Source organism: Shewanella sp. ISTPL2, from assembly GCF_013283205.1.
Classification (GTDB): domain Bacteria; phylum Pseudomonadota; class Gammaproteobacteria; order Enterobacterales; family Shewanellaceae; genus Shewanella; species Shewanella oncorhynchi.
The window spans coordinates 4137322-4251998 of record NZ_JAAPAV010000001.1; the positions used below are offsets into that span (position 1 = coordinate 4137322).

109 protein-coding genes, 12 tRNA genes, 1 other RNA gene and 1 riboswitch (2 of these 123 only partly in view) are annotated in these 114677 nt (G+C 46.0%); of the genes, 86 read left to right on the forward strand and 36 right to left on the reverse strand.

The features are described 5' to 3' along the window. A protein-coding gene (gene mutS / locus HUB64_RS18215) for a DNA mismatch repair protein MutS (protein ID WP_173243509.1) crosses the window boundary here: on the reverse strand, positions 1 to 2465 show its 5' portion. The gene continues 106 nt to the left of window position 1, outside the view; the window shows 2465 of its 2571 coding nt (coding positions 1-2465); the start codon lies at positions 2463 to 2465; its stop codon lies off the left edge, out of view. Between the two features lie 402 nt (positions 2466 to 2867). On the opposite strand from mutS, the gene recA reads away from it, so the two are divergent. From recA to HUB64_RS18280, 13 genes are all read left to right on the forward strand, one after another. Next, positions 2868 to 3935, forward strand: coding sequence for a recombinase RecA (recA, locus tag HUB64_RS18220; protein ID WP_105251812.1), 1068 nt, complete (start codon positions 2868 to 2870; stop codon positions 3933 to 3935). A 74-nt stretch (positions 3936 to 4009) separates the two neighbouring features. Further along, positions 4010 to 4423 (forward strand): regulatory protein RecX, encoded by a 414-nt coding sequence (locus tag HUB64_RS18225; protein WP_028761357.1) that lies wholly within the window; start codon positions 4010 to 4012, stop codon positions 4421 to 4423. Positions 4424 to 4742: 319 nt separating this feature from the next. Beyond that, on the forward strand, positions 4743 to 7367 hold the full coding sequence (gene alaS, locus HUB64_RS18230; RefSeq protein ID WP_105251814.1) for an alanine--tRNA ligase: 2625 nt from the start codon (positions 4743 to 4745) through the stop codon (positions 7365 to 7367). Between the two features lie 9 nt (positions 7368 to 7376). Then, positions 7377 to 8633 carry an aspartate kinase gene (locus HUB64_RS18235; protein ID WP_006082603.1) on the forward strand — a complete coding sequence of 419 codons (1257 nt, stop codon included), beginning with the start codon at positions 7377 to 7379 and terminating at the stop codon, positions 8631 to 8633. 118 nt (positions 8634 to 8751) lie between these two features. Next, positions 8752 to 8949: a carbon storage regulator CsrA gene (csrA, locus tag HUB64_RS18240; protein WP_006082602.1), complete on the forward strand. Its 198-nt coding sequence runs from the start codon at positions 8752 to 8754 to the stop codon at positions 8947 to 8949. Positions 8950 to 9154: 205 nt separating this feature from the next. After that, a tRNA-Ser gene (locus HUB64_RS18245) sits at positions 9155 to 9246 on the forward strand. A gap of 22 nt (positions 9247 to 9268) precedes the next feature. Then, positions 9269 to 9345, forward strand: a tRNA-Arg gene (locus tag HUB64_RS18250). A 44-nt stretch (positions 9346 to 9389) separates the two neighbouring features. Continuing rightward, positions 9390 to 9466: transfer RNA gene (locus tag HUB64_RS18255), tRNA-Arg, on the forward strand. Between the two features lie 86 nt (positions 9467 to 9552). Further along, positions 9553 to 9629: transfer RNA gene (locus HUB64_RS18260), tRNA-Arg, on the forward strand. Between the two features lie 49 nt (positions 9630 to 9678). Beyond that, positions 9679 to 9755: transfer RNA gene (locus tag HUB64_RS18265), tRNA-Arg, on the forward strand. A gap of 49 nt (positions 9756 to 9804) precedes the next feature. Then, a tRNA-Arg gene (locus HUB64_RS18270) sits at positions 9805 to 9881 on the forward strand. A 45-nt stretch (positions 9882 to 9926) separates the two neighbouring features. Further along, positions 9927 to 10018, forward strand: a tRNA-Ser gene (locus HUB64_RS18275). 101 nt (positions 10019 to 10119) lie between these two features. After that, positions 10120 to 10196 (forward strand) — tRNA-Arg (locus HUB64_RS18280). Positions 10197 to 10800: 604 nt separating this feature from the next. Here the strand turns inward: HUB64_RS18280 and HUB64_RS18285 are convergent. From HUB64_RS18285 to pepA, 3 genes are all read right to left on the reverse strand, one after another. After that, the gene (locus tag HUB64_RS18285) at positions 10801 to 13677 is read right to left on the reverse strand and encodes a valine--tRNA ligase (RefSeq protein ID WP_173243512.1); all 2877 of its coding nucleotides are present in this window, start codon (positions 13675 to 13677) and stop codon (positions 10801 to 10803) included. A 20-nt stretch (positions 13678 to 13697) separates the two neighbouring features. Continuing rightward, positions 13698 to 14201: a DNA polymerase III subunit chi gene (locus HUB64_RS18290; RefSeq protein WP_131523599.1), complete on the reverse strand. Its 504-nt coding sequence runs from the start codon at positions 14199 to 14201 to the stop codon at positions 13698 to 13700. A gap of 340 nt (positions 14202 to 14541) precedes the next feature. Next, complete coding sequence (pepA, locus tag HUB64_RS18295) at positions 14542 to 16050, reverse strand: leucyl aminopeptidase (protein ID WP_006082597.1); 1509 nt, start codon at positions 16048 to 16050, stop codon at positions 14542 to 14544. Between the two features lie 243 nt (positions 16051 to 16293). Here pepA and lptF point away from each other — a divergent pair, with 243 nt between their 5' ends. Both lptF and lptG read left to right on the forward strand, forming a co-directional pair. Further along, on the forward strand, positions 16294 to 17406 hold the full coding sequence (gene lptF, locus HUB64_RS18300; protein ID WP_173497554.1) for an LPS export ABC transporter permease LptF: 1113 nt from the start codon (positions 16294 to 16296) through the stop codon (positions 17404 to 17406). Next, positions 17403 to 18461 carry an LPS export ABC transporter permease LptG gene (lptG, locus tag HUB64_RS18305; protein WP_105251819.1) on the forward strand — a complete coding sequence of 353 codons (1059 nt, stop codon included), beginning with the start codon at positions 17403 to 17405 and terminating at the stop codon, positions 18459 to 18461. The genes lptF and lptG overlap by 4 nt, the downstream gene beginning before the upstream one ends. Positions 18462 to 18581: 120 nt before the next feature. On the opposite strand, the gene HUB64_RS18310 is transcribed toward lptG, so the two are convergent. The 5 genes from HUB64_RS18310 to HUB64_RS18330 all read right to left on the reverse strand — a co-directional run bounded on the left by HUB64_RS18310 (position 18582) and on the right by HUB64_RS18330 (position 21970). Further along, positions 18582 to 19091 carry an RDD family protein gene (locus tag HUB64_RS18310; RefSeq protein WP_131523600.1) on the reverse strand — a complete coding sequence of 170 codons (510 nt, stop codon included), beginning with the start codon at positions 19089 to 19091 and terminating at the stop codon, positions 18582 to 18584. Positions 19092 to 19150: 59 nt separating this feature from the next. Beyond that, positions 19151 to 19408, reverse strand: coding sequence for a DUF2960 domain-containing protein (locus HUB64_RS18315; RefSeq protein WP_006082593.1), 258 nt, complete (start codon positions 19406 to 19408; stop codon positions 19151 to 19153). 31 nt (positions 19409 to 19439) lie between these two features. Next, entirely contained in the window at positions 19440 to 19790 is a 351-nt protein-coding gene (locus tag HUB64_RS18320; RefSeq protein ID WP_006082592.1) for a DMT family protein, read from the reverse strand. Continuing rightward, the gene (locus HUB64_RS18325) at positions 19787 to 20284 is read right to left on the reverse strand and encodes a GNAT family N-acetyltransferase (protein ID WP_113939489.1); all 498 of its coding nucleotides are present in this window, start codon (positions 20282 to 20284) and stop codon (positions 19787 to 19789) included. The genes HUB64_RS18320 and HUB64_RS18325 overlap by 4 nt, the downstream gene beginning before the upstream one ends. A 180-nt stretch (positions 20285 to 20464) precedes the next feature. Continuing rightward, positions 20465 to 21970, reverse strand: coding sequence for a carboxypeptidase M32 (locus HUB64_RS18330; RefSeq protein ID WP_173243518.1), 1506 nt, complete (start codon positions 21968 to 21970; stop codon positions 20465 to 20467). Between the two features lie 438 nt (positions 21971 to 22408). Between HUB64_RS18330 and HUB64_RS18335 the strand changes: the two genes are divergently transcribed. Further along, entirely contained in the window at positions 22409 to 23044 is a 636-nt protein-coding gene (locus tag HUB64_RS18335) for a YqiJ family protein (RefSeq protein WP_173243521.1), read from the forward strand. Positions 23045 to 23080: 36 nt separating this feature from the next. Then, a complete protein-coding gene (locus HUB64_RS18340; RefSeq protein ID WP_173243524.1) occupies positions 23081 to 24859 on the forward strand; it encodes a flotillin family protein in 1779 nt (592 codons plus the stop codon). A 158-nt stretch (positions 24860 to 25017) separates the two neighbouring features. Here HUB64_RS18340 and HUB64_RS18345 read toward each other — a convergent pair whose 3' ends face one another. Beyond that, positions 25018 to 27387, reverse strand: a complete 2370-nt coding sequence (locus tag HUB64_RS18345) for an OmcA/MtrC family decaheme c-type cytochrome (protein WP_173243528.1) — start codon at positions 27385 to 27387, stop codon at positions 25018 to 25020. A gap of 355 nt (positions 27388 to 27742) precedes the next feature. On the opposite strand from HUB64_RS18345, the gene HUB64_RS18350 reads away from it, so the two are divergent. From HUB64_RS18350 to HUB64_RS18360, 3 genes are read left to right on the forward strand one after another with little or no spacing between them, the layout of a single operon-like run. Beyond that, positions 27743 to 28387 carry a 4Fe-4S dicluster domain-containing protein gene (locus HUB64_RS18350; RefSeq protein WP_105251824.1) on the forward strand — a complete coding sequence of 215 codons (645 nt, stop codon included), beginning with the start codon at positions 27743 to 27745 and terminating at the stop codon, positions 28385 to 28387. Positions 28388 to 28403: 16 nt separating this feature from the next. Then, entirely contained in the window at positions 28404 to 30527 is a 2124-nt protein-coding gene (locus tag HUB64_RS18355) for an aldehyde ferredoxin oxidoreductase (protein ID WP_105251825.1), read from the forward strand. Positions 30528 to 30545: 18 nt separating this feature from the next. Next, positions 30546 to 31067, forward strand: a complete 522-nt coding sequence (locus HUB64_RS18360) for a hypothetical protein (RefSeq protein ID WP_173243531.1) — start codon at positions 30546 to 30548, stop codon at positions 31065 to 31067. 80 nt (positions 31068 to 31147) lie between these two features. Here HUB64_RS18360 and HUB64_RS18365 read toward each other — a convergent pair whose 3' ends face one another. The 3 genes from HUB64_RS18365 to HUB64_RS18375 all read right to left on the reverse strand — a co-directional run bounded on the left by HUB64_RS18365 (position 31148) and on the right by HUB64_RS18375 (position 33434). Then, a complete protein-coding gene (locus HUB64_RS18365; RefSeq protein ID WP_173243534.1) occupies positions 31148 to 31900 on the reverse strand; it encodes an ABC transporter substrate-binding protein in 753 nt (250 codons plus the stop codon). Between the two features lie 145 nt (positions 31901 to 32045). Beyond that, positions 32046 to 32681 carry a DUF2913 family protein gene (locus HUB64_RS18370; protein ID WP_168822978.1) on the reverse strand — a complete coding sequence of 212 codons (636 nt, stop codon included), beginning with the start codon at positions 32679 to 32681 and terminating at the stop codon, positions 32046 to 32048. A gap of 99 nt (positions 32682 to 32780) precedes the next feature. After that, entirely contained in the window at positions 32781 to 33434 is a 654-nt protein-coding gene (locus HUB64_RS18375) for a peroxiredoxin-like family protein (RefSeq protein ID WP_254451436.1), read from the reverse strand. A 307-nt stretch (positions 33435 to 33741) separates the two neighbouring features. On the opposite strand from HUB64_RS18375, the gene HUB64_RS18380 reads away from it, so the two are divergent. Both HUB64_RS18380 and HUB64_RS18385 read left to right on the forward strand, forming a co-directional pair. Further along, positions 33742 to 34080, forward strand: a complete 339-nt coding sequence (locus tag HUB64_RS18380) for an ankyrin repeat domain-containing protein (protein WP_309247074.1) — start codon at positions 33742 to 33744, stop codon at positions 34078 to 34080. A gap of 39 nt (positions 34081 to 34119) precedes the next feature. Continuing rightward, a complete protein-coding gene (locus tag HUB64_RS18385; RefSeq protein ID WP_173497555.1) occupies positions 34120 to 35010 on the forward strand; it encodes a hypothetical protein in 891 nt (296 codons plus the stop codon). A gap of 117 nt (positions 35011 to 35127) precedes the next feature. Here HUB64_RS18385 and HUB64_RS18390 read toward each other — a convergent pair whose 3' ends face one another. After that, positions 35128 to 36429, reverse strand: a complete 1302-nt coding sequence (locus HUB64_RS18390; RefSeq protein WP_173243539.1) for a DEAD/DEAH box helicase — start codon at positions 36427 to 36429, stop codon at positions 35128 to 35130. Positions 36430 to 36790: 361 nt separating this feature from the next. Further along, complete coding sequence (locus HUB64_RS18395) at positions 36791 to 38359, reverse strand: methyl-accepting chemotaxis protein (RefSeq protein WP_173497556.1); 1569 nt, start codon at positions 38357 to 38359, stop codon at positions 36791 to 36793. A 531-nt stretch (positions 38360 to 38890) separates the two neighbouring features. Between HUB64_RS18395 and HUB64_RS18400 the strand changes: the two genes are divergently transcribed. Continuing rightward, positions 38891 to 40156: an HD-GYP domain-containing protein gene (locus HUB64_RS18400; RefSeq protein ID WP_168822982.1), complete on the forward strand. Its 1266-nt coding sequence runs from the start codon at positions 38891 to 38893 to the stop codon at positions 40154 to 40156. Between the two features lie 173 nt (positions 40157 to 40329). Here the strand turns inward: HUB64_RS18400 and HUB64_RS18405 are convergent, their stop codons facing one another. Beyond that, positions 40330 to 42117 (reverse strand): aminopeptidase P family protein, encoded by a 1788-nt coding sequence (locus HUB64_RS18405; protein ID WP_173497557.1) that lies wholly within the window; start codon positions 42115 to 42117, stop codon positions 40330 to 40332. A 653-nt stretch (positions 42118 to 42770) separates the two neighbouring features. On the opposite strand from HUB64_RS18405, the gene HUB64_RS18410 reads away from it, so the two are divergent. After that, positions 42771 to 43556, forward strand: coding sequence for an ROK family protein (locus HUB64_RS18410; RefSeq protein WP_028761333.1), 786 nt, complete (start codon positions 42771 to 42773; stop codon positions 43554 to 43556). A 375-nt stretch (positions 43557 to 43931) separates the two neighbouring features. Then, positions 43932 to 44020, forward strand: a riboswitch (cyclic di-GMP riboswitch). Positions 44021 to 44133: 113 nt separating this feature from the next. Next, on the forward strand, positions 44134 to 46740 hold the full coding sequence (locus HUB64_RS18415) for a glycosyl hydrolase family 18 protein (RefSeq protein WP_173497558.1): 2607 nt from the start codon (positions 44134 to 44136) through the stop codon (positions 46738 to 46740). A gap of 132 nt (positions 46741 to 46872) precedes the next feature. Here the strand turns inward: HUB64_RS18415 and HUB64_RS18420 are convergent, their stop codons facing one another. After that, entirely contained in the window at positions 46873 to 47343 is a 471-nt protein-coding gene (locus HUB64_RS18420) for an FKBP-type peptidyl-prolyl cis-trans isomerase (protein WP_173497559.1), read from the reverse strand. A gap of 250 nt (positions 47344 to 47593) precedes the next feature. Here HUB64_RS18420 and HUB64_RS18425 point away from each other — a divergent pair, with 250 nt between their 5' ends. Further along, positions 47594 to 48949 (forward strand): short-chain fatty acid transporter, encoded by a 1356-nt coding sequence (locus HUB64_RS18425; RefSeq protein WP_173497560.1) that lies wholly within the window; start codon positions 47594 to 47596, stop codon positions 48947 to 48949. A gap of 80 nt (positions 48950 to 49029) precedes the next feature. On the opposite strand, the gene HUB64_RS18430 is transcribed toward HUB64_RS18425, so the two are convergent. Next, a complete protein-coding gene (locus tag HUB64_RS18430) occupies positions 49030 to 49509 on the reverse strand; it encodes an HPP family protein (protein ID WP_131523614.1) in 480 nt (159 codons plus the stop codon). A gap of 276 nt (positions 49510 to 49785) precedes the next feature. Between HUB64_RS18430 and HUB64_RS18435 the strand changes: the two genes are divergently transcribed. Continuing rightward, complete coding sequence (locus HUB64_RS18435; protein ID WP_173497561.1) at positions 49786 to 50400, forward strand: TetR/AcrR family transcriptional regulator; 615 nt, start codon at positions 49786 to 49788, stop codon at positions 50398 to 50400. Between the two features lie 93 nt (positions 50401 to 50493). On the opposite strand, the gene HUB64_RS18440 is transcribed toward HUB64_RS18435, so the two are convergent. The 4 genes from HUB64_RS18440 to HUB64_RS18455 form a co-directional block, all read right to left on the reverse strand. Further along, positions 50494 to 51000 carry a DUF1294 domain-containing protein gene (locus HUB64_RS18440; protein WP_254451437.1) on the reverse strand — a complete coding sequence of 169 codons (507 nt, stop codon included), beginning with the start codon at positions 50998 to 51000 and terminating at the stop codon, positions 50494 to 50496. 29 nt (positions 51001 to 51029) lie between these two features. Next, positions 51030 to 52235: a DUF418 domain-containing protein gene (locus tag HUB64_RS18445; protein WP_173497942.1), complete on the reverse strand. Its 1206-nt coding sequence runs from the start codon at positions 52233 to 52235 to the stop codon at positions 51030 to 51032. A gap of 199 nt (positions 52236 to 52434) precedes the next feature. Continuing rightward, the gene (locus HUB64_RS18450) at positions 52435 to 52872 is read right to left on the reverse strand and encodes a nucleoside deaminase (protein WP_173497562.1); all 438 of its coding nucleotides are present in this window, start codon (positions 52870 to 52872) and stop codon (positions 52435 to 52437) included. 65 nt (positions 52873 to 52937) lie between these two features. Beyond that, positions 52938 to 53855 carry a LysR family transcriptional regulator gene (locus HUB64_RS18455; protein ID WP_173497563.1) on the reverse strand — a complete coding sequence of 306 codons (918 nt, stop codon included), beginning with the start codon at positions 53853 to 53855 and terminating at the stop codon, positions 52938 to 52940. 135 nt (positions 53856 to 53990) lie between these two features. On the opposite strand from HUB64_RS18455, the gene xapA reads away from it, so the two are divergent. Next, positions 53991 to 54818, forward strand: coding sequence for a xanthosine phosphorylase (gene xapA / locus HUB64_RS18460; protein WP_173497564.1), 828 nt, complete (start codon positions 53991 to 53993; stop codon positions 54816 to 54818). A gap of 211 nt (positions 54819 to 55029) precedes the next feature. Here the strand turns inward: xapA and HUB64_RS18465 are convergent, their stop codons facing one another. Further along, positions 55030 to 55530 carry a hotdog fold domain-containing protein gene (locus HUB64_RS18465; protein WP_173497565.1) on the reverse strand — a complete coding sequence of 167 codons (501 nt, stop codon included), beginning with the start codon at positions 55528 to 55530 and terminating at the stop codon, positions 55030 to 55032. Between the two features lie 224 nt (positions 55531 to 55754). On the opposite strand from HUB64_RS18465, the gene HUB64_RS18470 reads away from it, so the two are divergent. Both HUB64_RS18470 and HUB64_RS18475 read left to right on the forward strand, forming a co-directional pair. Further along, entirely contained in the window at positions 55755 to 56669 is a 915-nt protein-coding gene (locus HUB64_RS18470) for a DUF368 domain-containing protein (RefSeq protein ID WP_028761321.1), read from the forward strand. A gap of 226 nt (positions 56670 to 56895) precedes the next feature. After that, complete coding sequence (locus HUB64_RS18475) at positions 56896 to 58470, forward strand: hypothetical protein (protein ID WP_173497566.1); 1575 nt, start codon at positions 56896 to 56898, stop codon at positions 58468 to 58470. 91 nt (positions 58471 to 58561) lie between these two features. Here HUB64_RS18475 and HUB64_RS18480 read toward each other — a convergent pair whose 3' ends face one another. From HUB64_RS18480 to HUB64_RS18490, 3 genes are read right to left on the reverse strand one after another with little or no spacing between them, the layout of a single operon-like run. Next, positions 58562 to 59221 carry a PAS domain-containing protein gene (locus tag HUB64_RS18480; protein ID WP_028761319.1) on the reverse strand — a complete coding sequence of 220 codons (660 nt, stop codon included), beginning with the start codon at positions 59219 to 59221 and terminating at the stop codon, positions 58562 to 58564. Between the two features lie 50 nt (positions 59222 to 59271). Further along, entirely contained in the window at positions 59272 to 60546 is a 1275-nt protein-coding gene (locus tag HUB64_RS18485) for a serine dehydratase subunit alpha family protein (RefSeq protein ID WP_173497567.1), read from the reverse strand. A 24-nt stretch (positions 60547 to 60570) separates the two neighbouring features. Continuing rightward, positions 60571 to 60954 carry a RidA family protein gene (locus tag HUB64_RS18490; protein WP_173243577.1) on the reverse strand — a complete coding sequence of 128 codons (384 nt, stop codon included), beginning with the start codon at positions 60952 to 60954 and terminating at the stop codon, positions 60571 to 60573. A gap of 256 nt (positions 60955 to 61210) precedes the next feature. On the opposite strand from HUB64_RS18490, the gene HUB64_RS18495 reads away from it, so the two are divergent. Beyond that, positions 61211 to 62482 carry an amino acid permease gene (locus HUB64_RS18495; RefSeq protein WP_028761316.1) on the forward strand — a complete coding sequence of 424 codons (1272 nt, stop codon included), beginning with the start codon at positions 61211 to 61213 and terminating at the stop codon, positions 62480 to 62482. Positions 62483 to 62595: 113 nt separating this feature from the next. Here HUB64_RS18495 and HUB64_RS18500 read toward each other — a convergent pair whose 3' ends face one another. From HUB64_RS18500 to HUB64_RS18510, 3 genes are read right to left on the reverse strand one after another with little or no spacing between them, the layout of a single operon-like run. Continuing rightward, the gene (locus HUB64_RS18500) at positions 62596 to 64215 is read right to left on the reverse strand and encodes a methyl-accepting chemotaxis protein (RefSeq protein ID WP_173497568.1); all 1620 of its coding nucleotides are present in this window, start codon (positions 64213 to 64215) and stop codon (positions 62596 to 62598) included. 44 nt (positions 64216 to 64259) lie between these two features. Continuing rightward, a complete protein-coding gene (locus HUB64_RS18505) occupies positions 64260 to 64670 on the reverse strand; it encodes a phosphate ABC transporter substrate-binding protein (protein ID WP_105251847.1) in 411 nt (136 codons plus the stop codon). A 9-nt stretch (positions 64671 to 64679) separates the two neighbouring features. Then, positions 64680 to 65756: a porin gene (locus HUB64_RS18510; protein WP_168823015.1), complete on the reverse strand. Its 1077-nt coding sequence runs from the start codon at positions 65754 to 65756 to the stop codon at positions 64680 to 64682. Between the two features lie 690 nt (positions 65757 to 66446). Between HUB64_RS18510 and HUB64_RS18515 the strand changes: the two genes are divergently transcribed. The 3 genes from HUB64_RS18515 to HUB64_RS18525 are packed head-to-tail and all read left to right on the forward strand — an operon-like array spanning position 66447 to position 68204. Continuing rightward, positions 66447 to 67589 (forward strand): transglutaminase-like domain-containing protein, encoded by a 1143-nt coding sequence (locus tag HUB64_RS18515; RefSeq protein ID WP_173497569.1) that lies wholly within the window; start codon positions 66447 to 66449, stop codon positions 67587 to 67589. Between the two features lie 16 nt (positions 67590 to 67605). Continuing rightward, complete coding sequence (locus tag HUB64_RS18520; RefSeq protein ID WP_309247085.1) at positions 67606 to 67923, forward strand: hypothetical protein; 318 nt, start codon at positions 67606 to 67608, stop codon at positions 67921 to 67923. Further along, positions 67920 to 68204: a heavy-metal-associated domain-containing protein gene (locus HUB64_RS18525; RefSeq protein ID WP_173243585.1), complete on the forward strand. Its 285-nt coding sequence runs from the start codon at positions 67920 to 67922 to the stop codon at positions 68202 to 68204. Before HUB64_RS18520 ends, HUB64_RS18525 begins: the two co-directional genes overlap by 4 nt. A 153-nt stretch (positions 68205 to 68357) precedes the next feature. On the opposite strand, the gene HUB64_RS18530 is transcribed toward HUB64_RS18525, so the two are convergent. Continuing rightward, positions 68358 to 68882: a hypothetical protein gene (locus tag HUB64_RS18530; protein ID WP_173243587.1), complete on the reverse strand. Its 525-nt coding sequence runs from the start codon at positions 68880 to 68882 to the stop codon at positions 68358 to 68360. A 273-nt stretch (positions 68883 to 69155) separates the two neighbouring features. On the opposite strand from HUB64_RS18530, the gene HUB64_RS18535 reads away from it, so the two are divergent. The 12 genes from HUB64_RS18535 (at position 69156) to HUB64_RS18590 (ending at position 79735) form a co-directional block, all read left to right on the forward strand. Further along, entirely contained in the window at positions 69156 to 70109 is a 954-nt protein-coding gene (locus HUB64_RS18535; protein ID WP_173243591.1) for a DUF523 and DUF1722 domain-containing protein, read from the forward strand. A 60-nt stretch (positions 70110 to 70169) separates the two neighbouring features. Then, positions 70170 to 71201: a MerR family transcriptional regulator gene (locus HUB64_RS18540; protein WP_173243593.1), complete on the forward strand. Its 1032-nt coding sequence runs from the start codon at positions 70170 to 70172 to the stop codon at positions 71199 to 71201. After that, positions 71188 to 72690, forward strand: a complete 1503-nt coding sequence (gene phrB, locus HUB64_RS18545; protein ID WP_173497570.1) for a deoxyribodipyrimidine photo-lyase — start codon at positions 71188 to 71190, stop codon at positions 72688 to 72690. Before HUB64_RS18540 ends, phrB begins: the two co-directional genes overlap by 14 nt. A gap of 23 nt (positions 72691 to 72713) precedes the next feature. Beyond that, positions 72714 to 73160 (forward strand): nuclear transport factor 2 family protein, encoded by a 447-nt coding sequence (locus tag HUB64_RS18550; protein WP_173243599.1) that lies wholly within the window; start codon positions 72714 to 72716, stop codon positions 73158 to 73160. Further along, positions 73160 to 73960 (forward strand): SDR family NAD(P)-dependent oxidoreductase, encoded by an 801-nt coding sequence (locus HUB64_RS18555; protein WP_173497571.1) that lies wholly within the window; start codon positions 73160 to 73162, stop codon positions 73958 to 73960. Before HUB64_RS18550 ends, HUB64_RS18555 begins: the two co-directional genes overlap by 1 nt. Next, on the forward strand, positions 73957 to 75207 hold the full coding sequence (locus HUB64_RS18560; protein WP_173497572.1) for an NAD(P)/FAD-dependent oxidoreductase: 1251 nt from the start codon (positions 73957 to 73959) through the stop codon (positions 75205 to 75207). The genes HUB64_RS18555 and HUB64_RS18560 overlap by 4 nt, the downstream gene beginning before the upstream one ends. Then, complete coding sequence (locus tag HUB64_RS18565; protein ID WP_173497573.1) at positions 75204 to 76028, forward strand: DUF1365 domain-containing protein; 825 nt, start codon at positions 75204 to 75206, stop codon at positions 76026 to 76028. The genes HUB64_RS18560 and HUB64_RS18565 overlap by 4 nt, the downstream gene beginning before the upstream one ends. Before the next feature lies 1 nt (position 76029). Then, a complete protein-coding gene (locus HUB64_RS18570) occupies positions 76030 to 77304 on the forward strand; it encodes a cyclopropane-fatty-acyl-phospholipid synthase family protein (protein WP_173497574.1) in 1275 nt (424 codons plus the stop codon). A gap of 91 nt (positions 77305 to 77395) precedes the next feature. Next, a complete protein-coding gene (locus HUB64_RS18575) occupies positions 77396 to 77977 on the forward strand; it encodes a DUF2878 domain-containing protein (protein ID WP_173497575.1) in 582 nt (193 codons plus the stop codon). A gap of 94 nt (positions 77978 to 78071) precedes the next feature. Continuing rightward, on the forward strand, positions 78072 to 78686 hold the full coding sequence (locus HUB64_RS18580; protein WP_173497576.1) for a chalcone isomerase family protein: 615 nt from the start codon (positions 78072 to 78074) through the stop codon (positions 78684 to 78686). Then, positions 78674 to 79219, forward strand: a complete 546-nt coding sequence (locus tag HUB64_RS18585; protein WP_105251860.1) for a DUF3833 domain-containing protein — start codon at positions 78674 to 78676, stop codon at positions 79217 to 79219. The genes HUB64_RS18580 and HUB64_RS18585 overlap by 13 nt, the downstream gene beginning before the upstream one ends. Before the next feature lie 288 nt (positions 79220 to 79507). Further along, a complete protein-coding gene (locus tag HUB64_RS18590; protein ID WP_113939410.1) occupies positions 79508 to 79735 on the forward strand; it encodes a hypothetical protein in 228 nt (75 codons plus the stop codon). Positions 79736 to 79818: 83 nt separating this feature from the next. On the opposite strand, the gene HUB64_RS18595 is transcribed toward HUB64_RS18590, so the two are convergent. Beyond that, on the reverse strand, positions 79819 to 80163 hold the full coding sequence (locus tag HUB64_RS18595) for a DUF3634 family protein (RefSeq protein WP_105251862.1): 345 nt from the start codon (positions 80161 to 80163) through the stop codon (positions 79819 to 79821). Between the two features lie 153 nt (positions 80164 to 80316). Between HUB64_RS18595 and HUB64_RS18600 the strand changes: the two genes are divergently transcribed. Continuing rightward, positions 80317 to 80502, forward strand: a complete 186-nt coding sequence (locus HUB64_RS18600) for a hypothetical protein (protein ID WP_105251863.1) — start codon at positions 80317 to 80319, stop codon at positions 80500 to 80502. Positions 80503 to 80938: 436 nt separating this feature from the next. On the opposite strand, the gene HUB64_RS18605 is transcribed toward HUB64_RS18600, so the two are convergent. From HUB64_RS18605 to HUB64_RS18620, 4 genes are all read right to left on the reverse strand, one after another. Next, positions 80939 to 81014 (reverse strand) — tRNA-Thr (locus HUB64_RS18605). Between the two features lie 44 nt (positions 81015 to 81058). Further along, positions 81059 to 81134, reverse strand: a tRNA-Phe gene (locus HUB64_RS18610). An 847-nt stretch (positions 81135 to 81981) separates the two neighbouring features. Beyond that, a tRNA-Thr gene (locus tag HUB64_RS18615) sits at positions 81982 to 82057 on the reverse strand. 34 nt (positions 82058 to 82091) lie between these two features. After that, positions 82092 to 82167, reverse strand: a tRNA-Phe gene (locus HUB64_RS18620). A 389-nt stretch (positions 82168 to 82556) separates the two neighbouring features. Between HUB64_RS18620 and HUB64_RS18625 the strand changes: the two genes are divergently transcribed. Both HUB64_RS18625 and HUB64_RS18630 read left to right on the forward strand, forming a co-directional pair. Continuing rightward, complete coding sequence (locus HUB64_RS18625; RefSeq protein WP_173243621.1) at positions 82557 to 83108, forward strand: cytochrome b; 552 nt, start codon at positions 82557 to 82559, stop codon at positions 83106 to 83108. A gap of 4 nt (positions 83109 to 83112) precedes the next feature. Next, a complete protein-coding gene (locus tag HUB64_RS18630) occupies positions 83113 to 83688 on the forward strand; it encodes a YceI family protein (protein WP_173243624.1) in 576 nt (191 codons plus the stop codon). 269 nt (positions 83689 to 83957) lie between these two features. Here HUB64_RS18630 and HUB64_RS18635 read toward each other — a convergent pair whose 3' ends face one another. Then, the gene (locus HUB64_RS18635) at positions 83958 to 84680 is read right to left on the reverse strand and encodes an XRE family transcriptional regulator (protein ID WP_173497577.1); all 723 of its coding nucleotides are present in this window, start codon (positions 84678 to 84680) and stop codon (positions 83958 to 83960) included. 186 nt (positions 84681 to 84866) lie between these two features. Here HUB64_RS18635 and HUB64_RS18640 point away from each other — a divergent pair, with 186 nt between their 5' ends. The 37 genes from HUB64_RS18640 to HUB64_RS18820 form a co-directional block, all read left to right on the forward strand. After that, complete coding sequence (locus HUB64_RS18640; RefSeq protein ID WP_173497578.1) at positions 84867 to 85094, forward strand: hypothetical protein; 228 nt, start codon at positions 84867 to 84869, stop codon at positions 85092 to 85094. After that, entirely contained in the window at positions 85087 to 87246 is a 2160-nt protein-coding gene (locus HUB64_RS18645; RefSeq protein ID WP_173497579.1) for a DNA-binding protein, read from the forward strand. The genes HUB64_RS18640 and HUB64_RS18645 overlap by 8 nt, the downstream gene beginning before the upstream one ends. Positions 87247 to 87316: 70 nt before the next feature. Beyond that, complete coding sequence (locus HUB64_RS18650) at positions 87317 to 88036, forward strand: AAA family ATPase (protein ID WP_173497580.1); 720 nt, start codon at positions 87317 to 87319, stop codon at positions 88034 to 88036. 55 nt (positions 88037 to 88091) lie between these two features. Continuing rightward, positions 88092 to 88658, forward strand: coding sequence for a hypothetical protein (locus HUB64_RS18655; protein ID WP_173497581.1), 567 nt, complete (start codon positions 88092 to 88094; stop codon positions 88656 to 88658). Beyond that, positions 88645 to 89139 carry a helix-turn-helix transcriptional regulator gene (locus HUB64_RS18660; protein WP_173497582.1) on the forward strand — a complete coding sequence of 165 codons (495 nt, stop codon included), beginning with the start codon at positions 88645 to 88647 and terminating at the stop codon, positions 89137 to 89139. Before HUB64_RS18655 ends, HUB64_RS18660 begins: the two co-directional genes overlap by 14 nt. Beyond that, positions 89139 to 89357 carry a hypothetical protein gene (locus tag HUB64_RS18665; RefSeq protein ID WP_173497583.1) on the forward strand — a complete coding sequence of 73 codons (219 nt, stop codon included), beginning with the start codon at positions 89139 to 89141 and terminating at the stop codon, positions 89355 to 89357. Before HUB64_RS18660 ends, HUB64_RS18665 begins: the two co-directional genes overlap by 1 nt. A 1-nt stretch (position 89358) precedes the next feature. Further along, positions 89359 to 89994 (forward strand): DUF3164 family protein, encoded by a 636-nt coding sequence (locus HUB64_RS18670; protein ID WP_173497584.1) that lies wholly within the window; start codon positions 89359 to 89361, stop codon positions 89992 to 89994. 19 nt (positions 89995 to 90013) lie between these two features. Further along, the gene (locus HUB64_RS18675) at positions 90014 to 90322 is read left to right on the forward strand and encodes a hypothetical protein (protein WP_173497585.1); all 309 of its coding nucleotides are present in this window, start codon (positions 90014 to 90016) and stop codon (positions 90320 to 90322) included. 2 nt (positions 90323 to 90324) lie between these two features. Next, positions 90325 to 90397, forward strand: an RNA gene (locus tag HUB64_RS18680) — hammerhead ribozyme type II. A 16-nt stretch (positions 90398 to 90413) separates the two neighbouring features. After that, positions 90414 to 90635 carry a hypothetical protein gene (locus tag HUB64_RS18685; protein WP_173497586.1) on the forward strand — a complete coding sequence of 74 codons (222 nt, stop codon included), beginning with the start codon at positions 90414 to 90416 and terminating at the stop codon, positions 90633 to 90635. After that, complete coding sequence (locus HUB64_RS18690) at positions 90629 to 91264, forward strand: gp16 family protein (RefSeq protein ID WP_173497587.1); 636 nt, start codon at positions 90629 to 90631, stop codon at positions 91262 to 91264. The genes HUB64_RS18685 and HUB64_RS18690 overlap by 7 nt, the downstream gene beginning before the upstream one ends. Then, on the forward strand, positions 91257 to 91712 hold the full coding sequence (locus HUB64_RS18695) for a Mor transcription activator family protein (RefSeq protein WP_173497588.1): 456 nt from the start codon (positions 91257 to 91259) through the stop codon (positions 91710 to 91712). Before HUB64_RS18690 ends, HUB64_RS18695 begins: the two co-directional genes overlap by 8 nt. A gap of 112 nt (positions 91713 to 91824) precedes the next feature. Continuing rightward, positions 91825 to 93330, forward strand: a complete 1506-nt coding sequence (locus HUB64_RS18700; protein ID WP_173497589.1) for a hypothetical protein — start codon at positions 91825 to 91827, stop codon at positions 93328 to 93330. A 45-nt stretch (positions 93331 to 93375) separates the two neighbouring features. Then, positions 93376 to 94251: a DNA adenine methylase gene (locus HUB64_RS18705; protein ID WP_173497590.1), complete on the forward strand. Its 876-nt coding sequence runs from the start codon at positions 93376 to 93378 to the stop codon at positions 94249 to 94251. 78 nt (positions 94252 to 94329) lie between these two features. Next, entirely contained in the window at positions 94330 to 94641 is a 312-nt protein-coding gene (locus HUB64_RS18710; RefSeq protein ID WP_173497591.1) for a hypothetical protein, read from the forward strand. Beyond that, positions 94631 to 95215 carry a lysozyme gene (locus HUB64_RS18715; protein ID WP_173497592.1) on the forward strand — a complete coding sequence of 195 codons (585 nt, stop codon included), beginning with the start codon at positions 94631 to 94633 and terminating at the stop codon, positions 95213 to 95215. The genes HUB64_RS18710 and HUB64_RS18715 overlap by 11 nt, the downstream gene beginning before the upstream one ends. Continuing rightward, complete coding sequence (locus tag HUB64_RS18720; protein ID WP_173497593.1) at positions 95193 to 95762, forward strand: hypothetical protein; 570 nt, start codon at positions 95193 to 95195, stop codon at positions 95760 to 95762. The genes HUB64_RS18715 and HUB64_RS18720 overlap by 23 nt, the downstream gene beginning before the upstream one ends. 84 nt (positions 95763 to 95846) lie before the next feature. Beyond that, positions 95847 to 96071, forward strand: a complete 225-nt coding sequence (locus HUB64_RS18725; protein WP_173497594.1) for a hypothetical protein — start codon at positions 95847 to 95849, stop codon at positions 96069 to 96071. Continuing rightward, positions 96068 to 96403 carry a DUF2730 domain-containing protein gene (locus HUB64_RS18730; protein ID WP_173497595.1) on the forward strand — a complete coding sequence of 112 codons (336 nt, stop codon included), beginning with the start codon at positions 96068 to 96070 and terminating at the stop codon, positions 96401 to 96403. Before HUB64_RS18725 ends, HUB64_RS18730 begins: the two co-directional genes overlap by 4 nt. Next, positions 96403 to 96699, forward strand: a complete 297-nt coding sequence (locus tag HUB64_RS18735) for an ArsR family transcriptional regulator (protein WP_173497596.1) — start codon at positions 96403 to 96405, stop codon at positions 96697 to 96699. Before HUB64_RS18730 ends, HUB64_RS18735 begins: the two co-directional genes overlap by 1 nt. 2 nt (positions 96700 to 96701) lie before the next feature. Beyond that, positions 96702 to 96956 carry a hypothetical protein gene (locus HUB64_RS18740; RefSeq protein WP_173497597.1) on the forward strand — a complete coding sequence of 85 codons (255 nt, stop codon included), beginning with the start codon at positions 96702 to 96704 and terminating at the stop codon, positions 96954 to 96956. Next, complete coding sequence (locus HUB64_RS18745; protein ID WP_173497598.1) at positions 96946 to 97515, forward strand: DUF3486 family protein; 570 nt, start codon at positions 96946 to 96948, stop codon at positions 97513 to 97515. The genes HUB64_RS18740 and HUB64_RS18745 overlap by 11 nt, the downstream gene beginning before the upstream one ends. Positions 97516 to 97659: 144 nt before the next feature. Further along, positions 97660 to 99300, forward strand: coding sequence for a hypothetical protein (locus HUB64_RS18750; RefSeq protein WP_173497599.1), 1641 nt, complete (start codon positions 97660 to 97662; stop codon positions 99298 to 99300). After that, on the forward strand, positions 99300 to 100904 hold the full coding sequence (locus tag HUB64_RS18755) for a DUF935 domain-containing protein (protein WP_173497600.1): 1605 nt from the start codon (positions 99300 to 99302) through the stop codon (positions 100902 to 100904). Before HUB64_RS18750 ends, HUB64_RS18755 begins: the two co-directional genes overlap by 1 nt. Next, the gene (locus HUB64_RS18760; RefSeq protein WP_173497601.1) at positions 100897 to 102186 is read left to right on the forward strand and encodes a phage minor head protein; all 1290 of its coding nucleotides are present in this window, start codon (positions 100897 to 100899) and stop codon (positions 102184 to 102186) included. The genes HUB64_RS18755 and HUB64_RS18760 overlap by 8 nt, the downstream gene beginning before the upstream one ends. A 4-nt stretch (positions 102187 to 102190) precedes the next feature. Beyond that, positions 102191 to 102643, forward strand: coding sequence for a phage virion morphogenesis protein (locus tag HUB64_RS18765; RefSeq protein ID WP_173497602.1), 453 nt, complete (start codon positions 102191 to 102193; stop codon positions 102641 to 102643). A gap of 188 nt (positions 102644 to 102831) precedes the next feature. Further along, positions 102832 to 103428, forward strand: a complete 597-nt coding sequence (locus HUB64_RS18770) for a hypothetical protein (protein ID WP_173497603.1) — start codon at positions 102832 to 102834, stop codon at positions 103426 to 103428. Positions 103429 to 103487: 59 nt separating this feature from the next. Beyond that, positions 103488 to 103841 carry a hypothetical protein gene (locus HUB64_RS18775; RefSeq protein WP_173497604.1) on the forward strand — a complete coding sequence of 118 codons (354 nt, stop codon included), beginning with the start codon at positions 103488 to 103490 and terminating at the stop codon, positions 103839 to 103841. Positions 103842 to 103922: 81 nt separating this feature from the next. Then, positions 103923 to 105077, forward strand: coding sequence for a phage protease (locus HUB64_RS18780; protein WP_173497605.1), 1155 nt, complete (start codon positions 103923 to 103925; stop codon positions 105075 to 105077). A gap of 43 nt (positions 105078 to 105120) precedes the next feature. After that, positions 105121 to 106047: a Mu-like prophage major head subunit gpT family protein gene (locus HUB64_RS18785; RefSeq protein ID WP_173497606.1), complete on the forward strand. Its 927-nt coding sequence runs from the start codon at positions 105121 to 105123 to the stop codon at positions 106045 to 106047. A gap of 71 nt (positions 106048 to 106118) precedes the next feature. Further along, positions 106119 to 106628, forward strand: coding sequence for an HI1506-related protein (locus tag HUB64_RS18790; RefSeq protein ID WP_173497607.1), 510 nt, complete (start codon positions 106119 to 106121; stop codon positions 106626 to 106628). Between the two features lie 2 nt (positions 106629 to 106630). Beyond that, complete coding sequence (locus HUB64_RS18795) at positions 106631 to 107071, forward strand: gp436 family protein (RefSeq protein WP_173497608.1); 441 nt, start codon at positions 106631 to 106633, stop codon at positions 107069 to 107071. Next, positions 107071 to 107511, forward strand: a complete 441-nt coding sequence (locus tag HUB64_RS18800) for a hypothetical protein (RefSeq protein WP_173497609.1) — start codon at positions 107071 to 107073, stop codon at positions 107509 to 107511. Before HUB64_RS18795 ends, HUB64_RS18800 begins: the two co-directional genes overlap by 1 nt. Positions 107512 to 107531: 20 nt before the next feature. Beyond that, positions 107532 to 108278, forward strand: coding sequence for a hypothetical protein (locus tag HUB64_RS18805; RefSeq protein ID WP_173497610.1), 747 nt, complete (start codon positions 107532 to 107534; stop codon positions 108276 to 108278). 107 nt (positions 108279 to 108385) lie between these two features. Beyond that, positions 108386 to 112420: a tape measure protein gene (locus HUB64_RS18810; protein WP_173497611.1), complete on the forward strand. Its 4035-nt coding sequence runs from the start codon at positions 108386 to 108388 to the stop codon at positions 112418 to 112420. After that, the gene (locus HUB64_RS18815) at positions 112417 to 112782 is read left to right on the forward strand and encodes a hypothetical protein (RefSeq protein WP_131525971.1); all 366 of its coding nucleotides are present in this window, start codon (positions 112417 to 112419) and stop codon (positions 112780 to 112782) included. The genes HUB64_RS18810 and HUB64_RS18815 overlap by 4 nt, the downstream gene beginning before the upstream one ends. Positions 112783 to 112794: 12 nt before the next feature. Next, positions 112795 to 114677 carry the 5' portion of a hypothetical protein gene (locus tag HUB64_RS18820; RefSeq protein WP_173497612.1) on the forward strand. 613 nt of this gene lie beyond the right edge of the window, so 1883 of the gene's 2496 nt are visible here — the first part of the coding sequence; the start codon lies at positions 112795 to 112797; the stop codon falls past the right edge of the window.

Genomic DNA, 114677 nt, shown 5'->3' on the forward strand with positions numbered 1-114677 from the left:
TCAGGTAAAGCGAGTAAGCTTTGAATGGGCGTCCTCGTTCCTTCTGGTTGATGATCGCGACTCTCCAATTGCTGCAATTTATGTTTCGCTGCTTTAATCACTTTGTTTGGCACGCCAGCAAGCGCCGCAACTTGTAAGCCGTAGCTTTTACTGGCTGCACCTTCCTGTACCGCATGCATAAAGGCGATGGTATCTTCATGCTCAATGGCATCAAGGTGCACATTGTAAACACCTGCCATTAAGTCAGGTAATTGAGTTAGCTCAAAATAATGGGTGGCGAATAGGGTCATAGCCCCGACTTGCTGGGCTAAATACTCTGCTGCCGACCAAGCTAGCGATAAACCATCATAGGTGGATGTTCCACGGCCGATTTCATCCATTAACACTAAACTACTGGCAGTGGCATTGTGCAGGATGTTGGCAGTTTCAGTCATTTCTACCATAAAGGTTGAGCGGCCAGAGGCCAGATCGTCTGATGCGCCAATACGGGTAAAGATGCGATCAATCGGGCCAATCAGGGCGCGATCTGCTGGAACAAAACAACCAATATGGGCCATCAGCGTAATCAAGGCGACTTGACGCATATAGGTCGATTTACCGCCCATGTTGGGTCCGGTGACAATCAACATACGTCTTTGATTGTGCAAGGTCACTGGGTTAGCGATAAACGGCGTTTGGCTAACACGCTCCACCACTGGATGGCGACCTGCGTCTATTTGTACGCCGATATCTTGGCTCAGCTCTGGACAAGTGTAGCCCAAGGTTTCGGCACGCTCGGCAAAGTTACTCAGTACATCAAGCTCAGCCGCCGCTCTAGCAAAGGCTTGTAATTCATGCAACTTTGGCAGAATAAGATCGAACAACTGTTCCCATAACTGCTTTTCGAGTGCCAGCGCTTTACCTTGGCTCGAGAGGACTTTTTCTTCGTATTCCTTAAGTTCAGGCGTGATATAACGCTCCATATTCTTAAGTGTTTGGCGTCGTTGATAATTGAGCGGTACTTGTGAGGATTGCAGGCGGCTTACTTCGATGTAATAGCCGTGTACGCGGTTATAGCCGACTTTAAGTGTATTAATGCCAGTACGTTCTTTTTCTCTGGCTTCAAGTTGTACTAAGTAATCACTCGCTCCTTCGCTCAGACCGCGCCATTCATCTAGTTCGCTGTTGTAGCCTTCACGGATCACCCCGCCATCGCGGATAAGCATAGGTGGATTATCGACTATCGCGCGCTCAAGCAGGGCTTGCTCAGCGGGGAACTCACCTAAGTGTTGACGCAATTGAGTCGTGTGCGGCGCGCTCAGTGTACTTAAACTCAGTTGTAATTCAGGCAATAAGCCCAGTGCTTGACGTAAACGTGCAAAGTCCCTTGGACGGGCAGTACGCAGGGCTAACCTTGCCATGATACGTTCGATATCGCCAAGTGCCTTTAACTGCTCATGCAAACCTTCGTGGGCTGCGGTATCGAGGAGTTCAGTCACCGCCTGTTGGCGCGCCTTGATTTGCTTAGGATCTCGCAGAGGCTGATGGATCCAGCGTTGTAACATACGGCTGCCCATAGGCGTTGCCGTATTATCCAATACTGCCGCTAAGGTATTATCGCGGCCACCGGCAAGGTTTTGAGTGAGTTCTAAATTTCGGCGCGTTGCCGCATCAAGCACTATGCTATCGGTTTGATTGAAGCGGATAATGGCATTGATATGGGGCAGTGCCGTGCGCTGTGTGTCTTTGACATATTGCATCAAGCAACCCGCAGCCTGCAGTGATAAACGTGCATCTGCGATACCAAAACCATGCAAGTCTTTCGTGCCAAACTGGGCCAGTAGTAACTTGATACTCGTATCGTAATCAAATTCCCACTCGGGGCGACGGCGTTTGCCTTTAAAACCGTTAAGTAGTCCAAGTTCACCAAAGTCTTCACTGTAGAGAATTTCAACGGGATTAGTGCGTTGCAATTCCGCTTCTAATGACTCTCGGGTGTCGAGCTCTGCAATCACAAAACGTCCGGATGAAACATCTAATGTGGCATAACCAAAACCGACTTTACCTTGATAAACCGCGGCTAACAGATTGTCTTGGCGTTCCTGCAGCAACGCTTCGTCGGTTAAGGTGCCTGGCGTGACAATTCGCACCACTTTACGTTCTACCGGCCCTTTAGATGTCGCGGGATCGCCAATCTGTTCGCAAATCGCAACTGATTGACCAATTTGAACTAATTTTGCAAGATAGCCTTCCACAGCATGGTAAGGAAGTCCCGCCATCGGAATAGGATCGCCACCACTTTTACCGCGCGCAGTGAGTGAAATGCCTAACAGCTCAGAAGCGCGTTTAGCATCGTCATAAAACAACTCGTAGAAGTCACCCATGCGATAAAACAGCAACATATCGTGATGTTCTGCTTTCATCGTCAAGTATTGACGCATCATAGGAGTATGTTTTTCTAAATCATCGGTATCAATTACATTCATTAAATCGTTATCGTCCGTTGTGACTGCCTAAAGGCGATACAGTTTGTGTGGTTAAGGGTGATTAAGCGCTATGGAAGCGGAAGACTGCTGTACAATTTTCAGCTAAAAAGACCACGCAAAATTTGTTGCGCCAATCTTAGCAATAATTTAGCGAAAATTGAGCCCTTAACGATGGATATTGATCAAAGGGAGCTATTATCTGATTTGATATTCGCTAAAACCTTGGCCATATTAAAAATCCTATCAGCTAAAAATAATTCAGTCACAGGTCTTGATACTGTATGATTGTACAGTATACTAGTCAGCAGAATTAAGACAAAAAGCGCGGCTTTTTGAATTACCCGTTTGTAAATTGAATATCACTTTTGACAGCTTAATGCTTGTCTTGATGAGGGAACAGGAATGAAGGTCGATCCAAATAAAGAGAAAGCACTTGCTGCGGTATTGATCCAAATTGAGAAACAATTTGGTAAAGGCTCCATCATGAAGCTGGGCGAAGATCGCTCTATGGATGTTGAGACCATTTCTACCGGTTCTCTGTCTCTGGACGTTGCTTTAGGTGCTGGCGGTTTGCCAATGGGTCGTATCGTTGAGATCTATGGTCCTGAATCATCAGGTAAAACAACACTGACTTTAGAAGTGATTGCGGCAGCGCAACGTGAAGGCAAAACCTGTGCCTTTATCGATGCAGAGCATGCACTAGACCCTATTTATGCTAAAAAATTGGGCGTAGATATTGATAACCTGCTGTGTTCGCAACCGGATACCGGCGAGCAAGCGCTTGAGATTTGTGATGCTTTAACTCGCTCAGGTGCTGTTGACGTTATCGTAGTCGACTCAGTGGCGGCATTAACGCCTAAAGCTGAAATCGAAGGCGAAATTGGTGATTCTCACATGGGCCTAGCGGCGCGTATGATGAGCCAAGCTATGCGTAAACTTGCGGGTAACTTAAAGCAATCTAACACCTTACTTATCTTCATCAACCAAATTCGGATGAAGATTGGTGTGATGTTCGGTAACCCAGAAACTACAACCGGTGGTAATGCGCTGAAGTTTTATGCTTCTGTTCGCCTAGACATTCGCCGCACTGGTGCCATTAAAGACGGCGATGAAGTGGTCGGTAACGAAACTCGCGTTAAAGTGGTGAAAAACAAGGTTGCAGCGCCGTTTAAGCAAGCTGAGTTCCAAATCCTTTATGGCCAAGGTATTAACCGTACTGGTGAGTTAGTAGACTTAGGCGTAGCCCATAAGTTGATTGAAAAAGCGGGCGCTTGGTACAGCTATAAAGGCGATAAAATCGGCCAAGGTCGTGCTAATGCTGGCAAATATCTGACTGAAAACCCAGCTATTGCTGCTGAAATTGACAAGACGCTACGTGAGTTGCTTTTGAGTAATCCGAGTGCCTTGGCTGCCAAAGCTGATGATAGTACTGAGGACAATATTGATTTAGAGACAGGCGAAGTATTCTGAGTCAGTCAGCCCATCAAATTGCGGTCGCGCTGTTAGCGCGCCGCGATTATTCCCGTTTACAAATCCGCGATAAATTGCTCGAAAAAGGTTTCGAACTTAACGATATCGAACCTGTACTCGATGCTTGCGAATCCTCCGGTTTTATTAATGATGCTCGTTATGCCGAACTGTTGGTGCGAAGCCACATCAGTCGAGGCCACGGTGCAATACGCATCCGCCAAGCAATCGCACAGAAAGGCTTATCTAAAGACTGTATTGAAGCCGCTTTGGTTAATTGTGATTGTGACTGGTTTGAGCTAGCAAAAGATAAAGCCACCAAAAAATACGGCATTCCCCGTGTGACAGAAGTGAAGGGCTCTAAAGCTCGGGATCTCATCGCAAAGGAAAAGGCCAAACGAGTGCGTTTTTTAATGGGTCAAGGCTTTAGCTACGATCAAATCACTTACGCACTAGATTCAGATCCCAATGATCTCGATGAAGATTATTAAATTTGAAGCTAAGACTGTAAAAGCTCATCTAAATATCATCAATGGGTCTTGTCCATTTCGTACTCCACATTAGACTCACTTGCTTAAATATTGTCCGTGCCGCGATAAACTTACGCCGTCTTTATTTGTGCTTTATCCTGTCGTTTTGCTTCTAGTGACTCTGGTGTGGGCGATTCACGCTAAAATATTAAATTCCTGATGTGTATATCACCAATCAAGACTGGTCGTCCTTCCTTAGTCTGCTTATAATGCTGGGCAAATAGAAATACGGCTAGCCTAAGGCGTAGCTGGTAATGCTTACCCAATTCAGGATGATTTCATGTATCAAACTACAGCAGAGCTCAGAAGCGCTTTCCTCGAATTTTTCCGCAGCAATGGTCATCAAGTTGTGGACAGTAGTTCATTAGTGCCAGGCAACGATCCCACACTTTTATTTACCAATGCAGGCATGAACCAGTTCAAGGACGTGTTTCTTGGCATGGACAAACGCAATTATACGCGTGCGACCACTGCTCAACGTTGTGTACGCGCTGGTGGTAAACATAACGATTTGGATAACGTTGGCTACACTGCACGTCATCACACCTTTTTCGAAATGCTAGGTAACTTCAGTTTTGGAGATTATTTCAAAGAAGAAGCGATTCGTTTGGGTTGGACTTTTTTAACTGAAACGTTAAAGCTGCCTAAGGAACGTCTGTGCGTCACTATTTATCAGACAGATGATGAAGCCTTTGAAATCTGGAATAAAAAAATTGGTGTCGCTGCCGAGAACATCATACGTATCGGTGACAATAAAGGTGCTGCCTTTGCGTCAGATAACTTCTGGCAAATGGGTGATACCGGTCCTTGTGGTCCATGTACTGAGATTTTTTATGATCATGGTGATCATATTTGGGGCGGACGTCCTGGCAGTCCTGAAGAAGATGGTGATCGTTTCATCGAAATCTGGAACATCGTTTTCATGCAGTACAACCGTCAAGCATCGGGTGAAATGTTACCTTTGCCTAAGCCCTCGGTTGATACAGGCATGGGGATTGAGCGTATTGCTGCGATTATGCAGGGCGTACATTCTAACTACGAAATCGATATTTTCCGTACTTTGATTGCTAAAGCCGCAGAGGTCATTGGTGTTAGTGACTTATCTGAAAAGTCGCTGCGAGTCATTGCCGATCATATCCGTTCATGTGCATTTTTAATTGCCGATGGCGTTATGCCGTCGAATGAAGGCCGTGGTTATGTGCTGCGCCGTATTATTCGCCGCGCTGTTCGCCATGGTAACAAGTTAGGTGCGACCGAAGCTTTCTTCTACAAGCTGGTTCCGTCTTTGATTGCGGTGATGGGCGATGCAGCAAAAGGGTTAGCTGAGACTCAAGCGATTGTTGAAAAAGCACTGAAAGCGGAAGAAGAGCAATTTGCCCGTACGCTTGAACGTGGTTTAGGTATTTTAGATACGGCCTTAAACGAGTTGAAAGGTGACACCTTAGACGGCGAAACCGTATTTAAGTTGTATGACACCTATGGCTTCCCAATGGATTTGACCGCTGATGTCTGCCGTGAGCGCAACATCATTGTCGATGAAGCCGGTTTCGAAGTCGCCATGGCTGAGCAACGTAGCCGCGCACAAGCTGCCGGTAACTTTGGTGCAGATTATAACGCTGCGCTGAAAATTGATACTGAAACTGCATTCAGTGGTTACACCGAATTAGCGGGTCAAGCTAAGGTCACCGCGATTTATCAAAATGGTGAGTCAGTGACGGCGATCAAAGCGGGTGATGAAGCCGTTGTCGTGCTCGATGTAACACCTTTCTACGCTGAATCTGGCGGTCAAGTAGGCGATAAAGGCCAATTGGTTGCGAATGGTATTGAGTTTACGGTAAACGATACGCAAAAGTATGGTCAAGCAACGGGCCATCAAGGTGTTTTGGCTACAGGTAGCTTGAGCGTTGGCCAAGTTATTGAAGCGAAAGTGGATAAAAAACTGCGTCACCGTACACAGTTAAACCATTCTGTTACGCATTTACTGCATGCCGCACTGCGTCAAGTGCTCGGTACTCATGTCTCGCAAAAAGGGTCTTTGGTTGATCCTGAGCGTTTACGTTTTGACTTCTCCCATTTCGAAGGCGTAAAAGCTGCTGAATTAAAAGAAGTTGAAGAATTAGTTAACACTCAAATTCGTCGTAACCATGAACTTAAAACCGCTGAAATGGGCATAGATGAAGCTAAAGAGAAAGGCGCTATGGCACTTTTTGGTGAGAAATATGATTCACAAGTGCGTGTTGTGACTATGGGCGATTTCTCTATCGAATTGTGTGGCGGTACCCATGTGGGTCGCACTGGCGATATCGGCTTATTTAAAATCACCTCTGAAGCAGGTATTGCTGCGGGTGTACGTCGCATCGAAGCCGTGACTGGCGCTGCTGCTATGGCTTATGTGGCGCAGCAACAAGCTGAACTGGAAGAAGCCGCTGCCTTATTGAAAGGCGATGCCAACTCAGTGGTGGCTAAGTTAAAAGCGCAGCTCGATAAGATGAAGCAACTCGAAAAAGAAATGGCGCAGCTGAAAGATAAGCTAGCGGCCGCAGCGAGTGCAGACTTAGTGGGCGATGCCGTTGTAGTTAATGGCGTTAACGTACTGATCAAAAAATTAGACGGCGTTGAGGCAAGTTCATTACGTGGCTTGCAAGATGAATTAAAACAGAAATTGAAATCGGCCATTATCGTTCTTGGTACCGCGCAGGAAGGGAAAGTTAACCTGATCGCGGGTGTGAGTAACGATCTGATCGGTAAAGTCAAAGCGGGTGAGCTAGTCGCTATGGTCGCTGCACAAGTGGGCGGTAAAGGCGGTGGTCGTCCTGATATGGCTCAAGCGGGCGGTAGCCAGCCAGAAAATCTGGATGCGGCATTGGCTCAAGTATTACCTTGGATTACTGAGCGTCTAGCTTAAGAGGTTGCTGTGCCCCAAAAACGAAAGCTTAGTGGTAGCAAGCTTTTTGTGAAAAAGTTCGGCGGCACTTCGGTGGGTTCTATTGAACGTATCGAAGCGGTCGCTGAGCAGATTACAAAGTCAGCTCACAATGGTGAGCAGCAAGTTTTAGTCTTATCCGCGATGGCGGGTGAGACGAATCGCCTGTTTGCACTTGCAGCACAAATTAATCCGCGCGCCTCGGCGCGCGAGTTAGACATGCTAGTCTCGACGGGTGAGCAAGTGAGTATTGCTTTGATGTCGATGGCGCTACAACGTCGCGGCATAAAAGCGAAATCCCTTACGGGCGATCAAGTGCAAATTCATACAAATAGTCAATTTGGCCGCGCCAGTATCGAGCGCGTCGATACTGAGTATTTGCAATCCCTGTTAGCCGACGGTGTTGTGCCGATCGTTGCAGGGTTTCAGGGCATCGATCCTCAAGGTGAAGTGACCACCTTAGGACGCGGTGGTTCAGATACCACTGCAGTAGCCTTAGCGGCAGCGTTAGAAGCCGATGAATGCCAGATTTTTACCGATGTGGCAGGGGTATTTACCACAGATCCTAATATTGATAGCAGTGCACGTCGCCTCGATGTGATTGGGTTTGATGTGATGCTCGAAATGGCAAAGCTCGGCGCTAAAGTATTGCATCCTGATTCTGTTGAATACGCCGAGCGTTTTCGCGTACCGCTGCGAGTATTGTCGAGCTTTGAAGCTGGGCAGGGGACGTTAATCCAATTTGGCGACGAGTCGGAATTAACGATTGCCTCGTTAGTGCAAGGTATTGCGATTAATAAGGCGCTGGCAACGCTGACGATTGAAGGGCTGTTTACCACCAGTGAACGCTATCAAGCGTTGTTAGGCTGCTTAACTCGATTGGAAATCGACGTGGAATTTATTTCTCCATTGAGGATCCATGAGGATGATCCTTCGGGTCGCGTCAGTTTTATGCTCGCAGAAGCTAAGGTTGATACTCTGCTTAATGAGCTCGAAGGCTTAAGTGAAAGCCTTGCTCTCGGGCCATTGATTATCGAACGTCAACGTGCAAAAGTATCTTTAGTTGGCAAAGGTTTACAGGCAAAAATGGGATTATTGACTAAGATGTTAGAAGTCTTGGGTAATGAAACTATTCATGCTAAGTTACTCACGACGTCAGAGAGTAAATTATCAACCGTTATCGATGAAAGGGACTTACACAAGGCGGTTCGGGCGTTACATCACGCTTTCGAGCTAAATAAGGTGTAATTAAATAACCGTTTGAGTATTGAATACTATTAATTTGTACTAAGCTGACCTTATAATAAGCCCATCTACCGGATGAGTGCCGTGTGTAAGCTGAATTAAGAAATAAAGGAGCTATCGAATGCTGATTTTGACTCGTCGTGTTGGCGAAACACTGATGATTGGTGATGAAGTCACAGTTACAGTGCTAGGGGTAAAAGGCAATCAAGTGCGTATTGGTGTGAATGCACCAAAAGAGGTTTCTGTTCATCGCGAAGAAATCTACCAACGCATTCAATCTGAAAAATCAGGTACACCATCGGAAGGTGGTAACTTTTAGTACCTTGTTTTGGCAAGCGTACTACGGCAACAGAAGAGTCAGTTTTTTAACTGGCTTTTTTATTTTTTAGACCGAAAGATTGGCGTAAATCAATACATTGGCTTGATATAACAGCAATGTGATTAAAAACAGTTCAAATGGAATCTGTTTCGGAAAAAGGGTTTGACTTATTTTCGTCAAACAGTAATATGTGCGCCAAGAAAACGGAGAGGTGGCCGAGTGGCCGAAGGCGCTCCCCTGCTAAGGGAGTATGGGCTTTAACTCCCATCGAGGGTTCGAATCCCTCCTTCTCCGCCATTTCTTAAAGATAGAAAACAGTGCGCGTGTAGCTCAGCTGGATAGAGTACCTGGCTACGAACCAGGCGGTCGGAGGTTCGACTCCTTCCACGCGCACCATTTTTTATTAGTGTTTGATGTAAAAGTAAATTTAGATACAAGTCGCGCGTGTAGCTCAGCTGGATAGAGTACCTGGCTACGAACCAGGCGGTCGGAGGTTCGACTCCTTCCACGCGCACCATCTCTGCATTAGTTAATCTTTAACTCATCAGTTTTGAATTTCATAAGAAATTTTGTAGATAATTGCTTATAGCAAAGAGTTAAAATGCGCGTGTAGCTCAGCTGGATAGAGTACCTGGCTACGAACCAGGCGGTCGGAGGTTCGACTCCTTCCACGCGCACCAATTTAGATTAATACGATTTAAATCGTATTAATGTTTTACCGTTTAACATGCGCGTGTAGCTCAGCTGGATAGAGTACCTGGCTACGAACCAGGCGGTCGGAGGTTCGACTCCTTCCACGCGCACCAATTTAAATTAATATGATTTAGGTCGTATTAGTGTTTTATCGTTTAACATGCGCGTGTAGCTCAGCTGGATAGAGTACCTGGCTACGAACCAGGCGGTCGGAGGTTCGACTCCTTCCACGCGCACCAATATAGTTAACGAGATACGTCTTGTTGATTTAAAGCGTTAAACGCGGAGAGGTGGCCGAGTGGCCGAAGGCGCTCCCCTGCTAAGGGAGTATGGGCTTTAACTCCCATCGAGGGTTCGAATCCCTCCTTCTCCGCCATTCTATTCTTTTAGTCGAGAAGAATAGAATAAATTTGCTAGATAAAAGTGCTTATCCTAGACTCAATCTTAATTGAATCTTAGAAGTACAAAAACGAGTTTGCGCGTGTAGCTCAGCTGGATAGAGTACCTGGCTACGAACCAGGCGGTCGGAGGTTCGACTCCTTCCACGCGCACCATATAGATAAGCCCTGCAAGCAATTGCAGGGCTTTTTTATTTTTTAATCTGTAAGGTTTAACTCATTATATTTTTACCCGCTTAGGTTTAACCTTAACTTTGCATCATCATCTTTTGCTTTACCTTAGCTATCTTCGGTGTTGCTATCTTTAGCCATTTCGTTTTAAACACTTCTCTTTCTTAGGTTCAACTCACTGAAGAATCTGCTTTTGCCTGTGTTGAGAGTCTATGACGACATTGGATATTCATGTCTGCACTCAATGTCAGTCTCTCAGTGCTGCCTCTGGAGGTATTAGCTGTTCTTTAGTCTACATGTGTGGTGTTTACTTATGTCGGCAGTGATGGGCTACGTGTGAGCTCGTGAGCGATAGACCACGGGGAGTGATGAGGATGAATGGTGAGGTGGTTTCAATACTGTGCCGTAGGTTAAATGGCAGTGTTTAGAATTGACTCGGGTTCAATGCGGCATCTGGCCCAAGAGCGTAGATTAAGGCTCATAATTGCTCATAGATTGCAGTGATATAGATACAAGAAGGGCAGCCAAGTGGCTGCCCTTCATTCAGTTAGAACCAATCATAACAAGTGAATCAGAGTAAATGAGAAGCTTAAGCTTCTAACTTAGCAAACTCAGATTTTTGTTCGTTGAGCTTGTCCATGTCACGCTTGAGATCGGCCATCTTAGCGCGCTCTTTGTCGATAACCTCGGCAGGGGCTTTTGCCACGAAGCCTTGGTTCGACAATTTGCCTTCGATGCGAGCGATCTCTTGGCCGAGCTTTTCAAGCTGTTTGTCGATACGGGCCATTTCGGCGGCGACATCGATTAAGCCTGCCATAGGGATCAGCAGCTCCATTTCGCCAATCAAACCTGTGGTCGACATAGGCGCAGTTTCGCCATCGGCTAAAATGGTCATGCTTTCTAAGCGGGCAAGCGTAGTGAAGAAGGTTTGGTTCGCTTCTACACGGGCTTTATCCTGCGCGCTAACACCACGAAGTAGGGCATTTAGCGGTTTAGATGGGGCAATGTTCAGTTCGGCGCGAATGTTACGCACCGCGACGATCACTTGCTTAACCCATTCTAAATCGGCCATTGCTGCGCTATCGACTTTAGCGGCATCAAATGTTGGGAACGGCGCAAGCATAATGGTATCACCAGTGACACCGGTTAACGGTTTAACGCGCTGCCAAATGGTTTCAGTGATATACGGCATCATAGGGTGCATCAGGCGTTGCATCGCTTCGAGCACTGTCACTAAGGTGTGACGGGTGCCGCGCATTTGCGTTTCGCTGCCGTTTTGCAATACCGGTTTGGTTAACTCTAAGTACCAGTCACAGAACTGGTTCCAAGTGAACTCATACAGGGTATTGGCCGCTAAGTCGAAACGGTAGGCTGTCATGTGATCGTCAAAGGTCTTAACGGTTTGATTGAACAAGCCAATAATCCAGCGATCTGCCAACGAGAGTTCCATCTCGCCGCCTTTGTGCTCTGGTGAGCCTGGGCCGCAATCTTGATCTTCTGTGTTCATCAGCACGTAGCGTGAGGCGTTCCATAACTTGTTACAGAAGCTACGGTAACCGTCTAAGCGCTTCATGTCCCAGTTGATGTCACGACCCGTTGATGCCATTGCCGCAAGCGTAAAGCGCAGTGCATCAGTGCCGTGGGCTTCTATACCGTCAGCAAACTCTTTGCGAGTGCTCTTTTCAATCTTGGCGGCCAGTTGTGGCTGCATCATGTTGCCGGTACGTTTTTCAACTAAATCTTCAAGTCCGATACCGTCGATCATGTCTAATGGATCGAGTACGTTACCTTTAGATTTTGACATTTTGTTACCCGCTTCATCGCGGATAAGACCGGTTACGTACACGGTTTTGAACGGGACTTGTGGTTTGCCGTCTTCATCTTTGATGAAGTGCATGGTCATCATGATCATACGGGCAACCCAGAAGAAGATGATGTCAAAACCTGTCACCAACACGTCGGTTGGGTGGAAGGTTTTTAAATCTTCTAAATTGTCAGGCCAACCTAAGGTCGAGAAAGTCCACAGGGCTGAGCTGAACCAAGTGTCCAGTACGTCTTCGTCTTGGCGTAATGTCATCGAGTCGGCGATATTGTGCTTAGCACGTACATCGGCTTCGTTGCGGCCGACATAGACTTTGCCATTTTCGTCGTACCATGCTGGGATGCGGTGCCCCCACCATAATTGACGCGAAATACACCAGTCTTGAATGTCACGCATCCACGAGAAGTACATGTTCTCGTATTGTTGTGGTACAAATTTAATGCTGCCATTTTCAACGGCTTCGATAGCGGTTTTCGCCATTGGCGCAACAGCTACATACCATTGGTCGGTCAGCATTGGCTCGATAACCACACCGGAGCGATCGCCGTAAGGCACTTTCAAGGTGTGCGGCGCGATTTTTTCGAGCAGCCCTAAAGTGTCAAATTCAGCGACGATAGCATCGCGCGCTTTAAAACGGTCAAGTCCGGCAAAGCGTTCAGGCAGGCTGCCATCGAGCGTTTTGTTAAAGGTACCGTCAGAGTTCACCACTTCGGCGCTCACGCGAATGGCGGCATCTAAGGTCAGCACGTTGAACATGGGTAGGTTGTGACGTTTACCGACTTCATAGTCGTTAAAGTCATGGGCCGGGGTGATCTTCACGCAGCCAGTACCAAAGGCCATGTCGACGTAATCGTCGGCCACGATAGGAATGCGGCGGTTAACAATCGGCAACAGAATAAACTTACCGACCAGCGCTTGATAGCGTTCATCATCGGGATGCACTGCAACCGCACTGTCGCCGAGCATGGTTTCTGGGCGCGTGGTAGCGACTTCTAAATAGTCTTTACCATCGGCTGTCAGTTCACCGTCGGCCAGTGGATAACGCAGATGCCACATGTGGCCCTGTTTTTCTTTGCTTTCCACTTCTAAATCAGAGATAGCTGTGTGCAGCTTTGGATCCCAGTTGACCAAACGCTTACCGCGATAAATCAACTCGTCTTCGTACAGACGTACAAACACTTCCTGCACTGCCTTGGACAAGCCTTCGTCCATAGTGAAACGCTCGCGGTCCCAATCTACAGAAGCGCCCATACGACGTAGCTGCTTAGTGATAGTGCCGCCCGATTGCGCTTTCCATTCCCACACTTTATCCATAAAGGCATCGCGACCTAGGTCATGGCGATTTTTACCTTCTTCGGCTTCAAGCTTACGCTCAACCAACATTTGGGTGGCGATACCCGCATGGTCAGTACCGACTTGCCATAGGGTATTTTTGCCTTTCATCCGTTGGTAACGGGTCAAGGTATCCATAATGGTGTCTTGGAAGGCGTGGCCCATGTGCAAGCTGCCCGTCACGTTAGGTGGCGGGATCATGATGCAATAATTGCCTTTGGATTCATCGCCGTGTGGCTTGAAGTAACCTTGCTCTTCCCAGTTTTGGTAAAGCGTTTGCTCGATGGACTGCGGATCGTATGTTTTTTCCATGGGAACGTGTCTGTCTCAAACTAATTAAGTGGATGTGTTGCTAAGTCTTGGGTCTGTAAATTGACCCCTAAGCCGCGATACTGTCGATAACGTTCGCGAGCGACCGCTTTATGCTGATCGTCATTGGCAACAAAATCGATAATGTGGCCAAAGTTTACCGCAAATGGGGGCGCTTGGTCTGCAAGATTAATCAGAACTTGGCGACTTTTGTTGGCGCCGAGGCGATCAAAACCAATTTCTACCGGCGATCCCGTCATCGGGCCTTCACCTTTGAGGTTATGAGGTACAAAGGCACTTGGCTCAAACTGCCATAAAAGTTCATCAATTGCATGGGCTTGCTGTTTATCTTGGCAATGGATATAGACCCATTGTTGCTTCACAAAAGCCTGTTGCGCCAGTTGGCATGCCAGAAGATGCATCTCGCAAAGTGCAGGGTTCGCATTCGCGGTTTCAACAGGTGAATCAGCCTTGGCTTTGGCAGGCGATGCCACTGGCGGCATAAGATAAAACAGCACTTGAGTCATGATTTCAATGCCTTGCTTCACTTGTTTTAGTGGCGAACGAGAGCAGCAGTTTACACTAAAAGTCAGTATGGGTTAATGCTTAGGGCAAACCTTACGGTGAGGTTTTATCTATCACTGTCTGGCTGGACTTAATGGGATGCTTTCAAACCGTTGGAGATGAAGAGGGTAGAGCTATAACTCTTTGAAAAATTATTCTAAAACCATTAGTTGTTCAGTTTTTTATTCAAGTTCTTATTCAGGAAATCGATTTTCTGATTAAATTAAGAAAATAAAAAAGGCGAAGATGAAATCTTCGCCTTTCATTTATCGAGCCTTTAACACACTAAGGCCGGATAGTCGGTTATTCGCCGAGTTCAACACCAGCACGATTGATCAGGAACTGAGTCAATAGTGGCACTGGACGACCCGTAGAACCTTTGTTAGCACCGCTATTCCAAGCTGTACCCGCAACGTCTAAGTGAGCCCAGTTGTACTTTTTAGCAAAGCGCGAAAGGAAACATGCAGCTGTGATAGCTCCAGCAGGACGGCCACCTAAGTTGGTCATGTCAGCAAATGGGCTGTCGAGCATATCTTGATACTCATCCCACAATGGCATACGCCATGCGCGGTCACCACTTTGCTCACCGGCACTTAATAGCTCGTGTGCTAGAGGGTTATGCGATGAGAACAGACCCGATGCGTGTTTACCAAGGGCAATCACACACGCACCAGTCAGGGTTGCAGTATCGATAACCAATTCAGGATCGAAACGCTCAACATAGGTTAATACGTCACATAGGACTAAACGGCCTTCTGCATCGGTATTTAACACTTCAACGGTTTGACCTGACATAGTGGTCAGAATGTCACCTGGACGGTAAGCATTACCCGATGGCATGTTTTCACAGCCAGCCAGAATACCCACAACGTTGATAGGTAACTTCATATCACAGATGGCTTTCATGGTGCCGATAACACCTGCTGCGCCACCCATGTCGTACTTCATTTCGTCCATGGCTTCGCCAGGTTTCAATGAAATACCACCCGAGTCGAAGGTTAACCCTTTACCGACTAATACGATTGGTTTTTCTGTGCTATCGACAGCGCCCTTGTATTCCATCACAGTCATGATGGATTCATTGGCACTGGCGCGACCGACTGCAAGGTATGAGTTCATGCCCAGTTTGGCCATTTGCTCTTCACCAATAGTGGTGACATGCAGAGTGTCGTGTATTTCAGCCATTTGGCGAGCTTGAGAAGCTAAATAGGCTGGATTACAGATGTTCGGTGGCATGTTGGCTACATCGCGACATAAATGCATGCCAGCAGATACTGCCATACCATGCTCGATGGCGCGCTCACCTAAAGTTAATTCACGGCGAGTCGGGACATTAAACACTAATTTACGCAGTGGACGGCGAGTTTCACCTTTGCGGGTCTTCAGGGCATCAAAGCTATAAAGACTGCTATTAGTGGTTTCAACCGCTTGACGTACTTTCCAATACGTATCGCGTCCTTTCACGTGCAGTTCAGTTAAGAAGCAAACCGCTTCCATTGAACCCGTTTCGTTAAGGGTGTTGATTGTCTTAGTGATGATTTGTTTGTATTGGCGTTCGTCTAGTTCTCGTTCTTTGCCACAACCCACTAATAATACACGTTCACTCAATACGTTAGGAACATGGTGCAGCAATAACATCTGGCCAGGTTTACCTTCCAGATCGCCGCGACGCAGTAGGTTACTGATATAACCTTCGCTAATTTTATCTAATTGCTCCGCGATACCCGACAGACGACGGGGTTCATAAACACCGACCACGATACAGGCTGAGCGTTGTTTTTCGGGGCTACCGCTCTTTACGCTAAACTCCATGAGCACTCCTAGATTCTTAAAGACAAATTTTTATATTTATTGGATAATGTCTGCTTGTCCCGAAAAGGGCCTAAGTTATTACTCCAAAGGTGATTTATTCTCGGCGCTTGAGTCACGCATTTCGTGACGTTAAGTTTACCTAGAACCCCTGAAGCTGGTCAGAAAACTATCAAAAGTAAACAGTTTACATGAAAGTTAGTCTGTTACCAGCAAAAAGATAAGTTTAGAGACCGGATCCTGCCTGTGATTGTATTTAAATACCTTATTCGAGAAGTTTTAAAGGCACAAATTGCGGTACTTTTAGTGCTGTTAACTATTTTTATTAGCCAGCATTTCGTGCGTATACTGGCCGATGCCTCCGACGGCGATTTTCCCGCCTCTTTAATCATGACTCTGATTGGGCTTAACTTGCCTTATCTGGTGATCTTAGTGCTGCCGTTAAGTTTGTTCTTGGGTATTTTACTGGCCCACGGCCGTATGTATTCCGAAAATGAAATGGTCATTCTCCACGGTGTTGGGGTCAGTGAGTGGTATGTCACCCGCGTAACGCTGATCCTCGCCGTGATCAATATGCTGTTTACTGGCTATTTATCCCTTTATGTTGCTCCTTGGGCAGAAGAACAGCAAAACCAAGTGCTCGAAAAAGCCCAGTCTGAAGCGGGTCTTGCCGCCTTAATCCAAGGGCGTTTTCAGGCGAGTCCCAATGGTCGCGCGGTATTATTTGTTGAGCGTATTGGTAAAGATAACGAGTTAGATAAAGTGTTTGTAGCCCAGTTGCCAGATCCTGATGATGAAACTGGCGTGACCAATGTCGTGGTGGCTAAAGGTGGACGAGTACAGGAAGATAGTTCAGGTGCTCAACAATTGAACTTGAATGACGGCGTGCGTTATCAAGGCAGCCCGAAGGCGAAGGACTACCAAATGATCGAATTTGGTGGTTATAAAATGCAAATTAAAGAGCAGCAAGTTGATGAGCGTCGCCGTAAGTTATCTGCATTGCCCGTTGATGAACTCGTGAAAATTGAAGGTGCTGAAGCCGCTGCTGAATTCCACTGGCGTCTTGCTATCCCGCTCGCGATTCCAATTATGACACTAATTGCTGTGCCGTTGGCGCGGGTGAATGTGCGCCAAGGTAAGTTTGCTAAGATGTTCCCAGCAGTACTTTTATATCTTGGCTATTTTGGGCTAATGGTCGCGGGACGTAAGGCATTGCAAGATGGGATTATTCCACTGTATTTAGGTATGTGGTGGATCCATGTTTCTGCGCTCTTGATGGGGTTATTCTTGCTCGGCAAAGATAGGCCTATTTTCAGTCGTATATCGTCCTTGTTTGCCTATAAGAAGGTGGCAGCATGAAGATATTAGACCTTTATATCGCCAGAATATTGTTAAGCACTTCAGCGCTTTGTTTGCTGGTGTTGACTGGTTTGTCGGGCATCATCAAATGGGTTGATCAGCTGCGTTTAGTTGGCCGTGGCACCTACAGCATGATGGATGCTGGCATCTATGTTTTATTTTTAGTGCCACGGGATATTGAAATGTTTTTCCCTATGGCCGTCTTGCTAGGCGCTTTGATTGGTATGGGAATGTTGGCATCGAATTCCGAACTTGTGGTGATGCAAGCTTCTGGCATGTCACGTTTGCAGATCACTATGTCGGCGATGAAAACTGCTGTGCCTTTGATGTTATTGGTGATGGTTTTAGGAGAGTGGGGCGCACCGATTGCTGAGCAAAAAGCCAATGAGTTGCAAGCTGTTAAACTCTCTGGTGGGAGTTTAATTAAGTCCCATCGTGGAATTTGGGCAAAGGATGGTGATTTGTTCGTTAATATTGGTGAAGTTGAAAACATCAATAAACTCAGCAATATCACGCTTTATAAATTCAATAGCGAACTTAAGCTCACCAATGTAGTTCACGCAGACCGAGCGGTCTTTTCCCAAGATCGCTGGCGTTTATTTGACGTTAAACGTACCGATTTAAGCTATGAAAAAGTCGTGCTTGAGTATCTTGAAGAAGACCAATGGCAATCAAGTTTAACGCCAGATAAGCTCAGCGTAGTGTCGATTAAACCCGAGGCGTTATCTATACGTGGTCTGGTCGGTTATCTTGATTACCTTAAAACTAACAGTCAAGATCCCAGCCGTTATGAGCTTGCTTTATGGCGCAAGGTGATGCAGCCCGTGACGGTCGCAGTGATGATGTTAGTGGCACTGTCGTTTGTATTTGGTCCGCTGCGGACAGTGACTATGGGCGCGCGCGTATTACTTGGGGTCGTAGCAGGTTTTAGCTTTTATATCAGTAATGAGATTTTTGGCCCAATGAGTATAGTGTATGAGCTACCCGCTTATGTGGGGGCTGTTGCGCCAAGCTTGTTGTTTACTGGCGTTGCCTTCTACTTTATCCGGCGATGATACGCAGCTTATTACTTCTTACTCCGGATTTTGTCAATTAAGAATAGTCCATAAAAATAGTCCATAAAAAACGACGCTTTTGCGTCGTTTTTTGTATTTCGGATTTACTTAAGAATAAACTTATGCCCCATGCCAGTTACGCATTTGGTTGGCTTCTTTAGACAGCACGACAACTTCTGAGCGAGTCATCATATCCTGCAGTGCGCGCTTATCATCATTGATTAAAATCCATAAATTGCCAATGCCGAGCAGTGACCAAATGATGCGAGCGTAGGCAGTGATTAGACTTAAGTTTTGGCCATTAGGATGTTGAATTTTAAGCCGCCAAGCGCGCATCCCTAAGGTTTGACCGCCCTTACTCCAGAATAATGCGTAGAAAGTGCCGACACACAAGGCAAGCCAGAGTTGATAAATTCCCTGATAAACCGGCGTGCCATTGAGTGCATCTGAGACATGTTCAAAGCCATTCATGCCAGCCAGTCCTGAAGCGGTGAGGCCGTAGAAAATCCCAAAGCCCATTGCGCCCGCAACCATATAGACGGCCACGGCTAACATCGAATCGTAAATTGCAGCGCCTAGGCGGCGGAAGAATCCTGCGCGGGGGAAATTAGCATGTTCGGTATTGAGCATTACAGTGTCCTGTTATTGAAGTGCTTAAAGCTAATACAAAAAACAATTAATACATTAGCCTAGGCTTCAGGTTCTTCATCTCTGACAAAGTGGATATTGCTAAAACCAAAGCGGGCAAACTCTACTTTCCTGAATTCTTTTTCAGCCTTGGCACCTTTACGAGATGTCATGGCGACTTGTTGTTCCATAGCCAAAAATTTGGTCAGATCTATGCCTTCGGCTTCGGCCACAGCTTCATATAAATCATGGTGTTTGTCGTAGCTAAAGGCGATAGTTTTCGTCTTACCTTTGAAGGTATAAGTGACTTGACGGGCCATGGGGGGGAGCTCTCCTGAAATAAGTCTGAAATTAATTAAATTCACTTCTAAAAATAAAATACACAGCACCTAAGATGCACAGTCCTGCCCACAGATAATCGAGCTTCAATGGTTCTTTCATATAGAAATAGGCAAAGGGGACAAACAAACTTAAGGTGATGACTTCTTGTAAAATTTTTAACTGGCCGACATTCATTACTGTGTAGCCGATACGGTTAGCAGGCACTTGCAGCAAGTATTCAAATAGGGCGATACCCCAGCTCACTAAGGCCGCAATAATCCAAGGTTTTGAGCCTAGCGTTTTCAAATGCCCGTACCAAGCAAAGGTCATAAAAATATTACTTAAGCAAAGTAAACCGATAGTGGTTAGGGTTGGATTCATTTTTCATCTCTATGATTAAATTTATAAATCATATACATAGCATCGTCAGTATAGCTGCCAAGGCATTTATCGATTGCCTTAGGTTTAAAACCCATTTTAAGCCAATAGCTGTCGGCACCTTGTACGGCTACGAGGGATAAGGAATTGAGATTATAGCGATCCGCCAATAGTGTTAGGCGGGTCAGCGCCTTAGCGCCGGCGCCTAAACCTTGGGCTTTGGCCGAAATCGCAATATCGTGTAGGTATAAGGTATCAGCCTTGGGTAAATGTGTGATGGGCTGATATAGCGCGGGCGGCATATTGGCGGTCCAAGGGTGAGCCAAGCAATAACCGACAACCGACTTATCCACTTCGAACACAAAACAGGACTGAGGTGATACCTGCCATTTACTTTGCAGTACGTGCAGTGGCTCAGGATCCAGTTGTGAGTAACACTCGTCTTGGATCGCTAAAATGGCATCCCAATCCTCTGGGGTGATTGCACGCAGTAACATGGCCGACATTTATCCTGTTTCAAGAGTTCTGTTGAAGGAACTCCGTGGAAAGAGTCCTGATTCAAATAAGCTCGGCATTATAACCTCAAGCAGCGTTAAAATGCAGGCTCCAGCGGCAATATAAAGCGCTTTAAAACCCGTATAAACTGAGCTTTCAGCGCTTTTAAGCATTAGCAGCGGTTAAATGCCCAGATATCGTTGGCGCAGGTGACGCTCAAGATATTGACCATTTAGGGTTTCGCCCGTTGCTTGGCGTATCAGTTCATCGGTTGTGAGCAAAGATCCCTTAGACCAAATGTGTTCACTCAGCCATTGGAATACCGAGTTCAACTTGCCTGTATCGATTAGGGTTTCAATTGGCCCTAAGGCTTTTTCCATCGCAAAACGGCATTGGGCGGCATACATGGCGCCTAAGGTGTAACTTGGGAAATACCCTAGTTCACCAACGGCCCAATGAATATCCTGCATGCAACCGTCTAGGTAGTTGCCATCGGTATTAATCCCCAGTAGTTGTTGCATCTGCGTCGACCAAAAATCAGGCAAATCCTCTACGGTTAAGCTGCCGTCGATAAAGGCTTTTTCTGCCTCAAAGCGCAGTAAAATGTGGCAAGGATAGGTGACTTCATCGGCATCGACGCGGATCAGTCCGGGCGCTACGCGGGTGTAATGCTGTGCTAATTCTTGGGCGCTAAAATGACAATGAAGATGTTGCGCAATTTTAGGCTGCAATTGGCGTAAAAATGCCGGATTTGCCCCGAGTTGCATTTCGCAGAATAGACTCTGGCTCTCGTGGATACCCATAGAACGCGCCAGTCCTGCAGGTTGTCCGCGCCACGCTTGAGGTAAACCTTGCTCGTATCTGGCATGGCCTGTTTCATGAACTATGCCCATGATAGCACTGCTAAAATCAGCCTCATTGTAGCGGGTCGTTATCCGCACATCGCTTGGCACGCCGCCACAGAATGGATGGCTGCTGATATCCAGCCTACCGTGGTTAAAGTCAAACCCCAGAAAATCCATTACGTCTCGGCCAAGGGCTTGCTGCGCGCTAACATCGAAGGGACCATTTAGCGTTAACTTAGGCTCGTTTGCCTGTTTAGCCAGCACTTCTTGGATAAGTGTCGGTAGCCAATCTTTCAGTCCGCCAAAGGTTTGCTCTAGCTTTGCCGAGGTCATTCCCGGCTCAAATTTATTGAGCAGGGCATCATAGGGGGAAATATTCTGGGCTTCGCCGCGGATCTGCGCTTCTTCCTTAGCAAGTGCAATTACGGCTTTAAGGTTTGGTTTAAAGCCTTGCCAGTCATTATTTTTACGTTGTTCACGCCACGCATTCTCACATTGATAGGCCATTTTAGTTTTGGCTTGCACGAGATCGCCGGGCACTAAATTTGCCTGTTGATATTGGTACTGCATTTCCCGCAGGTTGGCTTGTTGTTCCGTTGTGAGAGATTCGTCCGTCGCGCCGTGTAAGTGTTCGGCTAAGACGGTTGAGGTTTTGAGTGTGTGGATATGTCGCGCCAGTTCAGCCATTGCATCGCCGCGATCGCTATTACCGCCCATAGGCATCATAGCTGCTTGATCCCAGTCACCTAGAGCGCTGAAATGTTCAAAGTGAGAAATTTTTTGAAAATGTGCTGTCAGTTTATCGTAACTTGGTGTTGGTACTTTGCTCTTGGGTGAGTCCATGGAATTTCCCTTCTGGCGCATCAAATCCTGCGCGAATAAATAACAATAACAGGATGATCATACAATGACGTCAACAGTATACTCAAACAACCTGAAGATGCAGGACTCAGTGGGCTGATATTAACGCTATAGTAACGCACTTGAGGCAAGGCCATTTATTGCTCTTGAATAAATGGCATCCACGCCATATATGGCGATTACGGCTATTTGCAGCTCTCGCGGGCTAAGCTAAAAAGGGAGTTGTAGTGTTAAAGTGGTTTTCGATAGGGTACTCGTAGCGAAGATGGCCACGCGATTTTGGCGCAGCAGAGCATAGTCAAAATCTGTTTTAGGGACAATTTTTAGTTTGGAAATTGTGCTTGCCTTGCTATTCTGTTGTGGTTAAGTCGATAATTACAGTGAAATAAATGGAATGCTGTATTGTTCAAGGAGATGACTATGTGGGCGTTTTTAGTTGAACAGCCTAATTTACCTTACACCATAGCTTTTGCCTGCGTACTGGCCCTTGGTGTGTTTGAAGTCTTCGCATTATTCATAGGTTTAAGCATGTTAAGTGCGTTAGACCAATGGGTACCTGCTGATGTGGAATATGATGCTGATGTGGGTGCGGGTGGACTCACGGGCATTGCCGGTTGGCTGTGTCTAAATAGACTCCCATTACTTATTTGGTTTGTGCTTGCGCTGACCAGTTTTGCGATTGCGGGTTATATCGTCAATTTTATCAGTGTTAGTGTTGCCGATTTTTTACTGCCGCAACTGTTCACTTTACCCATTGCTATTGTCGCCAGTGCATTTTCTTGCCGTTATTTTGGTCGAGTGCTTGCAGATCATTTGCCTAAAAATGAATCGAGTGCGATCTCGCTAGATGATCTTAGCGGCTATGTCGGCACTATCACCTTAGGTTGCGCAATTAAAGGCATGCCCTCTGAAGCTGTCGTTCGCGATAAACATCAACAAAAACATTACGTTTTAGTCGAGCCCGAAACTTCGGATATCGAGTTTGCCTCAGGCACTCAAGTCGTGCTGCTTAAGCGAGAAGGCCGCGTCTGGTCTGCTACGCGTTTTGATAATTAATCTTCCCAAGCCATAAATCAATTGAAAGGAAATCAAATGGATGTGTTAACAAACATAGGTTCATCCGGTAGTTTTATTTTGCTCGTTGCGGGTATGGTGCTACTCGGCCTCATTGTGATCGGGTTAATTTTCGCCAAGTTATATAAACGTGCAACCAAAGAAATGGCCTTTGTGCGTACCGGCTTTGGTGGTGAGAAAATCATTAAAGATGGCGGCGCTATTGTGTTGCCTGTATTACATGAAACCATCTCGGTAAACATGAACACTTTGCGTATCGAAGTGGAGAAAACCCAGAAAGATGCGCTGATCACTAAGGACAGAATGCGTGTCGATGTGAAGGCCGATTTCTACTTGCGTGTAGCCCCACATTCCGATGGTATTTCAATGGCAGCACAAACCTTAGGCACGCGTACAAACCGCGTTGAAGAGCTTAAAAAGCTGATGGAGTCTAAGTTTGTTGACGTGCTGCGTGCCGTGGCCGCCGAAATGACCATGACAGAAATGCATGAGCAGCGTGCCGATTTTGTGCAACGGGTGCAAAATAACGTCGCCAACGATCTGGAGAAAAACGGTCTCGAACTCGAATCGGTTTCATTAACGGGTTTCGATCAAACTGATTTGCAGTTTTTTAATGAAAACAACGCATTTGACGCCGAAGGTCGTGCGCGTCTGGCGAAGATTATCGAAGAGAAGCGCAAGGAAACCAACGATATTCAGCAGGAAAACCGCATTAAGATCGAGCAGCGTAACCTCGAAGCTGAAAAGGAATCCCTAGAGATTGAAAAGTCGGAAGAAGAAGCGCGCCTGATCCAGCAACAGTCGTTAGAATTTAAACGCGCCGATCAAAAAGCGGAGATTATTAAGCAGAAAGAAAACAAGGCTCGTGAAGAACGCGAAGCCGAGATTGCCAAAGAGCGCGCCATTGAAACCGCTGAAATCGAAAAGACCAAAGATATCGAAACCCGTGAGATTGAAAAGTATAAGTCGATTGAGCAATCGCGCATTCAACAGCAAAGGGATATCGAAGTTTCTGAGCAGGAAAAACGCATTGCGGTAGCGGCCAAATCTGAAGAAGAATCAGCAGCTCGTGCCCGTGCAGCTGAAGCCGAAAAACTGAAAGTTGAAAAAGAAGAAGCGGTAATCACAGCGCGCCAAGTGGCAGAAGCTAATCGTCGCAAAGAGATTGAAGTGATTGATGCCCGTAAGGAAGCTGAGCGTGATGCAGTCGGCGTAACAGTGCAGGCCGAAGCTGAGAAACGTGCCGCTGAAGACAGATCGAGTGCGATTCTGATTGAAGCGCGCGCCAGTGCCGATGCGAAAAAACTGCAGGCCGAAGCGGATGAAAAAGTGTATGCCGTTGAAGCAGCAGGTAAACAAGCGCTTTACGAAGCTGAAAACGTCTTGAGTGATGAGCAGATTGCCCTGCAAAAATCCCTCGCCATTTTGAAGGCCTTGCCTGAAATTGTGGCCCAAGCCGTTAAGCCGTTAGAAAACATCGAAGGTATTAAGATTCTTCAAGGTTATGGTGCAGGTCATCAATTTGCTGCGGGTGGCGAAGGTGCTCACCATCAAGGTGGCATCGCAGAGCAAGTGACCAGTGCAGCGTTAAACTATCGCGCCAATGCGCCTGTTATCGATGCCATGCTCAGGGAGTTAGGGTTAGTGAATGGCGACTCTGGAACTTTGAATGATTTATTGAACGGCAATAACACCTTAACCGCCGAAGCCTTAAGTGGTGTGACCTTGTCGAACTCTAGACCTAAGGACTATAGCCAAACGCAGGTAGTAGAGAGCCAAAGTGTGCTCAAGCCTTAATCTCAACGACATTAAACTAAGTCAAATCAAGTAAAGCGCTCGCCGTTGCTCTTTTGAGCCTTGTGCGGACAAAAGATTGATAAATAGGACGAATGAAATAAAACCGCTCACCATTATGGTGAGCGGTTTTTTTTTGGCATTAAATCAAATCTAACGGCTTATTTGTGTACCTTGTCGACCCCCGATGAGCGACCTTCGGCATGACAGGTTGCGCATGACTCCTGTCCTGATTGGTAAATTCGACCACCGCTGGCATCGCTTTGGTAAACCCCGCCAAAGCTACGTGCATGGACGACTAAACTATCGATAAGCGTGTGACATGCCGTGCAGGTTGCTAAGGTTGGTGAGTACTCGGCAATTTGCCCTATGTTGGCTGCATCGGGTGTCGCAACTAACAGGGATTGTTGTGCACTTAGCCCCTCGAGACTGAGCTGTCCTGCGCTATGGCAAACACTACAGTTATTTTTTGCATTAGGGTAAGTGAGTTCGGGACGTGGGTTATCAAAACCCACTACAGTGCGGGTTCCCGCATGCAGTGAATGCACCATTTCCCTGTAGCTCAAAGTATTGTTGATGGTGCGATAGGGCTTGATTTGGCTGGCCCCAGGAGTATGCATCACATTGGCATTGAGATACATAATCGCATCATTACTGTGGCAACTTTGACATTGCCCATCGGTCAGTGCGGTTGCTGTTTGCGGTGCATGACAGGTGCCACAGCTGCTATTGGGTTCAAAAATTCCTTTCATTTGATGCGCTGACAGAACTCTATCTTCTAATCCTTGATCATGACATTGGCGACAGGCCTGTTCATCGACCTTAGCTTTTGCCGTAACAGCTTGACCTTGCAGGCTTAGCGAATTAATGGCACTGAGACTCACCTCTTGATTTGCGATATTACAGTTAACGGCAAAGCCGGTATTTTTATCGGCACAGAGCACCAGTTTACTGTAGAGTTTTGACTGACTCAGATCGCCAAAATCGGCAGCCGACAGGTTAGATATAGTGACTGTTAGCTGATTGGGCGCGGTAATTTTTAAGGCGACGTCGCTCCTGTTTGCTAATAAATCCCACACTTTACGCTGGCCGTTATTGATTGGCATGTTCGCGCTATTTGTTTCACCTGTGGCAATCAACCAGAAGGATTTTATCATAGGTTGACTGGCGGGCAGTTGCTCCATTTGCTGCACTTGCAATGTCACCGCAAGGGTCTTAGCTTCAACGCTTAGCTGCGAACTCAGTAACTTAACTTGGTAATCGCTCACCAGCTTAGTGGCTGTTTTCACAGCGGCATTGTGGAAAAGCCCGACACCTTCAGGATTAGTGCTATCAGGGTGGCAGCCGCTACAACCCAGTGCCCATGGGGTGGCAAAAATTTCCCTGTTGTGGAATAAACCCGCTACAGTACCATTCCAATCTGCGGGGATTTGCGCTTTGTGACAGTCAAGACACGCGGTTTTACTGGGGATATTACTATTGCCACTTTGCGCCGTTGCGCCGGGAATATGGCATTGCTGACATTGGGCCATATCACCGGGAAAGGTCACATTGGCGTAGTCATATAGCTGTCCCTTGTAACCTACAATTTGATATTTGGCTTGGTGGATCTGGTGTGTCAATGTCGCCATATCAAGGCTATTACCCGTTTCAGGATCGCCAGAGTAAGTCGTGTGACAGACAACGCAGCCCTCAAAGGCAAAACGTTTATTGCCGTGCATCAAAAGGCGAGTGTCGGTATTGGCTAAGTCTGGGTTATGGCATCGAAAACAGGCTTGTTCTGGCGCGATCACTTTACGGCCCATATCCGCCGCGACTGTCTGTCCTGTGGCGGGCACAAAATCGTACACGCTGTTGATCAACTGAGTGTCGATTGGGCTATTTGCGAACGGTTTTAACTCTAGGTAAATTCTGTGGGTGAGCTCAGGCGAGTACTGGGTATCTATCCCCGTAAATTGTGAGTAACCCGTGAGTGGTTTACTCAAAGTGTAACGGTATTGGCCCGCGCCTAAGGAGGTTAGACACGCCGTTTTACAGTTGCTTTCAATGCCTGCTTGCCACTGAGTCTGTGCATTCGCTTGGGCATTTGTTGCAGGTTCTACTTGATTATTGATGTAACTGGTCCATTGCAACGCAGCATCTGTCGCGCTTGCTGCAGAGTTAGTGACTTCTGTGCCAGTTGTTGCCATAGCATTCGCCGCGGCTTGGGTGATTTGATAGTGCTCCTGCGGCGGTGCTAATTTGGCAATACCGACACCTAAGGTATCTAGCTCCTTCAGGTTTTCTAGCCCTGTGACCGCAATACCATTGGCATTGCTGAGGAAGAAATCGACCTGCACATGAGTTTGTGCATCGATAACCACATTTTCTATTGTCGCTTTGAGTGTATCCGCTTGTTCAATGCTGATACTCACAATCCCTGGTGGACCTTCTTTCCCATCGTCACCATCGGAACAGGCTGTCATCAGACAGACTGCGACTGCCATTGGCGTAAAGATTTTCCATTGAGAACGGGTATTCGTTTTCATCATTTTCCATTCCTTTTTAATTAGATTCTGTCGGGACTCTAATCGGAATGTATGCGGTATAGATATTAACTTAGTTATGAGTTGAGTTGCACTTAATTAACCAAATTTAAAAGTTATTTGTTAATTATATCAAGGTAATTTGAAGTGAGGCATTATTTAAATTTTCTAGATGTTGAATTGTTAATTCTTGAAAACGTTACTCTGATGCATGTCGTGTAACTTGATCTAATAATGCCCCAATATGGGTAATTGTGACGCAGGTTAAAAATCAAAGACATAATTACTTTAGCATAAATTGTCGGGAATCAAAGTGTATGCATATTTTAATTATATTGCTTTGACTAATAAAGGATCAAATATGATTACCAGAAGAGGAATGCTTAAAGGCGGTATGGGCGTTGCTGTCGGTACAGTTTATAGCGGAACATTAATAAGTTTTCTGACCGGTTGTGGCAGTGACAGTAATAGCCAAGAGATAGTAGAAGTCATGCCTGGTGGACTCATGGTGGTGAACCCTACGGTTTGTGTTAGCTGCAGACGCTGTGAAATTGCCTGTGGTTGGAACCATGAAGGGGATAGCAGTCCGACACTTGCCCGCGTCAAAGTAGAAAGAAATATGAACTATGGCCCACATGGTGTGCAATTTGACTATGAAATACAACGAGGAGAATGCGGCGATAAAACCGTTGTTCCTTCCACTTGTCGCCACTGCGAAGTCTGCACTGAAGTTTGTCCACAGCAAGCTATTTCAACGAACGAACAAACTGGCGCCAAAGTGATTGATGAAGAACGTTGTGTCGGATGTGGTTATTGTGCAGATAAGTGTCCTCAGCAAGTCATTAAAGTTGTTCGCAGTAAAATGAAAGCCGTCAAATGTGATTTATGTAACGGTAAACCTGCCTGCGCGCAAGTTTGTCCTACAGGTGCAATTAAATTTTATAACTGGGAAGAGGCTGAAGCTGCATTAGAACAATACGAAAAATATACCGGCTTAGTTTCTTAAATTCAGGAGAAATAATATGAGTGATAAAATAGGTGGTTGGGCGGGTAAAGTCCTCAGAGTTAATTTAACAACTAATCATATATGGTATGAGCCAATCAATAAATATTATGACTATATCGGTGGTATGGGGATTGGTTATAAAATATTGTGGGATGATCATAAGGATAATATTACAGCAATCGACCCAGATAATATTATTGTCTTTTCTGCCGGACCATTAACGGGTTCAGGCGTTATTTGTACTGGACGAACAACCATTACTTCCCGTAGTCCCGTAATTGAAAAACATCTGATTGCCGATGGTCACTTTGGTGGGCATTTTTCACCCGCAATGAAATTTGCGGGCTTCGATGCGATTGCGATAGAAGGCAAAGCGAGCAGTCCTGTGTGGCTTAAAATTGTGGATGATAAGGTCACGATTGAACCTGCCGATGCCCTATGGGGTAAAGGTATATTTGATACCCACGCTATGATCGCGCAAATGATGGGACCCAATGCACAAGTGGCGGCCATTGGCCAAGCGGGTGAAAACCAAGTGCCTCTTTCTGTCATTATGACTCAGGGCGGGCACTCAGCAGGTGGTCATGGCTCGGTAATGGGGTCAAAAAATTGTAAAGGGATCGGCATTATCGGCACTGGCGCCGTTAAAATCGCCGCCAATAATGAAAAGATGCGTGCCTTAGATGACCATATTTTAGGTATTATCGGTGCCAACAATAATGGTGTCGTTCCTTCAACGCCGCAATCTTGGGCTGAGTACTCAGCCCCCATCAGCCGCTGGAAATCTCGGCCCGGTTTGAAGTGGGGCGCTGCCGATCAAGAAATCGATTTAGGCGAAGTGCCATGGAATGAACGCAATCGTATTGGGTTTCGAACTTCGATGGCAGAAAGCTACATTGGTGTGGAATATGCCAATAAGTGGATGAAGCGTACGGGAGGCTGTCATTCATGCCCAATACGTTGCTTCTGCGAGCTAAAAGTCCCTGAATTGAAAAGCAAATACGGTCGTAAAACCGAACATATATCTAACGTCTGTATGGGATTCCTCGTACCACAGTATTTAATGGGCACCAAAAATGGTACAGAAGCACATGCGATGGCGGGCGCTTTAGGGGCTCATATTCTCGATGACTATGGTATTTGGTGTAACTATGGCTCCATTTCTCATCTATTTAAATTCCTAAAAACAAAGGATATGTTTAAGCATTTATTACCTGAAGATGAATTTAACAGCATTCCTTGGGCGCTCTGGGATAACCAAGATCCCGCTTTCTTACTTGATTTTTATCGCCGAGTGGCGTTTAAAGAAGGTGAAATTTCCCATATGGCCGACGGCTTATATGATTTGATCAAGCGTTGGGGGTTAGATGGAACCAATCCCAAGTTAGGTAATTGGGATATTCACAAAGAAAGTGCAACTAAGGTATTCAACAAGAAAACCAATGCTGCCGTGCACCATGCCAGTGAAACCGCGGGTCAGGTGGGTACGTTAATCAACGTCGTCTTTAACCGTGATGCTCAGTGTCATTCCCACATCAACATAGTTAACAGTGGGTTGCCACATGATATGACAGTGGCGATTGCCGAGAAAAAATGGGGTGAAGGTGCATTCGATAAGGTGAATTGGTATACCCCAATCAATGCGGCTAAGATCCGTTTTGCAAAATGGTCGCTGGTGAAAAACGTATTACATGACTCTCTGACACTGTGTAATTGGATGTTCCCACTGCTGGCATCACCGGATAAAAATCGCAACTATGAAGGCGATAGCACCATTGAATCGCAGATGTTCAGTTTAGTGACTGGGATTGAAACCACAGAAACTGAATTGGACTTTAAGGCGGAAAGAGTGCTGCATTTACACCGTGCCTTAACCGTATTGCAAATGAATGAAAGCAATATGCGCGAAGAGCATGATGTGCTCAGTGACTGGGTTTATGATTTGAATCCAGATAAAAACTTCGGTCAAGAGGGCACCATCAAGATGGACCGCGCTGACATGCAAACGGCGCTGGACATGTTCTATGAAGCCTTTGGTTGGGATATTCAAACCGGTGCGCCAACTCGGGCCACGCTCGACAAGTTTAGCCTAGGTTTTGTTGCCGATAGATTGGCGGCTAGAGGCCTGTTACCCAGTTGAACACTATAGTTGGACACTATGATTGAACTTGTCGGTTATATCAGGGTATTTAGCCAACACGGACGCTTAGTCACGGCGGAGCAAATCGCCGCCGTGGCAGGGCTCGAGTGGGATAGTGAGCAAACGGTTAACAGTTATATTCGCCTAATCCTCAATGAGGCTTACAAGGATGTGCAGATGCGTTTGTCGGATAAGCGGTATTTCTTCTATTCCGACAGAAGCATAGTTGAACGTTACGCTGAGCAATGGTTAGCATTGGAGCGGGGTGAAGCGTTTGAGGCGATTATTACCCAGATCCGTCGCAATAGTTGCCGCCATACTGAGGTCTATCTGGAGAGTGTACTGACGTTTGCCCCCTATCTTTATGATGAGCCTACATTAGCCAATGTGCGTGAGCAATTACCGCAACAGCTTGGGGCTGAGGATATCCATTATGCAGTGGACAATCAGGGGAAAGGTTATTACTACTCGACTCTGGGATTGAGTCACAGTTATGCGGCCGTCCTCGCTAATTATGATCCTTGTGAATGGTCAAACTGAGATTCTGCGACCTCATTGATATTGATTAAGCGCCTTCGGGCGCTTTTTTATCGCAAATATCTCATATAGCTAGCGTGAAATTAGCTTGCCAGCGTTTGAGTGTACTTTTTGATGATTTCGTCAATTTTACCATTGGCCTTCAGTGTCGCTATGGCTTGATTGATGGCAGGAAGCAAATCGGCATGTTCTTTTCGCAACCTAAACACTAAGTCACCATCAGAATGCACTGCCGCCAGTGCGACAGGGATCCGCAACTGAGTCGACCAATACAAGGCTGGGTAATTACCAGCAATAACGGCATTGACTCTGTGTTTATCTAAGGCTTTGATCAGCTCCTGCTCTGAGGTAAAGTCTGCGCGGATAAAATCTTTATCGTCGTGATATAAATAACCGCGCACTGTACCTATTTCTTGGCCTTTTATCTGGCTGATATCTTTATATTTACTGACATTCTCTGGTAATGTGACTACATATTCAGTGATTTGCATTATGGGGGCCGATTTGACAAACAGCGGCCCTAAATCCTGCTTTTCAAACCAACTGGGGCTGACGATATCAAAGTCGAGTTGACCGGTTTCTAGTGCATTATTGGTGCGCTTTGGCGGCAGGGCGAGGATTTCACCTTGGATTGCAGCCATAGATAAAATGATCGGAATAAGCTCAGTGATCATCCCCGGCGCCTCGGCTTGATCACCGATAAAATACGGATACCAAGAATAGGAGCCAGTGATATTGTATTTGAGCTGTTCCGCAAAGGCGTACTGTTGAGTCAAGTAAAGGGTGAACAAGGCAAATCGAACTAAGTGTTTATACTGCAAACATCGCTTAACCATATTGCTTTTATCCTTGTTATCTCTGCTTTAGCTAAGACCTATCCGATGGTCATTCTATCTAAACTGTGTGAATGAATTGTTTATTGGATCACAATCAGTCACATCCGCCATATTTAAGCTATTTTCTGCTTTTCGCTATTACACCTTAAGCCAATAGCTGACACAAAGCTGGCTGCTGATTATTAGGGAAAATTTGATAGGTTTTATGGTGCTTAATCAAACTGGTTTTCTTGTTGCCTTGGCTGAGCAATAACCCATGGGACAGGGCGATACGCGTTAGTGTCTGTTCATCGGCGCGGACATATAAGTTGATTGGCTTGATCAGCTGATTGTCTTTAATATGTTGATTAAATTCTTTGGCATCAATCACTAAGCTAGATTGACCATCACCATCGAGTTTCAGCTTGGCACTGATTTCAGTGTCAGTAAAGACTAACCAATCGGCTTGTTTTAAGGTCTCAATCATGGCATTTAATGCCGTGCCTAAAGCGGGCTCCGATGTCTCAACTGATTGATATTGATACACTATCCTTTCTAGTAAACGCTTGAGTTCGGCGCCCGCACCTTGGCTGCGAGCCAAACGTATCCAAGCCGTGAGATCGTCGGCTACCAATTTAGAAAAGCGTTTTTCCTTTAAGGACTCGACCATCCAATTACACAAAAAATGACTTTCCTGCGCAGAGGTGCGCTGGGCTTTCTTGGTCTGTGCTGAAGCGGTTAAATCGGCAAGACCCGCAAGGGCGAGTTCGAGCACAGCTTGGTTATAGGTTTGAGAATTCATTATGACTCCGCCGCGGGCTGAAGTGATGTTATCTATTTGAACTTGGACGATATTGATTGCGGCGGAGCTAGTTTAGCAAAGCGGTCGTTAAACCGATATTTATTCTTGCGATCCCACCAAACTCGCGGCGGTTAAAATCAGCTTTGGCGCGGGCCTCACTTTGTAGTTAGGGTTGATATATTGAAAATGAATTAATCCCTTGTCGTCGCTGATATAAATGGCGGGTACAGGTAAGACTAAACGTTTGGCACCTTCTGGGGTGATCCATAAAGGATTCTCGAGATTAAGGCGTGCGGTATAGGTTTCAGTCACCTTTTCGCTAGTGTAAAAAGCTAAACCAAAGGCTTGGGATGCCAGCATTTTTTCATCGGAAAGCAGCAGATATTTAAGTTCATTTTTTGCCGCCGAAGCCTTAAGTTGAGCTGGCGTATCGGGTGAAATTCCCACTAACTGAAAGCCCATTTTTAATAACTCAGGCTCAATGGCTTTTAGTTGCCCCATTTGATTGTTACAAAATGGGCACCAGCCACCACGGTAAAAGAAGAAAATGGTTGGTTTTTTCTGGGTTAATTCTGCTAAATCGACCGTTTTGTCATTGATATCTTGCAACTTTACCTTAGGGATTTGCTGACCATTAAGTAGCGGACTGATGGAAAATTCATCCTTAGCAATGGGTTGCGCCATAGCCGTTAGACTTGTTAGTAGTAAGATGGTTGTGAAGTAAAACCTGTGTAACATCGAAGCGGTTTGCATATAAAGTCCTTAATTTGGTTTTGTTTTCTTCGTTTTTTAAGTCGTTGTTGTTAATATTTCCCTCGTTTTAGACAAAGAGATATTGCGTAAATCTCTATTTGTTATGTCTAACTTGCTTAAGAGTGGTTCGAGTTAGCACTAAACGGGTATGAGCATTAAAAGAGCGGCAATTGCCGAACATTCTTACAAGCCAATGCAGATGATTGCACCAATGTGATACCAATTGGGTTGGTTGGTGAGGTATTTATAACGGTAACCATTTGGATTTTATCGCGATTACAGCGTAGTGTTGGAGTGGTTAAAACGAGTGAACGACAAGCTGATGGGGCAAGCCTTAATTGATGCCGTGGTAAAACACGATATCATTACCGTAAAACAGTTGGTCAAACAGGGTGTTGATGTCGAATATATCGACTCACAAAATATGACGGCTTTATTGCATTGCTGCCAACTGCAATTACTCGATATTCTCATGTTACTGGTTGAAGCTGGGGCCGATGTCCATCATGCCAATAACTTAGGTCACCTTCCTGTTGAGCTGGCCCATTGGCATGGCGAGTTTCATATAGGGAGTTATACCGCCACGAGTCAAAAAATGGTGAAGTATTTGGAGCGCTATGGTGGCGTTCAACGTGGTCATCGATAAATTGTATTGCACTTCAATATTCAATCACGGGAGCTGTAAATGGATAAGGGATTATTTAAAATATTAAAGAAAATCTATTTTAAAAAGTCTTATATCAAAGACGAAAATGGATATATGCAAAGAATAGATAATGGAGACCAGTTTGATTGCGAGTCTGGGACTACACACTATTCTAATGACGGTTTATCTAATGCAGAAATACTAACACTTGAACAGAGTGGTTATCCTGTTAATCAGATAATCAAATATAGTCATGATGAATGTATTAACTCTTATAAAACGTTGCTTGAGCATCCTCACTTATCGATTGAGAATTTGATTTCGGCATATATATGTGGCTTTTCAAGTTTTCCAAGAGGAAGACAACCCATATTAAGTTATTTGTTCGCTCAAGCGGTTCCCGAACATAAAATGGTCAGCGAAGGGGATGTTTGCCCCGTTTGCTCAATAAGAAGAAATGTTTGGATAGAAAAAGGACATAAAATATTCAGTTGCTATGCCGGGAGTGTATGGAATGAAAGGTGGTGTGGTAATCTTGTTGAATTAGAAGAGTTTACTGCCATTTCACCTTGTACTCCTACACCAGAGGATATCAGTATATTGATATCGTTAATCGATATGATCCGTCAAGCTCCTCAAGATGAAACACCCGGAAAATTAGAACAGCGCATCAAGAAAGCTAAAATTATTCCTAACTATGAGAAGTATAGTTTTCGCGGACAATTAATGGTATTGGCTGAATTGGGAATTATGCCAAATCCGTATGTAAAACCTTTATATGATGGATTCACCCATTTTACCGATATCTGTAGTGTGAAATACCCTGGAAGTACTCGATCGGATATTATGCTTCCTCTCGCGGGGTGGCGAGGCGAAAATAGTATAAATGAAACAAGGCTTCAAGCGTTATTGGGTAACATAATACGGTGAGATAAAGGTTACCAAGGTTATTATTGAGTGAGTATAAAAAAGCGTCCGGTTATGGACGCTTTAAAATCGCTGTTTTATCAATATTAACAAACACTGATAATATCAATCAACGGATAATTACTTAAGTTTTTTGGTCTTGCTCGGTGCTTGACCAACTTTCATTTTTACACGGCGGCCCTGCATGTTTTTCTCAGCAGCAACTTGAGCACCGACGTTGTCGGTTCTTTGTTGCTTTTTGGCAAAACTGCGGCGGGTTTGCAATTGCTTTAATAGCAATTCGCGGCTGCCAACTTCATAACCTGGCACAGTGACGCGGCGAATCTGTTGGCCAATCAATTTTTCGATATCAGCTAACGTGCGCTCTTCTTCGCGGCTCACAAATGAAATGGCTACGCCTGTTTTTCCTGCACGGCCTGTACGACCGATACGGTGTACATAATCTTCTGCGAGGAAAGGTAAGTCATAGTTGACTACGTATTCAAGGCTTGGAATATCCAGACCACGGGCGGCGACTTCGGTGGCAACTAGCACCCGTACATCACCCGCCACAAACTCACGCAGTGCTCGGCGACGACTGCCTTGGCCTTTTTCACCGTGGACCACTTCAGATGGGATACCATCTAAGTTTAATTCTTTGACTAGCGTATCGGCGGCTTCACGGGTCGCAGTAAATACCAACACTTGTTGCCAGTTTTTCTTGCCGATAAGCTCAGAAAGCAGTTCGCGTTTACGGCGTTGTTCAACCGGATAAACTACTTGGCTGACGGTGTCGGCTGTAGTGTTTTGTTTATCAACGCTGATCACTTGCGGTTTAACCATCATGTCGTTGGCGAGTTTTTTCACCGCACTTGAGAAAGTGGCCGAGAACAACAGGTTTTGACGCTTCTTATTTACCGCTTGAAGGATCTTTTGGATATCGGCGCTAAAGCCCATATCGAGCATTCGATCGGCTTCATCTAGCACTAAAAAGTCGACGTTCGACAGGCTTAAGTTACAGGCGGTAAGGTGCTCAAGTAAACGACCAGGGGTGGCAACAATCACATCGGCGCCGCGTTTCAGCTTTTGCGCTTGAGTCTCAATCTTTACGCCACCGTAAATGGTTAATACGCTGAAATTTAAATATTTACAGTAAGCCGTGACGTTGTCAGCCACTTGAGCTGCAAGCTCACGGGTCGGCGTAAGAATTAATACGCGGGCATTCGACTTTAGCGTTTCGCTTGGCTTTTCAACCATCTTTTGCAGGATCGGCAGCGCGAAAGCGGCGGTTTTACCCGTACCAGTTTGGGCACTGGCTAAGACATCTTGGCCGCGGCGGATAGCAGGTATCGCTTGCTGCTGAATAGGCGTCATTTGTTGATAACCGCAATCTGAGATAGCGCGCAAAATCTCGGGGGAAAAACTAAAAGATTCAAATCTCATTTTGGATTCCTATCATTCACTTATTCAAACATTCAAGCGCCACTAGCCTCTTTATCACTCGTCTAAAGGAGAGAGGTGTACCGGCTGGCTCATTCTTCCACACAGATTTTATAAGAAAAATGGCGGGCGCGGAGTATAGCAAAAATTTCGGTTAAAACCTGTACTTTTTAGTGTTTTGGCATTTTATCTGCATCATTTCATCAGGAGGGGATAAAAGGCTTGGCACTGGTTCAGGTGGGCAAGGTCTTATTGATCTATACAAGGGTTGAGTAAAATATGGACTCAACAATACGGATTAAAGCTCGCTATATTAGAGAATACCGCAACCTAGGCTGCGGTATTTTGGATCTTGTACTTATGTTTAACCGAAGGTGCGCCTCAGGCCAAGGGCTTTTTCGGCATTGTGTTTAAGAAGATGGGCTGCATCACCAATCAGATGGGTTGCGGCTAAGTTCTCGGCGCTGGCATGGGTGATGGAGTGAATATTACTGGCGATCTCATTGACCACTTGACGCTGTTGATCGGCAGCCACTGCATTTTGTTGGGCAAAGGTGTGGATGTCACTCACTTCTTGGTAAATGGTGTTTACATTGTCGGCGGACAGCTGAATATCGCTGGCACAACGCTCCGCATGTTGACGGCTTTGTTCCATTTCTTTGGCCCATGCGTTGAGCATAGTGAACATCTTATCGACACTCTTAGAAATACTGTTGGTCGATAGCTGGGTTCTGCTCGATAGGGCGCGTACTTCATCGGCGACCACGGCAAACCCACGGCCTTGTTCACCCGCACGGGCAGCTTCAATCGCGGCATTGAGGGCGAGGAGATTAGTTTGCTCGGCAATAGAGTCAATTTCGCCCATCGCATTAGCGACTTGCTCGGCTTCTTTATTTAATTGATGGGCATTGTTGGTTGCATCGGCAACAGACTTTGCCAGTTGCTCCATTTTTTGAGTGTTGGCCTTCATGTTGGCACTGCTTTTAAGGCAGAGATCATAGGCGGTATTGATGCTGGTAGAGGTGAGATGGGTATTCTGCGCCACTTCTGTGATGGTTGAACTCATTTCTTCCATCGCGCCAGATAGCTGTTCTAGCTGACTTTTCTCTTGATCTAGGCTGACATAGGTTTGCTCGGTCGCGACCACTAATTGATCGGCAATGGCATGTAATTGATTGGCTTGATCTTGGGTACGCCCAAGTACGCCATTCATTTTGGCCTGTAGCATGATGAGCTGGAAATCGAGGATAGAAGAGGTATCTGCACCCGAGTAAATGTAACGACTGATAGAGTCATATTTGGTTTGCATTTCAATCAGTTTAGCGGGAATACGAAAAGCCTCATCGTAGAAAATGGCGAGGTTTAAACTCATCAGAATCGCCCCTGCGATAATTACGCCCCAGCCCCAAAAGTAGCCAGCGATCAGTAAACCTGTGGAGGCTACAACCGCAGATACGATACGTTTTTGCATTAAACTTAAGGGTTTAGGAATGGATTTGTCTAATTTGAGTCTTTGGTAAATCTCATTAGCTTTCGTGACGTAGGCGGCTTGAGGCTGAATGCGCACCGATTGGTAACCGATAATAGTGCCGTTTTCAAACAAGGGCGAAACAAAGGCATCAACCCAATAGAAGCCACCATTTTTACAGCGGTTCTTGACTATGCCGCGCCAAGATTGGCCCGACTTAAGTTTTCCCCACATTTCTTTAAAGGCGGCGCTCGGCATATCCGGATGGCGCACCATATTGTGTGCACTGCCAATCAATTCTTGATCGCTATAGCCTGAGACTTCGGCAAAACGGGCGTTAACGTAAGTGATGATACCGCGAGTATCAGTGGTGGAAATGAGTTCATCTTGTGGTGTTAAGCGGATTTCTTGATCTGATCTCTGTGTATTAACTATTTTATTCGCTGAGGCGTTACTCTGGCTCATTTAGTGTGTCCATTCAGGGCCGATGTGGTTCATTAGGGTTCAGGACGCGGTGTTAGGCGCGAATTTTATTGTGCTGACTCTCATCGGAGTAAGCTTGTTATGTGATAAGAGTATCATTTTTGTGTGGGTATAGGAGAGCGGTTTCTCATGGCTGACAGGTGAAAATCAATCGTTCGTCGTATTTATAAGCTATTGCAATATATAAAGTTTTTAAGTTGTGAGAATATGATGTTAAACGAGCGTTTATCCTGTTAAATCGTTAATTCTAGTATTTTGTATAGGGTTATTCTTTTATGTCTTGAGTGGGTATTTGTCATTCATCTTAAATATAAATTATGTTCGATGATATTGGGCTAATGTCGTTGATTCGGCTTGATATCACAGTATTCATGGAGCGCTTTATTGGCCTTAGTCTATTCTTTAATGGGCAACAAAAGATGGCTTATTTTTCCTTGCTTCAGTGGTGTATCTTGATTTTGCTCTTCTAGTTCATTAGCTCACAGCGGGAATGCTATATAAGAGGAACTTCCCATGGCGATATCACTTAGGCGTGGTGTAACGAAATTAGCCACAGCGTCCTTGGGAACAGCGGCGGCACTGCCACATTGGCGACGTTTGATTTTTGAACGTTTATTTGGCTTTCTAGCGATTCTCTGCGTGCCTGTATACATCACTAGTGTGTATTTATGCGTCATCGCCGATCTCTGGTTTATGGTGGTATTTGATACGCTGGCTTATCTGTTTTTACTGCTTTTACTGTATTTTCCTAAGCTTGCTGATAGTACGCGTTTTGGCTGTGGCTGCTTGCTGGGTTTTGCTATCGGCATCGGTTTTTTAATTGCGATTGGCCCTTCGGGAGCTGGTTTTTTCTGGTTATTTATTTTCCCGCCGTTAGTCGGTATTTTTTTAGGAAATCGAGCCAGCTTATATGCCCAGTGTTTGAATGGGCTAAGTTTGGTATTGATTGGTTTTGCTTATCATTTTAATTGGCTCAATTGGCCTGAAACCCAAGGTTATAGTGTCGGTATTTGGGCCGTTGTGGTGGTCAATTTTATCGTGACCAATGCTATGTTGACGTTAACCATCACTTATTTATTAGGTAAGTTGGCTGACGCACTCGATTCAACCTTAGCATCACGCCAAGCTACTGTATTAGGCTTAGCTAAACTCGCCGAATACAGAGATAACGAAACGGGCGCGCATTTGCTACGTATGCGGCAGTATTCGAAAATGCTCGCGTCGCAGCGACTACTGGCTGCCAATCCTCCTGCAGAATTGAACGAAGATTATATTCAAGACATTAGTTTGTCGGCCATTTTGCACGATATAGGTAAAGTCGGTATTGCCGATGCGATTTTGCTTAAACCGGGTAAATTAACGCCGCAGGAGTTTGAGCAAATTAAAGCTCATCCTGTGATCGGGGGACAAGTGCTACGCAGTTTGTTGGAATATGCGCCCCAATGTACTTTTATTCAGATGGGTCGTGATATTGCTTCGGGTCACCATGAAAAGTGGGATGGTAGTGGTTATCCCCTTGGTTTGAAAGGTGAAGATATTCCGCTTTCGGCGAGGATAGTGGCCCTAGTTGATGTTTATGACGCGCTGACTTCTCCCCGATGTTATAAGCGGCCCTTTAGCCACCAAGAGGCTATCGACTTAATTATTGAAGGCAAAGGTCAGCATTTCGATCCTGAATTAGTCGATTGTTTTATTGAAATTCATCAGGACTTTGAAGTGTTGTCTAAAGCATCGCTGGATGATGCTTATCAGCCGATGGCACAACCTACTATGGTTTAGCGACTCATGTTTTTAAATCGTGTTTTGAAATCATGGTTTTGAAATAAGACGTGGGTTTTAAAACACACTGATAGCGCTAAAAAAAAGCCCAATGCTAATTGCCTTGGGCGTTCTATTTTATAGCGCGTAAGTGACTAAAATAACGACTTAAATTGCTACTTATCAGCGGAGTGCTAAATTGCTTTAGTCACTTGAGTTAACCAAGCCAATTCATCCCCTGACATCAACGGAGAAAGTGTATTGAATACTTGCTGATGATAAGCATTAAACCAGTCTATTTCCCCTTGCGTTAACAGGCTCTTATCAATAAGGCGCGCATCCATAGGGATCATAGTCAACGCATCGAATTCATACATTTCACGCTCAGCCCCTTTAAGTGCTTCACAGTGTTGCACTACGACGAGGTTTTCTAGGCGAATACCGAAGTCGTCGGCGCGGTAGTAACCCGGCTCGTTGGAAAGCACCATGCCGGGCATCAATGCGATACCGTTGACATTTTTACCTATGCGCTGCGGACCTTCGTGCACACTTAAAAAATGACCCACACCATGGCCTGTACCGTGATCGTAATCAAAACCATGTTGCCATAAATATTGGCGGGCGAATGCATCGAGCTGCTGGCCTGAGGTGCCTTTCGGGAAGCGAGCTTGGTCGAGGGCAATATGACCTTTTAGCACCAGCGTAACCATTTTTTTATGCTCATCGGTCACTTCACCTATCGCAATGGTACGGGTCACATCTGTCGTGCCATCAATATACTGAGCGCCAGAATCCACTAAGTAGATGCTGTCCATTGTCATCATGGCTGGTGTGCCATTGTTGTGATTGTAATGGCACATAGCGGCATTAGGACCGGCAGCTGAAATCGTGTCGAAACTTGGCTCGCGGTAACGCTCATCTTCTAGGCGAAAGCTTTCCAATTTATCCGCAAGGGTGCCTTCATCGTGCATACGATTGGCTGCCACTTCGGCATCGAGCCATGCAAGGAATCGACTCACTGCGACGCCATCGCGGATATGACAGGCACGCATGCCGGCCAGTTCTGAGGCGTTTTTCTGCGCTTTAGGTAAAGCGACAGGATCGATTCCAGCAATTAATTTTGCTTCTGCCTCACGGGCAATGTTTTGTGCCCAAGCGTTTGCAGAATTCGGATCGGCAAGTAGTTTTACATCCTGCATGCTGGCGAGTGTATCGGCAAGAGATGCCTCGTCCTTAAAGCTTACGCCAGCACCAACATGCTCCTCAATGCCCTCTGGGAGTTTGCTTAAATCGGTGAAAAGCTGCATATCGCCATTGGCGTGGAGCAGGGCACTGCCGAGTACAACGGGCAGGCGTGGTACATCATTGCCGCGAATATTGAGTAGCCAGCAGAAAGAATCTAAGGCGGCGATTAAGGCGACATCACCACCGGCTTTTTTTACTAATGCACCAATTTCAATGCGTTTTTGCAGGCTGGTTTTACCAGCACTCTCGTTGCTAAACAAAGTGATAGGCGCGTTCGACTGTGCTGGCCGATTCTGCCAATGCAAATCGATAGGATTTTGTTCAACTGCCACTAATTCGATTTGGGATTTATTTAAGGTTGCTTTGGCATTTTCATACCAAGCTAAGGTGTGTAAGCGCGCATCGAAACCAACGCGAGACCCTGCTGGTAGCGTGTCACATAACCACTCAATTTGTGGTGTATCGGTTAGGCTTTCATAACTGAAAAATGTGGCATCGACTTGTAAACGAACTTGAACCGTATAGCGGCCATCGGTAAATATTGCGGCTTTATCTTTCAATACGATAGCCATACCCGCCGAACCGGTAAAGTTGGTTGCCCAGTACAAACGTTCGTTATGTGCTGGCACATATTCGCCCAGATATTCGTCGGCACGGGGAATAATAAAAGCATCGAGATTAGCAGATGTTAATTCGTTACGAATAGCACCGAGACGGTTAGCGATTGATTGTGACATAAGGGCTCCAATAGAGACTGGCATGCTATGCGAGTCGGTAGGCGAAGATCGCCTAAGGATGAATGGTTTATACCCAAACAACCTGAAGATGCAGGATTCAGCGGTAATTTAACGCACTTTAGGCAAGGCGGTTATTTGCAGACCTAGTGGGCTAAGTTAAAAATAACCAACGCAGTATAAAGTGCGTTAAAAACCGCCGGGACGGAGCGTCTAGGGCACTTCACTTCCGTGTTGCATCAATTCAAAAGGTAGCCGACATTCTGTCATTGATACGCCTTGAATTGAAGCACCCTAGGCGCTCTGAAACTCGTATCTTCAGGTAGCTTGGGTATATGTTGATTTGAGTTTTAACCGGCTCGGATTATCGCAAGTCTAGCGCTAGATGCAAGGGTAGCGAATAAAGGATTTTGTATACAATCGTGAATTTGTGCAGGTAAGACGCTTGAGGTTATGGGGGGTGTTGTTAATTTATTTATGTGATTTTGAGCATGAAAAGTGAATTAAATAAAAGGTTGGTCATGTTTTAATTAGGACTTGTTCCTTACAAATTAGCAACTTAAGTTTTATTCAATCGCTAACATTTGGACCCTATGCTAACATTTGCCATCTCTACTCGGGGTCAGAGTGGGGCACATGTATCAGTGGAGTAAGCGATGCAAATACTAACAATAGATGTGGGCGGTACCAAAGCCCTGTTCGAACTTCAGCTCGCGGGACATACAGAACAATATAAAATCCCCACAGGTGAAGGTTTTAAAATTGAAGAGTTAAATAATCAAATCGCGGCGTTTGAACGTGATTATGATTTACAGCATTACCAACTAGCGATTGCCGTACCTGGACTGGTACAAAATAATCGTTTGGTTTCTTGTAAATCTTTACCTGGACTCAATGGATTGAGCTTCGATACAGTCAAAACCCAGGGTGAGCTTAAGTTTATCTGCAACGATATCGATGCGGGTATGCAAGCGACTTGTGATGCGAAATATGCCTGTGAGTTATTGGTCATGTGCGGCACTGGGATCGGTATGTCTATTGCCTTTAATGGACAAGTCTTTACGGGAGCGACGGGCGTGGCGGGGGAGTTGGGGCCTTGTCGCGTGATGACAGAATCTGGCGAGTTTAGTTTAGAGCAACTGGCCAGTGGCGATTCAGTGCGCAGCCGCAAAATCTCCACTCAGGATGATTTATATCGCGCGGGCAGTTATCTCGGCATGGGATTAGCGTGGGCGGTTAATTTATTTAATCCTAATCGAATTTGGCTTGCTGGCGGTATGATGAATAGCGCTCCTTACTACAAAGGCTGCCTCGAAAGCTTAAAGCAAATGGCATTGAGCGCGCCCTTAGCTGAGATGAAAATCAATCGTGTCGATGATATGGAAACCTTGGTTTGCCGCGGTTTATCAGTGATGCTCGCAAGGGACTATCCTCGTGCATAAGGATCATAAATAACCCCGTGCATAAGGATCATAAATGCCCCGCGCATAAGGATCATCATGTTGTTCGACAATGGTTTGCGCCATGAATGTTTAGTGATTGAGTTTTAGCTGCATAAGCGACGTAAATTGTGAAATATAAAGCAGGACTTGTGATGTCTTTGGCATATCGAGTCCTGTTTTTTTTATTCTTAAAGTATTCAGATAATCCTTATTATCCAAAGTAAATATTAGTGATAGTTGAATTTGCATAATTCCTTTCTTATCAGATGACTAGTTCTATTTACGATTTTGGCCAATAACACAGTTGATAATATCTTGTTGCAATTTTATTGCGCTTACGCTTATGCTGACATTTACAATGACAACGTTGTCATTGTGTGTAAAAGGCAAACCAGTTGAAAAACTGGGACGCAAAGCCTCCGGTCTAAGGGTTCGTCTGTACCTATGATAGCGGGGATACCACAGGTTTTTCTTCGTGCAGTTGTCAGTCGTTTTGCATGGTTTTAAGAGAGTGCTGTTTCCTGTCTACGCTTTGTTTGCCTTATTGATTCATATAAAAATTCAATAGGGATATCTCATGTTCAAGACTCAAATTTCAACATCAGCCTTGCTAGTGGCATCAGCGCTGGCATCTACCATCAGTGCCAGCGTTTTTGCAGCTGCACCCGGTAAACCGACTTTAGGTTGGGGCGAAACTAAGTTCGCTATTATTGAAGTGAATCAAGCGGCTACCGCTTACAATCAATTAGTTACGGTGAAAGATGCCGCCGATGTCTCCGTCAGTTGGAACCTTTGGAGTGGCGATGTGGGCAATAGAGCCCAAGTGTTACTCAGCGGCAATGTAGTTTGGGAAGGCCCATCTGGCGCGTCGGGAACCGCTAACTTTAAGGTGAACAAGGGCGGCCGTTATCAGATGCAAGTACAACTGTGTAACAGCGATGGCTGTACGGCGAGTGATGCTAAACAAATCCTCGTGGCTGATACCGACGGCAGCCATTTAGTGCCACTCAATGCTCCCCTAAAAGAAAACAACCGTCCCTATGCTAATAAATCAGGCAAAGTGGTGGGAGGTTACTTTGTCGAATGGGGCGTATACGGTCGTAAATTCCCGGTCGATAAGATACCTGCGCAAAACTTAACCCATATTTTATATGGCTTTACCCCAATTTGTGGTGGTGATGGCATCAATGATAGCTTGAAAGAAATCGAAGGCAGTTTCGAAGCGTTGCAACGTGCCTGTAGTGGTCGTGGTGATTTTAAAGTTGCGATTCACGATCCTTGGGCAGCGATTCAAATACCGCAGGCGGGAGTGAGTGAGCATTCAGATCCTTACAAAGGTAACTTTGGTCAATTGATGGCACTTAAGCAAGCACATCCAGATTTGAAGATTTTACCTTCGGTCGGTGGTTGGACCCTCTCGGATCCCTTCTTTTTCTTCGGTGATAAAACCAAGCGCGATATCTTTGTCGCTTCGGTGAAAGAGTTTCTACAGACATGGAAATTCTTCGATGGCGTTGATATCGACTGGGAATTTCCAGGGGGGAATGGCGCTAACCCAAATTTAGGTAATGCCAATGACGGTGAAACCTATGTGACTCTGATGCGTGAACTGCGGGCGATGCTTGATGAACTAAGCGCCGAAACGGGTCGTACCTATGAGCTGACCTCAGCGATTAGCGCAGGTGACGATAAAATTCAAAAAGTCGATTATCAGGCTGCTCAGCAGTACATGGATTACATCTTCTTGATGAGTTACGACTTTAATGGTGGTTGGACTAATACTGAACTCGGTCATCAAACCAATCTGTATGAAGCAAGTTGGGATCCCAATACCCGTTACACCACAGCTAATGGCGTTAATGCGCTGTTAGGCCAAGGTGTGACCCCAGGGAAAATTGTGGTCGGTGCCGCTATGTATGGCCGCGGCTGGACAGGTGTGAATGGCTACAGTGGTAATAATCCTTTCACGGGGACGGCAACGGGCAAAGTGAAAGGTACTTGGGAAGCTGGTGTGGTGGATTATCGTCAGATAGCGAACGAGTACATGGGGAGCGGTTGGACTTACAGTTACGACGAAACGGCCGAGGCGCCATCACTGTTCAAGGCATCTACTGGCGATTTAATCACTTTCGATGATGCTCGTTCAGTTAAAGCCAAGGGGCAATATGTGCTTTCTAATCAACTTGGTGGGCTTTTTGCGTGGGAACTTGATGCCGATAATGGTGACATTCTGAATGCCATGCACGAAGGTTTAGGTCATGGTGAAGGCACCACTCCGCCAGTGAATAAAGCGCCCATTGCCAATGCGGGCGCGGATGTGAATGTCACCGGTCCCGCCGATGTGACGCTCAATGGTAGCGGTTCGCGCGATCCTGAGAATAACGCGCTGACGTATCTTTGGACGCAAGTGTCTGGCCCAACTATTACCATCGCAAACGCGGATATGGCGAATGCGGCGATTCAATTGGGTGCAACATCTGCCGATGTCGTCTATGGTTTTAGCCTTAAAGTCACCGATCCTGAAGGATTATCTGCCACAGATTCAGTGACAGTAACCAACAAGGCTGATACGCCTAATCAAGCACCTGTAGTGACTCTGGCTCCGACTGCGACAGTTGAAGCGGGTAAAACCGTCAGTATAGTAGCGAGTGCCTCCGATGCAGATGGTGATGCCTTAACCTACGCTTGGACTGTGCCCGCAGGCGTGTCGGCAACCGGGCAAAATAGTGCCACGTTAGTAGTTACTGGCCCCAATGTTACCGAAGCGACCCTCTATGGTTTGAGCGTGCTGGTTTCCGATGGTGCCTTAGATGCAAGCGCATCGACGAATCTGACTGTGACGCCAAAAGTGGTAGGTGGTGGGTGCGATGCAACCGATCCCAATGCCGGTAACTATCCTGCTTGGCAAACCAGTGTGGTGTATAACACGGGCGATACTGTGAGTCATAGTCAGTTGGTATGGAAAGCAAAGTATTGGACGCAGGGTAATACGCCATCTCGCATCGCAGACCAATGGCAGCTACTCAGCCAAGTTGATCTCGGTTGGGATGCGGGTGTGGTGTATAACGGCGGTCAAACTACTCGCTATAACGGTCGTGTTTGGAAGGCGAGTTACTGGACTAAAGGTGATGTACCGGGTGTTGCAGCAGTATGGGTTGATATTGGCGCGGCAACCTGCCAGTAATCATCCAAAATTTTGATATTATTGGTTAAAAAATAAAGCCCTGCGAAGATTCAGGGCTTTTTTCTTTATTAAGCGAAAGGTTTTTTTATGAATACAGCCGAATGCGTTAAGACAGACTCATTGAAGACTGATTTAATTAATCTTAAGCAGTTCCACATCAAAAATTAACACAGAACCACCACCAATCTTGCCCGTGCTACGGTTACCGTAGGCGAGTTCACTGGGAATAAAAAACCGCATTTTATCGCCAACAACCATCAGCTGTACGCCCTCAGTCCAACCTTTAATTACCCTATTAAGCGGAAATGCGATGGGTTCGCCGCGATCAACCGAACTGTCAAACACAGTACCGTCAATCAAAGTGCCATGATAATGGACTGTCACTGTATCGCTGGCTTTAGGATGAACTGTGCCATCGCCCTGAGTTAATACTTGATATTGCAAACCTGAAGCTGTGGTAATCACACCTTCTTTGGTTTTGTTTTGTGTTAAAAACTCATTGCCTAAACGGATATTTTCTTGGGCGGCTTTTTGGCCATTCATCGAGGTAAAGAAGTAAAAAATCACCCCAGCAATCACCACAACGGCAAGTAACATTTTCATATAAAGAGCACCTTAGTTAATTTTTGCCATATTATCAGTTTTTTAGCATCAGATGCTATCGGCACTCGCGTGTGCGTTGAGCGGGATATCTGGTGCTACCAGTTCAAACCGTTAAAAACTCCCTCAAGACTTTATCCTGCTTTAGAGATCGCTTAATCTGTGGGCTTAAGACTCAATAAAAATTCAATAAAAACAAATAAGAACTAGGGCGTGTTGACGTTTTAGTTCAGATAATAAACAAGGAAAGTCTATGTTAAACAAAGCGGCAAAACCTCTGGTCAAACTCGTCGACCGATATCTACCCGATCCTTATATTTTCGTGCTTTTACTTACCTTAGTCGTATTAATTGCTGCTGTGGTCGCTGAACATAAAACCCCGCTGGAAGTCATCAATTATTGGGGCGATGGTTTTTGGACGCTGTTAAGTTTTTCGATGCAGATGCTGTTAGTGCTGGTGGCAGGATTTATGTTGGCAAGCTCGCCGCCGATTAAAAAGCTGCTCGATGCCATTGCTGGATTGGCTAAGTCGGCACCACAAACCATTATTTTAGTGACTTTGGTGTCACTGGCCGCCAGTTGGATTAACTGGGGTTTTGGGCTAGTGGTGGGCGCGTTATTTGCCAAAGCCTTAGCTCGCAAAGTGAAAGTGGATTATCGATTGCTGGTCGCCAGCGCCTATTCCGGCTTTGTGGTTTGGCATGGTGGGCTTGCGGGTTCGATCCCATTAACCATAGCGACGGCGGGGCATTTCTCTGAATCGCAAATCGGTATCATCCCTACCAGTGACACTATTTTCGCGAGTTATAATTTATTGTTAGTGGCAATTCTGTTTGTGGTCATGCCATTAGTGAATCGCTTTATGTTGCCTGAAGATAAGGACAGTGTTTATGTTGACCCAAGCGCCCTTGATGACAAAGGCAGCGAACCCGCAGCTTCGGCGTTGGAGCTTAACCCTGCCAATGTGAGCGAGCGTCAGCCTGAAAGCCGTCCTGCGGATAAGTTAGAAAATAGCCGTTTACTCGGCTGGAGCGTCGGTGGCGCTGGGCTTGTATACTTAGGTTATTACTTTTGGGTACAGGGCGGCAGCTTAAACCTCAATTTAGTGAACTTCTTATTTTTATTCCTCGCCATACTGTTACATCAAACACCACGCAGTTTATTAACCAGCTTGAATGAGGCCATTAAGGGCGGCGCAGGGATTGTTATCCAATTTCCCTTTTATGCGGGCATTATGGCGGTGATGGTGCAATCGGGTTTAGCTCAAAGTATTTCGGAAGGTTTTGTGGCCATCGCTAGCGCCGAGAGCCTGCCATTTTGGAGCTTTATCAGTGCAGGAATTGTGAATATTTTTGTACCATCGGGAGGTGGCCAATGGGCCGTGCAGGCGCCGATTATGTTACCCGCCGCACAGGCTTTAGGTGCTGATGTCGCTCGGGTCGCAATGGCCGTTGCTTGGGGAGATGCGTGGACTAACTTGATTCAACCTTTCTGGGCACTGCCTGTGCTGGCGATTGCAGGCTTAAAAGCGCGGGATATTATGGGCTTTTGTTTAATGCAACTGATGATCACAGGCGTGATTATCAGTATCGCGTTGAGTTGGTTCTAAAGGCAAAGTACAGCCAATTTTGCATTTTAGAGAAAGTGTAGGGCAATTTAAAATTGCCCTTTTTTATTGGCGATGAATGATTAAAACCACTTTTGTGGGTATTGCCGGCGGCAAAGTAAGTTGTGATACAGCCAACCAAAAGCCAGAATGAGCGCAACACCACTGGCGACGGGCATATACAGAAAATCCCAGTGCTGCGCCGTGAGCATAACGACCAGAGGATTCGCTCCCGCGGGTGGATGCACAGTATGAGTTAACATCATGACCGCTATACCTAATCCGACCGCAAGCCCTAAGGCTAGCGGGGAGACTCCTAAAGTATTTAGAATGATCAGTCCAACCAAACTCGTGAGTAAGTGGCCGCAGAGAATGTTTCTCGGTTGAGCGAGTGGACTTTCTGGCAAGGCAAACAACAACACCATAGTGGCACCAAAGGGGGCCATCAACCAAATGGTTTGCGGTGTTAGCTGTTCAAGCGTCGCTAAACTACTGATACACAACGTGGCTCCACACCCTGCGAGCAAGGCCATCTTTAGATTCTGTGGATTGATTCTTTGCATCTTTTCTCCCATTAATGGCTTGTGTTAAGCCCTTATTTTGATAATGAATTGTGGACGTGAATGTTCAGCAAACCATCGCCGCTAACATGCCGTGGTGTTCCGTATTCACTCTTGATTTCACTATTAACTTAATTTAGTTACATAAGTAGACAAATTTGTCTACCTATGTGAATGTTCTCACGAGTAGACTGACTTGTCTACTCGTGAGAAGATAGGACTCATATTTGTTAGCTAAAATTTGCTAACGAATGTTTACCAAAGAAGAGGAATGAGTTGATGCAGGGCACTGAGATTCAGACAGGTACGCCATCGGATAAACGGCAGCAATTGGTCACTACCGCATTTAAACTGTTTTATTTTCAAAGTGTGCATGGGGTGGGGATTAATCAGATTTTGCAGGAATCGGCGATCGCCAAAAAAACTCTGTACCACCACTTTGCCAGTAAAGATGAGTTAGTTGAAGCCGTGGTTCGCTATCGTGATGAGGTATTTTATCAATGGCTTAGCGAGCGAGTGAACGCATTGCCAGCGGGACGGGAGGGCATTGGTGGGTTATTTATCGCGCTCGATGATTGGTTTAATCAAAGAGTGCCGCAACTGTGTGAGTTTCGCGGCTGTTTTTTTATCAATGTCAGCGCCGAATTTACTGAGCCGAGCCATCCAGTGCACCAACTCTGCGCCCTGCATAAACTGCGAGTGGCGAGTTTAATTGAACAGCAAGTATCGGCATTGGGCTTGCCAGAAGCTAAGACCCAATTTCTCGTTGCGGCAATAGGTTTACTCAAAGAGGGTGCGATAGTGTCGGCGCAACTAAAAGGTGACACTCAGTCTGCACTGTTGGCGTTGTCTGTGGTAGATCAGTTGATCGATGCCGCGACTCATGCTGCTTAGACTGCCACCCTCAGATGGCGATTCTTAGATAAGGCGCCTTATATAAAAGCCTTTGTATAAAAGCTCTTACATAAAAGCCCTTAAATAAGAGCATTAGATAAACATATCTACGGCGCCAGTTTTTATGCCATAACCCAGTACGGCTAAGTTGGCGACGACGGTGAGCCAAAAGACGTTTCTAAATGAGGCTTTAATGGACTTGTGTCTTAACAGGTTTTGGGCAAATAGAGCGCCGGGCCAACCGCCCATGAGGGCGAGCAGATGTAATGTGCTTTCTTTAGTTCGCCATTTGTTACGTTTAGCGGCGGATTTATCGATGGCATAGGCGATAAAGGTGAGCAGGCTTAGTGTGATGTACATGCCCGCAATCCCGACTGGCAGCATATGTTGCTGTGCTGCGCCGATTAAGCCTGCAAGAAAAATCACCACCAATAACAGCGGCATAAGGCTTGAGCCTGAAGCGGCTGTATTGGATTTTTGAGCGCGACTACTTTGGGTGCGATTGTTCTGTGTGCGACCGCTTTGTGCTCGACTCTTTTGAGAACGATTGGTTTGAGGTGAAGCGCTGTTGCCCGTTTTGGCAGTTTTTTTGTTCGTCATTATCTGGTATCAATCTCGTGTCAGTGTTTTTAAGCTTGCTTGTGTTCTTGTGATGCCGTGTATTTTTTAAACGCGAGGTGGCGCCAAAGTTTCTCTAGCGGCCCTTGCTTGAAATAGCGTAAGTACAGGCTGGCTAACAATAATTGCACTACTGAATAAACGAGCGCCATGGCCATGTATCCCCATCTATCTAAGCTCAATAGCAATTCGGGAGCTAAGTGTCTAAACACTAACACGCCAACGATGGATTGCAGAATATAGAGACTAAACGCGAGTTTGCCAATATTTTGCAGCGGAGTCAGTATATTAGGATTATTCTGGCAAACCTTAACTATAATGTGGATGTAAATCAGCGCCATAGGAATAGCACTTAGCATGATTAACACATCTGAAAACGCAACGAGAATGGTATTTTTCGTTAAACCTAAGATGGTATCAAGCAGTGATAGCGTTACGCTTGCTAGCACTAACTTTACCAGTACCGATTTGCTAAAACCCCGCTCAAAAGTCCCCTGTTGATACAAGGCCATGCCGAGCAACATCAAGCCAGCTGTAAACCACATTATGGTAAAAGGGATCACGAGTGCCATATAGCCAACTTGCATCAATTGCAGTAATAGTTGGTCGGCATAGCCAGAGGTCCATGCACTGTATTGCTCTGCAAATAGACTCGATTCTCGAGTGAAAGGTTCATCGCTGCCCGTAAGGCTAACCAGCGTAATGATAACTAAGGCGCTTAAAATAAAAATATTCGCTTTGCGCTTAAGGGCTTCAACACTTAAATCTTTGTAACACAAAGCTAAAAATCCGCTGATGCCATAGGTGAATAAAATATCACCTGACCAAATAAAAATGCCGTGGAGTAGGCCAAATACAATTAACCATTTTAAACGTGATCGCAGTAGTGGGTAAGCTTCTAGGCCTTTGGCGCTAAATCGCTGATATTGAATAAAAAGCCCGACGCCAAACAAGATGGAAAACAGACTGATAAAGCGTGCCTCGATGAAAAAGTTACTGAACACTTTGATAATGTGATCCGACAGCGGCTGTGTTTCATGGGGCGCATAGCCAAAAAAAGTAATGCCCATAAAATAGATATTCATAAAAAATATCCCCAACACGGCTAAGCCGCGAATAGCATCGAGGTTGGCATTACGCTGTGCGGGTATCGTCATTACAACAGGCTGCGTGGAGTCTGATCTTGACCAAGGGTCTTTAGGTAAGTTTTCTGGCACGTTAGCTGAGTTCCTTTCGCTAGTAGACATGTTCCACTTTTCACTGGAATTTGGGAGGGCTAGCCTAGCAGGCGCTAGCCCCCAATGAAATACAGCCAACACAAAAAGTAAAATACAGGAAAGGTAGAAAGTGAAATAGCGCCAACGTAAAAAGTGAAATACAAAAATGCAGAAACGGATTGAGAAGACTGTCGAATCATTACTCGCCGATATCTTCGTTCCAGAGTGTGGGATTACTGGCGATAAAGTCCTGCATCAATTGTTTGCACTCGGCATTATCGACCACAGTGACATCCACGCCGCGGGATTTTACATAGGGTTCAGGCCCTTGGAAGGTAGCGTTTTCACCGACGATGACTTTTGGTATGCCATAAAGTAATACTGCGCCGCTGCACATATCGCAGGGCGATAGGGTGGAATACAAGGTAGCTCTTTGGTACTCGGCGGCGCTAAATCGGCCGGCATTTTCGAGACAATCCATTTCGGCATGCAGTACTGAACTGCCTTTTTGTACCCGTTTATTGTGGCCGCGCCCGACGATTTTGCCATCGATCACTAATACCGAACCAATGGGGATACCGCCCTCGGCGAGTCCTTGTTTGGCTTCTTCAATGGCTGCCGCTAAAAATTCATCCATCTTGATATCCTTAAAATATGAACCCTGAGTATTGCACTCAGCATAGCACTCGTTTGGGAGACAATCTAAATGGTTTTGATTTGTTGCTTCAATAAGTCCCTCAGGCTATCGATAATCGGCAGCGAAGCTATTTCTGGCCGATAAATCAGGCAGATATCGGCGGGGATGGTTTGTTTTAACTTAATAAATTTTACCCTAGGCCAAGGTTGTGAAGCATAACTTTGCGGCACTATGGATACCCTGTTATCGCCAGTGATGATGGCCATCAAGCTATTGGGCTCGACCATTTCCTGTACTAATTGCGGCATAAATCCTGCGGCCTGACAGCTGGCGATAATTAAATCGCTAGAGGCGGAATTGGCACGGCTGAGTAAGGTAAAAGGCTCATCTTTGAGTTCACTCAAGTCGATGCTTTTGCGTCTGGCTAAGGGATGCTTACTTGCCAGTGCTAACACCATAGGTTCGCTGGTGATGGTTTCGGCGAGAAGGTGCGGCAAATTTAAGGTATCGGCGTAGCGCACTAGGCCAAAATCGATTTCTTGATGTGCTAAGGCGACTTTTTGAGTTTCGGGTGATAACTCTTGAAATATCAGCTCATTATTAGGGCATTGCTTACGAAAGCTTTTCAGTATGTCACCAAATCCCATCCAAAACAGCGAGCTCATGATGCCAATTCGAATATGGTTTCTATCGAGTCGCCCAAGCTGAGCCACTTGTTCCAATGAGATATTCACCAGTTCGAATATTTGCTCGCACTTCTCTCTTAACAATTGGCCATAGGGCGTGAGTTCGACCTGACGAGTGCTGCGGGTGAATAGCTCAACGCCAAGGAGCGATTCTAGCTCTTTGATTTGTGCACTCAGCGGAGATTTCGATAAATGCAGTTGCTCGGCGGCAGCGGTGAAGTTTTTCACTTCAGCCACTCGATGGAAATACCGCAGCATCTTCAAGGTGACGAGTTCAGGTGCGTTTATCTTGCTCATCTTAGGCTCATTATTTTCAGTTATTGTCATTTTTATCAGCACAATAGTGCGATTAATCGCGATTATTTACAACCCTAAGCCCGCTTATACTGAGGGTCGTTTACTCTTTCATTCCTTTGCTATGAGGTACCTTGTATGAGCCATGATCCCGTTATTAATGCCCTTGCGACGATTCGAGCCCGTAAACCGAATTTCTCTCCCCGTGCTGCTATGATTTTGGGCTCAGGGCTTGGCGCGTTTGCCGATAATTTAGATAACAAAGTAGTGATCCCCTATGAAGAGTTAGACGGCTTTCCTGTGAGTACCGTCGTCGGTCATTCGGGAGAGCTCGTGCTCGGCAGCTTACATGGCATCGATATAGTGTGCATGAAAGGCCGCGGGCATTTTTACGAGCACCAAAGCATGAAGGTGATGACGACGCCTGTGCGTACTTTCAAACGTTTAGGGTGTGAATTGTTACTCGTGACTAACGCTGCGGGATCATTACGGCCAGAGCGGATCGGCGTGGGATCATTAGTGATTTTCAGCGATCACATTAATACTATGCCGGGTACGCCCATGACGGGCGCAAATGATGATAACTACGGTCCACGCTTTTTTAGCCTAGCCAATGCTTATGATAAAAACCTGAGATCAGAAGCCTTAAGTGTCGCAAAAACCGCAGGCATTGAAGTGAATCAAGGGGTCTTTGTGTCTTACTCTGGCCCGTGTTTTGAAACCGCGGCTGAAATCCGCATGATGCAAATCATCGGTGGCGATGTAGTGGGGATGTCCGTAGTGCCAGAAGTGATTTCGGCGGCGCATTGTGGTTTGCCCGTGTTGGCTGTGTGTGCCATTACCAATATGGCAGAAGGATTGGGGGACGTGCAGTTGTCCCATGAACAAACCTTAAAATGTGCCAAGCTTGCTGAAGCCGACTTTATCCGTTTAATTGAGCGTTTTACCGCAAGCCATTTCGCTTAATATTTTGCATAACTGGGCTGCTCTATTGCGATAGGGCTGCGATTTTAAAAGCTCGTATCTAACAGTTCGTACTTAAACGTGAGCGAGCAAGGCGCCGCGCAATTCAGTTAACTGAATGTTTTTGCGAAATACGGCTGAAGGTTAAAAAGTAAAGGGAGCAAAGCTCCCTTTTTACATGCTGACATTAAGTGTAAGTCTTGATTCAAAGCGTTTATTTTTGCGGTTTTTCTGAAATCCACAATTTGATATGTCCTTTCACCACAACCACTCCTTGGGTGTCGTAGGCGGTAACGGGGACCAGCATATCGCCAGGAGTCCATTGCTCTGGTGTCACTTCGGCGATACATAAAATATCGCTGCCTGCTTTAGCTGTATAATCCAAACTCATGCCCTTAGGTATCCAACGTAAATGTTTTGGAATTGAAGCTTCGGCCATCACGCCCATGGCCATTTCTAGACCATTACAAATCGCAATCACATGTACAGTTTTTATATGATTATGAACGGCATGGCGTTTTTTAATTAAACAGGCGCAATGATTAAGGCGTAATTCAGTGATCAGTGGTTTGATGGTGCCGAAATAGGGCGCCATGCGTGAAACCATGATTGAAAACAGTTGTTGGCCGAAGGGATAACGGCGAGTTTTGTGGTAGAGCGCGAGCACTTTATTAGGTTTTTGTTCTGCAGTGCTAGAAGAGTCTGTCTGGCTCATGGTTATCCTTAATAAAGGTGCAAAGGGGTGTTGTTATTTTGAGCCTGTTCCAAGTTGAGCTTGGGTTGCTCTGGTCGGATGAGTGTAACATTAGGATAACAACAAATACCAGTCGGCTTAATTAAGTAAACTTCATTTCGCGGTTTTAAGTGTAACACCGTATAATTGCGGCCAATTTGTCGTGTAGCGGCAATGGCATGTTGATTTAACTACAAGGACTCACAGTGAAATATTTGCTGACGTATTTTAAGGGAATGGCCATGGGCGCTGCTGATGTTGTGCCTGGCGTTTCGGGCGGCACCATAGCGTTTATTACGGGTATTCTCGATACTTTGCTCGATAGTGTAAAACGCATTAATCCTTCCCTTTGGGGCGTAATCAAGTCGCAGGGCATAAAAGGGGCATTTGCCCATATTAATGGTGGCTTTTTAGTGAGTCTGCTGGCGGGGATCCTGACCAGTATTTTTACCTTTGCGAAGCTGATTTCTTGGTTGTTGGCGGTACATCCCATCCCGATCTGGTCGTTCTTTTTTGGGCTTATTCTTATCTCTGTCGTGCATATGCTTAAACAAGTGAGTGGTTTCACTGTGGCACGTTTAGGGTTATTTGCGCTTGGTGTGCTGGCTGCATGGGCGATTACGGTGCTGAATCCGGTCGCGGTAGAAGCCAGTTACATGAATATCTTTTTCGGCGGCGCGATTGCGATTTGCGCTATGGTATTGCCAGGAATTTCAGGCAGTTTCATCTTATTATTGTTAGGGTTATATCCTGTGGTCCTCGCTGCCGCTAAAAATATTCAGCTGGATATTTTGGCCTGTTTTGCTGCTGGTGCCGTGATGGGATTACTGACGTTCAGCCATTTATTGTCGGCGCTGCTGCGTAAATACCATGATGCCACTATCGTGTTTCTAACCGGATTAATGTTAGGTACCTTAGGTAAAATTTGGCCATGGAAAGAAATCTTAACTTGGCGGACCAACTCCCACGGCGAACAAGTACCTTTGCTGGAGCAAAATATTTCCCCGCTTAATTTTGAGCAAGTAACGGGTCAGCCTTCACAACTGATGTTAGCCATTGTGTGTATGTTAGCGGCGATTGCACTGGTTTGGGGGTTAGAGAAAGTGGGCAAAAGAGATTAGCCCTTTGTTACCTCAACATCATATTCAATAAAAGCAGCGAGATACGCTGCTTTTATTTTTTGCTCATATGCTCATCTTACTTGAATCAGGTCAGCTTTCGACTTTAGGGCAATGTCATTTTAGCCCTGTTTTGGTTACAATCACAGTTCACATTTAGCGTACTCAGTCGACGTTATGTTCCAGTTTAAACTCAGTGAGAGTTTGCAGTTACGATAAGGATATACTTGTGGATAAAAAACAGGTCTCGTGGGGCGGTGTAGCGCTGGCGATTTTTGCTTTGGGTCATGTGGTTAACTTACTCATAGATAAACAGGATTCTGATATATCGCCCGAATTAAAACAGCAAATTTCTGACACGATCTTGGCTCACAGATCACCATCCACCGCGAATAATTCATTAACGTCCATCCCGAGCAATCTTGAGGTGGCCGACGATTCTACCAAAATCCCTATGCCTGCCCAGTTAGCCCAAGTGAGTCAAATCTACAGTAATCTCAGTGCATTTGCGGCACTCAAGCAAGACGGTACTGTGGTGGCATGGGGCGATGCTGAATGTGGTGGCGATATCAATAATGCCGCAGAGCCTCTGGTCAATGTAAAAGAGTTATATGCGGCGGAGAATACCTGTGGTTTTGCGGCCTTAACCCGTGATGACAAACTTATCCCTTGGGGGATGGGGATGAAGCAAGTGCTGACAGGCGTTCGTTCTTTTGTGTTGGCAGAAGGGCTTTATGCGGCCATCAAACAAGATGGTAGTGTAGTCAGTTGGTCTAATCTGGATTCAACACCAGCCGAACTGCTCTCGGGTCAATATGCTGCGCCTGCGATGACCAATATTGATTTTGTGTTGATTAATAAAGGTGCCTTTGCTGCTTTAAAGCTGGGGGGAGCAGTAGTGACTTGGGGCGATGCCGCTTATGGTGGCGATAGTCGCCACGTGGCCTCTGAGCTTAACCATGTTGATCTGCTCTATGCCAACAATAATGCTTTTACCGCGAGGACGGCGACGGGAAAATTAGTGTCTTGGGGCGGGGTCAGCGATGATCAAAAAGGCCGCGAACAACTGGCAAAACTCAGCCAATTAGCGCCTGCCGTGAAAGTTGTCAACACGGATCATGGGTTTGCGGCGCTGCTGGCGGATGGCAGCGTATATACCTGGGGTGAGGGCGAATTGACTGAGCATCACGTCGCGTTTCCAGCTCGTTTATCTACTACAAAACGCGCCAATAAAGTGATTGATATTTATGCAAATCGTGGCGCATTTGCCGCCTTAACCATCAGTCGTCAACTGCACGTATGGGGCAGTAAATTCAATGGTGCCGATACATCAGTCCTACAGGATAAGTTGCAAAAAGTGCACAAGGTTTATCCCTTTGAGGAGGGGTTTGTCGCGCTACGCAAGGATAATACGGCCATTGCTTGGGAAGGTTGGGACTTGGTAGACAAGCAACCACGTTATCAAGAAGTCACTCAGGTGAGCAAAGTGGTGACCTATGAGCGGGAGTTTGCCTTTTTAAAACAGGATGGCACTGTGGTTGATGGCCACTCTGGACCCAAAACTGAAATTACCCAAGCAACGGATATTTTCCCGACAGGCTTAGGGTTTACGGTTAAACGCCAAGATGGTTCGATTGCGGTGTGGATGGGAGGCGAGGCTGCGTTAACATTAGATAAACAAGCCGTTGATTTGAGCCAAATGCGCGACATTCGCAGCAATTTGCTCGATGCCATTGCCTTAATGGCCGATGGCACAGTGCAGGCATGGAATATGATGGGCTTTAGCGGACAAGCTGCGCAATAACAAGCGCAATCACAAGTGCAAAAATAATAAAACGAAAGGGCTAAGGTTATTTACACCTTAGCCCTTTCTATTTAGGCGAGTTTTTCTCACTTTAAGCTTGATTGGCTTTGATTTCCCGCAGATAGCGATAAATCGAATGCACCGAAATCCCCAATCGAGTTGCTGCTACTTGGGCACTGTCCTTGAGTTCGAAAATCCCTAACTCGTGGAGTTGATTGACGATTTCGCGACTCTTTTGTGAAGTTGAAATCGCGGGATTCGCGCGAACCTCATGGTTCACACTGTCGATAGTGCTATGGAGCGCTTCATCAATATTGCGGGCAAACACTTCGGGCGAGCTGGTAAGTTCGCTGCTAAGGAGTTGCTCTGGCATCATAGTGCGCAGTACTGATTGCAGTGGTGCATCCATGTCGCTGTTAATACACAGTAACCCTATGGGTTGATTTTTACTGTTACGGATCACCGTCGTAATTGATCTTAGCGTCTTACCATTAGCACATTTAGTCAGGTAAGAGTTGGAAATATCCTGACCGGTTTTGAGCTTGAGCAAGGCAAGGTTGGTTATTGGAGCACCCACTTCACGGCCTGTGACATGGCCATTGGCAATTTTGACCACAGACGGATGTTTCGCATCTAGGCTGTGCAATACCACTTCTGTGTGTTGACCATACATGGCAGCGATGCCATCGACGATATTTTCGATGGATTTCAGAATATCCAGATCACTTTGCGTTAAATCTTGCAGTTTCACAATTTCAACCTTTAGTTATTAACCCGCAAATATTCAGCGGGTTAAAATCATCATGCCGACATAATATCGATAATAGTGACATCTGTGGATGACATGCCATTGAGGATCATTTTGCCAATGTTTTTAATGGTTTTCTCTACATCGGTAGCAATAATACCTTGGCCTGAGACATTGTGACTACTGAGCGCCATCAAAAATGAGCGCACGGCCGCACTGGATGAAGTGCTAACCTTCATGGCGCAGGACGCTTTAGCGCCGTCACACACCATTCCAGAGCTGTCGCTGATCACGTTTTGAATCGCGAAACAGGATTGTTCGAACGAGCCACCGGCTAAATACACCATGGCCATAGAAGCGGCTGCGCTGGTGACTGTATTGCCACAAAATGCCGACAGTGGTGGATAATGGGACTTGATATAAATCGCCCCTAGATGGCTCATAATCAAGGCGCGGGCGAGTTTTTCTTCCGAAACCTTATAACATTGTGCCGTCAATACCACAGGAATAGTTGCCGCTATGCCTTGATTACCACTGCCAAGATTACTCATGGCGGGCAAGTTTGCCCCGCCCATGCGAGCATCGGATGCTGCAGCAGTTAACATGACGATTTTATTCAGTAAGTCTTCACCGATAATGCCGGCGGCTATGCCGCTTTTCATGGTGCGGCCGACTTCAAGCCCATAGGGATTCGCCATGCCTTCATCGGATAATTTGCCGTTTAGCTCAGAGGCTTCGAGGATGAATTTGATCTCTTCGAAGGGGACTTCTTCGGCGAAGCGATAAATGGACTCGATAGTGATATCCACGCCTTCACAGATGGAACCAGTGGCTTTAGCTTGCGTGCTATCGACACTGAAGACGGATTCGCCATTGAGGCGCTTTTCGGCAATAAGCGTATGGCCGCCGCAGATTTTCACTAGGGCTTCGCGGTCGCCTTTTTTCGCGATGACACAACAATAGATAAATTCTGCTGTTTCGGTGCGCTCAACCGTTACTTTGCCCGCATCGATAAGGGCCTGTGCTCTGGCGACTTGTGCTGGTGTGATCACGGCCAATACTTCTAAGCCCGCATCAGGATTACCCGCAATGGCGCCTGCTGCAGCGGCAATTGCCAGACCGATTTTGCCTGTGCCAGGCACAAACACACCCATAGAGTTTTTATAAAGATTGTCAGACACTTGTACTGCAATTGAATCAGGTTCAACACCCAGCAAGGCGCGGGCGACGGCGGCGGCGTAAGCGGCGGCGATGGGCTCTGTGCAGCCTAATGCGGGCTTAACCACTTGTTTAATGATTTGAATATACTGCTGCCATTGGGGTTTCATGAGCTTACAACCTTATGTTAATGCTTAGATTTTAACGTGTGCTATCGCTTCAACTTCTACTTTAACGCCCAGCGGAAGGTCCTTCACTGCAAAACAGCTACGAGCTGGGCAGTCGGTTTTAAAATAGGTTTTATACACTTCGTTAAAGGCGGCAAAGTCACTGATCTCTGCAAGATAACAAGTGGTTTTAAGAATCGTTTCTAAGCTGCCACCACCCGCTTCGAGCACGTATTTGAGATTCTCTAATGATTGAATCGATTGCTCAGTAATCCCACCGTCAACTACGCTGCCTTTCTTTTTACAAACAGGGAGTTGGCCAGAGGTAAAAATGAGGTTGCCATAGGCTGTGCCATGGGAATAAGGGCCAATGGCCGCGGGAGCACGTTCTGCGTGAATAATGGTTTTCATTGTCTCTCCAACTTGCAAATAAAATTGAATGCCTAGGTCGGCGTATGTGCAACATTATTTGTATTTTTATGTTTTATTGCAATTATTTTTTAATGAATTTCATTTGTCACTGCTGTTTGTGCGCTATTTATCTCGTTTTCAGTCAAGTTGTGAGCTTTAACTCTTTGTTCAACAAAAGTTGAGTATTTTGATTGCTGAGTTTGTTTTGTTCAAATATATTTGCACAAAATGATACCAACTAGGTAAAGGTGAAATGATGGATGCAACAATTACTGCTGCACAGTGGAAAGCAGATACCCGCTTCGATAGTACGGATTGGGGCTGGATTATCATGAGTATCGGAATGGCGATTGGCGCGGGGATCGTATTCTTGCCTGTGCAGGTCGGTTTGATGGGGTTATGGGTTTTCTTACTGTCTGGCATTATTGGCTATCCTGCCATGTATATGTTCCAACGGTTGTTTATCAATACCTTAGCAGAATCTCCAGAATGTAAGGATTACCCGAGTGTGATTTCGGGTTACTTAGGTAAAAACTGGGGTATGTTGTTGGGTGGTTTGTATTTCATCATGCTGGTCATTTGGGTGTTCGTTTATTCAACGGCCATCACAAACGACAGTGCTTCATTTTTGCAGAGTTTTGGGGTCACCAAAGCGTTATTGTCAGAAAATCCTTTCTATGGTTTAGCCTTGATCTGCGGTCTTGTTGCTTTAGCCTCCCGCGGTGAGAATCTTTTGTTTAAGATCTCTACTTTTATGGTACTGACTAAGTTGGGCGTTGTCGCCGTGCTAGGGTTATTGATGGTGGATAAATGGGATATCAATAATATCGGTGCTATCCCAGCCACGGGTGATTGGTTAAAAGATGCGGTCGTTATGCTGCCTTTTACGCTAACATCGATTCTGTTTATTCAAAGTTTAAGCCCTATGGTGATTTCATACCGTTCGCGGGAAAAATCCCTTGCGGTAGCGCGCTTTAAAGCGATGCGCGCTATGAACATTGCCTTTGGCGTCTTGTTTGTCGTGGTGTTCTTTTATGCCGTGTCATTCACCCTAGCAATGGGACATGATCAGGCCGTGCGTGCATCGGAAGAAAATATCTCGGCTCTTGCTATGGTTGCCCAAGGTATGCAGGGACAAACACTAAAATTGCTGAGTTTAACCTTGAATATTTTTGCGGTGATGACGGCTTACTTTGGCGTATATCTCGGTTTTAGGGAAGCTTGCCAAGGATTGACCATGAACATGCTGCGCCGTTATATGCCTGAAGATCGTATCAACAAAAAGCTTGTTGGTTACGGCATTATGATTTTTACCATTCTATTATCTTGGGGCGCGATTGTGTTGAATGCGCCAGTGCTGAGCTTTACGTCGATTTGTAGTCCAATTTTTGGTTTAGTCGGTTGTTTGATACCCGCTTATTTAGTGTACCAAGTACCTGCATTACATAAGTACAAGGGCGTGTCGCTGTATATCATTATTATCACAGGCTTATTGCTGTGCGTATCCCCCTTCTTAGCGTTTAGTTAACACGGATTAAGTGGTACAAAAAGATAAGCTTTAAGGAATTAAAAAACCGGTATTAAGTGTAAACTCAATACCGGTTTTCTATGTTGAGCAATTATCTCGATAATGCTCTATGGTCAAAGTTTGAATTGAGATGTGGCGTTTTTTAGTTCATCGGCAAAATCGACTAATCCCTCAGAAACATTGCGAACCTGCGACAGAATTTGCAATGTCTGTTCAAATGAAGCGTTCATATTGACGACGTTATCGACCACTTGAGAAGCGACCGAGGCTTGCTCCTCCGTTGCCGAGGCGATGTGAGTATTCATACTATTGATACTGACAATCTGCTGTTGAATTGATTTCAGTGCACTCCCTGTATTTTGAGCATTGGTTTCATTTTCCGATGACTTCGACATCGCCACATTCATGGTATTGACCGAGGAAATGGCCGCCGTTTTAAGGTTTTGTAACACATGGCGAATTTCAGTGGTTGCATCGGCTGTTTTAGAGGCGAGAGCGCGAACCTCATCAGCGACTACGGCAAAGCCTCGTCCTTGCTCACCTGCGCGGGCGGCTTCGATGGCGGCATTAAGTGCCAACAGGTTGGTTTGCTCGGCAATAGAGGTAATCACATTTAAGATAGAGGTGACATTTTCAGTATCTCTGGCGAGCTCGTTGATTGAGTTAGAAGCCGCCTGAATTCCTGTATTTAATTGCTGTGAAATATCGATTGTGCGCTGAACGACTGTCATACCTTGCATCGCTTCTTTCTCCGCGACCTGTGCTGCACTGGCGGCTTGGCGGGCATTTTGCGAGATTTCGATGACAGAGTGACGCATGTCTTCCATTGAGACTTGTACTGCACTGGCATCATGGCTTTGCCGCTGGGTGGCATGCGTCGCATCTTCCATGCGCTGTTTTAGTGAGCGCGAGCTATCAAGTAAGGGATCGGTAACATTCACCACCCTTCGAATAGAATCTCCGAGCAAGCGAAGAAATCGATTGAAGTTACTTGATACTTGGCCGAGTTCATCACTACCAGATACTTTGAGCTGATGACTAAGATCGCCTTTTCCATCGGCCAGCTCACTCAGTGACTGGGCGACATTACGCGCAGATGAGCTGATAGCGCGTGCAATGGCAATAGTGACAATCAACATCACAATCAGCAAAGCGATGCCAATGGAGAGGGTGAGCCACAAACTTTGCGCAGATCTGTCGCCAGCTTCTTTTATCGATTGTTTAAATTCGAGTACTTTGCTTTGTTTGTAATCTTGTATTTCATTAAGTACAGCTTCATAGGCTTGGGATTTTTCTTGGCTGATCTGGCCAATGTTTGCCATATCAATCGTACCCGCCAACATGCCTTTAGCCAGCTTAATCGTCATGTCGTTATAGCGGGTTAACTTAGCGGATAGATTGCTGAGTTTATTGGCTTGTGAGGGATCGACACTATTTAATTGTTGTAGGTTTTTACGTAAAGATTCATACATAGTACCTGCATTAGTTAACAGGTCTTCGTCGGCAAAAGAAACCGATTGAGTATAAAGTTCATCGAGTCGTTGGATAAAAAACACGTTTTGATTGGCGAGTTCAACTCTTTGGTAAACTTGCTGCTCCATATAATTAAGTGTGGTGCGATTTTTATTTATGGAGATGACACTAATGCTTAAGTTTAAAGCGAAAATGATGACTGCTAAAATAAATATCGCGATAACTTTTTTAAAAATAGAAATATCATTAAAGAAATTCATCCCTTGCCCCCAAGTTGTGCCGAGCTTGAGCTCGGCACTCCAATCTAAAACTCGGCAATAACTTTTACCGAATCATTGGCCTCACTACTATCAATATAGCCAATAATATTGGGGTTCGATGCAACTAATTTTATCATCTCCGCCCCACTAGTGACTTCCTTGGGTGGCGTTCCTTTGCCTGTAAATACTTTTTGTGACCAATATGACTTAAGTTGGCTGGATGACTTGCCCAGCACTTTAGTATCAAAGGTTTCCCTTAATGGCATAGCACTGTCAAGATTGACCGGCACGGCCTGCGCTCCACCAGGAAAGGTCTTTGTTTTCCCTAGAAAAATATTTTCAATAACCTTTTGGTCGACAGTGTCTGCATTACTGGGATGAACGATGACAACCACACCAGCAAATAGTGGCATTGAGACTAAGCTGAGTAGGATTAAGCAAAGTAACTTATTCATTTCTCTCTCCTAAAATACTAAGTCAATGCCAAGACTGATGGATTTCGAATCCCCTGCGACTTTCATGCCTGGGCCACCATCATCTTTAACGTCATCATACTGAATTTTAAAGGCCGCCGAAGGATGGAAATCCCAACGTATACCTGCAGAACTTGTATGGTGAACTTCACCGCCTTCACCATCATTGAAGTCCGAATAGGAAATGTAAGGCATCACTGAATCGATACGATAGCCGAACGAGAGAAGATAAGTATCTAGATTACTCCCATCGAGATCTAAGCGGTTAAGCTCAGATAAAAAAAGGAAATTCTCATAATCTATATTAACGGATAGGCCATAAAACTTACCCGTACGTTGGTTGCTACCATTCCATTCCTGCTGAATACCACCAATATAACGTTCGTTAGTGTATTGCATATGCGTGAGGCGAATATCTAACCAATCTTTATTGAATTGAACAACAATACCGCCTATATCCTTCCATACTTCTCGGGTATTTTCGAGGAAGAAAAAATCAGATAAAAGCTTATTAGGTTCGCTATCTTCGCTACCGTAATAAACTTGTCCAGACATAGTCCAGTCGCCAATTAAATAGTTATATAAGGCGCTGACACCTGTGTAGTTAAATATTTGCCATGTGTAATTATCTGCGGGTGGACGTATCCAAGGATAAGCATATCCAACATCAAAAAAGTCACTGTAATAGTAGAGCGGTAAGCGTTTTTTACCTCCTTGTACTGTCCAATGATCATTGATCTCATAGGACAGATAAGCCCATTCAAAACTTGCCGAAAAGTCATCAGCCCCGCGGGAAACAACCTGTGCCGTGGCAGATAAACCTTCGAGTAAATCCGCTGAGAATTGAATACCAAATAAGGTATCGGGTTTGAAACTAATATCTTCATCATAGGCGCCAACGAGTGGATAGTCGGCGAGAAAGGTGGGGCCTAAATCAAACTCTGCAACGCCCGAACCTTCGAGAACTTGACCAGCAACAACTGAGGCAAAACCTGAAATGTTGACTTCTGCATAAGCGGTGGAGCTGAGCAAAAGTGAGCAAAGACCTAATGAAAGCTTATGTTTCATAAAAAAGCCCTTTAAGTGAGTATATTCGTTTTTAAGCCTAGAACAGGTACAAACATACGCAAACTTTTATTAAACATTTTTGCAACATGGTGGTTTGGCTCTCATTTTGAAAGATAAGTTTGATATTTTATGAGTAAAAAGCGTTAGGTAATTCGAGCTAACTTAAGTCAAAACTGTAAGTTCAATATTCTAAATTTGGAATGATTACTCAGCCATACCATTAAACTGTTCAGGTGAGACTGTGTTCTCCCTGAAAACTGTTTCGAAAATTCGCCAAAGAATATTATTGATTTTGCTAAATGAGAGACTCAAAGCTTGAGTGAAAAGTGGTGAGATAATTATCTTTATTAACAATATTAGCCAAAGCTAAATGTGGTTGTTATTTAGCCTTTAGATTATAAAAATAACGCAATGGATACTTTTTATTAAACTAAAATTGGGCTTTTTACATAAAAATGCTCTAAATCTATCATTGATTATGCTTGTTAAGTCAACGTCGATATTTATTCCATTTTCATGAGTATGCCAGCGCTGTAGCATATTTTACTGAGTCTTTTTCTCCGATGTCGTGGTTTTATACTGTATGGTTAGCGGCTTGATTGCTGCACAGTGCTATAGCACCTATAATCTTGCTCTCTTATGTTGAGTTTCTCTTCTTTCTAAACATGATCCAATAAAAGGAATGTCATAATGCAAAGACGCAATTTTTTAAAAAGTGCGGCTATTTTGTCGACTGCGGGTTTTATCACGCCGGTACTGGCATCTTCCTCTAAATCGAGTGTCGTTGAACATAGCTCAAGCGATGGACGCCGCCGTTTTACCTTAATCAATACTTACCATCTTATTGCCCCAGAAGGGTCTGAGGGTGTGGTTAAGTTGTGGATCCCTTTGCCCGAAGACACGCAATTCCAATTGGTGAGTCAGCTGAATTTTACGGGCAGTTTTAAAGACGCCTATATCAGTTCAAACAACAGTTATGGCGCTAAAACCCTGTTTGCGACTTGGCCCGATGCCAAAGCGAATATGACAATAACGGTTGAGCTTGATATTGAAACGATAGATTGGGAACCCGTTAAAAGCGGCGCCTTAACCCATTACCGCACCCCAGAGCAGATACATTATCCTGCAGATGTTGAACGTTATTTGCTGCCGACTAAACACATGCCGCTTAATGGTATTGTGAAGCAAACAGCAGATAAGATCGTTGGCAGCGAGACTGAACCACTGAAGCAAGCACGACTGATTTATCTTTGGGTTAGCGCTAATATGTTTCGCGATAATAGCGTGATTGGCTGTGGTACGGGTGATGTAGCAAGTATCCTCGAAAGTGGCAAGTTAGGCGGTAAGTGTACCGATATTAACTCAGTATTTGTGGCGCTAATGCGCGCAGTGGGGATCCCTGCACGTGAGATGTTTGGGATTCGCTTAGGTCAGGCTATCAAGATGGGCGAATATTCTAAAAAGGCCTTTGGTAGTGCCGATGACAAAGGGGTTGCCGATGTCAGTGGTGGTCAACATTGTCGCGCTATGTTCTATTTAGCGGGTTATGGTTGGTTGCCAGCCGATCCTGCCGATGTGACAAAAATGCGTTTGACGGAGAAAAAAGAACACAGCGATCCCGCAGTTCAGGCCGTGAATGATTACCTCTTTGGCAATTGGGAAATGAACTGGGTTGGCTTTAACTATGGCCGCGACTTTGATTTATTCCCTACAGCCGAACAGACACCACTGAATAACTTTGGTTACCCGTATGCCGAAGTTGATGGCGATCCCGTGAACTATTATGAGCCTAAAGTGTTTGCCTATGACTACCAGTCAACCGAACAACGCTAAGGGCCTCTTAGCGACTATGGCCGCCGCAGTGGTTGCTGCGGTTGCTTCAAGCCTATGCTGTATTGCACCGCTTATTTATCTGGTGTTCGGGGTGTCGGCCGCAAGTCTGTCGGGGATTGAGCAACTGAGCTGGCTGCAAGTGCCCATGTTGATACTGTCGTCTGGGCTGATTCTGATGGGATTTTGGCGGCTCTATTTTGCTAAAAAGCCACTGTGTACCGCGACGTTGAGTCGTACTCAGATGCTGTGGCTGTACTGGTTAACTGTACCTGTTGTGCTGGCATTTCAGTCATATCCTTTTGTATTACCTTGGTTATTAGAGGTGCTTGAATGAAGTTAGTGTTATTTCTCGCCTTAAGTATGTGTTCAGCGTCGAGCTGGGCGGCAAACGTGCTGGTCACCTTAGATGTTAAGGGCATGACTTGTCCGCTGTGTGTCACTGTCGTGAATAAAGCGCTGCGTAAAACCGATGGGGTGATTAAGGCCAAGGCTTCGTTAAAAACGGAGCAAGCCTTAGTGACAGTGCCAGAGGATTTTAATCTAGATAGTTTGCTTAAGGCCGTCGACGAAACTGGGTATAAGGGCAGTATTAATAAGGTAGAAAAACAATCCTAAGCGTTGGTGTCTTTAGTAACGGATTGAGTGACATTATAAAATATCAGTCTAGCTTCAAATGATTAGACTGATATTTCACCGAGAAAATACACTCTGTATCCCACTTGTTACTTCCTTCACTGCCAATTTTTTCCTTTGCGGGTCATTTCTTCGTTAGCTGTAATACACCTCGGACTCGATACGACGTTGCCGCTCTTCATTTTTCTCCGATGATTCTTTAATCAGATCCAATTTTTGCGCTTGCAGTAATTCTAGTTGCTTGGCTTTTTGTTCTTCAGATAGATTTTCATCGGCTGCAACCTTCGCCATTTCTTCATCTATCTTATTAATTTTATCCCTATCGACTCCTGTACGGTTATCTAAAATAGCCTGCATGGCTTTGTCCAACCTGTTGATGCTTTTGTCTGGTTCAGGCGTGCCTGCAATGGCTTGCACATTACCCGTGTAGCCTTGTTTAGCGTTAGGGGCCAGATGGCTATAGGTATCGGCAGTCGTTACCGATGCTGCAGAGGAGAGCGTTACAGTATCTTGGCTTATTGATGAAGTTAGATTCGCCGCCGTTATTGAATTTGCACGAGTTCCTAGGCCATTTGTGCTCGGCTCGACTTGCTTGAGTGGCACATTGGCATAACTTTTCGCAAAGGTATTGGTATAACTATTAGGGTTAATTGTGCTCATATCCGACTCCTTTATATATGAATCTGTCCCTTGGTCACTTGCGGTTTAAAATGTTGAGCGGTTAACTAATGGGTGTTGCTGGACGTTTCAATATTATCTGATGACAACTTTGCAATTTGAATTAGCAAGTTATAGGCCAAGTTAGGTTTATTTGTGGTTGATTTATCAGGAGTCACTGTTAAACGATACTTTTAAAAAATATTTATACAAAAACTTGATCCTTGTACAACTATGGTCCGTAATTAAAGACATAGTGATACAAGGAGCCTACTTATGTACAAGTTTAACCCGCAGCGAATTCAGATTGGGATCAGCGCTTGTCTATTGGGGGAGAAAGTTCGTTTTGATGGCGGACATAAAAATTCGACCTATTGTAATCAAGAGATTAAGCAATTTTTCGATTATGTGCCCATCTGTCCTGAAATGGCGATTGGCTTAGGTGCCCCCCGGAAAAGTATCCGACTAGTCCGTGATGGGGAAACCATCTTAGTTCAGAGTGGTGACGGTAGCTTAGATGTGACCGATAAGCTCAATGAATACAGCGAAAACAAGGTTGAAGAGCTCGATTTCCTTGGCGGATACTTGCTTTGCGCTAAGTCGCCAACCTGCGGCATGGAGCGGGTAACAGAGTATAAAATTGGCACTAACAATGGTTCTAAGTCTGGCATTGGTGTATTTGCTCGCAAGTTGATGGAACGATATCCACTATTGCCCGTGGAAGAAGAAGGCCGCTTGCATGACATGGTGCTGCGGGAGAACTTTTTCACCCGCGTTTATGCCTATCACGATTGGCACCTGATGAAACATGAAGGGCTGACTAAGCATAAGTTAGTGAAGTTTCATTCCCGCTATAAATACCTATTAATGGCACACAGCCCGACATGGTATCGCGAGCTTGGGCCGATAGTGGCCAATATTGAGGATCTTGAGCAAAGCGCGACCCGCTACTTTGAAGGCTTTATGACGGCGCTGAAAATTAATGCGACCCGTAAAAATCATACTAGTACGCTGCAGCATATTCAGGGTTACTTTAAAAAGCATTTGAGCAAAGAGCAAAAGATAGAACTGTCTGAAACGATTATGAAATATCGCCAAGGTCTATTGCCGTTATTAGTACCTATCACGCTCATTAACCATTATTTACGCGAATTTCCAACACCTTATATTGAAGAGCAAGTGTACTTAAACCCTCATCCTGAGGCGTTAAAGCTGCGCTATGCCTATTAACGTTTACCTAATCGCATTCAGTTGATTTTAGCTTTTGATTTAGTGAGTTATTACTGAAATATGAAACAAACTATAGAGAACACGGCCCACACAGAACCCAATGGTGAGATATTACTCCCCATCGGTGAAGTGTCGGCCTTAACGGGCGTGAATGCCGTGACCTTAAGGGCATGGCAGCGCCGTTTTGGCTTGGTGATCCCTGCACGTACACCCAAGGGGCACAGATTATATACGAGTGAAAATATCCAAGAAATCCATGAGATTAATGCATGGCTAGCTAAAGGTGTTGCGATCAGTAAGGTTAAACCTTTGCTGATGAGTGCTGCTAAATCTTCGTTTACAGAAATAGTTCAAACTCAAGCCATTGATTTATGGTGCGAGCAAGTCACTGCGCTTAATACGGCATTATTCGACTTCAATCAGCACAAATTACAGCAGATTTTAGATGATGCATTTGGCTTATATCCTTTCCAATTGGTGAAAGAAAAGTTGCTACAACCTTGGCTTAATCAACTCGAGGACTTAGTGAATGAGCGGCTCGATGCCGAGTTGATTATTGCTTGGTTAAAGAGCGAGTTACTTAACCGAGTGGGTGGACGTCATGCCTTTAATGGGCAGGCCGTGACGGCGAGAATCGCTCTGGTGAGTCTATCCCGTGGGGCACATACCTCGCTTAATTCCACCCGCACTAACATTTTATTTTCTCTACTTCTATCGCTCGAGTTAGCGTCGCTGCGGGTATCGGTTATTGATCTTGGCGAGCAAGCCATGGGCAGTTTACCTTTGCTGCGAGGCAGGCTTAACGTCGATGCACTTTTGCTTATTCCCGACTCAAATCATTCGGGTTCTGAACAGACTGAAATGCTGACTGTATTGGAACAAATGACTTTCCCATGCTGGTTTATGGGGCCTTTTGCGCCAACGTTAAGCTTTTTATCTGCTTTTTTGGCGTCTTCGACGACGGACTTGATTGGGAAAATACCATCTCGTTTAGCGGGGAAGGTGAATAGAAGTCGTAAGCACAGTGGAAAGATGAATACCGTGAATCAAAGCGAGCAGATAAATAGCGAGAAAAACAATGATATTAGCTAACGATTCAATGCCAATAGATTCAATTCCAATAAAAGTGCAGGGCAATAATGCACTGATGTGGTTTCGCCAAGATTTACGCCTTGCCGATAATCAGGCATTAACCGCCGCTTGCGATTGGGCGCGGGAGAATAGCGTGGCACTTAAGGCGATTTATATCGCTACGCCAACCCAGTGGCAGCGCCATGACGTTGCACCCATTCAGTTGGATTTTATCGAACGTCATATCAATTTACTTACCCAAGGACTGGCGAGTCTTGGTATTAGATTCGAGTTAATTCAGTTAGATACCTTTGCTGATGTACCTGAGTTTATCGGTCACTATTGCCAGCAACAGGGGATTGGTCGAGTGTTTGCTGGTCGCGAGCCTGAGATTAACGAGCAACTGCGCGACCAAGCCTGTATTCAGGCGGGTATCCCTCTAGTGTTAACCGAAGAACACTGTTTGCTTAAGCCGGGTACTGTGCTGAATTTATCCGGCGACATGTACAAGGTTTTCACTCCTTTTAGCCGTAAGTGGCGAGAAATTGCCGCCCGCCATGCCATTTTGCCGCTTCCTGTTCCGGCGCCACTTGGACCTGTGTTGGCCGAGCCAAAGCCGCTTTTGTTTAACAATGTCACTAAAATGTCGAGTGAACTTTGGGCTGCGGGAGAAGGGCAGGCGAAGCGTTTACTCTCAGCATTTATTCTGCAAAAAGTGCAGGATTATAAGCAAGATAGGGATTTCCCCGCCATTGATGGTACTAGCTCAATTTCACCCTATCTGGCCATTGGTGTGGTTAGCCCAAGACAATGCGTTGCCGCGCTGTTGCATCACTTCCCTGAGGTGATTGTTGACGACACTAGCCCTGCTCGTACTTGGTTAAATGAGCTTACTTGGCGTGAGTTTTACCGTCATTTGCTGGTGGCATTTCCCGATTTATCTAAGAATCACAATTTCAATCGTCAAGCCGACCATGTGCAGTGGCGCAATAACCCGCAGGAGTTTGCTGCTTGGTGTGAAGGTCGTACTGGCTATCCGATTGTGGATGCGGCTATGCGCCAACTCAATCAAACGGGTTGGATGCACAATCGGCTGCGTATGGTGGTGGCGAGTTTCCTGACTAAACATCTGCTGATTGACTGGCGCTGGGGCGAGCGCTATTTCCGCCAAAAACTGATTGATGGTGACTTAGCCGCGAATAATGGCGGCTGGCAGTGGTCTGCGGGTTGTGGCTGCGATGCTCAGCCTTATTTCCGTATTTTTAATCCTATAAGCCAGAGTGAAAAGTTTGATCCAGATGGCAGCTTTATCCGTAAGTATTTACCAGAGCTCGCATCTTGGGGAATTAAGCAATTACATCAACCCAGTACAGCGCAGACACCGTCCTTGTTTGAACCGCCGTTATTCAACACTAAAACGGCTTATCCAAGTGCGATTGTCGAGCACAGTGCAGCAAGAGCAAGGGCATTAACCGTATTAGGCGTATTGAAAAAGGCCACGGCCCAATAAATAGGATCAGGAGCAATAACAAGATGATAAACCAAGCGACGACTGAGACTAATACGCTTGTTGATGATTTTATTCAGCTTTATCAAGCTTTGAATAAAGATAACTTGCATCTGTTAGGTCGGGTTTACGACGACAGTATTAGTTTTACCGATCCTATGCATCAAATCACAGGGCTAGCGTCGTTAACTCAGTACTTCGCGAAGTTATATAAGAATGTTAAGCATATTCAGTTTGAGATCAAAGAAGTGCAGCAGGATGCGAACCAAGCCGCGCTGTTTTGGCAGATGCAATATTGCCACCCTAAGTTGAATAAAGGCGAACTTATCCGTGTTGACGGCATGAGTCAACTTAAGTTCGACGACAAGATTTATTTTCACAGGGATTACTTCGACTTAGGGCAAATGTTGTACGAGCATTTGCCTTGCATGGGCGGGCTTATCCGTTTGCTCAAAGATAGGGCGGCAAAATAATGAGCGCTGTTAAGCCATTGAAAATAAATACCGTGCTGATTACGGGTGCAAGCTCAGGCATTGGGCTGCGACTGGCTCAGGATTATTTAGCCTTAGGTTGGCATGTCATTGCCTGTGGCCGATCGCAAGAAAGGTTAGAGTCGTTAGCCTTGAATGAACTAGTCGGTGCTACGTTGTTTATCTTCGATATATCCCAGCGCGACCAAGTTCAACAAGCTGGCCAAAATGTAGCTGAGCTATTGGCGAAAACAGATTCTCAGCTCGATTTGGTCATTTTGAATGCGGGCAGTTGTGAATATATTGATGATGCTAAGGCTTTCGATGATGTGTTGTTCGAGCGCGTTATCCATACCAATCTAATTGCAATGGGATATTGCCTCGGGGCATTTTTACCTTTAATGCCAAGGGGTTCACGTATTGGCTTAATGAGTTCCAGCGCTATTTATTTACCTTTCCCTCGCGCTGAAGCTTACGGCGCCTCTAAAGCCGGCGTGCAGTATTTAGCCTCGAGTCTTGCGCTCGATCTTGCCAAGAACGACATAGGCGTGAGCTTGATTTGCCCTGGTTTTGTGGCGACACCACTGACCGCAAAAAATGATTTTTCTATGCCAATGCAAGTGAGTGTACAAACCGCTTCTAAGGCGATACGTAATGGGCTGAAAGGTGGCAAGCGCGAGATCCATTTTCCGCGACGCTTTACTTATCTATTGAAGTTGATGTCGTTTTTACCTGCCTTTGTGTGGCAAAAAATGATTGCAAACGATACTCAAGCCAAGCCGCTAAAGGACAATAGTTTATGAAAAATATCGCCATCATCGGCACCGGCATTTCTGGATTAACCTGTGGCCATCTATTAAGTGAGTCGCACAGGGTTACAGTGTTTGAGGCCAATGACTATATCGGCGGCCACACGGCGACAGTCGATGTGGAGCATCAAGGGCAAACCTACGCTATAGACACAGGTTTCATCGTGTTTAATGACAGAACATATCCACGATTTGAACGTTTATTGGCTCGCCTTAATGTCACCATATTACCGACTGAGATGAGTTTTAGCGTGCACAATGCGCTGACTGGGCTTGAATACAACGGCCACAATTTAGGTAGTTTGTTTGCCCAAAAGCGTAACCTCCTGAATCCACGCTTTTGGGCCTTTTTAAAAGAAATTTTGCGCTTCAATAAAGGCTGTAAGGCACTCTATCAACAGGATATTTATCCCGAAGGTAACTTAGGTGATTATTTAGACAATGAACACTTCTCACCATTTTTCGCTGAGCATTACATTTTGCCCATGGGCGCAGCGATTTGGTCTTCGAGCATAGAAGATATGCGCGCGTTTTCGTTGAAGTTTTTTATTCGTTTCTTCCAGCACCATGGTTTATTAAATGTCAGTGATAGACCCCAGTGGTATGTGCTAAAGGGGGGCTCGCGTAGCTATATTCCTGATCTTATTGCGCCCTTTAAAGACAATATCCGCCTTAACTCACCCGTGACAGGTATTGAGCGCCATGGCAATGGGGTGAAGTTACAAGTTCACGGTGAATGGTTGGAATTTGATGAGGTGATTTTAGCCTGTCATAGTGACCAAGCACTGCGGATGTTAAACGATCCTACGCCAACAGAACGCGCCATTTTAGGCGACCTCAGCTACCAGAATAACGATGTGGTGCTGCACATGGATACACGTATTTTACCGAAGCGAAAAGCCGCTTGGGCGAGTTGGAATTATAGGTTAGATGGTAACCTAAAACGTCCAGCGTCAGTGACTTATAACATGAACATACTGCAACAGTTGCCAGCCAATGCGCCGACCTTTTGTGTCACCTTGAATCAGTCAGAGTTGATTGATGAGGCGAAAGTGATACGCCGCTTCAATTATGCCCACCCAGTGTTTAACGAAGCCAGTCTTAAGGCTCAGGGCCGCCGTGAGGAAATATCCGGGCAAAATCATACCCATTTTGCTGGCGCCTATTGGCACAATGGTTTCCATGAAGATGGCGTTCGCAGTGCACTTGATGTGTGTGCCCATTTTGGTGTCAGCCTATGACAGGTTTAAATGTGACAGGTCTAAATATGACAGAGCTCAATAGCGGTATTTATTACGGCACTGTATCCCACAGCCGTTTTACGCCGATTAAACATAGTTTTAGTTATGCCATGGCGCTGTTGGCGATTGATTTAGATGAAGTCGATAAGATCAGTGCCATGGGGCGAGTTTTTGCCAGCCAGCGCCACGCTTTACTGAGATTCAATCCTAAAGACTATTTAACTTCTTTTACGACTACATCCAATGACAGCGGTGAAGTGGCTGTTGTCGATCCGAGCGCAGCTGCACTCAAGAGTCGCGTATTGACTCAAGTGGCAGCGTTAGGCGCAGATAAACTGTGCGATCGAGTTTTGTTTGTGGGTCAGATCCGTCATTTTGGCGTGTATTTTAGCCCAGTAAATTTCTACTTTTGTTATCAAGATCAAACGCCTTTATACATGTTGGCCGAGGTGAGTAACACGCCTTGGGATCAGCGCCATTGCTATTTAGTCGATTTAGCCGCGCCCAAACCTTCTGACAAAGTGTTTCACGTGTCTCCCTTTATGACTCTCGATATGCGTTATCTCTGGCATGTGTCTGCGCCGAGTGAAGACTTAAACATTGGTATTGAAAACAAGTCGATGCAAGAGAATGGCAAAAAACTGTTTAATGCCAATTTAGTGATGAAACGCCAACCGATCACGGCGGCCAATTTACGGACGCTTTTGTTTCGCTTCCCTTTTATGACTCTCAAGATCTTCTTCGGGATTTATTGGCAAGCGCTAAAACTCTTTTTTAAACGTGTGCCCTTTGTGCCGCATCCAGCTCAGATGGAGAAATAACATGGAAAATACGGCTTCGCAAACCTCAGTCACCACAGGGAAACTGCCCGACAGTATTGCGCGTAAAGTCTTGCTTAAGGCGCTGGAAAGTCTCCCACATGGCTGCTTGACCTTGGTTGAGGGCGACAAGAGTTATCGTTTTGGTGAGAGTCATACCGACTTGCACGCTACGCTTGTGGTTAAACACCCGAGTTTTTATCGTCAAATAATGCTTTCAGGCTCCATTGGTGCGGGTGAAGGTTATATTCAAGGCCATTGGACGAGCCCTGATCTCACCAAAGTCGTACAACTGTTTGCCCGTAATTTAGCCTTACTCGATAAGATTGAAGCCAAATTCTCTTGGTTAACTGGCACGATAAACCGTGTGAAGCATGTGCTGAATCGCAATTCTCAAGAGGGCTCAAAGCGGAATATTCTCGCCCACTATGATTTGGGTAATGCTATGTATGAGCAATTCCTCGACCGTGAAATGTTGTATTCCAGCGCGCTTTATCCACATGAGGAAGCCAGTTTGCAGGAAGCGCAGTTGTTTAAGCTGATGACTATTTGTGAACGACTCGATTTACAGCCAGGTCAAACCTTGCTTGAGATTGGTACAGGCTGGGGCGCGCTGGCTATTTATGCGGCTAAGCATTATGGCGTACACGTTACAACAACAACGATTTCAGATGCGCAATATGCCTATACCAAAGCCCGTGTCGAACGCGAAGGGCTAAGCGATAAAGTGACGCTGTTGACAGAGGACTATCGCAATCTCACTGGAGAATACGACAGGGTTGTTTCTATCGAGATGATTGAAGCGGTAGGGCATGAGTATTTACCAGGCTTCTTTAAAAAGTTGGAAACATTGTTAAAACCCAATGGGCGCATGCTGCTACAGGCGATAACGATTGCCGATCAACGTTACGACAGTTATCGCAAAAGTGTGGATTTTATTCAGCGTTATATTTTCCCCGGTGGCTGCTTACCCTCAGTGAGCCAAATGGTCGGTCACATTGCTAAACAGACGGACATGGTGGTCTGGTCGCTCAATGATATGGGGCTCGATTACGCTAAAACCTTAAAACATTGGCATGAGAATTTTGATCATGCGATAGGCGAAATCCAAGCTTTAGGTTATGGCGATGATTTTATTCGGATGTGGAAATTTTACCTAAGTTATTGTGAAGGTGGATTTTTAGAACGTACCACAAGCACTGTGCATTTAGTGGCTGTGCGTCCGGACTATCGCATTGCTAGCCATCATCCCCCAAGCCATAGCCCTAATGCGATGTAATCTGTTTTGATTAAGCAGTCACTTTAGTGGAAATAACCATTTTCGTTGGAATGAGCCGCTTTGTTTGCAGCAAGATAAAAGTGAGGCAAAGATGAAGTCCATGTTAGCTAACTCTCGGGTTCCTTTTAAACATCAGGGCTTTATTCTCTATAACGCCTTGAGTTTTCAGGCTGTGTGGTGGTCTAGTGTACTTTGGCTTAACACCTCACTGTTGTTAACTATCCCTTTGTTATTATTTCACTTTATCCTGCTAGCTTCCTTAGGTAAGCCCGAGTATCGCAAAGTGGATTTGCTATTGATGCTAAAGGTTGCAGCCTTAGGAATAGGCGTCGATACCGTACTCTCTGTTTTAGGGGTGTTTGAGTTTGCTCTTTTCCCTTGGTGGCTTGGTTGCCTGTGGCTGCATTTTGCTTTGACCCTGAATCATAGCTTGGCCTTTATGCGACCTTTACCGCTGATATTTCAGGCGTTACTCGGGGGCATTTTTGGCGGGTTAAGCTATTTGGCTGGCGCACAATTTAATGCCGTGAGTTTGCCCTATGGCAATGTCATTTCTGCTGTGGTGTTATTTTTGGTTTGGCTAGTCTTGTTGCCATTTTTAACCCAACTTGCTAATCCCTATGGATTTAATCGAAGCACTAAAGCGCGTTCTTTTACTGTGTTTGGGCGTTAATTATTGAGTTGTAGGAATTGATCGCGGTTAAGTCATTATGCTGTTTTTAGTTAAGTACCAGTTGTAAGACATTATGCAGTAAAAGGGGGATCCCATGTCGTCAGTTCGTAATCGTAGCCCAAATCTTGGTTTTTCATTTTTGAACTCAAGCTGCTTAAGTCTATTGGCCCTTAGTTTATTGGCCGCACCTTTAAAAGCGTTAGAGGCGAAAACGCCTGATTTTGAAAATATTACTATCGAACTGAATGATGCCGCCGATGTGACGCAGACTTTTCAGGAAGTGGGCCGCGGGGAAATGGATTGGCTGTGGTTTAGTTTGTATAAGGCGAGACTGATGACGGTAAATGGCCGTTATCAACAGGGGCAATATCCTCTGCTGTTAGATATTGAATATTATCGAGATATTGAGTCAGAGGATTTGCTCGAAGCGACAAAAGATCAATGGAAGCATCTAGCGTTTGCCGAAAATGATATCCAACGTTGGTTGGGTTCATTAAATGCGACTTGGCCCGATGTGAAGCAGGGCGACCATTTAAGTTTTAAGGTGATAGATGGACAAACGAGTCAGTTTTTCTTTAATCATCAACCACTCGACATTATCCATGATGCTAATTTTGCTGAGGCATTTTTAGCGATTTGGTTATCGAAAGCTACTAGTCGTCCTGATTTGCGGGCGCAATTACTCGGAGAAAAACCATGCGATTGTTGAAACGGCTTGTCGGCCGAAAGTTATTTTTAGGTTTAATAATGATAGGGCTGTTGTCGAGTTGTTCATCGGTGGAAGTGACTGATTATAAAGATACTCATCCGACATTGGTTTTGGAGTCATTTTTTAATGGGCCATTAAAAGCCTCTGGGGTCGTACAAGATTTTAGTGGCAAAGTAATCCGCAAATTCAATGTCATTATGGAAGCCAGTTGGCAGGGAAGTGAGGGAGTCATTAATGAATGGTTTGTGTATGATGATGGTGAAACTCAAACTCGTGTGTGGCGCATCAAGGCACTAGGGGAAGGGCGATACTCAGGAACTGCAGGTGACATTATCGGTACTGCCGATGGCCAATCTAGCGGCAGTGCGCTACGTTGGAAATACGATATGTTATTGCCTGTGGATGGTGAGGAATATCAAGTTCATTTCGACGATTGGATGTTCTTAGTGAATGATAATACCATTATAAATCAGAGCGATATTATTAAGTTTGGCATCACAGTTGCTAAAGTCACTTTAGTTATTCAAAAATAGTCTCAGCAATTTTTAGTTAAGTTGGCTTACCCCAGCTTGTCTTGGATTAACTCTGTTGATTAAGACTTAAATTGGCTTAAACAGTATAGCTTGGCTAATAACCCCCTTTTTTCTGCATTAAAGTGTTGAAGTCAAACCAAAGTTGCAGTTAGGCATTTTTGCTAGTGGCATAAGTGATATATGGGGGTAAGGTTATTGCAACCAATTGTTTAAATTTAATTAATCTGAGCTTAAGTCTAAGTCTAAGTCTAAGTCTAAGTCTAAGTCTAAATAGATAGGGGGTAGTCGATGAAAAAACACGTTGTTTTATGGGGAGTATTTTTAAGTCTGTCGTTAACTGCTTGTTCATCTTTTGACTTTAAGTTTGAGGATCATTCTGAGAAACAAGTCGATCCTCATCAACCCGCAAGCGATCCTATGGTGCAAGATAATGAACGTCGTATTCGAGATGCGAGAAAAGACGGTCAGTTAGAATCCGATTTTCTAAAACCTAGGTATCCAGTTAAGTTTAAATAAGAAAATGCCTTAGGAACTCACTTCAACCTCAATACTTAACTATCAATAGCAAGTATTAAGGTTGTTAGGGGAGAGGCGAAGAACTAACCCGCTTGACGACTGTTATCTATCGATTTTTTGTCATAATATTCAAACGGAAACAGATTACGAATCCTTTGCTTTACATTGTCACTCACGTTGGCAGAAATATGTAAGCGTACATCTCCTGATTTTTCAGCCCTAACAGTACAAGTCAGTTTTTCTGTTTTAGCGATTTGGCGGCATTCCCGTTCGAATCGTTCGGGGATCTTGCCCTTATGCTGAGTCATACGGCCATCTTTAAAATGCATTTCAAAAATAGTCAGACCTTTCTTGCCACCAAATATCAGTTTGTAAACGAGAAATATACCAATAGCGACAAAAATGAGTTTGAAAATATCGGCTGTCATAACGTCTCCTATCTTATGTTTATAGAACCAAGATACTCCCGAGTTAGTTGTTTTAACAGTGCGCTAACGCGCAATTTTGAATTGGCAATAAAATGATTCCAGCCTAGACTTAACTGGCTAAGGAAAAGTAACCCCTCAGTTAAGGAAAACGCCATGTACTTATCAAATGCAGATCGTTGGTCATTATTGTGTAAGAAGCAAATCGATGTTATCGAAAAACTTGCTACACATTTCCCCGAGAGAAAAGCACATCTAAGTGAGCTCACTCAAGGGTGGCGCCATGTTCAACATCAAGTTCAAGCAGGTGATAGGCCTATGCCACTCGAGCTCATCAAATAAGCACGATTGAGTCATTTGGAACTAGATAGTTTGTATAAGAACGCAAAGCCACTCAATAATGAGTGGCTTTTTTATATGGCGAATATAAAACTATCATTTATAGGGGTAAAGGATTAAGTGATTGTCTGTTGCATGAAGTCAATAAATTATCTTAACGCTCGATTTGAACGTTTATTGTGCCAGTATTGAGGGTGCTATTGTTATTATTGAGGGAAGTTCGTTGTGTTTTGCTTTGAAACACTTCAAATTTCAGATACAAAAAACAGATACAAAAAAGCCACTCATTGAGTGGCTTCGTTGTTTATATGGTGCCGGCACCAAGAGTCGAACTCGGGACCTGCTGGAATTATCGAGAGTAAGTCAGTTGCGCTTTGTACTGAACACTTCAAATTTCAGATACAAAAAAGCCACTCACTGAGTGGCTTCATTGTTTATATGGTGCCGGCACCAAGAGTCGAACTCGGGACCTACTGATTACAAGTCAGTTGCTCTACCAACTGAGCTATGCCGGCGTAAAGCACAGTAATAAACCCAATCGAATTCATTACCTTAAAATTGGTGCCCGAACCCGGAATCGAACCAGGGACACGAGGATTTTCAATCCTCTGCTCTACCGACTGAGCTATTCGGGCAACTAAACTAAGCGTTAGTTAACTACTTTGAACTAAGTCGTGAAGACCTTGTTCGTTCGAAGTGCGCGTATAATATAGTGCTCGCTTTAGCTGTGCAAGCCCTTTTTAAGTGACTGATTAACTATTAAACAAAATGCGCTTATTTATTTGATTCTTTCGTTTTACCCTTATTTTACCGCTGAAAGTTTCAGCACTTTAACGCCAGTAGGTGTTCCTTTTGGCTGTTTATCCTAACTTCCTCATTTATTTATCTTCTATTTTGGAGAGAAAAATTAAGGTTTAAGCTCATCTGTTGCAAGCAAGTGGCAGTGGGGCGCAGTGGGTATTGTTGAGCTTTGATTGATGGCTGGCTGATATTTATGGGGTGTAACTAAGCGGAGCAACTAAGAGTAAGCGAGTGGCTTCATTGTTTTATATAGTGCCAGCGGCACCAAGAGTCTAACTCGGGACCTACTGATATTATCAAGAGTAAGTCAGTTGCGATTGGCCACAGACTTTGTGAGTTTTTATTCAAATTTCAGATACAAAAAAGCCACTCATTGAGTGGCTTCATTGTTTTATATGGTGCCGGCACCAAGAGTCGAACTCGGGACCTACTAGTATTATCAAGAGTAAGTCAGTTGCGATTGATCACAGACTTTGTTGGTTATTATTCAAATTTCAGTTACAAAAAGCTACTCAATGAGTGGCTTCGTTGCTTTATATGGTGCCGGCACCAAGAGTCGAACTCGGGACCTACTGGTATTATCAAGAGTAAGTCAGTTGCGATTGACCACAGACTTTGTTGGTTATTATTCAAATTTCAGATACAAAAAAACCACTCATTGAGTGGCTTCATTGTTTTATATGGTGCCGGCACCAAGAGTCGAACTCGGGACCTACTGATTACAAGTCAGTTGCTCTACCAACTGAGCTATGCCGGCTTAAATCTTTACTGCAACTTTTACTAAAGAATAATGGTGCCCGAACCCGGAATCGAACCAGGGACACGAGGATTTTCAATCCTCTGCTCTACCGACTGAGCTATTCGGGCAACTAAACTAAGCGTTAGTTAACTACTTTGAACTCGTTGGCTAAGCCGTATCGTTCGAAGTGCGGCTATATTAGCTAGGGTGTTTGACCTCTGCAAGTGCTTTTTCCTGATAAATCACTCGTTCGGCTGTTTAATGCACATCTTGGGTGTTTTTTATCTCTTATTTTGCGAATTCAGCTCAATTTCACTCGTTGGCTGTATTTTTCAAGTCAGAGGGATACTGATGTTTACTATAGCTTTGTGCTCACAGATCATGATTTTTGGCTTACTTTCTAAAATTTAGAAAGATATAAGCGATTTTTACTGATTTTAGTTTTTAAATTTAGATTTATGATAATGAATATTATTTCATGGATAGCATGAAGAAAACGCGAGTACGGAGTCGCAGTATGTTTCGAAATAGTCAGTTTGCTTATGGAATTACCGCCATTGTGACCCATTGGTTGAGTGCGTTCGTCGTGATTGGGTTATTTGCAGTCGGTGTGTGGATGGTGGAGTTAACCTACTACAGTACTTGGTACAAGACTGCGCCGCATCTACATAAAAGTATTGGGATTCTGTTATTGGCTGCGACAATATTTCGTTTGGTATGGCGCTTAGTTAATCCCAAGCTTGTACCTGAGGCGAGTCATAAACCGTGGGAAAAGACGGCCGCACATTTGGCGCATTTTATTATTTATATCTTGCTCTTTGTCATCATGACTGCTGGCATTTTAATCTCAACCGCAGATGGCCGTGGTATCTGGGTGTTTGATTGGTTTGAACTACCAGGATTGGGACTTTTGTTTGAAAACCAAGCTGATATCGCGGGTGATATTCACCAATATGCGGCTTACAGTTTGATCTCGCTGGTCGTTATTCACGCCGTGGGCGCATTAAAACATCACTTTATCGATAAAGACGCCACCCTACTTAGAATGATTAAATTGAAACGAGGATAATACAATGAAAAAGCAACTGTTAAGCGCACTGATTGGTGTATCTCTATTGGCTCCTGTGGCGGCTTCAGCTGCTGACTATGTGATTGATCATGAAGGCGCTCACGCTTCTATTACATTTAAAGTGAATCACTTAGGTTATAGCTATGTGGTGGGGCGTTTTAATGATTTTAGCGGCGATTTTAGCTACGATGCGGCTAAACCAACTGCGATGAAAGTGAATGTCACTGTGAATACATTAAGTGTCGATTCAAACCATGCTGAGCGTGACAAACATATTCGCGGTGAAGATTTCCTTAATACTGGCAAATTCGCTAAAGCGACCTTTGCATCTACTTCGGTGGAAGATAAAGGAAATGGCGATTTAGTGATTAACGGCAACTTAACTTTAAATGGTGTGACTAAACCATTAGCGATCAGGGCCCATGCTGTGGGTGAAGGTCAGGATCCTTGGGGGGGCTACCGTGCCGGTTTTACGGGCACAACCACCTTTGCGATGAAAGATTTCGGTATCAAGATGGATTTAGGTCCAGCATCTAGCCATGTTGAGTTAGATCTAGTGGTTGAAGGCGTGCGTAAGTAACTCTTTATTCTGCCATTAGATAAACAAAAAGCGCCGAAAGGCGCTTTTTTGTAAGCTTTATACTTAGGGCCGACTAACTACCAGAATTGTAACCGACCTAGTGATGTGAGAAATCGAGATTAGCCGGGAATGGCTGAAAACAAGTGAGCAATTCCCTTTGTTGATGCGGGTTTGACTGGGTTTTAACAAGGCTTTAAAAGATTGTCTAGCTAAATGAGAAATTGAGGTGGCGTGCATTCATAATTAACTGCACGCCGTCTATATGAGAATTACTTAACGTCCTTACCTATCCAAACAACCTTGCCTATCACACTCAATAGACCTAGTTCAGTTACAGGTATTCGCTGCTCTCTATATTCTTTATTGTCGCTAATGATCGTGATGCTGCCATCGATATGGACTTGAACACGTTTAGCAAACAAATCATCCCCAATGCGCAAGACAAAAATACTGCCGTCAGAAAGATTTGCATCAGTGATATCCACCAGGATCGAGTCACCAGAATGGATCGTTGGTTCCATTGAGTCGCCTTTCGCGAAAACTACACGCAGGTTTTCAGGCTGTAACCCTCGGTAACGCAGCCATTTCGATCTAAAGGCTAGTTTGCGCCTAACTCGTTCATTATCCCACAGCGCACCATGGCCCGTGCTGACTTGAGTATGGTAGCCATCGATAAGTGCATATTCCTCTGCAAACTCTTCAGTCTTACAAATCACACTTTCATATGCCGCAGTTTCGCCTGGGAATTTTGGACCTTCACCAGTACATAGCCATTCGAGATTGACTTTATAGCGGCGAGCAATACGAACCATCTTATCAAACGAGGGCATAGTCGACTGAGTAAACCATTTACGAACACCGCCTTCTGAGGTGTCGATAGCATTCGCAAATGCTCTGAGGCTTTCGTCGCCCATCAGTTCTTTAAGACGCTCTCCAAAGCTTTCTATTCCAGCCGACGGAAAAGAAAGTGCACTTTCTTTTTTAGTGTTCACTTTAAATTTAAATAAAGCGCTTTTCTATCAACGCCTTACCCTCCGTGGCCAATGGGCCGTTAAATAATTCAAAAGAAAGTTACTAAAAGACGTTGAAATGCGTCTTTTAGTATCGTATCGTTCTTATATCGCGCACTTGGCAAGTTGCGCAATGCGCGAGTAATCATGTTAACACGGAAAAATACCATGAAAATAGAGAATGCCAATCACATCCATGCAGCGCTAAGAGCGCAAGGGCTAACTAGCCGTGCCTGGGCTGTCTCTAAAGGCTTCAATCCGAGAACCGTTCAGGACTGCATCAAGATGTTTGCGCCCTGTAAACAGCGTAAACCAAAACGCGCTTTATCTCGCAAGATAATTGAAGAAATCAGCAAAACCATTGGCTGCGACTTATTGAGGGAAGAATATGAATAAAACATGGTTCAGCCCCCAAGAGCTTCTGCAATTACCTGGCATGCCCACAACCGTTCAGGGTATCAGGTTTAAAGCAAAGACAGAAAGCTGGGAGTCCAGAAAGAAAGAGGGTAGCAAAGGATTTGAATACCATCTTGGTAGCCTTCCTCCTATCACTCAGGCGCATCTTCGTCAGCAAGCCGTAAAAAATACGACAAGCCGAGAAGTCGCAGCAGCACGCCAATTGATAACAACGCCAGCAAGTCAGCTCGTTAAAAAAACGGATTTACAACAGCAATTTTTAACTCTGCCTAAAGCGAAGCAACAAGTTGCTATGGAGCGTCTGCAGTTACTCAATGACATGGCGAATTTCATCGCTCCCTTTGTTGAAGTCGGTCGCCGCACTGAAGGTGTCATGGTATTTGCTAAGCAGTGCAATCAATCAAAAGCCACCCTATATCGCTGGCAAAAAGCCTATGACGAAAAAGGATTAATGGGCCTGGTTGATACTCGGGGCGGTGCGCAAGTCAGCGTGATGGAAGAGCAAAAAAACCTGCAACAATTCTTAATTGCTTTAGTCACGGGCAAGCCGCATTTGCTCGAAAAATACAAAGTCCAACAGCAAGAAGCACAAAAGAAAGCCGCAGAACATGGCTGGATTGTCCCTTCAATTGGCTCAATCCGTCGTTGGATACGTCGCTGGCATAGCGACAACATCGCCGCGTTTACCGCGCTAACCAATCCCGATGCGTACAATAATTCGCACCGTCCACTCTACGGCACCATGTACCCATGGCTCAGTGGCCCTAATCAAGTTTGGGAGTTCGACAGCACACCAACGGATGTCATGCTCAATGCCCACGGCAAACTACGTCGTTATGCCGTTGTGGCAGCGGTTGATGTTTATACCCGCCGCCCCATGGTCTTAGTCACCCCAACTTCTAACGCCGAAGGCATCTGCCTATTACTGCGTCGCTGCCTAATCAACTGGGGCATGCTGGAAGCCGATGGGGTGGCGCGTACCGACAACGGTTCTGACTACGTCAGCTTAAGAGTAAGTGGCATTTTCGATATCTTAGGTATCGACCAATCCCGCACCCGTCCATTTAGTGGATGGGAAAAGCCCTTTATCGAGCGTTTCTTTGGCACATTAAGTCGCGCCCTATTTGAGTTATTGCCTGCTTATATTGGCCATAACGTCAGTGACCGTCAGCAAATCGAATCAGCAAAAACCTTTGCCCAACGTATCGGAGGCAAAAACAAGGCCGCCAATAAAGAAGAAGCCTTATCAGTTGCAATGACGCCAGAAGCACTGCAAAAGATGATCGATGACTGGATTCAATATGACTACATGCACCAGGTGCATGAAGGGTTTAAAGGCGCGTTAAAAGGTAAAACGCCCTTTACTGTCATGAGTGAAAGCACCTATGTCGCTAACCGTGTAGCTAATCCCCATGCACTCGACTTATTACTTAATCATGTCGGCGATGCCACGGTTATTCGCGGTAGCGTGAGTGCAGGCAATATCCGCTATACCGCCCCCGAACTCCAAGAAAGTATCTGGGACAGAAAGCGGGTTCGCGTATTCCTCGATCCATCCGATGTTGGCCGCGCCACTTTATATGCCCTAGATGATTGGCAGCAATGCGTCGATGCGGTGAATTTAGACCTGATTGGCCGCGATATCGATCCGGCAGCTTTCCGCAAAGCACGCAATGAAGACAAAAAAGTGCTAGCTAGTTTCCGCCGTGCATCAAGGGAGCTACAAGAAAAATTTGGCATCGATACCTTAGCTGCCGAAGGCTTGGCCAAAGCCGCAGCTGAGCGTGGCAGCTTAACCATTTTTACCCCTAAACCGAATACCACCGATAACCCTGCACTGGCGGCACTTGCACAAGCAAACGGCCAAGGCAGTAGTGAAAGTGATAAGCAACTCGCCAGCTTAAGCCACCAAGCTCAAGCCATTAGCGAGGTTGCCCAAAGAGTTAACCACAATCACGCCACAGTTATGCGTACCGAACATGAAAAAGCCGAAGAGTTAACGCTTGCAACGCTTGAGCGTGAGCTAAGTGAGCGTGAACAGCTATGGCTTAAAGAATACCGCCTCAAATACCGCATGTTTGCCGCAAGGCTCGACAGGCAATTAGAGGCTGTAAAAAAAGCCGTCAAGTAGGATTGGCGGCTTTTGGAAAGGACGAGGAAGTCCTATTTAACACTATGTATACCACCACGGAGTATAGATTATGAAACACAAAATTGTCGAAGTTAAAAATGTACTGGCATGCCTAGAACTGATGGAGAACCTACAGGGGCGCTCATCCATTACCCCAGGCATTGGTTTAATCCATGGTCCTTCAGGATTTGGTAAAACCACCACACTTTGCTGGCTTATCAACCAACTAGGGGCAATGAACGCCGTTTATGTGCGTTGCTATGCAACCGACACTCCATCCTCATTTCTCGCTCGAATTATGGAGGAGTTGGGCTCTGAAATACTTTATCCGATGCGTAAAAGCGTCGACTTTATTGTTGACCGTATGAATGAGCGCCAACTGCCACTGTTTATCGACGAAGCTGACCACATTGTTAGCCAAAACAAAATCATGGAAACCATTCGCGATCTCTATGACGCCACCGAACAACCTGTAGTGCTAGTCGGCATGGAAGAAATCGCCCGCCGTATCAGTCACCGCAAGCAGCTTTTCAACCGTGTGAGCGAGTGGGTGGAGTTCCAGCCAGCTGACTTATCCGACGTTCACAACTTTGCTACTGAGCTTTTAGATGACCGAGTTACCGTGGCCGATGATCTGTTGGAGCATATTCGCAAACGCAGCGGTGGTGAGGTACGCCGTATTCTAACTGCGCTAGAGAAGATTGAGCGCAGCGCAATCGCTAATGACATGGATATTGTCACCCTCGACAACTGGGGCGACCAGCCATTGTTTTTAGAATTTAGGCGTTAACCAAACCCACGCCACTTAGAGCAAATAAGGGTTAGGTCATTTTTAGGGATAGGTCATGACGAACAAAACCGAAATGGCATGGGCATGGGCCCAAGCTCAGAAGAGTTTCACCAGGGATGAGTTAGCAGCGGCCATCGAACTACCGCTTGATCAGTGCTCGAGCATTATTGAAGCACTTAAAAAACAAGGCTGTATAAAACCTACTGCATACCCTACACCAGAGCGATTCAAAGGGGGCTTTACCCCTAAGCGTTACAAACCATGCAAGCAGGCTGAATACAAACATCGTGGTTCTGGGCGGGCGCAGAAACACCGCGCAGGCACTGGGCAGCAGTGTGTTTGGCAATCTATGCGTTTGCTGCGCAACTTTACATACCCAGATCTGGTGGCCACGGCTGAAGTCAGTATGAGCACCGCCAGAGTTTATACCAACTTTCTTATCAAGTTTGGCTATGTGCGTATGGTTCGAGGTCGCTCAGACCATCTGCCAACTGCAGAGCGAGCAGGTGTTTATGCTGTATATCGCTTGCTTAAAGACACTGGTCCCATCGCACCGAAGCGTCGATATAAAGTGCTTTTCGACGCCAATTTAAACAAGGAGATCCACTATGAAGTGGCTTGAAGTGATGGCCGAACAGGTCGAACTGCATGGGCAAAGAGCGGTGGCGGAAAAGCTTAAAATTTCCCGCACCACCGTTAGCCAAGTTCTCAACCGCAAATATCCTGGCGATATGGATCGAATCCAAAAGCTAGTTGAAGGGGCATACATGAACCGCACAGTACATTGCCCTGTGCTGGGGGATATTCCCCTAAATGAGTGCCTTGATCACCAGCGCAATACCCGCACCACGGGCAGCCCTATTCGCATCAAGTTGTACCGCGCTTGTCGTTCAGGCTGTCCTAGCAGCAGTTTGGATAAGGCTCAGGTTTTTAGCTTGCAGTCTAGCCTCCAAGCACGCCGTAACGAATATGACGCCGAAGGAGCAATTCGTCGCCTACAACTGCAAGCTGGGGAGGATAAATCGGTACTGATTAACCTACTCAAAGATGAGCTTAAACACCTTGGAACCAAGTTTAATCGAGTGATGAAGGAACAAAGCTGATGAGACACCACAACCCAAAATTCGATGTGATTAGCGCCCTAAGACTGCGCGGTATGAAGGTAATCCACAGTAGCGTGAAGGTCGTGCAAATCGACAAGCCTACCGCCGATTTTCGCCGCATGGCAGTTGAGATTATCGAGAACATAAAAGGCATTCGCCGCCGCTGTATGGCGGTGCAATTTCATGGCGTTACAGTGCGCTGGAATGAGGACAAATAAGATGAACACACAAGTACAAACCCACAACCAAACCGCTATTCCGCAGGGCTACCGCAAAAACGCTTTAGGCGATTTGGTGCATGAAGATCGTATCAAGCCCGTGGACAAACTGCGCGATGAAGTCGTGCTGGCTATTGTCGGTTCAGCCAAAGAACTGCGTGAACAGATGCTTAATTTCAAACTGATGACGATGGCACAAATTGATGGCTTTGCCGAACTATCGGCCAGTGAATATGGCGTTAAGGTCGGTGGCAGTAAGGGCAATATTTTGCTTACTAGCTTTGATGGCAAGTACCAAGTGCGCCGTGCTGTAGGTGAGCACCGCGTATTTGATGAGCGCATTCAAACCGCTAAAACCTTGATTGATGACTGCATTAAAAGCTGGAGTGGTGGCGCGGATACTCGCTTGATGGCGATGGTTGAACATGCGTTTCGGGTAAATCAACAAGGTCGTATCGACGTTAACCAAGTGCTCAGTCTGCGTCAGCTGGATATCGACGATGCCAACTGGAAACGGGCCATGGACGCCATAGCCGACGCGATTCAAATCACAGGCACTAGCCAGTACCTGCGCCTATATGAGCGTCAGCCTAATGGCAAATACACCCAACTACCACTGGATATCAGCACCCTTTAGGGTGGGCAAGGAGCACATCATGACACTCAGTACACAATCGGGCATTCAACACCTATTCGATGACAACCAAGCCGCACTCGATCGGGTGGCGTTTCAATTACGCCAAGCGACCTTACTTGAAGCGAGCTTTGACAATCTGCGCAGCGAACTCAGTGGCCTAGCTTCTGAAAGGCCGCATTACTGCTTGATGATGTGCGCCGCTCTGCTCAATGCACTTAAGGAGTTAAGCAAAGAGTTTGCGGGCGAGCGCCGCGCTGTGATCGCCTTTTTTATGGAGAAGTCACTCAATAATTTAGAACTGCTAGAACCAAAGCCAGCAATGCGTTAACCCTGCGAAACCCGCTCCAGTCATTGGGGCGAGGTCTATCCAGCGTAGTGGCTGGGTACTGATGAGCAGCTAACAAAAAGAGCAAAGATGAATGACACCCTATGCTAAACGCTTACTCAAATATGCCATTGCGAACTGCCCAGTTAGGCCCGTTCGTAAGGGGAAAACTAAGGCAGAACTGCTCGCCGTTCGTGAGCTTTGGGCTGTTAACTTTTTAAATGCAGCAACACCGAATTGGCAGCAGCTTAAGAGTCAACCTAAAGCCATCAAGATAGTATCCAGTGCGACAACCGATGAGGATGACGAATGTTAGAAACTAATCAAAAAGCCCCTGTGCAGACTAATGCGCAGGCGCACCCAGTCGCTCAACACAAGAAGCGCCTTATCACCTTAATCAATGTGGCTAAGGGATCATTGCAGCTCGATGAAGCCATCTACCGCGCCATGCTGAAAAATGCCACGGGTAAAGATTCCTTGCGGGCAATGAACTTGCCAGAGCTTGAACAGGCGCTAGAAGTGTTTGAACAAAAGGGCTTTAAACCTACTGTAACCAACAATAAAACAGCGGTTAAACGCCGTTTAAGTCCTGCTGCGGGTAAAAGCAAATTGGCAAGCATAGATAAAATACGTGCCATTTGGATCACCATGGGCCACCACTTAGTTATCCAGGATAACAGTGAATCGGCGCTTGATGCCTATGTGCGTCGCATGACGCTACGCAGCCACATTGCTAATAACCAAACCCAAGGCGTGGATGCCACCCCATGGATGACAGAACCGCAAGCCTACAAGGTGCTTGAAAGCCTGAAAAACTGGCACAAGCGGGTGTTGATTGAGCGCATTATTGCCCGTGGTGAACGGCTAAAGATGAATGAAGCAGGTACACGTCCCGCAAACTATGAAGTGATCGTCGCGCAATACGAGGGGCATGGACATGAGTAAGCACATCCTAAACGCGGTTAGCATTTCCGAAAACCAGTTGGATTTATTGTCCACCAGCGCCGCCGAGCTGGAACAAGCCCTCGAAACCTTAGCCACGCTTAAGCCCGATGAACGTGAGGACTTCATCCGCCGCTGGCCCTCAACTCTACAAAGCTTGTGCGATGTGATGCGCCAAACCCTAAAGCAATACGATATTGATAACGCGGATAATGTCAGCGAAGCCTTAGCCACCAGCCTAAGCGCCTATCTCGGTGGGCGCGATATCTACATCCCCAATGGCGAACGCCTTAAGGATGCGCTGCGGGATATCCGCATTTGGCGCGAGTTTAAGGGAAATAACCTAGAGCAGTTAAGCCGTGACTATGGACTCACCGAACGCCGGATCAGTCAGATAGTCGCGGAGCAAAGGGCTGCGTTTGTGGCAAGGAAGCAGAGGAGGTTGTTTTGATAGCTGAATCTGTAACTTACATTGAGCTTTTTACGTGTTTTTAGTACCATAGAGCTAATAATAAAGAATGTTAAATTGTTAATTTCTTTGAAGGGACTCTAAGGGGCTTTAGATGGCTAATATAAAAAAAATAAATATTAATAACTTGTTGCTAGATATTGGGAATCCCCGTTTCCCAAATGAGGTTGAGACCCAACGCGAAGCAATATCAACAATGTTAAATCTGCCAAGAATGTCTGTTCAAATTATGAAGTTAGCAAAGGATATTGCGGAAAATGGATTAGATCCTTCAGAGAATTTAATTGTTTATGAAAGCGAAGATGAACCTGGATTTTATGTTGTAGCAGAAGGTAATCGTCGTTTAACAGTTCTCAAATTATTAGCCAACCCTGAAATTGCTCCTGACGATAAATTTGTTAGTCAATTCAAGAAGTTAAAGCAAATATCGAAAAAAACAATCGTATCAGTCGATTGCCACGTTGATGAAGATAGTACTTATGAACGTTGGGTTGAACTTAAACATACTGGGCAAAATGAGGGGGTTAGTCGTGTCGGATGGACGACATTAGAGCAGGAAAATTATACGGCCAAACATGGTAAGCAATCACAACAACTTCAGATTTTTAAGTTTATTGAAGCTCAACAGGATGGTTTTGAAGATATTATTAAACGAAAAACCGACCTAAAACTTACAAACATCGCTCGTATATTTGGCGATTCTAAAGTTAAGAAAGCATTTGCCCTGAAATTGATTGATGGTTATTTATACTGCGAACAACCTTTTTCGCATTTCCGAAGTTGTTTAAAAATCGTTTTGGACGCAATGCTCGAAAAAGATCCTGATGGGAAAGGAATGTTTACTGTCAATAGAATTAGAAGTTCTGATGATAGAATTGCTTTTGTTCATGAACTTGGTATTGCTCCGTCAAGTACGATACTTGAAAAACCATGGAAAGTTATTGATTCAACAATGTATTCGGATTCTATTGTTTTTTCATCAGGAGATGATAAAACTAAAATTGAGTCAACATCAGGAAATGACGATGGATCTTCTAATGATGTAACTAACCATGTTCGAGGACAGGATAATGTTGAGAAGACCACGAATGGTGAGGGTAATGATGAAGCTTCAGGTAATCCTTCGGATAAACCTTCTAACAAATCTAAACCGATAGCAAAACATGATCGAGATTCCTTAATTCCTGCGAATGTTAAGTTGGAGTTTCATGGAAATAAAAAATGTTCGAGGGTGTTTGTTGAACTTAAATCTCATTTAACTTACAAGCATACGATTAACTCTGTTTCAATAATGTTGAGAGTTTTCATTGAACTAAGCGTAGCGTCTTATATAGACCGTAAAGGCTTAAAATTTAAAGATGCAACAAGAACACCAGGATTACATGATAAGGTGATTATGTGTTGTGAAAGTTTACGGGACGATGGACACGCGTTGTCGCAAAAGCAAGTTTCTGCAATTTTAGCGTATTCTAAATCGACGACAAATGCTAAAGGCACATTACATCAGTATGTACACAACGATTATCTGATGCCGAACAAAAATGTTCTAAATGCAGACTGGGATAATTTCGAGCCACTTTTATCTGCAATTTGGTCATAAAATGAGTGAAGCAATGACTAACTCAAATTCGAGTATGAGGTTTTTATGCGGTTTTATACTCCACTGAGATACCCTGGTGGAAAAGGTAAGTTAGCTTATTATCTTAAAGAAGTTATTAAAGAAAATTCTCTTCATGATAAGAGTTATATTGAACCTTATGCTGGAGGTGCTGCAGTTGCACTAGAGTTATTGATGCAGGAATATGTGCGAACTATTCATATCAATGATATTGATCCTGCTATATATGGATTTTGGCATTCAGTTATCAACAACACCGATGAGTTATGTAAATTAATTTCAGATTGTCCAGTAAATATGGATATATGGAATACTCAGAAATTGATACTTGCTAATTCAGAGAATCATTCAAAATTAGAGTTAGGTTTTGCAGCATTTTTTTTAAATAGAACAAATCGTTCTGGAATATTGAAAGCTGGAGTGATTGGGGGTAAGGAGCAGACAGGTAACTGGAAGATAGACGCACGTTTTAATAAATCTGATTTAATTGATAGAATTCAATCTATTGCAAACTATCGTAGCAGGATTTTTATACACAACGACGATACAGTAAAATTGTTGAAGAAACTACCACAAGAGCTCTTGACTGATTCATTACTATATCTTGACCCTCCTTATTATGTTAAGGGGCAAGGTTTATATAGAAACTTTTATAGTCATGATGATCATGTACTAGTAAAAGAAACTATAAGTAATTCAAAAGCAAAAAATTGGCTAGTATCTTACGATAATGCAGATGAGATTAAACAGATTTATAACGAATTTAGAATTATGGAATATTCACTACAGTATACTGCCCAGGATAAAAAAGTTGGTGGCGAAGTAATGATTTTTTCAGATAGCATCAAAATACCTGATCTGGTAATCGGTAAGAAAAGCAGTATGTTAGAGCAAGCTGCTTAATAATCCCGAAACCTTTCCAATCCGCTCCAAACCCTTAAGCCGAGACAATGAACCTATGTTCACTGTCTCGGTTTTTTTATGGCCTTTGTCACCCACAATACTTCTCGTAAATGCCAGAGTCGCAGCGGCGTTAACAGTATGCCGATTGCAAATGCGCAGCCCAAACGCATTCAAAGCCGAGTCTATCGTCAGTGCGCTAAGGACGGTTTTAATGCCCGCATCAAGGCGGAGTTAGCAGGCGATGTGCCCGCCACCGTACCCGTGTATAGCCACAGTCTCACTCGTCAAAGCTACTTTGAACAAGGCTGGCATGCCGTCACTCACCTCCATGTTTTAAAAGCGCGTGAGCAACATAAGGCACAAGCTATGGCGGTGCCAAATGAACAGTAAACTCAAGGCGATTTTACTGGCCGTAGGCTTAAGTTCGGCGGCCATCACGGGCGCACAGCTTACCGATAAATGGGAAGGCAATAGCCTGAGCGTCTATGTCGATGCAGTGGGTGTACTGACCGCCTGTCGTGGCCATACGAGCAAAGACTTAAAGCTTGGGCAAACCTTTACCGAGCAGCAATGCATGGAGATTTTTGCCAAGGATATCGCTCGCGCTGACAAGCAGTTGCTGCAACTCACGGCCCCTGTAGCACTTACTGATGGCGAGCATGCGGCCTATCTGTCGTTTATGCATTGGGCGGGCTATGGCAATTTTGCCAGCTCAACCCTGCGTAAAAAGCTGCTTGTAGGGGATCGTGTGGGTGCCTGCAAGGAGCTAACGCAGGCCTGTTCCACCAATCCTCAAACGGGTGAACGCATCTGCAATGGTTGGACCTATGGCACCCGCCTAGGTGTCAAGGTGCGTCTGAATGGGCTGATTAAACGCCGCGCCGAAGAGCAAGCCATTTGCTTAAGCGAACTGGGCCTCTCGCAATCAAAGGGGGGGCGCAATGAATCCCTCACAAATCATTAGCACTGTGCAGTGGCTATTTTTGTCACTGGCATTAGTCACCATTGGGCTGATGTACCACCAACAGCAGAGCACTAAGAGCCAGCTCACCCAAGCGTTAACTGACAATGCTGCCCTAAAACAGAGTGCAGACACGCTAGCGGTATGGCTACAAGACGCCAACGTTGAACGCATTGCCCTAAAAGACGAAGGCGAAACCCTCGCCCTGCAGGTGCAAACCGTCGAACAGCAAAAGGCCGCGTTAGCTACCCGTAATCAAGACCTTAACCACCAACTGACCCAGCTACTTGAGGACGCCCAGGATGAACAAACACAAGCATGGCGTGTGGCTAGCGTGCCTAACAATGTTGTGCGCGTGTACGACAACGCCGCCCGCTGTGCGTTACGTGCCCACTTACAAGACAGCGTATGTGTTGCCGCCCGAAGCACTGATGCGCGAGTGCAACGTCACTCAGGTATCGCCACAGGTATTGCAGTGCCTGCAAACCCAGAAGGAACAGTGCCTATCCAACCCAAAGTCAGCGGGGCTAATGCTCTCGCTACTCACTGACCTTGGGCAATGCAACCTCGACTGGCAAGCCCTGCACGATTGGCGGCAACGTCATCAAACTGACCACACAAAATAAGGAACCCCATGGACGAAACCGATTGGGCTAGCAATATGGAAACCCGCGAGCGAGCTGCCTGTGTTGATGCAGTTCGGGATGCCGCCAGGCACAAACAACACCGCCAAGGCAATGGCATCTGTATTGATTGCTTAGAGCCAAATGAGCCACAGCGGCTTAACGAGTTGCGCTGTATTAGTTGCCAACAGGATGAAGATAAGCGCCAGAAGATGCGCTATGGGAAGCGTTTATGATCGAATCGCTATTTGAATATTTCGGTAAATATTGGGGCTTCATTGGCAGCGTCATTAGCGTTTTCTGTGCACTGCTGATGGCGTGGTTTAGCACGCGATTTACCCCACGGATTGAGCATGAAAAGGTGATCCAAAAGGTGGCTGAAATCGACAAGCGCCTAAGCGAAACTGAAATGCAATTGGATTACATGCCGACCCGTGACGAACTGCATGCACTCGATAAAACCCTCACAGGTTTAGGTGAGCGCTTTGGCGCAATGGAACAAGGCATTAGGCGCTTAGAAACCAAGACCGACATGCTACTCGAAAACGAACTTAAAGGAGGCCATTAATGGCGATGCAGCAAATTATCAATGAGCACCAACGCCTTGTGGTGCTTCGATTACTGACCGAGGCGGGAGCCTTCGCACTCAATGAGTCCATCTTACAAGATGGTTTAAATGCCTACGGCCTCGAGATTAGCCGCGATGCCTTGCTGGTGCAGCTCGCTTGGCTTAACGAGCAAGGGCTGATTAAAACCGAGTTAGTGGGCAAAGTGACCACGGCAACGCTAACAGGTCGCGGCCAAGATGTGGCGACAGGCCGCGCGGTTGTGCCAGGGGTTAAACGTCCACGGGCGGGAGAGTAGCCATGGCAAGAGCAATCCTAAATCGTGGTGAGCTTGCAGGCATCCGCTTAGTGGCGGATTTGTTTGTGATCCGTGAACTCGAAAAGAACGTGCTTGCTAAAAACGAGCACGTTAAGCCGCACATCAAAGCGCTAGACCAGCGCCTTAAAAAGGCAGTTCCCAAGGTGTTTGCGGCAGAAGCCGAACTACAGAAGCAAGTCCACTTAGTTCGTGCGCAGTGGCTGCGAGAATGGGAGGGGTTAGACGATGGCGAGTGAAACCCGAGGCCGACGATCTAAGGTGGATTTACTGCCTGATCCTATCCGCAAAAAGCTCGATGCGGGGCTGCGTAATGGCTCGATTCAGCAGATTGATTTGCTCGATGAAATCAATGCGCTGATTAAAGCCGCAGGGCTACCAGAAGAACAGCAGCTTTCCCGCGCAGGCATTAACCGCTATGCCACCAAGATGGAGGCTGTGGGTGAATCCCTGCGCGAAATGCGTGAGATCACCCAAGTGTGGACGGCAGAGCTGGGCGATAAACCCACAGGTGAAGTCACTAAACTCATCCTCGAAATGGCGCGTTCGCAGCTGTTTAAAGCCCTATTAAACCAAGATGAAACGGGGGAAGGTGCCGACGTTGGCATGATTAAAGATGCCATGTTAGCGGTGCAGCGTTTGGAGTCTGCTGCCATGGCCAGCCATAAGCGCGAGAAAGAGATCCGCACTGCGTTCGCGGCCGAAGCGGCTAATGCTGCCGAGAAGGTGGCGAAAACCGCTGGCTTAACCAGTGATGCCGTTGCTTTGCTTAAACGTGAAATCTTGGGGATTGCATGATGAGCGTAACCACTATTGCCACTATTCATTACTTATGCCACTGGATACTAATCACTGTGCCGTGTTCCACAGCAGTGCTTGGATTGATGGACGGTATCAAATCTGAATTACCCAGGATCAGAAAAGAATATTGGGAATTGCCTGATGACCATTAAAAAAAAGGTGTTAGCAGCCGCGACTGCGGTAGCGCTAGCCATCACGCCAACGGCAAGCAGCTTTGATCCCACGTATGAGGCAAGTTGCCTAAGTCGCTTTGATCCTAAAGAGGTGCTGCTCGGTTATCAGAAACGCTGGATAGCCGACGAGTCACCGCTGAAAATTGCCGAAAAGTCGCGCCGAACTGGACTCACTTGGGCCGAAGCTGCCGATGCTTCTTTAACTGCAGGCGCTGCCCGTGGCCAAGGCGGTACTAACCATTTTTATGTGGGCAGTAACAAGGAGATGGCACGGGAATTTATTGACGCTGCGGCCATGTGGGCCAAAGTATTTGATAAGGCCGCAGGTGAAATCCAAGAAGAAGTCTTTGTCGATGAAGGCCAAGACGGTAAAGAGATCCTGACCTTTGCCATTTACTTTGCCTCAGGTTTTAAGGTGCAGGCGCTATCGAGTAATCCCTCGAACCTACGCGGTATGCAAGGCAATGTGACCATTGATGAGGCCGCGTTCCACGAACGCTTGGCCGAAGTACTAAAAGCGGCATTGGCGCTGACCATGTGGGGCGCGAAGGTACGCTTGATCTCCACCCATAATGGCATTGATAACCAGTTCAATGAGCTGATTAATGATTCCCGTGCGGGTAAAAAAGATTACTCCATTCACCGTGTCACCTTAGATGATGCTTGTCACGAGGGGCTGTATAAGCGTATTTGCCAAGTGCGCGGCATCGAATGGAGCCAAGCGGCCGAGGATGACTGGAAAGCAAAATTACTCAAAGCCACAGCCACAGAAGAGGATGCGTTAGAAGAATACTTCTGCGTGCCAAAGTCGGGCGGTGGTGCCTATCTTAACCGCGCGTTAATCGAAGCCCGCATGGCCAGCGTGACAGATAGCGGCCCCGTTGTTCGCCTTAAAAAAGACGATGCTTTTGGACAATGGCCAGAGGGTTTACGGGCGGCGGAGATCTTTAAATGGTGTGAGGATGAACTAAAGCCGGTTCTCGATAGCTTAGACCCTGCGCGCCCCCATTGCTTTGGTGAAGACTTTGCCCGTAGTGGTGACTTAACCGTGATTGACGTGGGTGAAATCGCCCAAGACTTGCACATTAAAACTAAGTTACAGGTTGAGCTTAAAAACATTCCCTTTCGCCAACAAGAGCAGATCCTGTTTTACATTGTGGACCGCTTGCCACGGCTGAGGGGCGGCGCGATGGATGCGCGCGGTAACGGCCAAGCGTTAGCGGAATACGCCCAGGATAAATACGGCAGTGAAGTGATCGCCTGCGTGATGCTGTCTGAGTCCTTTTACCGCGAGCAAATGCCACGTTTTAAAAGTCACTTTGAAGATGGGCTTATCACTATTCCAAGGGACGACGACACCAGTACTGATCTGCGGGCCTTAAGCATTAACCGTCGAGGTACGCCATGCCTTGGCGATGTACGCACAGGCCAAGAAAAAGAACGCCACGGTGATGCCGCAATCAGCCTGTTCTTGATGGTATACGCCTCCACCTTAGACGGTGCCCCCATAGAGTTCACCCCCATTCCTAGGAGTGATCACCGTAATCCGAATGCCCATGCAAGTGCCCATGAGGATGATGATCATCAAACGCAGCGAGGTTGCTGGTAATGCAAGAAAAAACAACTGAATCACGTATTTTGGACGCCAGTGGTCGGCCGTTTAAGCAGCGTGAAGCCAAAGCACTGCAGACCGACGATGTACGTTTAATTGGTTTGCAACGTACCTTTAGCCAGCACCCGAGTAGCGGGTTAACGCCCGCCAGTGCGGCCAATATTTTGCAGGCCGCCGAGCAAGGTGATCTCATTGCTCAATGTGAACTAGCCGAAGATATCGAAGAGAAAGACGGCCACCTATATGCCGAGTTAGACAAGCGCAAACGGGCGCTGATCGGCGTGGATTACTATTTAATACCGCCCCGTAACCCGACGCCACAGGAAAAGGCCGACACTGAATATCTGCAAGAAATGCTCGAAGAAGGTAACTGGATAAAGACGCTCATTAAGTCAATGAGTGATGCCATTCTCAAGGGCTTTAGCATGCACGAGTTAGCCTGGACGCGAGAACTAGGGGAATGGTTTATTGAAGTGCCAGAGTATCGCGATCCGTCTTGGTTTATGACTCACCCTGAGCGGCGCAACGAACTGCGCCTGCGTGATGCCACGGTCAATGGCGCTGACCTGTGGCCCTTTGGTTGGATCAAACATATTCATCCAGCCAAGTCGGGCTATGTTAGCCGCAGTGGTTTAGTGCGTCAGTTAATCTGGCCGTTCATTTTTAAAAACTACAGTGTGCGCGACTTAGCCGAGTTTCTGGAGATCTACGGTTTGCCGCTGCGTATTGGTCAGTATCCTGCGGGTGCCAGCGATGAGGAAAAGCGCGCCCTGTTAAATGCTGTGATGAGCATTGGCCATAACGCGGGTGGCATTATGCCAAAGGGCATGGTGATGGATTTTGAGAGTGCCGCCACAGGTCAAGCCGATCCCTTTGATTTGATGATTAGCTGGGCTGAAAAGACCATGAGCAAGGTGATTTTAGGCGGCACCTTGACCAGCCAAGCAGATGGTAAAAGCTCAACCAATGCGCTCGGTAACGTGCATAACGAAGTACGCCAAGAGCTGCGCGATGCAGACCTTAGCCTGATTGCCGAAACCTTAACCCGCGACTTAGTGGCCCCTTTATATGCGCTTAACTGCAAGAGTTATCAAAGCCATCGTCGTCATCCTCGTTTAGTCTTTGATACCACAGAGGCCGAAGATTTACGCGCCTTAGCGTATCCGCTGCGGGCGTTCGTCAGCATGGGCATGCAGATCCCACAAAACTGGCTGCATGAAAAGACCCGTATCCCTAAGCCCGCTAATGGCGAAGCCGTGCTGGTGATCCAACAAGAAGACCCTAATGCCAGCGCTGCAGGCGGTAATGACAATCAGCAGACGGCATTGGCCGCACTCTCTGCGACAGAGGGGGCGGCTAACCCGTTGAGTGAACCGAGCCAAACCGCCTTAGATAAAGCCTTGGATGCACTCACTCAAGGGCAAATGAGCGAAGCCTATATGGCGATGGTAGAGCCATTACTGGCACAACTGCAGAGCGAGCCGGAGCAGCTGCGGGCGCAACTGGAAAAGGACTATCCCGCCATGGATACCGAGCAGCTTACCGAAACCTTAGCGCGGTTAATGTTTGTGGCTGAGTTGTGGGGTATTGCCAATGCCTAAAACCGTTGATTTAAGCATTGCCATTAACCAAGCCCCCGCCGATGCGGTGGCTTATTTTCGTGCCAAAGGCTTTGCTATCAGTGACGATTGGCAAGACGTGTGGACCCGCGCCCACGCCCGTGCGTTTACGGTGGCCAAGGCGGCACAGATGGATGTGCTCACGGCGATCCGTAATGAAGTGGATGCAGCCCTAAGCCAAGGGTTAACTGCTAAGCAGTTTCAGGCCAACCTTAAACCTCAACTCGAAAAGCTCGGATGGTGGGGTAAAAAGGAAGTCGATGGCCGCGAGGTACAGCTGGGTAGCCCGTATCGGTTAAACACCATCTATCGTCAAAACCTGCAAACCGCCTACATGGCTGGGCGCTATCGGCGCATGTTATCGCGCAGCAAAACCCATCCCTATTGGCAGTATGTGGCGATAGATGACGGCCAAACACGGCCAGCCCATGCGCGGCTTAGGGGTAAAGTGTTCCGCTTTGACGATCCAATATGGGACATCATCTATCCCCCCAATGGTTGGGGCTGTCGTTGCCGCGTTCGGGCGTTAACTGAAGCGCAGGTTAAGGCGATGGGGATCACTGTGGAAAATGGCGAAGGCTATATCCATCGCTTTGACACTGAGACAGTCGCACGGGGAACGGGTGAAGTGTTAACCGTGCCCCATGCGCGTATCGACCTGCCCGATGGCAGCAGCATGAGCCCCGATTTAGGCTGGGCCTATAGTCCAGGCGAAGCCGCCTTTGGTACCGACGTGGCCGTCGCTAAAAAGCTTGGCACTATTCAATCCCTCGATACCCGCGCGCAGTTTATTCAAGCACTCAATAATAGCCCACTGCGCCACGCCCAGTTTGCCCAATGGACGGATGAAGTCCTTGCCGCCAATCCAGGGCAGAAACGACGACCAGGCTTAGGCGTACAGGCTCTAGGTTTTATGACGCCCTCTATTCAAGCCGCAGTGACAGCGCGTTTAGGGCGAGAGCCCAGCGCCTTACTTGCGATAAGGGCGCGTGAGCTGACAGCAAAAAGCGGGCTTCAATCTAGTGTGGTAAAGCGATTACCTTTGATGTTGACAACACCTGAGACAGTAATATGGGATAGCGAAAATCAACAATTGCTGTATGTCTATCCTGCTGCGGATGAGAGCGATGGCAAAGTGATCATCAATATCGAATGGCAGCTAACGCGCCAGCCTAATGAGGGCGAAGTGCAGCTGCTGACGTTATCGCTGGCACAATTACAGCAAGCCCAATACCAAGTGATTGAAGGCAAGTTAAGAGGGTAGGGATATGAGCAAGATTGATATCAATCTTAGCAATGACACTGTCATACTGGTGCTAACTAGCTTGATGGAAAGGCTTGATGATTTAACCGAACCCATGAACGATATTGCCGCTATTCTAGAGTCATCCACAGAAGGTGCGTTTGAAGCAGAGGCCGATCCCACTACAGGCCAAGCCTGGAAATCCTTAAGTGATGCCTATCTTAAGGCCAACCCTAAACGCCAGGGCGGTAAAATCTTACAGGCCAGTGCTGGCGGGTTAACCGCCAGCGTGACTGCCGACAGCGGTGACTTTTGGGCATCGATTGGTAGCAATAAAATCTATGCCGCTATTCACCAATTTGGTGGCATCGACGATATGTCCGCAGGCCCAGCGGGTATTCCGGCACGACCATACTTCGGCGTAAGCCGTGAGGATGAGCAGTCTATGCTAGGGTTCTTGGGAAGCTATTTGCTGTAAGAATGTGTTGTAAAAAGAGGGTTGAATGGATTTGTCTGCTAACGCCCTCAGACACGATTTAAGCGCCTAAGCCTTCAACTTGGTATAACGGCTTATCTAAAAACCACTTAAACGCTTTAACAAGGATTTAAACGGGTTTTAAACTGGGTTAGAGTAGCTAAAGTTATAACTCTAGTTAGGGAATCATGGTGGAAGGGTACAATTGGGGAATTATTGGCGTTGTTTTGGGTGTGATCTTAGGTTTCACATTGAACCTTATAAAAGATTGGATTCAAAATCGTGCCAAAAAAAACACTGAAATTTTTTATTTGAGTGTGTTAGTCATTAATAAACTAGATCGTTTTAGCTCTGACTCATTAGAGGTCATAGCTGATAATGGAAGTCTCAGCAGTAATGGGGAGTATTCCCCAGTGATCAAATGGCCTGACTTTGAACCATTGTCAATAGATGTTAATTGGCGGGTTTTACCTGAAAAGCTTATTCTGGATATTTTTAGCTTCCCTTCAAAAATTAATTATGCCAACTATTTGATTTCTGGTGCTTTTGGCAATTATTCTTGTCCACCAGACCATGATCTTGGTTTTGAGGAAATGCATTATCAATATGCAATTTTAGCTCTAGAGGCTATGGAACTAGCTAATCGACTCAGAAAATTGAGCAAATTAGCTATGCCAGAGTATAAACAGCACGAGTTCAATCCGACTTTATCTCTAACAGAACTTATTAAGAATATCGAAACTAAAAGACGAACAGGTAAGCAAACTGAATCGCCATTCCTGAAATAGATGCGTAAAAGTCAGTATGCTTAAAAATGGTTTAATCTTTGAACGTCAGGTGGTCTGAAATGTCAAAACTAGAATTAAATATTGAACACGCTGTCTCATTTGCAGGAGTTCATGCAAATCATTGTAGGAAATTGATAGAGATAGATGGGCTTTTATCAGCTTTGAAATATTGCACAGTTCAAGATGTTGAGCCACCACAGTGTTCTCTTACCGCAAACTCTCCAAACGCAAATAATTTAAGGCTTAAGGCAATAAGGATGTTGAGTGATGATAAATGGTGGGCTAGACGTCTTGAAAAACTTGAAATTCAAAAATTTGAACAGCAAAGCAGGTTAAGTAAACCTCAAATTATATCTAATGAGACTCTTCAATATCAGGTTTCTAAGAAACGTAAAGTAAGTTTAAAAAGTTAATATTAATCCCGAAACCTTTCCAATCCGCTAGTTAGTCCCACTCGATCATGATGGGCACTCAATGTTATTGAGAGTGCCATTGTGTCAAAAGCTAAATCCACTAACCAAAGCCACTTTATTAACCTCGGCGTTGCTGCATTAAGCAGTGCGCTCACGGTTTTACCAAGTACCTGCGCGGGTTTTCAACTCGGTGAAGATGGTTATATCCAGGCATTGCCTGATGGCCACTTTAACGCCGTAGATGGTCGCCCCGAAGATGTGCCTGGTGGCAGATGGTTAATGGATGAGGTTGCCTTTGCTGCGCTTAAGGCAAATACCCCTCACCAAGCTGGTGATCTCGTTATCGACTATGAACACCAAACCCTCAACAAAGAACAAAACGGCCAGCCCGCTCCTGCTTCTGGCTGGTTCAATATCGATGATGTGCAGTATCGACAAGGTGTTGGTTTATTTATTAAGCCGCGCTTTACTGATAACGCTATCGCCCACCTAAACGCCAAAGAGTATCGCTATTTCTCTTTGGTTTTTGGATACGACAAGGCCACAGGCCGCCCGCAATTTATCCATTCAGCAGCGTTAACTAACCGCCCTGGTGTCGATGGCATGTTGCCATTAGCATCGCTGGCCGCACTGGCCACTCTCAATGCAAACGATCTTCAATCCACCCCATCGGAGGGACTCCATGTGAACCCACTAATACTAAAACTCTTAGCCGCCCTAGGTATTGAGATTGCCGAAGGTAGCGAGCCAACCGAAGCACAGCTTAACGATGCGTTAAAGCGCATTGACGATCTGGTTAAAGCGGCGGGCAGTGTCGATGGCCTTAAGCAAGAAGTGGCTGCGTTAAGCGCCAAGTCACCATCAATTGACCTAAGCCAGTACGTTCCAGCGGCCACGGTCGCTGCACTGCGCACGCAACTGGTGGCACTCACCGCTGAAAACGGCGTGCTTACCGTTGAACAAACGGTTAAGGCGGCGATTGATGAGGGTAAGGCCTTCGAGTGTGAGCGCCAATATCTTATCGATCTAGGTAAGCAATCCATGGCAGCGCTGACTGCCAACTTGGGTGAGCGTGTGGCTATTGCCGCATTAACGGCCAAGCAAACCACCACGGTTGATAAGCCAGAAAAGAAAGACCCGCAACTGGCTGCATTGACCGCAGAAGATAAGAGTGTGGCGGCGCAAATGGGCTTGAGTCTTGAGCAGATGGCAGCCGCGAAAAAGGCTTCAGTCTAACGGTCAACTGTTTATTTATTCACTTTTCTAAGGAGTCATCCCAATGGGTATTGTCAATTCCGCCACATTAAATGCGTTACGCACTTCATTTAGCATTAAGTTTCAGGGCGCCATTAGTGGTGTAGAAACTCAATATAACCAGATTGCCACTGTCGTTCCTTCGACGAGCAAGTCCAACACCTATGGCTGGCTTGGGCAAATGCCAGAGTTTAAAGAATGGGTGGGCGATCGTCAGTTTAAAAACCTACAAGAGCACAGCTACAGCATAGAGAACAAAACCTTTGAAGCCTCGGTTGTCGTCAAGCGTGATGATATTGAGGATGACAACCTCGGCGTCTATGACCCTATGGTCAAGATGATGGGTGAAAAAGGCGTGAAGTTCCCTGATAAGCAAGTGTTCGACCTACTCAATGCGGGTTGGACAACGCTTTGTTATGACGGCCAAAACTATTTTGACACCGACCATCCCGTCAACGCGACACATGATGGCAGTGGTGCTGATAGCTCTGTGCCTAACGTCATCATCGATCCCGCTTATACGGGCGAGCCTTGGTATCTGCTTGATGTATCGCAAGTGCTTAAGCCGCTTATTTACCAAGAGCGTCGTAAGTTGTCGCTCATCACCAAATTTAATCCCAACGATGAAAGCGTTTATGTCAGTAACAACTTCAGTTTCGGTGCGGATTTGCGCTGTAACGCGGGCTTTGGTTTTTGGCAAATGGCTGTCGGGGTGAAAGCTGATCTGACACTTGAAAACGTGTGGGCGGCGATGGAGATGATGGGCAAATTCACCTTTGATGGTGGTGAGCCTATGGAACTGAATGGCACCTTACTGGTGGTGGGCAATGGTAATAAGCGTAAAGCACTACAGCTGAAAAACCGTGAAAACATCGCCGAAGGTGGCACGACAGTCTCTAACGAACTGCAAGACATGATTGAGGTGTTGGTCAGCCCGCGCATCAAAAAATAACCCGTTCTGAACAGCGAATCGCAGGCACAAGGATGCGCCTGCACCCCAACATTGAGTGAGGTAACAATGAAATGGCGAATCCTTCTAAGAACATTCAAGTCCTGTTGGTTATCTGTCTTGCGCACACTGGCTACCGCCGTGCGGGCATGGCGCTTAACAAAGGCGAAAACCTTATACCGCTGGCCGAGCTGTCGGATGAGCAAGTTGCAGCGTTTGAAGCTGATCAGCGCCTTAAAGTATCCGTGCGTGATATGGCACCAGCGTCGGGGAGTATGGACATTCCAGACGGTGATCAGACATTAGGCACAGATATCACAGGCACGCTCACTGGTGTGAAAGAGCCCAATGGTGAAGAGAAAGCCTTGGGTGAACTGTCAGTAAAAGAGCTGAAAGAACTGGCAAAAGACTTGGCGATCACGGGTGTTAACTCGATGAATAAAACTGACTTAGTTAGTGCGATTCAGGCCGTAAAAGTCACAGTGCCAGGTGAAAACGAAACGGCTACCCAAAGCACTGAAACGCCTAGCGCTGAAACGATAGGCACTGAACCATCGGGCACCACCAACGAAGCAGGTGAGTAGCCATGGCCCAATTGATGTACGCCACCCCTGACAACATGCTGAGCCGCTTTGGTGCACAGGATTTAATGCTGCTTACCGAACGCGAAGGCAGTGTGCCAGGGGAAATCAATACCGTCGTGCTTGAGCAAGCATTGCGCGATGCGTCGGCCGAGATTGATGGCTATATCGTTGGCCGTTACACCTTGCCGTTAACCACAGTTCCCGCCGTATTGGAGCGTAACTGCTGTGATATCGCCCGTTACTTCTTGTATGGCGATAAAGCCCCTGAACAAGTCGAGAAACGCTATACCGCTGTGGTGAAGTTTTTAACCGCAGTGAGCAAAGGCGATATCAGTTTGGGGCTAGCTGATACGGGAGAAGTCGCTAGCCAAAGTGAGCTAGTGGTCAGCATCGACAGTGCAGGCAGCGTGTTTGGCCGCCGTGCATCTAAGGGGTTTATCTGATGTTTGAGATTAAAGATAACTACCTTGCTGCAGGTGATGCGCTGACTCAAATACTTGAGCCATTAGTGACGAGCCAGAAGCTGAAAAAGGTCTATCAAGCCAATGAGCTAAGCGAAGTGGATGAGCGCAGCCAAATCACCCCCGCCGCCCATGTGCTGTATATGGGCGATACGCTGGCGGATACCGCACAAGGCGGCAACACCAGCCAAATTAAGCAGACTTGGCTTGTGGTATTGGCTTGCCGTTTATCTATCCACGAAGGCCAAGCAGGTGAGCTATTAGTCAGCCTGTTAAACGCGATTGTGGGTAAGTCCATTGCGGTGGATGGTCAGATGCTTGGCCCCTTTGTGCGCGTTAACAGTCCCGTTAAACCCCGTTTCACTAAAAGCCACGGTTATTACCCCGTGGCGTTAAGTGTGATTTTGAGATTCAAACCTTAACAACCTAAGAGGAACTCACCATGAGTGGATTATTAGTCGCAGGCAACTTCTTTATTGACCGTCTAAATGCCCAAGGGCAATCAACGGGGATCATTGGTCCCATCAACACCACTAAGCTCGCCATTAAAACCGAAGCCGACGAAAAGGTACGTCCAAGTAAAAAGAAAGACAGCTACGGCCAAGCCTTAAGCGTGGTGAAAATTGCAAAACCTGTTGAGGTGGAATGGTCCTTCGACGATCAACCTGCCGAACTGATTGCTATGGCACTGCTGGGTGATACCCAAGTGCTGAACACGGGCAGCGGCAACTTAACCGATGAAGCCGTGACCTTACCAACCAATCAACGTTGGATACAGCTACCTGAAAGTAACTTTGCCGCCCTCGGTTTTGTGGTGAAGAAAGACGCTACCACCTTAGTGTTGGGCACTGACTATGAGGTGAACTATGCCCTAGGGCTAGTGCGCGCCGTAAAAGGCGGCGCAATTGAAGCGGGCGGCGCGGTGACGGTGACAGGCCAACATAACGCCATTTCTGGCACGCTAGTTCGTGGTGGCATTAGTGCCCAAACCCGCGCGCGGCTCTTCGGTGAAGGTAAAAACCTCGAAACAGGCAAGCCGATTAAGCTCGAAATTTTCGACGCCAGCTTATCGCCCACAGCGGCGCTCGATTTTGCCGCCAGTGAGTTTGTGAGCGCCACCCTTGCGGGTAAAGCCCAGTTAGTCGCGGGTAAGGATCATCCGTTCGAGTACCTAGAGCTGGATGCGTAAGCGGTTTTGCTTAACCCAAGGGCATAGCCGTACTCAATTGCCATGCCCTTTAATCCCCATTTAACCGCTGTTTAAACACCGATTATTTAGATACTAACGAGATAGCCATGGCTGATAAAACCTTAGAACTCGCCCTGCGGATCGTGGCAGAAGCCACGGGCAAGCAACACATTGCGGCTTTAGTCGATGAGCTTAAGCGCATCGGCACTGAGTCGGATGCGGCGAATCCTAAGACGCAGGCGCTCGCTGATGAACTCGATGGCGTGAGTGATGCCAGCCAAGCAAGTGCTAACCAAGTTGATGAACTCAAAAATAGCCTTGATCCGTTAAGCAACCAGTTAGACCAAGTGGCCCAAAGCGGCCGCAATACCAGCAACCAAACAGAGCAGCTCACTAATGACCTCAAGCCTTTAGCAACTGGGCTTGATGACGTAGGCGATAGCAGCCAATCGACCAGCCAAAAAGCCAATACCTTAGCCAATAAGCTCGATGAGTTGGCTAACCAGCAAGACCTGATCAACACCTTTAAGCGGTCACGCAATGAGCTTGAACAACAAGAGCTTGCTGTCACTGCCGCCGCCTTAGCACTGCAGGACTTAAAGCAACGTGCCAGCCAAACGGATGCGCCTTTTGTGCAGCTGGCACGCTCTATTGATGTGGCAGAAAAAGAGCTGGAGCAAATGCAGCGCGAGTTAGCGCAGCAATCATCCAGCCACACTAAGCTACAAAATGCCCTGTCAAAATCGGGCATTGACTACAACAACCTGACCACAGCGCAGCGCAAGTTAAGCGCCGAATTTGACGGCACTGGCCGCAATGTCGATAAGTTTGCTAATCAGTTAGATAAGGGCAATGCCAGCGCCCGTGATCATGCCAGTTCCCTGCGTGGCGTGATCGGCCAAGTGACCGCCTTAGCGGGTGCCTATTTGGGCTTTGACCGCGTGGCTCAAGCGGTGAAGGATATTTTTGCCACGGGCGATAAGTTTGAGCGCTTAGGTGTGCAATTTAATGCCTTGATGGGATCTATCGCAGGAGGAGAGCAAGCGACTGCATGGGTGAAGGACTTTGCTAAAAATACCCCGTTGCAGCTTGATGAAGTCAGTCAGGTTTTTGTAAAACTTAAAGCGTTTGGTCTTGATCCTATGAATGGCTCTATGCAGGCCATTGTAGATCAAGCCTTTAAGTTAGGTGGTTCATTCCAAGAAGTCGAAGGCATCTCACTTGCTTTAGGGCAAGCCTGGGCAAAGCAGAAATTGCAGGGAGAGGAAATCCTGCAATTGATTGAGCGCGGTGTACCCGTCTGGGAACTGCTTGAAAAGGCTACAGGTAAAAACACAGCTGAACTACAAAAGCTTAGCGAACAAGGCAAGCTTGGCCGCGATGTCATTAAAGCCTTAATGGATGAAATGGCAAAGGGAGCGGCTGGTTCTGCCGCTGCCAACATGACTTTGTTGTCCGGTTTGATATCTAACGCCAAAGATAATTTAAGCGCGTTCTATGCCGAGGTATCTAATGCTGGTGCTATGGATTGGCTAAAGGGCCAATTAACAGCGCTTAACACTGAGTTCGCCACTATGGCCGCTGATGGCCGCTTAAAGAAATGGGCGACCGAAATCAGTAATGCCATTATTAGCATCGGTGAAGGCGTTAAGAGTACGGCTCAATTCCTGTATGAATATCGCGATACCATTGCAACAGTAGCAGGCGCTTGGGCAGCCTTTAAAGTTGGTAGCTATTTTATCGACATGGCCAAAGGGACTAAGGAGGCTATCGAGTGGTTAGTTAAATTCGAAGCTACTCAGAAAGCTGCATCTGCTGCGGGAGTCGTGCTGGATGGTGGCCTTAAAAATACCGCAAAACTATTAGGTAAACTCGGTTTAGCAGGCGCTGCTGCGTGGGGTGTTACTGAAATATATGCTCTGGGCGAAGCGATTTGGGCATTGATTAAAGCGGAAGCCGCCCTTGAAGAAAGTAGAAAGTTTGCAGCTAAAACAGAAGAAGAAAAAAATGCCCGTTTAAAAGAATTCAATGAAGCCACTGGAATACAATTCCGCAATATGGCTGAAGTACTGCAAGCCGAGAAAGATGGACTGATTATTTATGATCTGAAAGCCAGATCATACAAAGCTTATAGCGCTGAATTGGCGATTCAAAATGCCGAAGTACTCGCCCAAGAGGCAGCTGCTCGTGCAGCAACCGAAGCCACTAAAGATCAAACTGATGCGACTACTGCTTTAGGTTCCGCAACTAAAGCGACCGTTGAACCGATTAAGTTAACGATCGACCAAGCCATCAAGCTGACTCAGCAGTTAACTGAACAAGCGACATCACTCGATACTTATACTGGTTATATGGGCGGATTTATTCGCCAGTTAGATTCAGTCATTCTCACCTTTCAAGCCGCAGGTAAAGAATATGCTGGCCATGTTGAGGTGCTTAATCAGCTTAAGCTTAAGTATGAGGAGCAACAAAAGTACCTTAATGCCACTGCTAAAGGGACAGAGGCACTAGAGCAAGCCTATAAGGACTTAGGGCTCACCAGTACCAAGTCATTACAGGATACAGCTGATAAATCTAAAGCTGCGTTTGAGCTTATCCGCGACAACAAAGAACCTATAGATCAAGTCCGTGATGCTTTTATTAACTGGGCTAAGGCAGCCATTGTTGCGGCGGAAGCATCTGGCAAGACAGTTCCTGCGGGACTGAAGGCACAAGCCGCTGCCCTGCAGTTAAGCGACGAATATCAAAAGTTGATCCATAAATCGAAGAACTATAGTGATGGACTGCAGAATGGTGTCACCCCTGCACATCAACGATTAGTAAAAGATATTGCCGATACCACAACCGCGTTAGGTAAAAATCGCACTGCATTAGCGGGTAGTACTGCTGCCAATACCAGTAACAGCGAAGCTTTGGTGGAACTTAAAAAGAACACCGAAAAGCTTAAAGAGCAGCAAGAAAAACTGAATGAAGTTAAGGCGCTTGAAATTGCTAATTATCAAGAGCTAAAAGGCAAATATGCTGCAGTAAACGAGGAAATGCTGCGCCTAGAGAAAAGCTATCAATCTGGTGCACTGTCGGCTGAAGAATATCAGCGACAAAAGGATCGATTAATTGAAGTCCTTAATGTACTGCGCGAGCTTATGGGCGATGTTCCAGATGGTATGGAAGACTTAACTGATAGCGAGAAAGACGCTGGCATTGAGGCGGGCAGAACGACAAAAACGTTAATGGAGCAACGCGAAGAACTGGAGGAATTAGAGAAGAGCACTGGCCGCGCCACTGAGTATGTAAACCTATTTGCGGGTGCCTATGCCCACTTAAACAAACAGTTCAATTTTAACGAAGATAGCACCGAAAAACTTAACGCCCGCGTTAATGAGCTGACTAAAAGCATCATGAACAATATGCGGGTGAATACGGGCTTTTGGGGTGTGCTGGCACAGCTCAGTAACCAAGCTTTTATCCGCGAAAAGCAGATCATTAATGAAACCTTACTGACCCGTAAATGGACTGAAGAACTCGAAAGCTCAAGCATTAGCCTCGATCGTGTCAATCAAATTAGCCGCGAGGCAAAGTGGAATATACGCGAGTTAGGCGACGAAGATCTTAAGCCACTGCAAGCGGCCATTGATGCTACCCGTGATCGTATTCTCGGCCTACGTGACGATATCAACGCGACCTTGGGCAGTCTCAAAGATGAGATGGATAAGCTCAATAATAACCAAGCCGCTATTGAGAAGCGCCGCTATGAACAGCAACAGGCTGAGCTTAAGGCGCAGCTCGATGCCGCACGCACGGCCCAAGATAAAGAGTCCATCGCCAGTGCCCAAGAAGCTCTGCAACTGAGCCAGCAAATCTACGCCACCAAACTAAAACAAATCGAAGCAGAGGCGGTAGAACGTAACGCGCAGGCGATCGAGCGTGCATCGAGCAGTGCAAGCACTGCGACGAATTCCACTCGCAGTACTGCAAGCCAACCCACTTCGGCATCGGTGAGCAATCAGAACACAGGCGGCAGCGTACAAATTTTTCGGCTAGAGCTGGCAATGCCGTCGGGCAATGTGGTGAAAGCCGATTTGCTTGATGAGTTTAAGCAGCTGTTTTTGCGCGAACTAGAACAGATTAAGGCAACCTCATGATCACCTTAGACACGCTTCAATTACCGCATTTTATTTGGCTTAACCGCTTTGGTTATACGCCCTTTGTGAGTAGCACTGAGTTTGCTCTCGATGGCTCGCAGCATGTTGAAGTCGCGGCTAAACAAGCAGGGCGTTCCATTATGCTCTTTAGTGATGGCGAATCTTTAAGTCTGTTTGAAGCTCTTGAAAGCCACGCCAATACAAAAGGGGCGGCCAGTTTCAATCTGGATATTAACGGCACTGTTTTTAGCGTGATTTGGGATTACCGCGATCAACCGATTAGTGGTGCACCAGACATTAACTACAGCGATAGCGCCCCCGATGCTGTCGATGCCATCACCCTCAAGTTAATCACTGTTTAAAGGCTGTTTAATATGGCAACTTCTCCGACTCCGATTTCTCGCGACAGCTTAAAAATCTTCAAGCCTGAACTATTAGGTTCGAGCAATGAGGCAGGTGGTCAGCGCACCAACAACGCAGTTCAATCAGGGCAGATTAACGAACTGTTTGATGCTATTTCAGATATTGATCATGCCCAATCGAGTATCGAAATCGCTAAGGCGTATCCTACGCTCTACACAGACGATACGAGCAAGCTTAAACAGGCTCATGTGTTTTTCAGTGAGCCACCCGTCGATCCGTTGGTGAACGTGTTTATGATTGAATCACCCGCGCTGAATGATGAGTCTCGCATGACGGATATGAAGGAGATCATTGAGTCGTCTGTCACTGCAGGGGAATTAATCCGCGAAGGTGGCCCAGGGTTCCTTGTAAATCAAAACTCGTTTTCCTCAGATTACTTGCAATCGACTTATCACTTTAATGATCGCGATTACTGGAAAACTACCTATTTGGTCGTGGGCCAAGTGATTTGTATTACTGTGGAATATACTGGGGTGGAAAATGCCGATTGGCCGCGCAAAACTCACTTTTGCAAAGTAACCAAGACCAATAATGTTAATGGCCAAGTCGGTACCGTCACGTTTGACCCACCCATTCCTTTTGCCACGCCATGGCCATCATTAGCTGTTAATGGACAAAGCAAGTGTACTAAGCTGCGCTTATCAAATACCGCATCACCGCTTAAGTTTCATGGCGTAACCAAATTAACGGCTGTGGCCAATGGCGTTAATTTAGCCGTGGGGGCGACGCAGTTGTCGTTACTGCCATCCATTACCACTGTGTTACCCAAGCCAGGCAATACCATTGTCGGCGGCAGTGAAAACGGGGATGCCACAGTAAGCCAAGTGATCCGCAAAGTGATCTCCCAACCTTCAAGCGCAGGTACCTATAGCTATACTTTTACCACCACGGATTTATTAACTGATGAAAACGGATTAGTTGCCGTTTCAACGTTACCCACGGCTGCTATGGGTGGTTATACCAGCTACATTCAATCCGTGACAATTGGCTCAGGTAATATCACGGTAACGCTCACCTCAAGTACAATATTTAATAATGCGTCAACCGTGAGCCTGTTTTATGTTTCATCCTATAAATACAGTATCTATTCAAGCGCCAACCCGTTCCCCGCCAATAAGCAACTGACAGTGGGCAGTATTAAAGGCCGCGCAGTCTTTGCTGATACAAACTATGCTGCCCAAGATGTGTATGAGAGAGTGAGCGCCGAGGGCACAACAGGCAAGCTATATGATGGGACAGAACACATCGCAACCATTAATTACTTAACGGGTGCGGTGACTAAGCAAGTTATTAGCCGTGGCGAGTTTACGTTTACCTATGCCGGATTAGTCGAATCGAGCGCGGCTGCTGCTGCAGGTGATACGGTCGCTAAGTTCACCTTGTCATTGCCAAATCCCTTATTAGAAAGCTTTTATGTGCAGGTTGAGCGTATCTCTGATCGAGCGCTGATTAGTGCCTCCGCCAATGCTCAAGGGGTGGTTGCTGGCACTGGCATTAACGGCAGCATTAGCAGTGGCATTGTGGAACTGACCTTTAGTGCCCCAGTGGATTTAACCACATTGCGCTATGACATTAGCGACCAAGTGCGCCAACTACCACCCGCTGAGATTTATGGCCTTAACCCGCTGCGTATTCCTTATGATGGCATTGTGAATATGTTCCGCCAGTGGGGCACTGTGGCGCTGTCACACTCACAAGTGCAGCAAGTCACCGCCACGGCTGGTACCGTGTATAACATTCGTCAAAACGCAGTATTTAGCGACATTACAGATGCAAATGGCGCCAGCCTATGGACCAGTGAAAACACCCATTTCACCGTAAATAAAGCGGCAGG

What these genes read in the sequence shown, in the direction of transcription:
- recA (WP_105251812.1), top strand. Translation starts at nt 2,868, where the DNA reads ATGAAGGTCGATCCAAATAAAGAGAAAGCACTTGCTGCGGTATTGATC.
- alaS (WP_105251814.1), top strand. Translation starts at nt 4,743, where the DNA reads ATGTATCAAACTACAGCAGAGCTCAGAAGCGCTTTCCTCGAATTTTTC.
- csrA (WP_006082602.1), top strand. Translation starts at nt 8,752, where the DNA reads ATGCTGATTTTGACTCGTCGTGTTGGCGAAACACTGATGATTGGTGAT.
- HUB64_RS18285 (WP_173243512.1), bottom strand. Translation starts at nt 13,677, where the DNA reads ATGGAAAAAACATACGATCCGCAGTCCATCGAGCAAACGCTTTACCAA.
- HUB64_RS18290 (WP_131523599.1), bottom strand. Translation starts at nt 14,201, where the DNA reads ATGACTCAAGTGCTGTTTTATCTTATGCCGCCAGTGGCATCGCCTGCC.
- pepA (WP_006082597.1), bottom strand. Translation starts at nt 16,050, where the DNA reads ATGGAGTTTAGCGTAAAGAGCGGTAGCCCCGAAAAACAACGCTCAGCC.
- lptG (WP_105251819.1), top strand. Translation starts at nt 17,403, where the DNA reads ATGAAGATATTAGACCTTTATATCGCCAGAATATTGTTAAGCACTTCA.
- HUB64_RS18310 (WP_131523600.1), bottom strand. Translation starts at nt 19,091, where the DNA reads ATGCTCAATACCGAACATGCTAATTTCCCCCGCGCAGGATTCTTCCGC.
- HUB64_RS18315 (WP_006082593.1), bottom strand. Translation starts at nt 19,408, where the DNA reads ATGGCCCGTCAAGTCACTTATACCTTCAAAGGTAAGACGAAAACTATC.
- HUB64_RS18320 (WP_006082592.1), bottom strand. Translation starts at nt 19,790, where the DNA reads ATGAATCCAACCCTAACCACTATCGGTTTACTTTGCTTAAGTAATATT.
- HUB64_RS18325 (WP_113939489.1), bottom strand. Translation starts at nt 20,284, where the DNA reads ATGTTACTGCGTGCAATCACCCCAGAGGATTGGGATGCCATTTTAGCG.
- HUB64_RS18330 (WP_173243518.1), bottom strand. Translation starts at nt 21,970, where the DNA reads ATGGACTCACCCAAGAGCAAAGTACCAACACCAAGTTACGATAAACTG.
- HUB64_RS18335 (WP_173243521.1), top strand. Translation starts at nt 22,409, where the DNA reads ATGTGGGCGTTTTTAGTTGAACAGCCTAATTTACCTTACACCATAGCT.
- HUB64_RS18340 (WP_173243524.1), top strand. Translation starts at nt 23,081, where the DNA reads ATGGATGTGTTAACAAACATAGGTTCATCCGGTAGTTTTATTTTGCTC.
- HUB64_RS18345 (WP_173243528.1), bottom strand. Translation starts at nt 27,387, where the DNA reads ATGATGAAAACGAATACCCGTTCTCAATGGAAAATCTTTACGCCAATG.
- HUB64_RS18350 (WP_105251824.1), top strand. Translation starts at nt 27,743, where the DNA reads ATGATTACCAGAAGAGGAATGCTTAAAGGCGGTATGGGCGTTGCTGTC.
- HUB64_RS18355 (WP_105251825.1), top strand. Translation starts at nt 28,404, where the DNA reads ATGAGTGATAAAATAGGTGGTTGGGCGGGTAAAGTCCTCAGAGTTAAT.
- HUB64_RS18360 (WP_173243531.1), top strand. Translation starts at nt 30,546, where the DNA reads ATGATTGAACTTGTCGGTTATATCAGGGTATTTAGCCAACACGGACGC.
- HUB64_RS18365 (WP_173243534.1), bottom strand. Translation starts at nt 31,900, where the DNA reads ATGGTTAAGCGATGTTTGCAGTATAAACACTTAGTTCGATTTGCCTTG.
- HUB64_RS18370 (WP_168822978.1), bottom strand. Translation starts at nt 32,681, where the DNA reads ATGAATTCTCAAACCTATAACCAAGCTGTGCTCGAACTCGCCCTTGCG.
- HUB64_RS18375 (WP_254451436.1), bottom strand. Translation starts at nt 33,434, where the DNA reads ATGCAAACCGCTTCGATGTTACACAGGTTTTACTTCACAACCATCTTA.
- HUB64_RS18385 (WP_173497555.1), top strand. Translation starts at nt 34,120, where the DNA reads ATGGATAAGGGATTATTTAAAATATTAAAGAAAATCTATTTTAAAAAG.
- HUB64_RS18390 (WP_173243539.1), bottom strand. Translation starts at nt 36,429, where the DNA reads ATGAGATTTGAATCTTTTAGTTTTTCCCCCGAGATTTTGCGCGCTATC.
- HUB64_RS18395 (WP_173497556.1), bottom strand. Translation starts at nt 38,359, where the DNA reads ATGAGCCAGAGTAACGCCTCAGCGAATAAAATAGTTAATACACAGAGA.
- HUB64_RS18400 (WP_168822982.1), top strand. Translation starts at nt 38,891, where the DNA reads ATGGCGATATCACTTAGGCGTGGTGTAACGAAATTAGCCACAGCGTCC.
- HUB64_RS18405 (WP_173497557.1), bottom strand. Translation starts at nt 42,117, where the DNA reads ATGTCACAATCAATCGCTAACCGTCTCGGTGCTATTCGTAACGAATTA.
- HUB64_RS18410 (WP_028761333.1), top strand. Translation starts at nt 42,771, where the DNA reads ATGCAAATACTAACAATAGATGTGGGCGGTACCAAAGCCCTGTTCGAA.
- HUB64_RS18415 (WP_173497558.1), top strand. Translation starts at nt 44,134, where the DNA reads ATGTTCAAGACTCAAATTTCAACATCAGCCTTGCTAGTGGCATCAGCG.
- HUB64_RS18420 (WP_173497559.1), bottom strand. Translation starts at nt 47,343, where the DNA reads ATGAAAATGTTACTTGCCGTTGTGGTGATTGCTGGGGTGATTTTTTAC.
- HUB64_RS18425 (WP_173497560.1), top strand. Translation starts at nt 47,594, where the DNA reads ATGTTAAACAAAGCGGCAAAACCTCTGGTCAAACTCGTCGACCGATAT.
- HUB64_RS18430 (WP_131523614.1), bottom strand. Translation starts at nt 49,509, where the DNA reads ATGCAAAGAATCAATCCACAGAATCTAAAGATGGCCTTGCTCGCAGGG.
- HUB64_RS18435 (WP_173497561.1), top strand. Translation starts at nt 49,786, where the DNA reads ATGCAGGGCACTGAGATTCAGACAGGTACGCCATCGGATAAACGGCAG.
- HUB64_RS18440 (WP_254451437.1), bottom strand. Translation starts at nt 51,000, where the DNA reads ATGACGAACAAAAAAACTGCCAAAACGGGCAACAGCGCTTCACCTCAA.
- HUB64_RS18450 (WP_173497562.1), bottom strand. Translation starts at nt 52,872, where the DNA reads ATGGATGAATTTTTAGCGGCAGCCATTGAAGAAGCCAAACAAGGACTC.
- HUB64_RS18455 (WP_173497563.1), bottom strand. Translation starts at nt 53,855, where the DNA reads ATGAGCAAGATAAACGCACCTGAACTCGTCACCTTGAAGATGCTGCGG.
- xapA (WP_173497564.1), top strand. Translation starts at nt 53,991, where the DNA reads ATGAGCCATGATCCCGTTATTAATGCCCTTGCGACGATTCGAGCCCGT.
- HUB64_RS18465 (WP_173497565.1), bottom strand. Translation starts at nt 55,530, where the DNA reads ATGAGCCAGACAGACTCTTCTAGCACTGCAGAACAAAAACCTAATAAA.
- HUB64_RS18485 (WP_173497567.1), bottom strand. Translation starts at nt 60,546, where the DNA reads ATGAAACCCCAATGGCAGCAGTATATTCAAATCATTAAACAAGTGGTT.
- HUB64_RS18490 (WP_173243577.1), bottom strand. Translation starts at nt 60,954, where the DNA reads ATGAAAACCATTATTCACGCAGAACGTGCTCCCGCGGCCATTGGCCCT.
- HUB64_RS18495 (WP_028761316.1), top strand. Translation starts at nt 61,211, where the DNA reads ATGGATGCAACAATTACTGCTGCACAGTGGAAAGCAGATACCCGCTTC.
- HUB64_RS18500 (WP_173497568.1), bottom strand. Translation starts at nt 64,215, where the DNA reads ATGAATTTCTTTAATGATATTTCTATTTTTAAAAAAGTTATCGCGATA.
- HUB64_RS18505 (WP_105251847.1), bottom strand. Translation starts at nt 64,670, where the DNA reads ATGAATAAGTTACTTTGCTTAATCCTACTCAGCTTAGTCTCAATGCCA.
- HUB64_RS18510 (WP_168823015.1), bottom strand. Translation starts at nt 65,756, where the DNA reads ATGAAACATAAGCTTTCATTAGGTCTTTGCTCACTTTTGCTCAGCTCC.
- HUB64_RS18515 (WP_173497569.1), top strand. Translation starts at nt 66,447, where the DNA reads ATGCAAAGACGCAATTTTTTAAAAAGTGCGGCTATTTTGTCGACTGCG.
- HUB64_RS18520 (WP_309247085.1), top strand. Translation starts at nt 67,606, where the DNA reads ATGGCCGCCGCAGTGGTTGCTGCGGTTGCTTCAAGCCTATGCTGTATT.
- HUB64_RS18525 (WP_173243585.1), top strand. Translation starts at nt 67,920, where the DNA reads ATGAAGTTAGTGTTATTTCTCGCCTTAAGTATGTGTTCAGCGTCGAGC.
- HUB64_RS18530 (WP_173243587.1), bottom strand. Translation starts at nt 68,882, where the DNA reads ATGAGCACAATTAACCCTAATAGTTATACCAATACCTTTGCGAAAAGT.
- HUB64_RS18535 (WP_173243591.1), top strand. Translation starts at nt 69,156, where the DNA reads ATGTACAAGTTTAACCCGCAGCGAATTCAGATTGGGATCAGCGCTTGT.
- HUB64_RS18540 (WP_173243593.1), top strand. Translation starts at nt 70,170, where the DNA reads ATGAAACAAACTATAGAGAACACGGCCCACACAGAACCCAATGGTGAG.
- phrB (WP_173497570.1), top strand. Translation starts at nt 71,188, where the DNA reads ATGATATTAGCTAACGATTCAATGCCAATAGATTCAATTCCAATAAAA.
- HUB64_RS18550 (WP_173243599.1), top strand. Translation starts at nt 72,714, where the DNA reads ATGATAAACCAAGCGACGACTGAGACTAATACGCTTGTTGATGATTTT.
- HUB64_RS18555 (WP_173497571.1), top strand. Translation starts at nt 73,160, where the DNA reads ATGAGCGCTGTTAAGCCATTGAAAATAAATACCGTGCTGATTACGGGT.
- HUB64_RS18560 (WP_173497572.1), top strand. Translation starts at nt 73,957, where the DNA reads ATGAAAAATATCGCCATCATCGGCACCGGCATTTCTGGATTAACCTGT.
- HUB64_RS18565 (WP_173497573.1), top strand. Translation starts at nt 75,204, where the DNA reads ATGACAGGTTTAAATGTGACAGGTCTAAATATGACAGAGCTCAATAGC.
- HUB64_RS18570 (WP_173497574.1), top strand. Translation starts at nt 76,030, where the DNA reads ATGGAAAATACGGCTTCGCAAACCTCAGTCACCACAGGGAAACTGCCC.
- HUB64_RS18575 (WP_173497575.1), top strand. Translation starts at nt 77,396, where the DNA reads ATGAAGTCCATGTTAGCTAACTCTCGGGTTCCTTTTAAACATCAGGGC.
- HUB64_RS18580 (WP_173497576.1), top strand. Translation starts at nt 78,072, where the DNA reads ATGTCGTCAGTTCGTAATCGTAGCCCAAATCTTGGTTTTTCATTTTTG.
- HUB64_RS18585 (WP_105251860.1), top strand. Translation starts at nt 78,674, where the DNA reads ATGCGATTGTTGAAACGGCTTGTCGGCCGAAAGTTATTTTTAGGTTTA.
- HUB64_RS18590 (WP_113939410.1), top strand. Translation starts at nt 79,508, where the DNA reads ATGAAAAAACACGTTGTTTTATGGGGAGTATTTTTAAGTCTGTCGTTA.
- HUB64_RS18595 (WP_105251862.1), bottom strand. Translation starts at nt 80,163, where the DNA reads ATGACAGCCGATATTTTCAAACTCATTTTTGTCGCTATTGGTATATTT.
- HUB64_RS18600 (WP_105251863.1), top strand. Translation starts at nt 80,317, where the DNA reads ATGTACTTATCAAATGCAGATCGTTGGTCATTATTGTGTAAGAAGCAA.
- HUB64_RS18625 (WP_173243621.1), top strand. Translation starts at nt 82,557, where the DNA reads ATGTTTCGAAATAGTCAGTTTGCTTATGGAATTACCGCCATTGTGACC.
- HUB64_RS18630 (WP_173243624.1), top strand. Translation starts at nt 83,113, where the DNA reads ATGAAAAAGCAACTGTTAAGCGCACTGATTGGTGTATCTCTATTGGCT.
- HUB64_RS18640 (WP_173497578.1), top strand. Translation starts at nt 84,867, where the DNA reads ATGAAAATAGAGAATGCCAATCACATCCATGCAGCGCTAAGAGCGCAA.
- HUB64_RS18645 (WP_173497579.1), top strand. Translation starts at nt 85,087, where the DNA reads ATGAATAAAACATGGTTCAGCCCCCAAGAGCTTCTGCAATTACCTGGC.
- HUB64_RS18650 (WP_173497580.1), top strand. Translation starts at nt 87,317, where the DNA reads ATGAAACACAAAATTGTCGAAGTTAAAAATGTACTGGCATGCCTAGAA.
- HUB64_RS18655 (WP_173497581.1), top strand. Translation starts at nt 88,092, where the DNA reads ATGACGAACAAAACCGAAATGGCATGGGCATGGGCCCAAGCTCAGAAG.
- HUB64_RS18660 (WP_173497582.1), top strand. Translation starts at nt 88,645, where the DNA reads ATGAAGTGGCTTGAAGTGATGGCCGAACAGGTCGAACTGCATGGGCAA.
- HUB64_RS18665 (WP_173497583.1), top strand. Translation starts at nt 89,139, where the DNA reads ATGAGACACCACAACCCAAAATTCGATGTGATTAGCGCCCTAAGACTG.
- HUB64_RS18670 (WP_173497584.1), top strand. Translation starts at nt 89,359, where the DNA reads ATGAACACACAAGTACAAACCCACAACCAAACCGCTATTCCGCAGGGC.
- HUB64_RS18675 (WP_173497585.1), top strand. Translation starts at nt 90,014, where the DNA reads ATGACACTCAGTACACAATCGGGCATTCAACACCTATTCGATGACAAC.
- HUB64_RS18685 (WP_173497586.1), top strand. Translation starts at nt 90,414, where the DNA reads ATGACACCCTATGCTAAACGCTTACTCAAATATGCCATTGCGAACTGC.
- HUB64_RS18690 (WP_173497587.1), top strand. Translation starts at nt 90,629, where the DNA reads ATGTTAGAAACTAATCAAAAAGCCCCTGTGCAGACTAATGCGCAGGCG.
- HUB64_RS18695 (WP_173497588.1), top strand. Translation starts at nt 91,257, where the DNA reads ATGAGTAAGCACATCCTAAACGCGGTTAGCATTTCCGAAAACCAGTTG.
- HUB64_RS18700 (WP_173497589.1), top strand. Translation starts at nt 91,825, where the DNA reads ATGGCTAATATAAAAAAAATAAATATTAATAACTTGTTGCTAGATATT.
- HUB64_RS18705 (WP_173497590.1), top strand. Translation starts at nt 93,376, where the DNA reads ATGCGGTTTTATACTCCACTGAGATACCCTGGTGGAAAAGGTAAGTTA.
- HUB64_RS18710 (WP_173497591.1), top strand. Translation starts at nt 94,330, where the DNA reads ATGGCCTTTGTCACCCACAATACTTCTCGTAAATGCCAGAGTCGCAGC.
- HUB64_RS18715 (WP_173497592.1), top strand. Translation starts at nt 94,631, where the DNA reads ATGAACAGTAAACTCAAGGCGATTTTACTGGCCGTAGGCTTAAGTTCG.
- HUB64_RS18720 (WP_173497593.1), top strand. Translation starts at nt 95,193, where the DNA reads ATGAATCCCTCACAAATCATTAGCACTGTGCAGTGGCTATTTTTGTCA.
- HUB64_RS18725 (WP_173497594.1), top strand. Translation starts at nt 95,847, where the DNA reads ATGGACGAAACCGATTGGGCTAGCAATATGGAAACCCGCGAGCGAGCT.
- HUB64_RS18730 (WP_173497595.1), top strand. Translation starts at nt 96,068, where the DNA reads ATGATCGAATCGCTATTTGAATATTTCGGTAAATATTGGGGCTTCATT.
- HUB64_RS18735 (WP_173497596.1), top strand. Translation starts at nt 96,403, where the DNA reads ATGGCGATGCAGCAAATTATCAATGAGCACCAACGCCTTGTGGTGCTT.
- HUB64_RS18740 (WP_173497597.1), top strand. Translation starts at nt 96,702, where the DNA reads ATGGCAAGAGCAATCCTAAATCGTGGTGAGCTTGCAGGCATCCGCTTA.
- HUB64_RS18745 (WP_173497598.1), top strand. Translation starts at nt 96,946, where the DNA reads ATGGCGAGTGAAACCCGAGGCCGACGATCTAAGGTGGATTTACTGCCT.
- HUB64_RS18750 (WP_173497599.1), top strand. Translation starts at nt 97,660, where the DNA reads ATGACCATTAAAAAAAAGGTGTTAGCAGCCGCGACTGCGGTAGCGCTA.
- HUB64_RS18755 (WP_173497600.1), top strand. Translation starts at nt 99,300, where the DNA reads ATGCAAGAAAAAACAACTGAATCACGTATTTTGGACGCCAGTGGTCGG.
- HUB64_RS18760 (WP_173497601.1), top strand. Translation starts at nt 100,897, where the DNA reads ATGCCTAAAACCGTTGATTTAAGCATTGCCATTAACCAAGCCCCCGCC.
- HUB64_RS18765 (WP_173497602.1), top strand. Translation starts at nt 102,191, where the DNA reads ATGAGCAAGATTGATATCAATCTTAGCAATGACACTGTCATACTGGTG.
- HUB64_RS18775 (WP_173497604.1), top strand. Translation starts at nt 103,488, where the DNA reads ATGTCAAAACTAGAATTAAATATTGAACACGCTGTCTCATTTGCAGGA.
- HUB64_RS18785 (WP_173497606.1), top strand. Translation starts at nt 105,121, where the DNA reads ATGGGTATTGTCAATTCCGCCACATTAAATGCGTTACGCACTTCATTT.
- HUB64_RS18790 (WP_173497607.1), top strand. Translation starts at nt 106,119, where the DNA reads ATGGCGAATCCTTCTAAGAACATTCAAGTCCTGTTGGTTATCTGTCTT.
- HUB64_RS18795 (WP_173497608.1), top strand. Translation starts at nt 106,631, where the DNA reads ATGGCCCAATTGATGTACGCCACCCCTGACAACATGCTGAGCCGCTTT.
- HUB64_RS18800 (WP_173497609.1), top strand. Translation starts at nt 107,071, where the DNA reads ATGTTTGAGATTAAAGATAACTACCTTGCTGCAGGTGATGCGCTGACT.
- HUB64_RS18805 (WP_173497610.1), top strand. Translation starts at nt 107,532, where the DNA reads ATGAGTGGATTATTAGTCGCAGGCAACTTCTTTATTGACCGTCTAAAT.
- HUB64_RS18810 (WP_173497611.1), top strand. Translation starts at nt 108,386, where the DNA reads ATGGCTGATAAAACCTTAGAACTCGCCCTGCGGATCGTGGCAGAAGCC.
- HUB64_RS18815 (WP_131525971.1), top strand. Translation starts at nt 112,417, where the DNA reads ATGATCACCTTAGACACGCTTCAATTACCGCATTTTATTTGGCTTAAC.